Here is an 89373-nt window from a genome sequence, read left to right as displayed (position 1 = left end):
AGTTTATTCGCTTTAAGGGCACCTCCTGCTCTATTTTAAGTTTTACAAGATTTATATTTTTTAAAGAAAAGAATCTTTTTGCTTTGCTGCAAAGAGCTTTCTTGTACTGATTCTATTTTTAAGTTTCAAAAGAATAAATATCTGTAAACTTTTCAATTTTTCAATTCACAAAAGAATTTCAGCTTATCCAAATAGAGTTAGAAATTCTTAATCATTCAATATTCAATCCAAACAAATAATTATGCTTACAGCTGAGAATCTCACCAAAAAATATGGTGACTATACTGCTTTGAACGCTTTAAACTTAACCATCAAAGAAGGCGAAATATTTGCTCTTTTAGGTCAAAATGGCGCTGGAAAAACAACAACTATTAATCTATTTTTAGGTTTTATTGAACCTTCTGAAGGGACATTAACCATCAACAATATTCCTGTTACTTTAAACGCAAAAACAACTAAAGAATTTGTTGCCTACATTCCAGAAACTGTAATGTTATATCCAAATCTTACAGGTTTGGAAAATCTCAAATTTTTCTCTTCACTGGCAGGTTTTAAATATTCTAAAGGAGAACTGGTTTATTTTTTAGAAAAAGCAGGTTTGCAAACCAAAGCACATGATCAAAATCTTGGTGGTTATTCTAAAGGAATGCGTCAAAAAGTGGGAATTGCAATTGCGATTGCCAAAAGAGCAAAAGTCCTTTTGTTAGACGAACCTACAAGTGGTTTAGATCCGAAAGCTTCTAATGAATTTTCTCAAATTCTAAAAGAACTTTCTGCAGACGGAACAGCAATTTTAATGGCAACTCACGATATTTTCAGAGCTCGTGAAGTGGCTTCTCATATCGGAATTATGAAACAAGGAAACTTAGTTACGGTAATCGAAGCTTCTAAAATTTCGGCTAATGAGCTCGAAGATTTGTATTTACAAACGGTTTAATCTACAGTAAATATGAAATTATTACATACAGAACTCCTTATAGCCAGGCATTTTAAACACTCTGTTTTTAAAAATCCTGCAATTTACATTATTTCCGCTTTTATTGCTGTTTTACTTTTGTATGCCACTTTTACAGGATGGGACAATTACAAAAGTCAAAACGAAACCAGCGAAAAATACCAACACGAATCGAGAGAAGATTGGTTAAAAAATCCAGATAAGAATCCACATAGAATGGCGCATTATGGAAATTTTGCTTTTAGAAAAAGTACGCCTTTAAGCGTTTTTGAATTCGGAATGGAACCTTTCTTTGGAAACGCTATTTTCCTTGAAGCCCACAAACAAAATACAGCCAATTTCTCTGAAGCCGGATTTTCAAACAGTATGCTTCGTTTTGGCGAAATTAGTATTGCCATGGTTTTACAGGTTTTATTGCCACTTTTAATCTTTTTCATAGGATTTAATGCTGTTGCTTATGAACGTGAAAATGGTACTTTGAAAATTCTTCTTACTCAAGGAATAAATTGGAAGCAGCTTTTAATTGGAAAAACATTAGGAATTGCCAGCGTTATTATGCTACTTTTTATTCCAACAATTATCGTTTTGGTTTTGGTTTGGCTTTTTCTGCAAGATTTCAGTATTACAGCTGATGAAACAGTAAAAATGCTTTTGTTTATTCTTTTTCATTTGGCTTATCTCCTATTCTTTTGTGTTATTGCCGTTTTGGTTTCTGCGGTAAGCAAAACTTCCAAAAAAGCTTTAGTCACGCTTATTGGAATTTGGTTGCTGTTTACGATTATTTTGCCAAGAACAACTCAGGCTATTGGAGCATATATTTTTGAAGCACCTTCAAAAATTCAGTTTAACAGTGATATTGAAAAAGATATTCTAAAACAAGGTGACAGTCACAATCCGAATGATCCGCATTATAAGGCGATTAAAGACTCTTTACTACGTGTTTACAAAGTAGATTCTGTACAGAAACTACCTTTTAATTATTCGGGTTATATCATGACAGAAGGTGAAAAAATAAGTTCTAGAATTTACAACGAACATTTGGCTTCGCTTTTAAAGATTTATAAAAAACAAAATAGCTTTTCTAAAACAGTTTCTTTCCTTAATCCGTACATCGCCATCAAAAATTTGTCTATGGGATTGTCCAATACAGATTACGAATCGTATATCGATTTCCAGAAACAAGCAGAAGATTATCGCTACGCAATGGCTCAGAAAATGAATGCTTTGCAGATAAAATACATCAGCAATAAAAAACCTGGGCCAAATGATAAACCTTTAACCATTGGCAAAGAACATTGGGCCGATGTTGAAGAATTTCATTACGAGCCCAAAGAAATTGGAACGGTTCTTAAAAACGAAATCATTTCCATTATTTCAATTCTATTATGGATTGCATTGCTTTTGATTTTAATTAGAATCGCATCTCAAAAACTTAAAGCTATTTAATTATGTTAGCATTATTATTCAAAAATTTTATTCGGTCAAAAGGAACCAAAATTGGCTTGCTTTTTTTGCTTTGTATCGGATTTATAAGTCTGTTAATTGGAAAACAATTTCAGGATAAACAACAAAATAGTATTCAAGAAGCTGCTATTTATCAAAAAGAACATATTGCAAGAAATGCTGAATATCACAAAGACGAAATCGGACTTTTGTTGTATTATATCAAATTTTCTTTGGTTAATAATACATTACCAATAAATAGTTTAGCTATTGGACAGCGTGATGTTAATCCGTCTATTCAAAATGTTACGATTCGTGGTTTAGAAGGTCAGAAATACGATTCGGAACTCAATAATCCAAATAATTTATTGGCAGGAAATATTGATTTTAGTTTTGTGCTTATTTATCTTTTTCCGCTTCTTATTATTACTTTTTCATACAATATTATTTCTGAAGAAAAAGAAAGCGGTACTTGGAAAATTGTGGCAACACAAAGTCAAAACACGTTCAAATATATTCTTCAACTATTTTATGTAAGGATTTTGAGTTTAATTGCTTTGCTTACTGTTTTACTTTTTACAGCAGTTTTATTTTTAAATATTCCGTTAGATCAATCTTTTTTTATTTTCTACGGAATTGGAATTCTTTATATTTTGTTTTGGTTTGCGGTTTGTTTCTTTGTTGTTTCGCTGCAAAAGCATTCTAATTTTAATGCCGTAATATTATTAACGATTTGGTTGTTCTTAATTATTATCGTTCCTGCCGGAATCAATGCTTTTATTGTGAATAAATACAAAGTTCCTGAAGCTTTAGAACTGACTTTACAGCAACGAAATGCCTATCATGAAAAATGGGATATGGATAAAAATGAAACTTTAGAAAAGTTTTTTAAACATTATCCGCAGTTTAGAAAGTATAAAAACTCTGAAGGTAAAGAATTTAACTGGTTGTGGTATTTTGCGATGCAACAAATGGGCGACGACGAATCGGCTGTACAATCGAAAGAATTAGAAGTAAAACTGGAACAGCGAAATCGCGCCGGCGAACTTATTGCACAATTTATTCCAACGCTTCATACGCAGATTCAACTCAACGAAATTGCAAAATCTGATTTACGAAACCAACTTCTTTTCTTAAAAGAAACCACACAATTTCATGAAAAACTTCGTCTGCATTTTTATTCTAAAATATTTGAAAATGCACCAGTTGATCAACAAAAATGGGAAGATTTTAAAGTGGAAACTTTTACAGATGCAACTACAATTAGTTTTGGAAAGGCATTTTTACCTTTATTGCTTTTCATTTTGTTATTGATTGGTTTTGGATGGCGTAATTTTAATCGTAACGTTGTTTAAAGTTTAAAGTTACGCAAAGAACGCAGAGAATTTTCGCAGAGTTCGCAGAGTTTTTTAAGCTTTTTGAGAATGCTTTTTTAAAGCAAAGATCACAGAGTTGTTTTACATATTGATTTTGAAACCTTGAGGTATGTTTTTTAACGCAAAGAACGTAGAGATTTTTCGCAGAGTTCGCAGAGTTTTTTTTTGAGCTTTTGAGAATGCTTTTTTAAAGGGAAGATCGCAGAGTTGTTTTGCATATTGATTTTGAAACATAGCCCAAGGTTTCAACCTTGGGCTATGTTTTACAAAGAGTTCGCAAAGCTTACAGGTTAAGCTTTGCGGACTTTTTTATTCTCAATTCTTAAATTATTAAATTGAATCTTTGCGTTCTTTGCGTTAAAAATCTCTGCGAACTCTGCGTAAAAAAACTTTGCGAACTCTGCGAAAAATCTCTGCGCTCTTTGCGGTTAAAAAACTTTACTCCCTTTGCGGTTAAAAAAAACACCAAACCCAACCTTTTCTGAATAAAATTTCTTCAAACAATCAATAATTTTATTTTATTTAGAATTAATATAAATAAACTTTTATATTTGCCGCTTTCTTAGCAAACACGAGTATAATTTAAAATTTACTTAATATTGCTTTCCCAAGTAAATTTTGATTAATGAATAATAATGACAGTTTCGAATTAAACACTTTCCAATCCTTTAAGGAAGGAAACGAAACTGCCTATGCTTTCTTTTATGATAAATACTTTAGGAGAATCCAATCTTTCAGTGTTCAGTTTATTTATGATCAGGACGAAGCTGAAAACCTTGCTCAAGAAGCCTTACTACACTTATGGCAAAATAAAGAAAGCGTTGAATCTATTAACGGAATCCAAGCTTTCTTATTTACCTACGCCAAATCAAAATGTCTGAATTTAATTCGCCACAATAAAGTGAAAGATAAATTCAAAAACGACCTGCTTAACCACAAAGAAAGAGAATTGGATATCGAAGTTTTAAATTCGATTCAGTTCGACACATTAGAATTAACAGAATTGGAGCGTATTATTCAGGAATCGATTAACGAATTACCGCCCAAAACTCGCGAAGTTTTTATAAAAAAACGCTTTGAGAATAAAAAAAATGCAGAAATAGCCGAAGAAATGGAAGTGACTTTAAAAGCCGTAGAAGCCCATATGACAAAGGCTTTGAAGATTTTAAAGACCAAATTATCGGATTATTTGTTCTTAATCTTTATCCTTATTTATAATAATTAAGAATAAAAGGTAGGGTATTTTAATTCTGAAGTGTACTAACAATAGCGAGAAGTTTAAAAACGCATTTATGACATCGGAACTAATTTATAAATACTTATCTAATGAAGCTTCAGAACAAGAAGTACAACAACTTTTTGATTGGATTGAGGCATCAGAAGAAAATAAAAAGCAATTTATAACTTTAAAAAAGACTTGGACTTTAACCGCACTTACAGAAACAATTTCACGTGATACTCCTGTAATTGCACTTAAACCAAAAAACAATTCAAGAAAGTATTTTAGATACGCGGCCATTCTTGTGGTTTTAATTGGTTTAACAAAACTTGTTTTTTATTTTAATGAAAGAACAACAGCTTCTAAAGAAATTGTTCTGGAATTAGGCGATGGAAGTTTAGAATATTTTTCACATAAAAATGAAAATGCTTTAATCAATGACAAAGGCGAGCTTGTTGCAAGAAAATTTTCTGATCGAATTATATACTTTGGAAAAGTTCTCGACAAAGAAGTTTCTTATCACACCCTTACAGTTCCTTATGGTAAAACATTCAAACTTAAACTTTCAGATGGTACCCTTGTGAGTTTAAATTCTGGAACGACTTTACGTTATCCGGAACAGTTTGGAATTAACGGAAAAAGAAATGTTTATTTAACCGGTGAAGCATTTTTTGAAGTTGCTAAAGATAAACAGCATCCGTTTATTGTACATTCTGATCAAGTTGATATTGAAGTTCTCGGAACAAGATTTAACGTAAGCGCTTATCCTGAAGACAAAACCGTGAGCAGTGTTTTGGTTGAAGGAAGCATTCAAATGTCTGAAAAAGACAATCCTTTAAATGCTGTTCTGCTGAAGCCAACCCAAATGGCTGTTTGGCAGAGTGACTCTAAGAAAATCGTAACAAAAACAGTTGATACTGCTTTTTACGAAAGCTGGGTTCATGGCGAAATCGCATTTAATAATACTCCATTTTCTACAATTGCAAAAATTATTGAACGTACCTACGACGTTGAAATTATCAACGAAAATAATGTTTTGGCCAAACAGAATTTTACCGGTTCAATAAAAATTAGTGAGTCTAGTGTCGAAAACATTTTAGAACTTCTAAAACGTGACACGCCATTTAATTATTCTATTAAACAAAACACAATTACAATTACACCAATTTTCCATAACTAAATAAACATGACATTCACGATACCACCCGTTTTAAGAAAAATTCTGTTTTTCTTAGCCATACTTATATCTGGTTTTAAAGGATTTTCGCAGAATAAATTAATAACGATACATGCCAAAAACAAACCTATTAGCTTAATTATCAAATCTATTGAAGAGCAAAGTGATTTTAGAATCATTTATAATGCAAAAAAAATAGATGCAGATCAATTAGCCGATTTAGATGTAACGAATGCGACTTTAGAAACTGTTTTAAAGAAGCTTTTAAAGGATACTAATATTTCGTATTACATTCAGAAAAAACAAGTTTTATTAACTGATGCTACCCGTGTTGACAGATCGAGTTCTGCTCCTCAGGAAACAGAACGAATTATTAAAGGAACTGTTTATAGTGCAAAAGACAGACAACCTCTTCCGGGCGCAACTATCCGCATTAGTGGAACTGGAATGGGCGCTATAACTGATGCCAACGGAAAATTTGCTTATGAATTAAAAGGCGATAACATTAAAGATCAGATTCTTGAAGTTGGCTATTTAGGAATGGAATCACAATCGCAAACAGCTGGCTACAAAAAAGATTTTGTTTTTTACCTAAAAGAAGTTACCGACGAATTGGATCAGGTTGTGATCACTTCATCTTATGGAACTACAAAACTAAAAGAAGAAGTCGTAGGAAGTATTTCTACTTTAAGAGCAAAAGATATTCCAGTACAACAGGCTTCTGAGAGTATTGACAAAATGGTTGAAGGACAAATTGCCGGTGTTTTAGTTGAAAATACTTCTGGTGTTGGAACTCCTGTTAAAATCAATATCCGTGGTCAGGGTACTTTAAAATCATTAAATGGAAGTCTTTTAGGAACTTCAACACAGCCATTAATTATTGTTGATGGTGTGATTATGAATGAACAAAAAGGTATTGACACCGCAAACTTTGAAGCGACTGGAGGTCTGGGAGAAAGTTTATCCAATCCGTTAGCTTTTCTTTCTCCTGACAATATTGATTCTTTTACCGTTCTAAAAGATGCTGCTGCTGTTGGTATTTATGGAGCTGATGGAGCAAATGGAGTAATCTTAATTACTACTAAAAAAGGTACTCAGGGAAAAGCAAAATTTCAATTCTCAAATCAGTTAGGAGTATCTACGGCAATTAATCAAATTAAATATTTGAACGGACAACAATACACTGAATTAAACAATGCCTATAACACAAATGTAAGCTCAAGCTATAATCCAGTAACTTATAACGGAATCAATACGGATTGGTTCGATCTTTTAAATAATTCTGGAATTTACAATAAATACAATTTTGCTGTTTCTGGAGGAACTTCAAAAATTACCTATCGTACCAACATTACGTATCTAAATATTGATGAACCTCAATTAGGAAACACAACGAAACAATTAAACGGAGGAGTTAATATTGGTTATAAACAAGCGAAATGGAATGTGAATCTGTCTTTTAATCCAAGTTACATAAAAAAAGATGCTCCAAATATTTATTATGATTTTGCTTATCTGCCAACTATTTCTCCTTATAATGCAGACGGAACTTATTCTAAAATTGGTTTAATAGGTTCAACAGGAGGAAATCCATTAGCAGCTATTGAACAAAATAAAAACATAACCGAATCTAAAGCGCTCCTTACAAGTTTAAATGTTGGTTATGAATTGAATAAAAACATCAAATTTGCCACTTTATTCGGATTAGATTATTTGGATAAAGTACAGGATCGTTATTTTTCTGGTGAAAATGAAAGCGGACAAAACAATGGAAGTTTTGTTCTAAACGGAATCACTTATCCAAACTGGGGACGCCGCTTATTCAACAAAAGAAATGGAACTAAATGGAACTGGCAGGGACAAATGCTTTTTAACAAAGAAATCAATAAAAACCATACTATTGATGGTGTTTTAGGTTTTGAACTTGGAGAAGAAAAAAACAACTTTGATTTTATGTCCGGAACTGGATTTACAAATCCGAATATCGTAAATGATATTGCAAATGCGACACAGGATGATGACCTTTCAACTCCTAATGTAGACGAATCTAAAACAAAACAATCTTACAGAAGTGAAATCAATAATAATTCAAGAGTTTCATTATTTGGACAAGTAAATTACAATTATAAGAAAAAATACTTTGTCTTAGCTAACTTAAGACGTGACGAAAGTTCTGTTTTTGGAGACGATACCAATGTAGCTTTAAACAGCGGTGCTGGTTTAGCATGGATTATTTCTAATGAAGATTTCTTAAACAATTCTTCTTGGATTGACTTCTTAAAACTTAAGGTAAGTTACGGTTCTACAGGAAATTCAAGAATTGGTTCTTACCGTGCCAAAGGATTATACAATGTTTCACAAAACGGTTATAATGGAGCTCCTTATGCAACACCGAACACGTCTCCAAATGGAAACTTAAGCTGGGAAAAAAACAAAAAATTTAATGCAGGAGTAGATTTCAATATCTTCAATTCAATTGCATTAACATTAGAATATTACTATGATGATCTTAGTGATTTAATTACAAGTCGTGATATCCCAACAGAAGCTGGCTATTCAAGTATGCAATTGAACGCCGCTAGTATGTACAATAAAGGTTTTGAATTGACAACAAGAATTAAATGGTTTCAAAAAGGAAAATTCAAATGGACTTCTACAGTAAATATTTCAACCGTTGACAATAAAGTAACAGATTTAGTTGGTTTAGGAAGTGATTATTCTTTAGCAAATTTAGCTCTTGCTCAAAAAATTGGCTATAGTACAACTACAATTTGGGGAGTAAAATGGGCCGGAGTCGATCCTGCTACAGGGCGTGATTTAATTCGAAAAGATGGTCAGATTTATGATGCCCAAACCTGGAAAAGTTTATTTAATGAAACTGATTGGGAGCCAATTGGAGATACACAGCCAAAAGCATTTGGAGGTTTCAGTAATAGTTTTTCTTTCAACAACCGTTTTACTTTGTCTTTTACAGGAGCATTTCAATGGGGAGGCGATAAGTTAATTTCTGATGAGATCGTATCAAAATACAGTATATTATCAAATAGAAACATGTCTGTTAATGCTTATGATTACTGGAGGAACCAAGGAGACATTGTTTCGCAACCAGCACCAAGCAGAAATACTTTACTGCCTAACTTGAGTAAATATGTTTACGATGCAACTTATATTAAATTAAGTAACATTAATCTAAGCTATAACGTACCAATCAAAAACACTTTTCTAGATACCTTAATAATATTTGCTGATGTTTCTAATGCATTTTACTGGTATAAAGAAAAGAGTCCTTCTGGAATGAATGGCGTTAGAGAATTCAGTTTCAATTACCCGCAATCACGAACAATTTCATGCGGAATTAATACAACTTTTTAAAAAATGAAAAATTTTAAACATACTATTACCGCAAAATTCACATTCCTACTCGCCTCTGTCTTTTTAATGCAGAGCTGCAGTGATTTTTTGGAACAAGAACCAGGTACAAAGGTTTCTATCACAGAACAATTAGCAAATAAAGAAGGGGTACTTCAGGCAATGTCAGGAGTTTACATGGAACTTGAAGAACTTTCACGTTTTGCTCCCTATGCAACATATGCCGATTTACAGGGAGGAAATATCAAATTTACGCCAACAATTGGAACAAGTACTTCCAGTACAAATAGAGGTGTCATTTCTATTAGAGACAATACCATTGGAATTTATTCTTTTGATGACAAGGCCGAAGAATCAAATTTGGCTTCATTTTACGTAAATAGTTATGATATAATTAACCAAACTAATTTGTTACTAGAATTTACAGATGCATTGCCAGACGCTACAGATGAAGAGAAAAAACAAATTAAAGCAGAAGCCTTAACCATTAGAGCTTACACGCACTTTTTATTGAGTCAAGTTTATTCGCAAAACTATAGCTTTACAGCTGATGCTTCTCACCTTGGAATTGTTTACAATAAAAAATCTACAAATGATAAACTTACATATCCTTCCAGAGAAACAGTTGCTAATACCTATAATTTTATTATTGATGACATTAAAACTGCTTTAGATTTATATTCTAATACAAATTTAATAAGTGGACCAACTTATTCTTATTTTAACAAAACAAATACAAAAGCCTTATTAGCAAGAGTTTATCTTTACAAAAAAGATTGGAAAAACGCCTACGATACTGCAAATGATGTTATTACAAATTCGGGCGTAACCTTGACTGCATCAGACAATTATATTGCGCAATGGGAACAGCCTGATCTACCTATTTCAGAAATTTTATTAGAATTCTCAGTTAAAAGAAATGATGCAGGAAGCGCAAGTCTAACAATGGCATCTGCATACGGATATACTACTAATTCAAACTATGGATACTATTCTGCATCAAATGATTTGATAGATTTATACGAAAGTAATGATATTAGAAAACAGTTGTTTTTAACCAAACCAATTGAAACAGTTGTCAATCTGGGATTCGTTACGCTAAATTATAATTTTACTAAGAAATTTCAGGACAATCCAGGTTATGTAGCTTTTAGATTAAGTGAACAATATTTAATTCGTGCCGAAGCAGCTATTGGATTAAATAATGCAGATCAGGCAAGAACCGATATTAATACTATCAGAGCTCGTGCAAAAGCTACTTTATTAACAGATAACAATAATATTTTGGAAGCATTGCTTTTAGAGCGTAGAAAAGAGCTTTGTTTTGAAGGACATTTATTTTTTGATATGGCAAGAAACCAAAAAGATGTTTCTAGAAATGATGGCTGTATTTCATCTTCTTGTAGCTTAACTTACCCATCACCAAAATACATCTTGCCAATACCTCGTAGTAATACCAACTTAAATTCAAATTTAAAACAAAATGAATCTTACTAAAATTATATCCACAATAAGTCTAGTTGTAATCGTATTTTCGTCTTGTTCTAAAGATGATTACAGATTCGAATCCAAAAATATTGATCCATTTGTCCGATTTAATTTCATCACAAATAATGGTGTTCCATTAGAATATCCTGCTGTTAATACAACTGCCTTAGCGCTGGCAGAATACGAAAATAAATCTGTCAAAGTTTTAAAGGTTCCTGTTACCTTAACTTCTGCAACTTTAAAAAGTCCAGTTAAAGCAACTTTTAGTACAACTACATCTGGAAGTCTTGATACTTTTACTGTACAGCCAGAAACAGAATTACTTTTTCAAGGCAATAAACTAACAGACACTATTTTTGTTTCTTTCGATCAGAGATGGAAAGATAAACAATCTATAACATTAAAATTGGAAAACACTTCAGATCCTGACATTCATATTGGAAATCTGAATACTGCCTCACCAAACAACATTTTTACTATTAATCTGGGTGACGTTATTACGAATTACACATTTCCAGTTGCTCAATATCTTGTTAAAGGTGAAGTAGGAGAAAAAATTGATTTTAAAGTAAATTTCCCTAACGGATTTATTCCATCTGAAATAGAAAGTAATCCTATTTTTAAATTTCAAAATGGTTTTGAATACTCTTTAACACATGATGATTATGGAAATAACAGAAGTTCAATACTATATCATTTAACACTTCTAGAAGATTTACAAAATGATGATGCTCGTTACGAAAGTAAAATTACTTTAGTAAATACTCCAAATTATGTAGCTTCAGGAAATATCAGTTTAACTGTTGTAAAACCAATAAAAACGCCTAGAGATGTTCAGGCTTATCCAGCATCTAAATTTACGGATCCTACAAATGCCTTTTACTTAACTTATGGAGAACATTGGTTTAACAACAATGGTAATTGTACATGGCAGACTTTTAACGCTTTAACTTTTCCCGTTATTGTAACAAAAGATGATCCGAATGCGATACTTTACAGTGACAAAGGAACCTCAAACCCAAATGATGATGTATATCACGATGCATTTAAAATCGGATTTAATGTTGCAACTGGAACAAATACTGTCAATTCTTTTGGCCTAAAAAGATGGTTTTCTAATGAAAGTAACTCTGCTGCAATCTCTCCAGGCTTTAATATTACCTCAGCTTTAGAATTTTTCCCAGCAAATGGAAACAGTAAAACAGAAGGAACAGTACTTGTAATTCCACAAGACATTACAATTGGATCTAGTGCTACAAATACCTATCAAATTGCTATTTCTGGAGAAGGAACATACAAAGAAATCAGCAACGGTTTATTTGAAATTTCATTTGAATTAAAATTAACAAACGACAAACTGTTTGGAGGAACAGTTTCGACGCAATACAGAATGTACAACAATAGAACGTATCCAAAACCGGCCGCTTTAAGCATTGCGTGTCCAAAAGAAGTTACGCTTTAATTTAGTATTCAGTCGCAGTTGACAGTCGCAGCGATATTCTTGCGCATTAGCTTTGTCAAAGTTTAAAACTTTGACAAAGCTTTTGGCGTAAAAAAAGTTTCAGGTTTCAGGTTTCAAGTTTTAGATTACACGTTCTACAACAACTTGAAACCTGAAACTTGAAACAAATCAAAAAAACACAAAAACAAAAAAACAAAGCATTGAAAAAACTAATCTTCCCACTCTTATTCCTGCTGGGCTTAACGGCTTACAAAAGTGCAGAAGGTCCTGATTATACTGATATTCAGGAATTACGAAAATTGTATTCCAGCGGCGATTCTTCTAAATGGCCTGCTGCAGCATTACATGAAAATATTGATAAATCTAAATTTCAGGATATTGGAGTACTTCCTGCCGTTCCTTATCCAGCATACAATCCGTATTCTAAGGAAAAAGAAAGTTTGGGAAAGATTCTATTCTTTGATCCAAGATTATCGCGAAGCGGACAAATTGCCTGTGCTTCTTGTCACAATCCTGAATTAGGATGGACAGATAATTTAACTCGTTCATTTGGTCACGATCGCCAGACTGGAAAACGCAATTCGATGACCATTCTGAATTCGGCTTATGCCACTTCCCTATTTTGGGATGGACGTGCTTCTAGTTTAGAAGATCAGGCTCAGTTTCCTGTGCAGGATCCTTTAGAAATGAACGAAAAATTAACGATTGCCGTTGATAAAATTGCCAAAATTAAAGGCTATAATTCGTTGTTTACAGCTGCTTTTGGAGACAAAAAAGTAACTTTAGAACGAATTCAATATGCCATTGCTACTTTCGAAAGATCAATCAATAGTCCGAAAAGCAAATTTGACCAGTTTGTAAGTGGAAAATCAGACATTTATAATGATCAACAAGTAAAAGGAATGCATTTGTTTAGAACCAAAGCGCAATGTATTAATTGTCATAATACGCCATATTTCAGCGATAATCAGTTTCATAATGACGGACAGACTTTATTCGGTACAAAAAATGAAGATTTTGGGCGTTATAATGTGACTAAAGATGTAAAAGATATTGGCAAATTCAGAACGCCAACTCTTCGTGAAGTTGTCAACACAAAACCATGGATGCATCACGGCCACTTCCCTACTTTATTGGATGTTGTAGAATTATACAATTTAGGTAATCCTTCTCCTGTTCAGAAAAAATATCTTGGAACAGCAAGAGATTCACTAATTCCAAAAGTAGATCCTATGTTGCGAAAACTAGATTTAAGCAAAGAAGAAATTGGTGATTTATTAGCGTTTATTGAGACTTTAAGCACACCAACCAGAAGAATTATAATTCCAGAAATGCCAAAATAATAAACTCTAAAATCAATTATTATGAAGTCAGTAAGTATTCTAATTATTTCGTTTTTATTTTATAACTCAATGTTTGCTCAAAAAAATATAAATGAAACTGATCGCCAAGATATTAAAATTGATTCTCTTTTAAAGATTGATTTCTTAAGCTATAACTACAAGTATCTGGATAAAGATTTTAAAATAAAGATACCGAAAGATGTTTATGAAAAAACCTTTGTCGATTACAAATTTATTCCAGGAAGAATAAAAAATTACAAAGATTCATTAGGAGTAGTTTTAATGGCCGAATTTAAAGATTGGGATACCGTTAGAATTGCTTCAATAAAAATTGGCTATACTTGGCAAAGAATGGGCTATCATTTGTGGATGAATGAAAATGAAACTCAAGAATTGGCAAAAAAACTAGAAGTTAAAATGCCTTACAGACTAAAAGAAATGTTTGTAAATAATGACCCTAAAGTTAAATCTGAAATTCAAAACTTAAGAGATAAGCTGTTTTTAAAATTAGGGAATAAAGACATCAAAAAAATGTCTACCAATGATCTACTCAATTATGCCTTTAAAAACAATCCTGAGTTAATTGAAATACGGAAAAATAGTAGTCATCATTAATCCAACAAAATAAATGATTTGTATTAAAGTATTTGCAAATTCATCAAGCTCATTTCTTTTTTGAAATGGGCTTTTTTTATTGCTAAATACAATTTAAGATAGTAATTTACTATTCTTTCATCGAGGCATAAAATCGTACAGTATTTCTAATACAAATCAGGTTTTTTAAATTTGTGTATCACTCAAAAGAAGCTCTTTCTTTTATAAAAAATACCATCATGAGAATAGATCAGATTCAAATCAAAACAAACGATATTCAAAAAACAAAAGCATTTTACCAAAAACTTTTTGGCCTTTTTATTCTGGAAAATGATTCAAAATCTATAACCTTTCAAGCCGGAACTTCTATTTTAAAATTTGTTGAAGATGCTAACTTTAATTCAATCTATCATTTTGCTTTTAATATTCCCGAAAATCAGCTTGAAGAAGCCATTCAGTGGTGCAAAAACAAAGTTGATTTAATTGTTCTGGAAGATAAAAGCGTTGTAACAAATTTCGAAAACTGGAATGCACATTCTATTTATTTCTTTGATCACAACGGAAACTTACTCGAATTCATAGCACGACACGATCTCAATAATGAACAAGTGGGTGAATTCAACTCTGCTTCTATTTTAAACATATGCGAAATCGGAATTGTTACCGAAAATCCATTAGAATTAGGAAATCAATTAGTTGAAGAACACGGACTTCATTTCTTTTCTCAAAATGATAATACAGATAAATTCTCCGCCATTGGAGATCATGAAGGTTTGTTGATTTTGGTACAGCCTACAAGAAATTGGTATCCAACTCAAATTCCATCTGAAAGTAATCCTGTGAAAATTACTTTGGAAAATAATGAAAACATAGTTGAATTGGAGTTTTAATAATTTAAAGTTCCGTAATTTTATTTGAAATTTAAATGAATTAAAATGCCTTTCGTTAGAATCAGTCTGCCCAAAAAACTTTCGCTTGAAACCAAAAACAATATTTCAGAAGCAGTTCATCAATCTTTAATTGAAGAATTTAATATTCCTGTAGATGATTATTTTCATGTTATTGAAGAATTAGAAACCTATCAGATAAAATATCCCAAAAGCTATTTAGGAATTTCACATTCCGAAGAAATCGTTTATGTACAAATAACTGCAGGACAAGGAAGAACCTTAGAACAAAAAAGAAAATTGTATCAGCAAATAGCAAAGAAAATAAGTACCTCAACAGAAATTACAATCAATAATGTAATTATCGTTTTGCTCGAAAATAATGGTTTAGAAAATTGGTCTTTTGGTGATGGAGAAATTCAAGAACCAAAGCACTTAAAGAAATAATTTAAAATAAGAAAAGCCCAATTCAAATAAATGAATCGGGCTTTTCTGTATATTTCAAATAATCTTTTAAAACTTCATTCTCTGAATTCGAACCGCATTTAAAATCGCTAATAACGCTACACCAACATCAGCAAAAACAGCTTCCCACATAGTTGCCAATCCGCCTGCACCAAGAATTAAAACAAAAGCTTTTATAACGAAAGCTAAAATAATATTCTGCCAAACAATCTTTTTGGTTTGTTTTCCGATATTGATTGCCATTGCAATTTTACTTGGTTTATCATCCTGAATAACCACATCTGCGGTTTCGATTGCGGCGTCGCTTCCTAAACCTCCCATTGCAATTCCGACTGTGCTTAAAGCAATTACAGGTGCATCGTTTACTCCGTCTCCAACAAAAGCAATCGTTTCGTTTTTGGATTTAATTTCGTTGACTTTATTGACTTTATCTTCTGGAAGCAAATCTCCAAAAGCTTTAGTAATTCCAAGTTTATCAGCCACAAACTGCACCACATTAGATTTATCACCGCTTAACATAGTCAGTTTTACACCTAAAGATTTTAGTTTCGAAACGGTTTCTTTGGCATCTTCTTTAATTTCATCTGCAATGGTTAAATAACCTGCAAACTTTCCATCATATGCAATAGCAATTGTGGTGTAAACTATTGTTGAAGGATCAATATCATACGAAATATTGAACTTATCTAGAAGTTTAAAATTCCCAACATACAATTCTTTTCCATTGTAAGAAGCTTTTAATCCATGTCCCGAAATTTCTTCGATATCTTTTAATTCTACCGCAGGATCAATCGGACCGACATAATTATGAATCGCTGTTGCAACAGGATGTGAACTTTTATTTTCTAAAACATTAACCCATTTTAAGATTTCGTCTTTATCAAATTCAGGTTTTACAACAACTTCCTGCACTTTAAAAACACCTTCGGTCATCGTTCCCGTTTTGTCAACCACAACATTCTGAATCGTCGAAATGCTATCTAGAAAATTACTTCCTTTAAATAAGATTCCGTTTTTGCTTGCAGCCCCAATTCCTCCAAAATAACCGAGCGGAATACTGATAACCAACGCACAAGGACAAGAAATTACCAAGAAAACCAAAGCTCTGTACAACCAATCTGTAAAAACATAATTATCTACAAAAAGCATCGGAACCAAACAAATTGCAATTGCTAAATAAACCACAATTGGCGTATAAATTTTAGCAAACTTTCTGATGAACAATTCTGCTGGCGCTTTTTTGGTTGTGGCATTTTGAACCAACTCCAAAATTTTAGATAATTTGCTATCATTGTAAGCAGTGGTAACTTTTACTTCGGTAATTGTATTTCCGTTAATCATTCCAGCCAGAACGGTTTCACCTTTCTTCTTGGTATCAGGTTTACTTTCTCCTGTTAAAGCCGCGGTATTAAACGAAGCCGAATCGGATAATAATTCGCCATCCAACCCAAGTTTTTCTCCTGCTTTAAGCTGAATAATAGCTCCAATAGAAACATCTTTAGCTTTGACTTTTACAGCCACATTGTTTTCTAAAACATGTACTTCATCAGGTCGCTGATCGAGCAGACTTTTGATACTCGATTTTGCTCTACTAACTGCCATTCCTTGAAAGGTTTCTCCAATCGTATAAAACAGCATAACCGCAACACCTTCTGGATATTCGCCTATCGCAAAAGCACCAATTGTCGCAATACACATTAGGAAAAACTCAGAAAAAACGTCTCCTTTAACTATACTTTCATAAGCTTCTCGAAGAACAGGAAGCCCAACTGGAAGATACGCAATCGCATACCATACAATTCGAACATATCCCGTAAACCATTCTTGCGGAAAATAGTTATCAAAACCAATTCCGATTATCAATAAAACAAAAGATATAATCGATGGCAGAAACATTTTAAAAAGCCCCCCTTCGACATTATGTTCATGGTCATGCCCTCCGTGATCATGCCCGTCATGATCAGAATGTACAGGCTCGTCATGAGAACAACAACAGGAAGGTTTGGTTTTAGATTTTGTATTTTTTATTTCTTTATCTTGATGTATCATTTTTGAGTTTCAGGTTTCAAGTTTCAAGTTTTGGACTCTGGAAACTTTGTTGAAAATTATGTTCTAAATTTAAGCAATTTGTATCGTTTTTTTGCCACAAAGACACAAAGGCACTAAGTTTTTTTTGTTTAATTAAGGTTAACCACACTATTTGTCATTTCGACGAAGGAGAAATCTCCGTAAGCAACTCCTCACAGCGTTTCGCCAATCTTTGTCGAGCTTCTCGCGGAGATTTCTCCTTCGTCGAAATGACAAAAATGAGAGAAATATCAATTGCCTCCAGCTTTAGCTGGAGATTATTTGGAGCTAGTGTCAATGGCTTTAGCCTAAAATCGTAAGTTTGGCTAAAGCCATTTAAATTCTCTTATTGAACACCTCCAGCTAAAGCTGGAGGCAATTCAAAAACTTTGCAACTCTGCGATTTTGCGAGTATATTTTATTCCTATATAAAAAGAGACTTTGCGTCTTTGCGAGCATATTTGACTACAGCATAAAAAGCCTCAGAACCTTAGCAACTTAGAATCTTAGCACCTTCAAAAAACACTAGTGAGAATGCTCTCCTCCGCCCTTCATTGCTGAAAGCAGATAAAATGCACCTTTCGTTACAATTTTAGCATTGGAAGGAACATCATTTACAAATTTCACTTCTGTGAAACCTAAATCTGTTGTTCCTGGAATTACTTCTATCGCTTTAAAATGAATTTCTTCTTCGTGAGCTTCTTCTTTTTCACCTTCCTTGTGTTCGTGTTTTTCTTCAGCATGATTTTCTTCTTGAATAAAAACATAGAATTTATCTGCATTTTTCACCACCGCATCTTTTGGCAATGCTGGAACTGTCGCGTTTATAATATTAATATTTGCCGAAACGTACATTCCCGGAATCAAGTCTTTGGCGTCGGCTGGATCAATTTTGGCATGAACAGCAACGGTTTTACTTTCGTTAGAGAAAGATTTATTGATTCCGAAAATCTTTCCTTTAATTGATTTATTGGACTGATTCGTTAATACGAAGTCAATTACCTGCCCGATAGAAATCGAGCCCAAATCTTTCTCATAAACATTCAAATCTAAATGCATCTGACTGTTATCAACGACTTCAAAAAGCGAAACTCCTGTGTTTGCAAAAGCACCTTTCGCAATATTGATTTTCCCCACAAAACCATTTATCGGAGAAACAATTGGCACCACCGATGTTGTTCCTTTTACGTCTACATGCAAAGCATCGAGTCTATTTTTGGCTGCTTGCGCACGAGCTTTTTCAGCCGCTAATTTGGCTTTTACTTCCTGAAAAGTTTTTCTCGGATTTACATTTTCATCACTCAACGTTTTCTGGCGATTGTATTCTAATTGTAGATATTCAACATTCGCAATAGCCGATTGGTAATCTTCCTGCATTCCGATAACTTCCAGATTTTGAATAGTGGCCAAAACTTTTCCTTTGTTTACGAATGTTCCTTCCAAAACAAAAATGTCTTTTACTGTTCCGCCAATCAAAGTCGAAACCTCAGCAGAGTTCTGCGGAGGGACTGTTGTGTAACCATTTGCCTTGATGATTTTATTTAGATTTCGATCTTCTACAATTCCTGTTTCAATTCCGACGGTTTTGTATTGCGAAGTGGTTAAAGCAACTTCAGTCGTTTCTTTTTCTTCTTGCTGTGGTTCTTCTGTTTTCTTTTCATTACAGCTTTGAAAGGTAACCGCAAAGAGCGCTAAGATTACGCAAAGCACGCCAAGTTTAATTTCTTTGCGAACTTTACGCTTTGTCTTTGCGTGCTTTGCGGTTAAATCACTAGATATATTTTTCATTTTTAATTTTTAATTTTTAATTACTCTTAATGGTTGGAAATTGAAGTTCGATAGCACTTTGATTGTAGCTGTGCGTTGCCTCTGCAAATTGTTTTTTAATATCAATGGCCTGATTTAAAAAGCTGATATACGACCAATAACTCATATCACCATTGGCATAACTTTTCTGAGCCGTTTCAATAATCTGATTCGCATATTGTGATCCTTCATTTTGGAAATAAGCCAAATTCTTCTGTTGTTTTTCGAAGTTGTTTTGCAATTCTTCTCTTTGCAGATTCAAAATCATTTTGTTTTTAACTAAAGCCAATTGTGACTGCGAAATACTGATTTCTGCCGCTTTTGCTTTGGTGGTATTAACGCCTCCAAACAGCGGAATCTGTAATCCTGCCGTAAAACCTTGAAACAAAGATTCGGTATTTATGGTTTGAGCAAAATAGCCTAAACCAACTTTTGGCGTACGCAAAGCTTTAAATGTTCCCGCTTCTTTTTGATAAACCGTAATCTGCTGATTGTAAAAATCGGTCATCAAAGTCTCGGCTTTTGTGTTTTGCCCATTTTCTATAAAAGTGTATTGCAAAGAAGTATTTGAGTCTGGAACAATATTCTCATTGGTCTGAATGAAAAACTGCAATTGCTTTTGATAAATAGCCAAATCATATTCTAACTGTGCTTTCTGCGTTTCAATTTCTTTGACTTTGGCTTTGGCGCTGATGACTTCAATGTTTCCGCTTTCACCGGTTTTAAAACGTAATTCGGCATTCTTTAAAAATTTCGTATAAATCTCATTCAATTCTGAGTTTAATTTTTGAATTGAAATTCCATACAAATATTGATAATACGCCAAAGTCACCGCTTTTTCTATTTCATACGAAGACAATACTTTTCGTTTTTCGGCCAATTTTGCCAGTTGTTCTTGCAATTGTCGATTGGCTTTTGTGATGTTTCCTAACGGAAAAAACTGTTGTACCGAAACATTATGATCATAATCAACACTATTGAACTGACCGCCTTGATATTGCACTTGAAGCGGATCTGGCTGAAAAGCCGCTTTTTTAAGAACCGTTTGTTTTTCGATTTCTTTATCGGCTATTTTTAAGTCGATGTTGTTTGATTTGGCAAGTTCTATTGCTTTTTCTAGGCTGATTGATTGTTGTGCAAATGTTGCAGTGCTTGCTAATAGAAATGTGCTTAACCACGCATTTAACCGCAAAGTTCGCAAGGTTTTTTTCGCAAAGTTCGCAAAGGTTTTATACTGTATTTTATATATTGAATTCATTCTTTTCTTTTTTTTAATTTCTTAGCGTTCTTCGCGTAAATCTTTGCGCTCTTTGCGGTTAAATCTCTCCAGCAATAAATACAAAATCGGCAAAACGATTAAAGTCAATAAAGTTGCTGAGATTAAGCCGCCGATTACTACGGTTGCTAATGGTTTCTGTACTTCTGCCCCGCCACTTGTGGATAACGCCATTGGCATAAATCCTAATGAAGCTACGGCTGCGGTCATTAAAACAGGACGCAAACGGGTTTTAGTCCCAATAAGGATTCGTTGGAATGCATCTGAAATTCCTTCAGATTTTAATTGATTGAAATATGAAATAAGAACAATTCCGTTTAAAACTGCGATTCCGAATAAGGCTATAAAACCAATTCCAGCCGAAATACTAAACGGCATTCCTCTCAGCGAAAGTGCAAAAACACCTCCAATAGCAGATAACGGAATTGCTGTAAAAATCAGCAACGCTTGTTTGACACTTTTGAAAGTGAAATACAGCAAAACCAAAATCAGCCCTAAAGCAATTGGCAAGGCAACTGAAAGTCTTTTCGAGGCTTCAATTAGGTTTTCGAATTGTCCTCCATATGTTACGTAATAACCCGCAGGAAGTTTGAAACTTTTATCCAGTTTAGCCTGAATTTCTTCTACAATGCTTTTAATATCTCTTCCGCGAACGTTTAAACCAACGGTAATTCTTCGTTTTCCGTCTTCGCGTATAACTTGCACAGGACCTTGTTCATATTCCACAGAAGCAACTTGAGAAAGCGGTACTTGTTGGCCATTTGGAAGCGGAATAAACAAATTACTGACATCCGTAATATCGCCACGATTGTTCTCGTCCATTCTTACTACAACATCAAACCGTTTGCTTTCGTCGTAAATCTTTCCAGCCACTTCTCCCGCAAAAGACGAACGAATGATTTGGTTGATATCCGAAATATTCAATCCGTAAAGCGCGATTTTATCGTAATCGTATTTGATTGTAATTTGTGGCAATCCCGTTACTTTATCGGCTTTTAAATCTCCAATTCCTTCAATTCCTTTTATTTTCGAAATCAATTCGGTTGCTTTTGCATCCAAGATTTCCAAATCATCACCAAAAATTTTGATGGCAATATCTGATCGGCTTCCTGTCATTAATTCGTTAAAACGCATCTGAATGGGTTGAGAAATTTCGATATTCGCTCCTGGAATAATTTCCATTTCTTCTTTCATGGCATTTGCGAGTTCTTCCCAATTATGGTATTTGCCTTTCCATTCTTTTTTGTCTTTTAGAACAATAATCAAATCGCCACTTTCAATCGGCATTGGGTCGGTCGGAATTTCACCGCTTCCTATTTTGGTTACAATCGTTTTGATTTCAGGGAATTTCGCTTTAAGAATCTGTTCGTATTTGGTCGTCGTTTCAACCATCTGCGTAAGCGAACTTCCCGTCATAATTGTTGCATTAATTGCCAAATCACCTTCTTCAATTGTTGGAATAAATTCACCTCCCATATTTTGGAAAATGATAAACGCCAAAGTGAATAATCCAACGGCAATAGAAAGCACTATTTTTTTAAATTCTAAAGCTTTTTTCAATAATGGCGTATAACGATTTTCTAGCCAGGCAATCATGCGATCGCTAAAATTCTCTTTATGTTCTGTTTTCTTTGAAAGAAACAAAGCGCTCATCATCGGAATATAGGTCAGAGAAAGAATAAAAGCACCAATAATGGCAAAACCAACTGTCATCGCCATTGGTTTGAACATTTTTCCTTCTGTTCCAATTAAAGCTAGAATTGGCAGATAAACAATCAAAATGATAATTTCACCAAAAGCGGCACTATTCCTGATTTTGGAAGCCGAATTATAGACCTCTTCATCCATTTCTTCCTGAGTCAATTCTTTTTTGTTTTTGAATTTCTGCAGATGATGCATAGTGGCTTCGACAATAATGACAGCTCCGTCGACTATGATTCCGAAATCTATCGCGCCAAGACTCATAAGGTTTCCGCTTACGCCAAAGGCATTCATCAGAATCACAGCAAACAACATCGCTAATGGAATAACAGAAGCGACAATTAATCCCGCGCGAAGATTTCCTAAGAATAAAATCAAAACGAAAATCACGATTAAAGCGCCTTCCAATAAATTCTTAGCAACTGTTTTTATGGAATTCTCTACGAGTTTTCCTCTATCAATAAAGGCTTCGGCAACAACTCCTTCTGGAAGACTTTTGTTAATCTGAGCCATTTTTTCGTGAACCCGATTTACAACAGCGCTAGAGTTTTCTCCTTTCAGCATCAAAACCATTCCCGAAACGATTTCTCCTTTTCCGTCTTTTGTTGATGCTCCGTAACGCAACGCAACGCCTTCGCGAACCTGCGCTACATTTCGAACCAAAACTGGCGAACCGTTTCGGTTTTTTACCACTACATTTTCTAGGTCTTTTATGCCTTTTGCCATTCCGACACCACGAATGAAATAGGTATATTGGTCTTTTTCAATATAAGCGCCACCTGTATTTTGATTGTTTTTTGCTAAGGCATCAAAAATTTCGGTAATCGTAACGCCCAAACTATTGAGCATATTTGGATTTACGGCGATTTCGAATTGTTTGAGTTTTCCACCCCAAGTACTTACCTCGGCAACGCCTTTAATCCCTTGCAATTGCGGAATAATTATCCAATCTTGAATGGTTCGTAATTCTACTGCGCTGTATTTGTTTTCGTAACCTTTTTTTGCGTAAACATCATATTGATAGATTTCTCCCAATCCAGTAGAAATGGGTGCTAATTCAGGAGAATTTACATAGGCTGGAATATTCTCTTCGGCTTCTTTTAAACGCTGAAATATCTGTTCGCGCGCCCAGTAAATATCAACGTCATCTTCAAAAACGACAGTTACAACCGATAATCCGAAACGGGAAATACTGCGGAGTTCTATCACATTGGGAACTGTTTTTACAGCTCTTTCAAGTGGATATGTAATTAATTGTTCGACTTCCTGACTTGCCAATGTTGGCGCAGTCGTGATAATTTGAACCTGATTGTTGGTTACATCTGGCAATGCGTCCAACGGTAATTTTTTAAGCGAATAGCTTCCCCAAGCAATCAACACAAGGGTAAATAGTAGTATAACGAATTTGTTTCGTATACTAAACTGAATGATTTTATCTAACATTTGATTTTATAATGACGTGAGAAATTAGACAACTAAATTGCCTTTAAACGTGTGGAAAGTCCACAACTCTCTCGCCCGTTTTCGATTCCGATATTTATCGGAACTGAACAGGCTTAATCATTATACTATTTGAGGGGGTTGCCAAATACTTCCGTAGAAATTGGAAATAAAAACAGAATTATAATTGGGTAAAGGAATTGAAATTTGAGTGTAGGTTTTAGGAAACTCAAAAGTTAAAGGAGCTTGATAACTTAAAACCTGCGCTCCGCAGCAATTACAGGCACAAAATGGAGAACATAAATCATTGTCCTTATCGTGAGAATGATTGTCCTCGCTTGCAAATTGGGCTGTTTTATGCATAGCACTATTCACTTCCATATCTGCACAAGGCATATTTGAAAGTGCCATCAAATAAATTGACATTATAATTGCTATCCATTTCATGTCTGTAAAAATAATAATTTATTGTTTTCCTTTTCAAAAAAAAAGTTAATCAACTGGTAACGAAATACTTTTATTAAAATTTTATATTCAGGAAAAGATTTTTTAGTTAACTTTAACACTAATTAACTTCTTTTTTATTCTAAAACTCTACGCCTAGGAAACAAAAATTAACAGCCGAAATATAGTATAAGAATACATAAGCCCTATTTATTTTACGCAGTTTTATTAATTATAAACAATTTAATCAATGAAATGTACTAAACTAATATCAGCCTTTTTCTTATTATTTAGTGTTCAATTTTTCGGTCAGGTCTACACTGACAAAATCGTAGGAGAAAAAAACCAACAATTAAAAGACAGTCTAAAAGTCGTAGAATATCCGTATGCATTACCCATTTGGGGAGAAAAAGTGGCTCAAAAAGGCTACAAACTTCCTTATTCTGCTGGACTTTCCGTCAATTATTTTTGGCAGGATTCTCAAATCGTAATCAATGATCTTCAAGTTGGTTTCAACAATGGACCAATGTTCAGTCTAGATGAAATTGTACGATTTGATAAATCTCATGTCGAAGCTGGTGCAATCACTATTCGTCCTGATATTTGGCTACTTCCGTTCCTAAACATTTATGGCATTTTGGGAAAAGCAAATACAGCAACCAAAATAAATGCTGGAATTTGGATTCCTGATGCCGATAATAATTGGTCGCAAATAGCTAGTTTTAGTACAAAAGCTAATTTTAATGCCACTACATTTGGTTTGGGTATGACACCTACAGTTGGTATTGGTGGCGGATGGCTCGCCCTGGATATGAACATGTCTTGGACCGATATTAGTTCGCTTGATAAACCCGCTTTTTCGTATGTCTTTGGTCCACGATTAGGAAAAACTTTTAAACCTTTTAGAGATAAAAATCAAAATATTGCATTTTGGGTTGGTGGTTTCCGTGTTCATATTTCCGGAGATACCAACGGAGATTTACCTTTATCTAATTTTATTGATTTAAGTAATGCTCAAGAAAAAGTGGACAATGGTTTAACAAAAGTAGCAGAAAATCAAACTCAAGTCGATAATTGGTGGAATGGCCTTACTCCTGCTGAGCAAAAAAATCCTTCTAATGTAGTCAAACATAATACTGCCAATCGAGCCTTAGAAAGTGCCGGAAACCTTTTGGCAACTTTAGATGGCGCTCTTAGTACTGCAGGTTCGTCATCTGTGCAATATTCACTTCAAAAAAGACCAAAAGATATGTGGAACTTTATTATAGGATCACAATATCAATTAAACCCGCATCTAATGTTTAGAGTTGAAGGTGGTTTTCTAGGAAGCCGAACACAAGTTTTAGGCGGTGTTCAATATCGATTTGGACTATAAATCCGATTTTATGAAAAAAGGTTTATACATAATTCTCGCTCTCTTTTGCATCAATCAAGCGAAATCGCAAGTTTTAATATCCTTGATTTTTGGAGACAAACTGAATTCTCCTTTTTTGGAATTTGGTCTTGAAGGCGGATTGAATCTTTCTGATATTTCAAATCTAGAAAGTTCTGGTCTAAATCCTGGTTTTAATCTTGGTTTTTATTTTGATGTTCGTTCCAAAAAAAATCCTGCTTGGATGATTAATACGGGCGTAATTGTAAAATCACCAATGGGCGCGCGACATATTCCGGTTTATTCTTTAGACGATGCAAATCTGGACAACACTTTTGCTGGTGGTACTGTAAATAGAGAAATTCGTTATTTTAATGTTCCGATTTTAATCAAATACCAATTCAAAAATAGAATTTATCTAAAAACAGGGCCTCAATTAGGACTCCTTGCTTCTGCTTTTGATGAATTTTCGAATGAAATCAATAAAAATGATGTTACTTACAAGAAAAAAATCAGAGATGAAATTCGTGTAATTGACGCTGGGATTGCCTTTGGAACAGGTTATCACATGAATATTGGCAACGGATTAAATATTACCATTCAATACTACTATGGATTGGTTCCTGTTATGAAAGGAGATGGCCCAAATGTTTACAATCGATCTCTTTATCTAACCGCTGGAATTCCTATTGGAAAAGGAAAAGCGGCACAAAAAAGAGCTGAAAAAGATGCCGAAACGAATAAAGTAATTTTACCAGAAAATCAAAACTAATCCTGATTGATTTCTTTTATAAATTCAAGAATTTCTTCTGTTTTTAAAATAAAATCTGGCGCAACATGCAAAATAGCATTGTTGGGCATAAACGACATTTCTGCCGAAAGAGGATTCTGTACAACAGTTATTCCGCCTGCTTCTTTAACGGCTTTCATTCCGACTGTTCCATCAGAATTAGAGCCCGATAATAATATTCCAATTAAATGAGAACCATATATTTCGGCAGCAGATTCAAAAGCAACATCTATGCTTGGTCTGCTGTAGTTTATTTTTTCTGAAGTATCTAATGAAAGCGTTTCCTCTTTTTCAAATAACAAATGGTAATTCGAAGGCGCGATATAAATAAAGCCAGGCTTTAACGACACTTTATCTTCTACTTCCTTTACTTTGATTTTTGATTTTAAAGCAATCAAATCTTCTAAGGTTTGTTCGTCTGAATTTTTTCTGTGCACCACAATAACAATAGCAAAAGAAACAGCATTTTCTATAAACGGCAAAATTTGCAGTAATGCCTGCAAACTTCCAGCTGAACCTCCTATTATGACTACTTTACAATCTTTTATTCTTTTATTTTCCTCCATATTTTCTCTTTATCAAATTGTTTGTATTTGGTTGGAGATATAGAATATTTTATAGTTTCTTTTGTACCAAGGGCTAAAAACCCTAAAACAGCAAGGCTATCATCAAATAACTTAACGACTCTTTGCTGTAGATTATTATCAAAATAAATTAAAACATTGCGGCATAAAATCAGATCAAACTCATTAAAAGAAGTGTCTGAAACCAAATTATGTTGTGAAAAAACCATCTTTTCAGAAAGGTTATCATTGAATTTTGCAAAGCCGTAATTGGCAATGTAATAATCGGAGAAATCTTCTTGCCCTCCAGAATCCCGATAATTATCTGCATAATCTTTTATCATTCTGAGCGGGAAAATACCACTTTTTGCTGTTTCCAAAACGGATGAATTAATGTCTGTTGCGTACAATATGGATTTGTGCAATAAACCTAATTCTTTCAACATAATAGCCATAGAATATACTTCTTCGCCTGTAGAACATCCTGCATGCCATATCCTAATAAAGGGTTTGGTTCCCAATAAAGGCAAAATTTCTTTTCGAAGTGTCATATAAAAAGACGGATCGCGAAACATTTCTGTTACATTCACCGTAATTTCATCAATCATTCTTTTGCAATAATCCTCATCTGTACGGACTTTTGACAAAAACTCATGAAAATGCTTAAATCCATCCAAATAAAAAACTCGACTTACGCGTCTTTTCAGCGAGGCTCTGGAGTAACTTCCAAAATCAAAACCATAGTATTCGTAAACTTCATTTATCAGAGTTTCTAATTCAATATCTTCAATCATAATTCATTTAAATTTCCCCCAGGATTTGAAGTAATTTATCAACATCTACGGGTTTTGAGATGTATGCATCTGCCCCAGCCTCTAAACATTTTTCTCTATCTCCAGCCATTGCCTGTGCTGTTACAGCAACGACAAAGGTTTTTTCTTGTATCGGAATTGCTTTGATAAGCGGAATCGCTTCGTAACCATCCATTTCTGGCATCATCATATCCATTAAAACAGCATCAATCTCGCTGTCTTTTGCTAATATTTTTAAAGCTTCTTCGGCACTTAAACACGACAAACACTCGAAAGATCTTGCTTTTAAAGTATTTACCAAAGCAAAAATATTTCTAGAATCATCGTCTACAATCAACACTCGTTTATTTCCCATTTACAGCGCTTTAAAAATTAGATTTTATCATACAGCCAAACTCTTAGCAACGACAACAATTGATCAACATCTACAGGTTTTGTAATGTAATCTGAAGCTCCCGCTTTAATACATTTCTCACGGTCGCCTGTCATCGCTTTGGCAGTTACAGCAATTACGGCTAAGTTAAGAAATTTAGGATTACTTCTTATCTTTTCAGCTGTTTCGTAACCATCCATATTTGGCATCATCATATCTAATAATACAACGTCTGTATCTGGATTTTCATCTAAAATTTTAATCGCTTCTTTTCCATCAAATGCTGTAATAACATTCATTTTAAAAGCTTCTAAAGCTTTAGAAAGTGAATAAATATTACGAACATCATCATCTACAATCAATACTTTTTTCTCAAACAAAATATTGTTTAGTGAATTGAGCTTTTTAGGACTTTCTTTTTTATTATTTCCATCTTTCTTTTCTTCTACTAAATGAAGGAAAAGCGAAACTTCATCAAGCATTCTTTGGTAAGAATGTGCTGTTTTTACAATAATTGAATCGGCGTATTTTCTAATTTTCAATTCTTCTTTGATTGATAAACTTTTCCCTGTAAATACAATTACTGGAAGATTTTCTAATCCTGGACTTTTCTTAACGCCATCTAAGATTTCATACGCTTGTTTATCTGGAATTCCCATATCCAAAATCACACAATCTACTTCTTGTTTTCCTAAGGCAGATAAACCTGCTGAAACTTCGCTTTTTATCTCCGAATTGATATTGTAAGTTTCTAAGAAATACGCCAATGCTTTTGCGTGTTTCGGGTTATCTTCAATAATTAAAACCTTTTGAGATTCTTTATTAATGATGTGTTCGATACGCATAAAAACTTCTGGAATTTTATCAAAAGCTACTGGTTTGTCTAAGAAATCGACAGCACCTTTTAGCAAACTTTCCTGTTTCAGTTTGTGCGAAGACATAATGTGTACCGAAATATGTTTGGTCTGAGAATGATTTTTTAATTCTTCTAAAACTTCCCAACCGCTCTTAATTGGAAGTTCAATATCCAACAGAATTCCGATTGGTTTATAAATTAAAGCAAAGTTTAAAGCATAATCTCCTCTTACGGCTACAATTCCTTTGTATCCTTTTTTCTGAGTAAAAGCCAAAAGTGATTTTGCAAAATTGATATCGTCTTCAACAATTAGAATAACTTTATCACCTTCTACAATAGAATCACGATCATCTTCAATTTCTGCAGGCACCACTTCGCTGATATATCTTGGTCTTGCTTCTTCGTTTCCATATTCTTCCTCAATTACTTCTACATCTGGAATTTTAGTAACAGAAACTTTATTTACAGCAAATCCTAAAACTGGCAGACATAACGTAAACGTACTTCCTTCGTTTACTTTACTGTGAAGCACAATTTCTCCTCTTAATAATTTGGCAAGTTCACGGCTGATTGACAATCCTAAACCTGTTCCTCCGTATTTACGTTTTGTTGATCCGTCGGCTTGTTGGAAAGCTTCAAAAATTAAGGGTTGTTTTTCTAACGGAATTCCGATTCCTGTATCTTTTACGATAAAGCAAATCACTTTGTCATTGTCCGAATCTACTTTTATTTCAAGAGAAACAGTTCCTTTTTCTGTAAATTTAATCGCGTTCGAAATCAAGTTTTTCAGAATTTGCTCCAAACGCATTTTATCTGTTTTGATAACAATTGGAGCATCTTTAGAAATAATTTGAAAATTAATTCCTTTCTCTTTTGCCACTAAGAAAAACAAGTTATGAAGGTTGTCTACAATTTCCTTGGTAGAAACATCCAAGAATTCCAAATCCATTTTACCCGCTTCAATTTTAGATAAATCGAGGATTTCATCAATTAATCCAAGTAAACTGTTTCCTGAACTCTGAATTACTTTTGCAAACTCAATTTCTTCATTATTCATGTTTTTGTTGTTATTTTCAGACAACAAACGGCTTAATAATAAAATCGAATTCAGCGGAGTTCTTAATTCGTGCGACATATTGGCCAAAAACTCTGATTTGTAACGTGTAGTTAACTCCAGTGCTTCTGATTTCTTTTGGATTTCGGTATTTTTTTCTTCTAATAAAACACTTCTTTCAGAAAGTTCTTCGTTGGTTTGCTCCAGTTCTTCCTGTTGTACGCGAAGTTCTTCTTCCGATGCTTGTAATTTTTCAGTTTGTGCTTCCAATTCCGCATTGATAGCTTCCAATTCGCTGTGTTGAATTTGAAGTTCTTCCGATTGCGATTTGGTTTCTTCCAAGAGTTCCATTACTCTTTTACGGTTTTGCGTTGCTTTTAACGCAATTCCGATATTATTGGCTACTAATTGTAAAAACTCTAATTGCAATACAGAAAAACCATAAATACTAGCCAATTCTACTGCTCCTTCTACTTTGAAATCCATTAGCGGAAGCGCCACAATGTGAGTTGGTTTAATTTCTCCTAAAGCATAATTAATCTGAATATCGTCTGGAGATAAAGTTTTCAATTCTAACATTTTACCAGAAACAATTGCCTGACCAATTAAGCCTTCCCCTTTTTTAATTCTTTCGCGATTTTTACTTGGAATATAACTATAACCGCCAGAAATTGCCATTTCTTCTCCATCCAAAACATATAAAACACCGGCACTACTGTTGGTATATTGGCATAAAAACTCGATTACGTCTTTAGATAATTTCTGCATCGTTTTTTCGCCCAGCATTTTATCATTTAGCGAAGCAACGCCAGATTGCAACCATTCTTTTTGAGACAATAATTCGAACGAACTTTTCAAAGAATCTTTCATTTCATGAATAGAAGTTCCAAGCGCACCAAGAGTATCCGCTTTTCGATCATCGATCTGTACGTCGTAGTTTCCTTTTGAAATTTGTGTAGCAATACCTCCAATTACTTGAAGTCTTTCAGCTGTTTCTTTATCTTTCTTCAGTAATTCTTGTTGTAATAAAGCTCTTTCGTTAAAATCTTTCAGAATTCTAGCTAAAAAGACAATTGATATAATAAAAGCAATAAAAAAAGCAATAACGATCAAAGTCAAACTATAAGTACCATAACGTTCTGAATTCGAGTTACGTTCTTCTAAAAGTTTTTGTTCTGTATTTTCAATTTTTTTGATGATCGCTCTCATTTCGTTCATCATGTTTCGGCCTTCATTCAAGTCGAAGATCAGTGTTTGTTTGCTTAAACGCTTTTTGACGATTTGATTATTTAAGTATTTAAAGAACCCGGAACGTTTATCTCGTAAGGTTTCTAATAATTTTTTCTGAGAAGGATTATCAGCAGTAAGCTCATCTAACTTTTCAAAATAAGCATTTGATCTGTTTTCAGCATCATTGAAGCGATCTACAAATTGCTCGTCGCCCGTAAGCAAATAACCACGCATACTGGTTTGCGCTTCTGTAATAATTGATGAACCTTCATTCAAATTGTAAATTACATCTTGAGTGTGATTGACCCAAAAATTACTGCTTAATAAGCTTTTGATACTAATAAATGAAGCAACTGAACTAATTGTGAGTACAAGTAGTGAGACAAGTGAACTTATTAATAAATTTCTTTTAAAATTGCTCTGCATAAAGATTCTATACTTTTATTTATTGGTTAATGGCAGTACAATTATAAAACTTGCACCTTCTCCTTGTTTACTTTTGGCGGTAATTAATCCGTTATGTTTTTCTATGATTTTCTTGGCAATTGCTAGTCCAATTCCGGTTCCTTCGTAGGTTTGACGGTCATTTAAACTTTGAAATATAATGAAAATCCTATCGAGATAAATTTCGTCAAAACCTATTCCGTTATCTTTTACGGTGATTCTGCAAAAATGTCCTTCTGGCGATGTTGGGCTATCAAAAGATTTTTCTACAATAATTTCAGACGTAATTTCTATAACTGGTTTTTCTTCACTTCCTGAAAATTTCAATGCATTTCCAATCAAATTCTGAAAAACCTGACGCATCTGACTCGGAATACTATCAACCGTCGGAAGTTCATTAGTTTTGATTTCAGCACTTTTATTCTCAATCAGATAATCAAAATCGGATAGAACTTCTTGCAAAACTTCATTTAAATCTGTTTTTTCTGGTTTTACTTGAGCCGAAAGTCTCGAATAAGCCAAAAGATCGGTAATTAAAGTCTGCATTCTTTCTGCCGATTTTATAGTTCGATTTACGTAATCGATTGCTTTATCATCGGTTTTGAGATAAAGGTCTTTTATAATTTTAATAAAAATCTGAATTTTTCGGATTGGTTCATTCAAATCATGCGAAACTACCCATGAAAACTGCTGTAATTCATGGTTTCGAAGCTCCAGTTCTTCATTTTTCTGAACCAGTTCTTTTGTTCTTTCTGCAATTTTAATTTCCAGATTGTCCTGCGCTTCTTTTCTAATTTTAATTTCTTTAGAAAGAAGGTCTTTCATTACTTTGAGTTCATTTTGCTGTTCGTAGATTTTAATGAAAGTTTTTACTTTTAAAATCAGCAAATCAGAGTCTACGGGTTTTGTAATGTACTCTACAGCGCCTGTTTCATAACCCTTAAAAATATATTTCTTTTCGGTATTAAGAGCCGAAAGAAAAATAACCGGAATATCTTTGGTACGTTGGTTTCCAGAAAGAATCTTTACCACTTCAAAGCCATCAAGTCCTGGCATTTGAACGTCCATAATAATAAGGCAGTAATCTGTTTTTAGAATTTTCTTTAAAGCTTCTTCCCCAGATTCGGCACTATCAACATCGATATTATGCAGCTCTAATGTTTTCTTTAAGGCAATAATATTGGCCCTTATATCGTCTACAATTAATACCATGTCTGGAGTTTAAATCTGTTGTAAGTCAAAATGATTGAATTTAAATAATATAAAAATTTTCCTATTTTTTTAATAATTTGAATAAGTAAGTCTTTAAAATGGCATGTAAATTCTCAAATGTATAAAAAAATAAACGAGCGGGTTTTTTATCTAAAATAAAATATTTTACACAATTCCCACTTTTGTTTAAAAATCATAGGCTTTAGAATGATACTTAAGTTATTAGAAAATTTCCTGTTATTTTAACATTTCTTACTATTGAGTGTATTTTCATACAATTTTATATGTTTTATTTTTATTGAGGCAAACAAAACTTCTTTTAGGACAACTCAAAGTTCTTTTATGAGCTAATTTTAAGTGAGAAAAAATGTTTAAAAAGAGACAAATCATGAAAAAGATAAAAACATTCCCCGAACAAAAACAAAATCTTCCCGGCAACGAACATATGATGAATCCAGAGCCGGAAATCATTAGAGAGAATTATGTTGGAAGCGGTAAATTATTAGGAAAAACAGCTTTTATCACTGGCGGAGACAGCGGAATCGGTCGAAGCGTTGCCGTTCATTTTGCCAGAGAAGGTGCCAATATTGCTATCGTTTATTTGAAAGAAGACAAAGACGCTCTTGAAACCAAAAAAATGATTGAAAAAGAAGGACAGCAATGTCTTTTGATAAGTGGCGATTTGAAGGATGAAAAATTCTGTAAATCTGCTATAAAAAAATGCCACACCACTTTTAAACATATCGATATTATTGTGAATAATGCTGCTGTTCAATTTCCGCAAAGCGAATTGGAAAAAATAACCTCAGCACAACTTCATAAAACTTTTGAAACCAATATTTACCCTTATTTTTATATCACAAAAGCAGCTCTTCCATTTTTAAAAGAAGGCGATACGATTATCAATACAACGTCTGTAACTGCTTTTCGCGGAAGCGAACATCTCGCCGATTATGCTAGTACAAAAGGTGCAATTGTCAGTTTTACAAGATCGCTTTCGAGTATGCTGGCTAAGAAAAAAATACGTGTAAACGGTATTGCGCCAGGCCCAATCTGGACACCGCTGATTGTCGCCAGCTTTGACAAACTATCCGATTTTGGAAAAGACAATCCGATGGAAAGAGCTGGACAACCGTCTGAAGTAGCGCCTGCCTATGTATTTTTGGCCTGCGAAGACAGTAGTTACATTACTGGACAATTTATTCACATTAATGGAGGGGAATTAGTTGGTGGGTAATTTTTTAACCACAAAGGACGCAAAGTTTTAAAAAACTTAGAACCTCAGCCTCTCAGAACCTTAGAACCTTAAGAAATGAACTACATAGATATAATTGGTTTATTTGCTGGAGCTTGTATCACAATCTCAACAGTTCCGCAGATTTTGAAAGTTTGGAAAACCAAAAAAGTAAAAGAAATTTCGCTTAAAATGTTTGCCATTCTAACTTTTGGAATCGCGGTATGGATTGTGTATGGCATTTTGAAAAGCGATTGGCCTATTATTATTACAAACAGCATTTCGCTTTTTTTAAACTTGATCATGGTTTATTTTATTCTGCATTACGAAAAAGAATAATTCTCTTAAAAATAAAAAAACAGCTCGGTGAAGCTGTTTTTTTTGGTGAAGAATATGTGAGGCTTTCTAGCTAGCTAATTTTTGGTTGTATGGTTTTAATTCTAATTGCTGTTTTAAAGTTCGTGTCTGCAAACTTCTTTTAATGAATTGCAATGGCGCAATTACAGCAACTGTATGTAACTTTTTGATTTCATTGATTTGCTTAGATGCAAAATTCAAAATCGGGTTAAAAGCAGTTAAATAATTGTAACTGTGCTGTGCAATTTCCAGTTCTAAAATTTCTCGTAAAATACTTCTCATCAACAAATAACGAACTGTTCCTTGTTTCGGAATTGTATTTAATTCTTGAAACTTCTGTTCTATTTTATGATTTTCGGATCCGGTATAGATATAATTTCCAGATTCGTTTGTAAATATTCTTTTAACATCCGAAACAAACTCATTCTCTACATTTTCTACAATTGTTGGAATTCCGATTAATGAAAATTGAATGTGTTTATGACTTTCAAAATACAAAACACTGTTTATTGATGAGGAATTACTCATAATACCAGATTGATTTTTCTCTAAAGATTTTAGGTCTCCATTTGCACCAAAACTGTGCAAAAGACTCCCTTTTTCGCAATACACAAAAAATACTGGAATGAAAGGATTAGACTCAATACTCAAATTTACTTCTTCATTAAAAGTGAGATCAAAATTCAGGTAAGTCATTTCTTTTTCAAAGCGAGCTCCAGAAATACTTCCGTTTGCCCATTTTGATTTGAAAGTAAGTTTATACTCATTGGCTGTAATCGTTAAGTCACCACCAAAACTATCTTTAAAATTATTAAAGACAGCATCAAATCCTCCAGTGTTTATGTAAAGTTTCTTCATTGTATAGGTTTTGGTTTAATAGAAATGTTTGTGATTATTACATAAAAACCAACTTTGGTTTTATTTCATTTTCTATACTCCAAATTTCGTCTATGTTGTCAATCAATTCTTTATACAATTTTGGAGAGATATTTCATAATTTCTTTATTGAAGTAACAAAGGTTCAAAGTAACAAAGTGACAGAGTTTTTTAAGCATAAGTCTTTTCCTCCTTTGTCTCTTTGGACCTTTGTCACTTTGTTACTTTGAACCTCAAAAAAAAGCAGCTGCCTCAAATAAATTTGAAACAACTGCTCATCAGCAAAATAAAAATACCAATCTATTTCTATTCTTTATATCACTTCATTTATATCTGAATTTTTCGAATAATTGGCTTTTGGTATATCTTTAAAGAATTCTGCTTCTTCCAAATCTGCTGTTGGGCCATATCCTAATAAATGAGTTCCTTTTCTATTATCTTTTGTCTCGATCACATATAAAATAGACATATCATCTGGATCGCTCATACCTTCATAGCGATGGTGTGCTACAATAAAAATATCTTCAGGCTGATATACTTCTTTAGTTTCTGCATCAATCAAATGATTGTCTTCAAACAAATATGTTCCTGTATAACCTTGCTCCGTATATTTTTTTATATAGTCTATCTCGTGTTTTGAATCTTCTCGTTTCATAACTTTTATTTTAACTGTTTATCAAATTTCTGCATTGAAAACAGATAAAATTAACTCTAACGATTTTAATCTTAGCTCATTCAAAAATCGGCTTCAATTGAATATTTATTTTTTCTTAATTTTAACTGTGTTTAAAATTAGTTAGACATTTTTATACGACCTTTAATATCAGTACAAGACCATAACAATCCTTTTTTAATGAACACTAATTATGATTTTTTGGCAAACGGAGGAGAAATGGGTAAGCTTACCCGTGCCAAAGATTGGAGCAAAACATCCGTTGGACCAATAGAAAATTGGCCGCAGAGTCTTCGTACGACTCTTGGCATTTTACTAAACTCCAAATTCCCAATGTTTTTGTTTTGGGGACAAGATCATATTTGTTTTTATAATGATGCTTATCGTCCTAGTTTAGGAAACAATGGTAAACATCCGTCTATTCTTGGCGAAAAAGGTGCGGAATACTGGCCAGAAATCTGGGATTTTATTAAACCTTTAATTGATCAGGTTCTGCAAAAAGGTGAAGCTACATGGCATGAAAATCAATTGCTTCCGATTTATAGAAACGGAAAAATGGAAGATGTTTACTGGACCTTTAGCTACAGTCCTGTAAATGATGAAAACGGAAAAACAAACGGTGTCTTAGTTATTTGCAATGAAACAACCAATCAAGTACTTACTCAAAAAAAACTGGCAGAAAGCGAAAGACGTTTTAGAAATACAGTCAAACAATTACCTCTTGGAATCTGCATTTTGAAAGGAGAAGATCTAGTCGTTGAAATGGCAAATACCACTTATCTTCATATTATTGACAGAACAGAAAATGATCTTTTGAATAAACCTATTTTTGATTCTGTTCCCGAATCTAAAGAAACAGCCTACCCAATTTTGAAAAATGTTTTTGAAACTGGTGAACCTTATTTTGCAGATGAATTTACTGTAACATTAAATCGTTACAACAAAGAAGAATTAGCTTATTTTAATCTTGTTTTTTATCCTTTAAAGGAAGAAAATTCCATTACCGGAGTTATTGTTGTTGCTTATGAAATAACTGAAGAAGTAAAAGGAAGACATCTTCTAACTGAAAGTGAAAAAGCATTTCGAAATATTTTTATGGATTCTCCTATGGCAATGGCTATTTTTAGAGGGAAAGACCATACTATCGAGTTAGCCAATCATACCATGTTGTATACGATTTGGCAAAGAGAAGAAAAAGACACTATCGGAAAACCTTTATTGGAAGTTTTTCCTGAATTAGCCAATCAAAAATATCCAGAATTATTAAATGAAGTGCGTGATGAAGGCAAAACAATCCGTGAAAACGAATCAATTGCTTATGTGGATATTAAAGGAAAACTAAAAAAATTCTATCTCGATTACGAATATACGCCGCTGTACGAAAAAAACGGAAAATCGTCTGGTATAATGGTAACTGTCAATGATGTTACTTCTAAAGTTAAAGCCAGAAAAAAAGTCGAAACTGCAGAAGAAAGAGCCAGATTAGCAGCAGAAATTGGAGAAATTGCTATGTGGGATTTAAATCTTCAAAATAAAAAACTAATCTACAGCGATAATTTATTGGAAATTTTCGGTTTTGAAAAAAGTACTAAAATCGTGCATCAAGATATTAGAAACCGAATTCTTCCAGAAGATGAGCCTATTGTTCTGAAAGCCTTTGAAAAAGCTTTAAAAACGAGTATTTACAGATATGAAGCGCGCATTCAGAAATTAGACCAAACCATAAGCTGGATAAAAGTTCATGGCAAGATATTTTATGATGATAACAAAGAACCTGCAAAAATGATCGGAACGGTAATGGATATTACCGATGAAAAAGAAAATCAGGAAATATTACTCAAGAGCGAGAAAAAATTCAGACTCCTTGCCGATTCTATTCCGCAATTAATTTGGACAAGTGACTCCATTGGAAATCTCAATTATTTCAATGAAACTTTTTATAGCTATTGCGGATTTTCGAAAAAAGAAATTGAGAAAAACGGCTGGCTGCAAGTCGTGCACCCAGATGATCGGGAAGAAAATGTAAAACTCTGGATGGAGTCTGTAAAAACAGGACATGATTTTCTATTTGTACATCGTTTTAAACGTTATGATGGCGAATACAGATGGCAACTCAGTCGTGCGATTGCACAAATAGATGAATTCGGCAAAATACAAATGTGGGTTGGTACCAGCACTGATATCGAAGAACAAAAAAACTTTACCAATCAACTAGAAGAACAAATTATTGAACGTACCACACAACTGGAACTTAAAAATCGAGATTTAGTCAATATGAATATCGAACTACAGTCGTTTGCTTATATCTCAAGTCATGATTTGCAGGAACCTTTGCGTAAAATACAAACTTTTGCCAGCCGACTTTCAGATTTGGATGATCAGAATATTTCGGCAACCGCCAAAACCTATTTGGGAAGAATTGAAGTTTCGGCAAAAAAAATGCAAACTTTAATACAAGATTTACTTACATATTCCCGCGCCAATTCAGCCGATCGCGTTTTTACAACTGTGAAAATAAACGAAATTGCCGAAGAAGTAATAAGCGATTTCTCAGATCGAATTGAAGAAAAAAATGCTATTGTAGAATATGGCGATTTAGGCGAAGCCTCACTCATTCAGTTTCAATTTAGACAATTGCTACACAATTTGGTCGAAAATGCCTTGAAATTTACTCGCAAAGATGTTATCCCAAAAGTAAAAATTTCAGTCACAGAAGTGAATGGGAGTTCGTTACCAGAAGCTGAATTCAAAGACAAATTATATCATCATCTTAAAGTTTCTGATAACGGAATAGGTTTTGAACTTGCCTATAAAGACAAGATTTTTGAAGTTTTTCAGCGTTTGAACACTGAAAGCGAATTTAAAGGAACAGGAATCGGTCTAGCGATTGTGAAAAAAATCGTTGAAAACCATAAAGGTTTCATTACAGTTTCTAGCGAAAAAGGCAAAGGATCTGTATTTAATGTCTACATTCCCGATTTATCGTAAATCAATATTTGAGCACAAAATTGGATTTGGTAGGAATGAATTTACTCCAATCAATCTGCAAAGCATGTTCTATAGATTTGATGATGTCACTCATTAAAACTGGTTTTGTAATAAAACCGTTTGCACCAAGAATACGACATTTTTCAATAATACCCGGTTCACTCGAAGTCGAATAAATAAGTACAGGTATATCTTTTTGGGAATCAGATTTTCGAAGTTCCTCTAATACATCAAAGCCGTTTTTTCCTGGCATATTTAAATCTAAAAAAACAACATAAGGTGCAGGAGATGAATTATTAGAAATGGCATGCAACAATTTATCTCCTCCTGTATAAGTTTGAAGTGTGATTTTCTGTGGCATAGATTCTACTGCATCGGTAAAAATGCTTAAATCATCGTCATCATCATCCGTATAAAATATAGTATAATCAGCCATCGTACTTTTGGGAGTAAATTTTAATTTATCCAAATATACTGCTTTTTATCCGATAATGAGTGATAAATCATATTCTTACAAAATATCAAATTGAAATCTCATAATTTATCAGGTTAATTATATAATAAGAAAAGGGATAAAAATGGCAACTTTACTTTATCATTATTCAGACAAATATCTATTTGTTTTTCAAACATATACAAACTTAAAACACAATATCATGGGAGATCATAAAGACCTTAAAGATGAATTTGCTGTAGATAAAATAAAAGATCTGGCAGAAAATATAAAAACATGCATGTTTTGTACTTATAACGAATACAGATTACAGTCAAGACCAATGTCTGTTCAAAAAATCGATGATAAGGGACAACTTTGGTTCTTATCGGACAGAAACAGTAGTCAAAATGCTGAAATTACTTTAAATCCAATGGTCGAAATCTTTTTTTCGGAGCCTCACGATAAGTTTCTTACTTTGCACGGAACAGCAAGTATTGAGCATGATAAAGAAACGATCAAAGAACTGTGGAGTCCAGAAGTTAAAATATGGATGCCTGGAGGCGAAGACGATCCGAATTTGAGTGTCATTAAAGTTGTTCCTGAAGATGGTTACTACTGGAATAATAAAAACGGGAAAATGGTTGCCATCGCCAAAATGACTGCCGCTTTTGTAACAGGAAAAACAATGGATGACGGAATTGAAGGAAGTTTGAAATTGTAGTTTTTTATTTAACCGCAATGAATGCAAAGTTTTCGCAAAGAAACGCAAGGAATTTATATAAAAAGTTTAGCCACAGATTAAAATGATTATTTAGATTTTTAAAAATCCTTTTAATCCTTTTAATCTGTGGCTATTAAATTTTAAGTTTTTATTTAACCGCAACAAACTCAACTATTATTCATTCGTTTTAATTCTAAAGCATTCAAAATTCCAGCTTCACTTGCCGTATTGTTAAAATAAACATATCCTGTTTTTTTTAAATCAATTTTAGCCACTAAATCTGTCAATTCTGTTGTAGAATAACTCGAATGAAACATTCGTGGAACTCCATGAAATCGGATATATAGCAAAGGAAAATCTGTAAATATAGTTTGCGGTAAATCTGGATGACTTACACTACAAAAAGTGATATTGTTTTCTTTAAAAGAATTCCATACCTCAACATTCCACCAGCTTTCGTGACGAAATTCGATTACATTTTGAAAATCATAATTTAAAATCCCAATTATAGCATCGAGTTTTTCTTTGCTAAAAGCATAACTAGGCGGAAATTGGAATAAAATAGCACCCAATTTATCTCTCATTCCGTTTATACAGACTTCATAAAAGTCATGCAAAAGTCCTTCACAATCATAAAGCTTTTTAATATGTGTGATTTCTTTTGGTACTTTTATTGAAAATATAAAGGCTTCTGGCGATTTGTTGTACCAATTCTGAAAAATTTTAAGCGTTGGAAATTTATAAAAACTACCATTAAATTCGTAAGTATTAAAATGTTGGCAATAAAATTCAAACCATTTTTTTGAAGGCAGATTATTGGGGTAAAATATGCTTTTCCAGAAACTGTTGTAAAAGCTTGAACATCCTATTAATACTTTATTTTTCATATATATAATTCTTGACAGTTGGTGCAGAAAAAACTTCTGCGCTTTCGTTCTCCTGTTTTCTTTTTATGAAATGGAAGATTACATCTCAGACAAACATTTTTTGTATAGGCTTCCCAATGCTGTTTGAGTTCAAATTTCTTTTTCCAGTATAAAAATTCGAAACTGTACGTCGAGCATTCGGCAATAATCTGACTGATATCATTTGATGACATTTTTCCAACAATAGATTCTGGATGAATATAACAGCGGTACAAAACCTCATTTTTAATGATATTCCCCACTCCAGCAAAAATATCCTGATCGAGAATGGCATCACAGATCATTTTATCCGACCATTTTTCTAAACTTATCTGAGCTTTTTTTGGATTCCAGTCTTCATTCATTACATCAACACTCCAGTCATAATAAGTATTGATATCTCCTTCTAATAATTTAACCGAACAAGTATAAAAATTAAGTTCTCCATCTTCAAAAACCAAACTTAATCGCGGTTTAGATTCTTTACGTTCGTTGATTCTGTATGTTCCAAACATTAACATGTGAATTTTTACGGTGAAAGAATCAAAACAAATTAAAAAATGTTTTCCCCAGGTTTTAAAAGCGTTTATCGTTTTATTCTTTAATCGGGAAATATCAATAGCAGCATTTCCAGAAACAGAAATGATTTTCTTTCCAGTAAATTGCTGTACTTCTTCTTTTAAAATTACTATGGAAGGACCTTCGGGCATAAATTCTTTTATTTATGAAAAAAGTGCAGTCTTAAAAACTGCACTTTTAAATACATTTTTATTCTTTATTCAATTTCAGCAGCTTCAAGATTAACTGCATTTACGGCAACTTCAGTCAATATTTTATCGGCTCCTTTTTCCTCATCGAGTGTTTGTTCCAATAAAGTTGCTGCTTCTGGCAATCCTAGTGTTTCTGCAAATTGTCTCAATGTTCCGTAAGTGGCAATTTCATAATGTTCAATTTTTTGACTTGCCGCAATAATTGCTGCATCACGTACAACGCCAATTTCAGTTTCTTCCAACATTCCTTTTGCTTCTTCAATCAAACCCTCCATAGCATCGCATTTTTTTGCTGTGGCTTTTTGACCAATAATTTTAAATACTTGTTCTAAACGCGCAATTTGCTCTTCTGTTTCAGTTAAATGATTGTCGATTGCATCTTTCAATTCTACTGAAGAAGCATTCTTTACCATCGTTGGCAATGCTTTGGTCAGCGCTTTTTCTGCCCAGTAAATATCTTTTAATGCTTCTTCAAATAATTCTGTTAAACCAGAAGCTGCATTTGATTTTGGCTTCGTAACTCCTCTTGGGGTTGTTTCTTTTTTAGCGGTTGTTTTTGCAGATGTTGCTTTACTATCTGTAGTTTTCATGGTAATAATTTTTACGATTAATAAGATTATAAAATTAGGACCTCTAAAATCGGACTGGTTATATGATTTACAATATAAATTGCATTCTAAACATCTGTTAATTATACAATTAGACTATACAATTCTATAAAAATACGTGCAATTTCATCGGTAGCTTTGTAATATAGAAATCATAAAAACAAAACGTCATGAACACTACAGATAAAAAAAACAGTTTAAATAGAGATATTCAGAATCATTTCTCTAATGACAGAAATTTAGGAGAAGACTTAAAAGATGATATTCGTCAACCCGACAATGATAATGCTGAAATAGCAGAACGTGGTTACACTGTTAGAAACGGATATAATCCGAACAGACCAAACCCTGATCAGGAAGATTATATGTCTGATGACGATTTGGATGATTTAAACGACGATTTTCATACGGACAGAGATTTGGAAGACAATAATGATGATGTTTACGAAGTAGAACTTGAAGGCGACGATTACGAAGATGAAGTGGACGAATTAGACAATCCTTCAGATGCTGGAGAAGACGATTACGACTTTAACGAAACAGAAGATGTTTTGGAAGATTTGGACGAAGACGAGGATGATGAGGAAGACGAGGAAGATGAAGATGATTATGTTGAAGAAGACATCGATGAACATGAAAACGATTATATAGAAGATGATGTCCAGGAAGATAATGATGACGAAGAATATCCTGAAAATGATCCTCGTCGTTTTTAAATCGATTTTAATATTATAAAAAGAAAAAACCGTCCGTTAAAAAACGAGACGGTTTTTTTGAGTTTAAAAAATTCAACTACTTAATCTCCAATAATTTTCAATACTGGGATATCGTCCATTCGCGCTAGACGTTCTGCTAATCCCGCCCGCGCTTCGTTCAGTTCTTGTTCAGCTTTGCCCAATTCTATATACCATTGTTCTTTTCCTTTTGGAGAAGTTTCCAGTTTTCTAACAATTTCATAGATTTCTCCTTCCGCTTCCATTACTTTCAATCTCTTGTAGTAAGTCAAACTTTCGGTCATATGGGCAAGTGCAATCATAGCGGTTAAAAACGGATGATTATTGGTCACATTTACGTCTTTTACTCTTCCGTGCTCCAATTCTACTTTTAAGGCAAAAGCGAATTCTTCCATATTAAAAGCTTCATGTTTACTATTCGGATCTAAATAGGCTTTTATCGCATGCACATTATTCATAGTCGAAAGATCAACATCTGTTTGTTTGCTGCATAAATCCCTAAAAACCACGTTTGCTATAGCTCTTGCTTCTGCAATTGTCGGATCGTTCTCAGGATTTTCAAAATCACGAACCGACCAATCCCAATTTTTGGGATGAACAGGCTTTATGTATTTTTCGCAAAAATCTGTGACATCATTTTTCAAACTTACCATTTCGTCTTCTCTTTTGATGTAAACATCCTGATAAGCACCGCTTTTTGTTCCCATGATTTCTATTTTTTAATTTTAACCACAAAACGACACATTATCGAAATAAATGTGTCGTTTTATGAATTCTTTATTTTACTGCTATTTTTATTATACTCTCGTTCTTCCACTGATTAGTGAAATAATGAATAAGACTAAAAATATGAAGAATAAAATTTTTGCTATACTAGCGGCTCCAGCGGCAATTCCACCAAAACCAAATATTCCCGCCACTATGGCTAGAATAATAAATGTGACTGTCCAACGTAACATAATAATAGTTTTTTAGTTAATACTGATTTTTGATTCTGTTTGTATGTAAATTTTAAGCTTTTCGAGAGATGCCCTAACTCTTTTATTTTTATGAACATTCCGATTCAAAATTGACTTCGTAATGCCGAATCAATTCAGAAAATGCGATTTCTGATTTTGTAAAATACTTTTTCGTGCTTCGGCTTTTCTTTGCTCTATCAAAATATTTCTGAATAGAACCATCTTCATAAGTCGAAATCAAAAGTGGATGAACGTAATAATCTTTGCATACTTTTCTAGTATTTCCGAGCGCTTCTGCCGTTAAATCAAAAGCCGTTATGACATTCTGTTTGATTTCCTTTTCATCAGAAGTAACTCCCATTTCCATTAAACTTTCAAAGAAAATAATCGACGCAGCCCATGTTCTAAAATCTTTGGCACTAAAATCTTCTCCAGAAATATTGTGCAGATATTCATTCACGGCGTGACTGTCTAAAATCTTCTTTTCACCGTTTTTATCATAGTATTTAAACACTTCATATCCTGGAATTTCTTCACAACGGCTGACCAATTTTATCAACTTTTTATTTCGAGTTGTAATGGTGTGCTGTTTTCCTTTTTTACCAATAAATTCAAATCGAAGTGAATTTTTGTTGATATTGATATGACGTTTTCGCAAAGTCGAAAGTCCGTAAGACTTATTGTCTTTTGCGTATTTTTCGTTTCCAATCCTGATGTGCGTTTCCTCCATCAATCGAATGACTAAAGCCGTTACTTTTTCTTTCGACCATTCTTTCTTTTCCAAATCAAGATCAACTTGTTTTCTAATTGATGGAAGTTTCGCACCAAATGCCGCTATTTTGTAAAACTTAGTCTGATTACGAATCAGATTCCATTTCGGATGATAACGGTATTGTTTTCTGTTTTTTACATCTGTTCCAACTGCTTGTAAATGACCGTTTGTAACATCTGTTATACGAACATTTTCCCAAGCCGGAGGCAATACCAAACTATTAATGCGTTTAATTTCATTTTTGCTTTTTACATCTCTTCCGTTTTTTTTATAAACGAAATTCTCTCCTTCGCGACATCTTACAATCGTCAATTGATTATCATTTATATACTCCAAGTCTAGTTTTTCGATAACTAAATGTGGTGCTTTTATCAATTGATCCATTAAAACTTCTTTTCTCGCAGCATTCATGATATTTAAATTTTTATCACACTAATAATTCATTTTAAATTTTAATTATTTCTTAAAGAATCAATTAAGTCTTTTTTATTCATATAAGATCTTCCTTTTATCCCCACTTTACTGGCTTGTTTTTGAAGTTCTTCTTTGGTCCATTCTTCATAAGGTTTTGCTTTTCCACCTTTCTTTCCTGCATCTGGCGTATTGGCAATACGAGCCGATTTTTCTTTGCTGTATCCTTTTTTCACCAACGCTTCATACTGCTCTTCATTCTTAATTCTTGGATCTGGCATGATTTCTATTTTTTATAGGATTAAATTCTAAAAATCTGATAAGTCAAAGTTCCTCAAAAGTAAGACGATTCCGTTATAGAATTTTGTCCAGAATTTTCAAATTTGTGGGATGGGAATTGTGAAAGAGGAAATGTAAAATCTTAATTGTTAATTGTCAATTGTTGATGGTTGATGGTTGGTCAAAAAAAATCCCAACTCTTCGGAGTTGGGATTTCTTATACTTAATACATTATAAAACTAATCACATTTAATCGTCTTGTAATCCTGCGTTTTTTCATCATATTCCATACAAGTCTTTTTTATTAAAACCATTTTGTTATTAACAACTTTATATTCGGCATTTTCATGACTTCTTCCTGCACAACATTGATTATGTTCATAAATTCTTTTCTTTTTGCTGTCAAATTCTAAAGAAGTGCCGCTAAAACTGCTTTCAAAATATTTGCCTGTTTTCGGATTAAAAAGAAAATAGATTCTGGAAGTATTGGGTCCTGCATAACTAGATTCGAAAACAGAAAATTCTTCAAATCCATCAAAATTATAATCTCCGACAGCAACATTATACAATCCCCAAAGCTGGCATTGTACATTGATTTTCTGAATTAATTTATCAGTCTTTTTTTCGATGATTTTTATAGCCGAAACTCTTGAGTAAAAACTACCTTTTTCTTTAGTAATAACTAATTTAAAATATTTGTCTTTAAATGAAACAGGTTGTAAAATTTCTCTTTCTGTCCATTCTACATCATTTCCGTAATTGATATCAAACTCTTTTGTTAAAGAAATTTTGAGTTCTTTTCCTGAATTTAAATCTTTCCACGTTCCGCTTAATTGATTGCTTTTCTCGTCGTAATTTTCGAAAGTCAGTTTTGCTGTTTCCTTGTCATTTTTATCTTTTTCAATTAAAACCAGCGATTTTCCTGTAAGTTTTGCATTTAAAACAATTGGAGTATCATAATTAGAATAAGCATAAATTGCTGATCCAACTCCATCAGAATATACATCAGAGACAAATTCGATCGGATATTTATCTATGAAACCTTTATAACTTATTTGGGCTGATAGGAAAGCTGTCGCTAAAAGAAATAGGATTGTAATTTTTTGTTTCATGAAGCTTTTTATTTTCAATAGTATTACAAACATACATTTTCTAAATTTTATACAGCATCCAAATCCTATAACAATCCATAAAAATCCTGTAAAATTTTCTTACATGTTCTCAATAATTTTACATTATAACATTAAACTATTAAAATCATGAAAAAGTTATTATTAGCCGGAAAAACTATTTTAGGAGCAGGACTTCTTGTATTATGTCTTCAATCTTGTAAAAACGAAACCAAACAAGAAGATCCAAAAGAAGTAGCAGAAGATGCAAACGAGGCTAAATTTGACTCTATCGATAGTAAAGAAGATGATTCTGAATTCTTGGTAGATCAAGCGGAAATTAATTTAGCTGAAATCGAAATAGGTAAATTAGCACAAACTAAAAGTACTAATGCTGAAGTGAAAAAATTTGGTAAAATGCTTGTTGATGAGCACACTAAATCGGCATCTGAAGTAAGTACTTTAGCGAAAGCGAAAAACTTTACGCTTCCAACTTCTTTAACTGAAGAAGGACAAGAGGAATACAATAAACTGAATGAAAAAACAGGTGTTGATTTCGATAAAAAATTCGCTGACATGATGATTGATGGTCACGAAAAAGCAATTAAAAAATTAGAGAAAGCCGCGAAAGATGCTAACGATCAAGAAGTAAGAACTTGGGCTTCTAACAATATTGCAGGTTTGACAGCACATTTAGAACATGCTAAAATGTTGAAACAAAACCTAGACAAAAAGTAAAATAAATTTAATTGGTTATTATTTATTTTTTTTTTTAAATGCTAAGATTCTGAGATTCTAAGATTCTAAGCTATTGAGAATCTAAGAACCTCAAATCTTTGCTAAAAAACCCCTCAAGAGTTGAATTGCTTGAGGGGTTTCCTTTTTAAGGTGCAGAGGTTCAAAGTTGCAAAGGCTCAAAGGTTTTGCCTTTGCAACTTTGAACCTTTGAGCCTTTGTAACTTTGAAAATTACTTTCCAGCTTGCTTTTGCAAATGTTCTGGATATCTTGAACCTTCAATTTTAATTTTTGAAGCAGCATTTTCAATTTCTGCCAAATCTTGTTCTGTAAGTTTTAAATCTAATGCACCCAAATTTTCTTCTAAACGATGTAATTTTGTTGTTCCTGGAATTGGTGCAATCCATGGTTTTTGAGCCAAAATCCAAGCGAGCGCTACTTGTGCATTTGTTGCTCCTTTTTCTGCTGCAATTTTCGATAACAAATCGACTAAAGCCTGATTTACTTTTCTAGCTTCTGGTGTGAAACGTGGTAAAGTATTTCTAAAATCTGTACTGTCAAATTGTGTGTTTTCGTCAATTTTAGCGGTTAAAAATCCTCTTCCCAACGGACTGAAAGGCACAAATCCAATTCCTAATTCTTCTAAAACTGGAAAAATTTCTTCCTCAGGAGTTCTCCACCAAAGTGAATATTCGCTTTGCAATGCTGTCACAGGCTGAACTGCATGCGCACGACGAATACTTTCGACACCCGCTTCTGAAAGTCCAAAATGTTTTACTTTTCCTTCCTGAATCAAGTCTTTTATAGTTCCTGCAACGTCTTCCATTGGCACATTTGGATCTACACGATGCTGATAATACAAATCGATCACGTCTGTGTTCAATCTCTTTAACGAACCTTCAACGCTTTTTCTAATCCATTCGGGACGGCTGTCTAATCCTTTTTTAGAATCGCCTTCCAGAAAACCGAATTTCGTGGCAATAACAACTTTATCGCGAAAAGGCGATAATGCTTCTCCCAATAATTCTTCATTCAAAAACGGTCCGTAACATTCTGCTGTATCAAAAAACGTAATTCCTTTTTCATAAGCCGAACGAAGCAGACTAATCATTTCATTTTTATCATGAGCAGGTCCGTAACCAAAACTCATTCCCATACAGCCAAGCCCCAAAGTAGAGACTTCTAAGCTGCTATTTCCTAGTTTACGTGTTTGCATTTTTTTCTTTTTTTTAGGCACAAAGGCTCAAAGGAACAGAGGCTCAAAGCTTTAATTCCCCGTATCTTAGAGCCTTTATTATTTTTTGTTCGCTGATATAGCTTTCCATTTTCAACTCAAAGATTGGAAAACTTTGTCCCTTTGAGCCTTTGCTGCTTTGAACCTTATTTTAAAGACGCCATATCAATTACAAAACGATATTTAATATCTCCTTTTAATAATCTTTCGTAAGCGTCATTTACGTCGTTAACACCAATTAATTCAATGTCTGCCGTGATGTTGTGTTCTGCACAGAAATCAAGCATTTCTTGAGTTTCGGCAATTCCTCCAATAGCAGAACCTGCGAAACTTCTTCTTCCTAACAAAAGACTGAATGAAGTTACAGGAAGTGGTTCCATTGGCGCGCCTACAAGCGTTAAAGTTCCGTCAACTTTTAGCAAGTTTAAGTAAGCATCGATGCTGTGTTCAGCCGAAACGCAATCTAAAATAAAATTTAAGCTTTTTGCATGTTTCGCCATTTGTTCTGGATCTGTAGATAAAACTACTTCATCAGCACCAAGATCTTTTGCTGCGTCAAACTTTGACAAAGATGTTGTAAAGACAACTACATGAGCTCCCATAGCTTTAGCCAATTTGATTCCCATATGTCCTAAACCACCAATTCCAACGATTCCAACTTTTTGACCAGGACCAACTTTCCAATGTCTTAATGGAGAATAAGTTGTGATTCCTGCGCAAAGCAATGGAGCAACTCCAGCTAAATCTAACTTATCTGAAATATGCAGTACATAATTTTCATCAACTACAATACTTTGTGAATAGCCCCCAAATGTATGTCCACCTAAATGTTTGTCTGGAGAATTGAATGTCAATATATTTCCTTCATCACAATATTGTTCCAAATCGTTTTTGCAATGATCGCATTCTCTGCAAGAATCAACCATACAACCAACGCCCGCTAATTGTCCTACTTTGAAGTTTTTAACGTGATCTCCCACTTTTGTCACACGCCCAACGATTTCGTGTCCAGGAACAATTGGATACATTGTACCATGCCATTCGTTTCTAGCCGAATGCAAATCGGAATGACAAATTCCACAATACAAAATCTCGATTTCTACGTCGTGTGCTTGTACTTCTCTTCTTTTAATATCTAATGTTTGTAAAGGGGCTTCGGCTGCTTCTGTTCCAAAGGCTTTAATACTTTTTGTTTCCATAATTTATAGTTTGTTTGTTTTTTGTTTTTGTTTCAAGTTTGAAGTTAAAACCGTTAAGAAATTGGCATAGGAATTCTGCTGATTCATATTGATATACAAATACTTATATAAATTTCGATTATTTTCTTCTAATCAAAAAATAAAATCTGTTACGAATCAGTAAAATCTACGAGAAAAATCTTAGAATCTCAGCAACTTAGAATCTTAGCATCTTTCGAAAGAATAATACTCTTCATCGGTTACGCTTTCGAGCCAAACTCCAAAACCTTTATCTACTTCTGTACTAATAGAAATATGAGAATATTTTGATGTTGGTGTTGCGCCGTACCAATGTTCTACACCTGGTAAAACGGTAATTACTTTTCCTTTTTCGATAAGATTGATTTGCCCGCCTCTTTCTTGGTAATACCCAATTCCGTTTGTTACAATGATTAATTGCAGACTAGTGTTACTGTGCCAATTGCTTCTTGCCCCTGGTTCAAAAGAAACATCTTTGATCACAGTATTTTCAGGATGAATTTCGCTCGTCTGCTTCTTATATGACACTTCACCTGTCATATAAGTATTTGGAATTTTACCTTCTTCGGTTACGGCAGTGAAAAGTGTCGACATAATTTCGTTGTTTTTAGGTTAATAATTTATTTTAAAAGTTGTTTAAACAATCAGAACATCGAATCTCTTTTTAAAAGGAGATTACATTTTTAATTAATACTTTAAAATTTAATATTTTTTTGATCAAAATTTAAAACCAAACAGGAAAGCAAGAAATCGCTTTTGTGAAGTATTATTTAGTCTTTTAAAAACTGATACAATGATTCGTTGTTTATTTCGGGACAAATGTAGTGCAATACTAATGTCGGGAAATAACAATATTCAAACAAAAAATTAAGAAATTGAAACAATTTACATTCGAAGCGATTTCGGAACCGTTCCTGTAAGTCTTTTAAAATAATTATTGAAGTAACTCGGATATTCAAATCCAAGCGAATAACCAATATCAGAAATACTCCAATCGGTGTGCTGCAATAAAGCTTTTGCTTCGTTAATCACTCTGTCGGTAATATGTGCTGTAGTTGGTCTACCTGTAATTTCTTTTACCGAACGATTTAAGTGATTTACGTGCACAGAAAGACTTTGCGCGTAATCTTGTGGTGTTTTTAAAGCTAAAGGCTGATTTTTGGTTTCAATAGGAAATTGTCTTTCCAACAATTCTAAAAACAAAGAAGTAATTCTCGAAGATGCATTTTTATGTTTAAAGAAATTCTCCGAAGGCTGCATTTTCATTGATTCATGAATAATCAAATTGACGTAACTGCGCATTAAATCGTCTTTGAATGCATAATCGGTTTCATATTCTTCGATCATTTTCTGGAATAATGAATCGATAAAAACCTTTTGCTCAGCGTTTAAAGTAAAGATTGGTGTTCCTCCAATTTTAAACAAAGGCGATTCATGAAGTGTTTCTGATCGATCCTTGGTTTTAAAAAACTCTTCTGTAAAAACACAAGCATAACCTTCATATTTCTCTGAAACTGTTTCCCAAGAATAAGGAATAATCGGATTACCGAAAAACAGAATTGTCCCGTCGGTTTCTATGCCGCGGTCCGCGTATTGTATGATGCTCTTGCTGGTATTGATGCAGATTTTATAAAAGTCTCTTCGGCTGTAAACGGGAACTTTACTAAAATCTCCATTTATAGGATATACTTTAAAACCTTTCATCTTCAAATCTGAAGTGAAATCACAATTCTGAGTTTCTGTTTGATTATTCATTTTGCAAAGTTATGAAAATCAAACATTATTCTTTTGTTAATTTTTTGTTTTGATTTTTACCGCAAAGAGCGCTAAGATTTTTCGCAATCCCGATAGACATCGGGAGCAAAGTTTTTATTTTGAAAGAAAAAATGCTCGCAAAGTCGCTAAGACGCAAAGTTTATTTGAATCGCCTCCAGTTTTAACTGGAGGTTTACTATTTATGTACAAAAAAGGCTTTAGCCAAACTAAGAACTGTTTGGCTAAAGCCTTTTTTGTACATCCAGCTAAAGCTGGACGCAATTCATTTCAATTTAAAAAAAAACTTGCGAACCTTGCGTAATTCTTAGCGCTCTTTGCGGTTAAACTACTTCAAGCTTGAAACTATTTTACAACTAAAGTTCCTGCTCGTAATCTCTTTGCAGAAGCAGACAAAACCACTTCTTTAGCATTTTCATCTTTCCGGATGATTATTTGCGCATAGCCATTAAACAGTTTCCTTTTCCAAGGTTCTGCTGGTGTTATAACTTGAATAATTCCTGGGTCTGTGTTCATTACATCCCAGTCTTTTACTTTTTGTAATGGAGTGGCTGCAATATGGATTGTATTTTTTCCTTGCTTTAAAATGGATGCATTCAAAACATACTTTTGAGGATCTTCTGCACTTGGATTTACTTTATTTCCATTAATAAAAACAACAGTTTCTACTCCTATTTTTTTATAAAAAAAACTCACCACATTGGAAACCGAATTATTTTTCAATTCAAATTCTCCTTTATAAATATACGATGGTGCTTGTTTTTTATAATCTCGATTTTTAAAAGCTTCTGTCCATTCATTTTCGTTATAATTTGGCAAATTCTGAGGAAGAATAGTACTTGAACCTTTTTGTTCCTTAAAATTACTTATAGCAACCAAAACAATGTCATCAATAAACTGATCGCTTTCTAACGAAGTTGGATCTCCATTTCCTACTCCTAAAATTTTTCCGCCTTTAATAGAGAACGTAATTTCGTCGTTTGCCGTTGGAACATGCAAACTATTTTTATCTGTAGTTTCAACTGTTACAACAGAAACGTTTCCTTTCAAAACATTTTCTTTATCTAATGACAATTTGATATTTTCTACTTTTCCCGTTGTTTTTTGAATATCAGAAAGTACTTTTTTTCCGTTTTTATAACCAACGGCTTCCAAAGTTCCTGGAGCATAATTTACTTTCCATTCTAAATGTCCGTTTTGTTCCATTTTCTTTTTTCCTAAACTTTTTTTGTTGAGAAAAAGCTCTACTTCATCACAATTAGAATACGCCCAAACATCGATTTCTTTGCCTTCCATTCCGCTCCAATTCCAATGTGGCAGTAAATGTAAAACTGGCTCTTTTCCCCACCACGATTTAAGGTAGAAAACATTATCTTTTGGGAAACCGCAAACATCCATCATTCCGAAATAAGAAGTTACAGATAGCCAGCCGTAAGGAGTTGGTTCACCACGATAATCAAAACCTGTCCAAATGAACATTCCTGCCAAATAAGGTCTTTCAGCATAAAATTTCCAGCCTTCTTCTATACTGTAAAAAGTAGGTCTTGGCTTTTTGTCATAAGCGCTTTGGTAATGTTTGGTATCATCTGTAAAATAAATTCCTCGCGTTGCAAATGTAGAACCTTCTTCGGTTCCCATTCCGGGTTGTTGTTTAAATTGATTTCTATGCGCATCAATATCTCCGTTTCCAAGATAATTGTATCCCATAATTTCAACTACATTAGAAATTCCGCTTTTAAATCCGCTGCTGATTCCTACTGTTACAGGTCTTGTCGGATCGATACTTTTGCTGAAATCCTGCATGATATTGGTAATTCTTTCGCCAGTAATTCCGCCTTCAATCTGCCATTCTTCATTTCCAACCGACCAGCAGAAAATACTTGGATGATTGCGGTCGCGCTCTATCATTCGTTGTAAATCATTTAAATGATAATCGTTGATTCCCATCAAACGGGTTTCATCAATAACCAGCATTCCTAATTTATCACAAGCGTCTAATAATTCAGGCGTTGGCGGATGATGAGAACAGCGATAGGCATTTGAGCCCATTTCTTTCAGTTTCTGAATTCTGTAATACTGAATTTCATCTGGAAGCGCCGTTCCAATTCCGGCATGATCTTGATGATTATTAGTTCCTTTCAATTTTACATGTTTTCCGTTAAGGAAAAAACCATTTTCTGGATTAAATTCAATAGTTCTAATTCCGAAAGAAGTTTTATAACTGTCAATTTCTTTTCCGTCTTTCTTTATCTTGGTAATTAATTGATATAAATTTGGCGAATCAATATCCCATAAAAATGGTTTTTCAACACGTAACTTTGAACTATAATCAATAGTTTGATAAAATTCTGGAGCCAATATATTTTCAGAAGAAACCGCAACCTGCTTATTTTTCGCATCAAAAATGGTTTGAATTATTTCAATCGAGCCTTTAAATTTTCCTTGATTTTTAATCTTTATATCTACTGTAACCACTGCATCATTATCTACCAATTCAGAAGTCACATAAGTTCCATTTTGAACTACATGAATCGGATTTGTCTTCTGCAAATACACATGTCTGTAAATTCCTGCTCCTTCATAAAACCAACCTTCTTCCATCGAAGCATCAACTCGAACAACGATGGTATTTTCTCCTCCATAATTGACATAAGCCGATACATCGTATTCAAAACCATTGTAACCACTTTCTTCTGTTCCTAAGTAAAAACCGTTAAAAAAGACTTTTGAATTTCTAAAAACACCATCGAATTTCAAAGAAATAATCTTTCCTAAATCCTCATTCGGAATGGTGATTTTTTTTCTGTACCAGCCAATGCTTTTTTCTGGATAATTTTTTCCAGCTGCTTTAAATCCGTGGCTGAAACTTGCGCTTTCGCTAAAGGGTTGTTCGACTGCCCAATCGTGCGGTAAATCTAATTTTCTCCAAGCTCGATCGTCAAAATCTTTTGCAGCAGGTCCGTCACCAAAACCTGTTTTGGTTAAATACGAAAAGTAGCCTTCTGCATGACCGAAATCTTTTTTGGTATCGTATAAATGTCCGAATGAAAACCGCCAATCTTTATCAATTAAAGTTAATTCTCTAACCGATTTATTTTGTGCAAAAGCTTGAAATAAAAACAGGAGAAAAAAAGACATAATTATTCTTTGAGGAAAAGTGGTTTTCATAGGTTGGTTTGTTAGTAAATTCAAATAGTGATAAAAATAAGGCTTTTACAGAAGAAACATTAATAGTATTTTATCAAAATATGATAACTCATTCATATATAAAGTTCTAAAATGGGTTTCAAAATTTAGAATGAATCTAATAGCCTCAAATTCAAAAATGATTTTCTTTTGATGTAACTTTATTTTAAAATCATAAAAAAGCAAGAAAATTATGAGTGCTATTATAAACGAAAATAGACTCCAAAGTAAATTCAAAACCTTAGATCATAAGATTAATGAACTTAATGATCAAAAGATTGTTGCTTTTTTTGAATCTTTAGGATTGACAGAAAGAAATGATGTTCCGAAGGACTTTCTGAAATGGGAAAACATACTAATTGTGGTTCCAAATCGACATGTTTCTCACGAACTGAAATACTATAAATATGCCATTTCACGAATTTCATTTTTAACGAATCCTTATGCAGATCAAATTCATATTTTTGATTTGAAAGATTGGAAAAGCGCATCGGGAAACAAAACACAGTTTCAGATTAGAGAAATGCTGAAAACTAATTTTGGAGGTGTAAAGAAAATTATTAAAGAGTCTTAAGAAAATTTAGAATTAAAAATTAAAAGTCTGATCTTAGTTGATCGGACTTTTTGTTTTTAACCACAAAGGCGCTAAAGGTTTACGCAAGGTTCGCAAAGTTTTTTTTCTTAGCGTGCTTAGCGTAAACCTTAGCGCCTTTGCGGTTAAGAAAAAACTATTGTACCTCTAAAAGCTCCTTAATTTTAGCTTCTAAAGCCTGTCCGTGAATATTTTTTGCTAAAATAATTCCGTTTTTATCGATTAAAAAGTTCAACGGAACAGATTGCAATTTATAATCACCAACAACTGGAGATTGCCAGTATTTTAAATCACTAACATTTGTCCAAGGTAATTTCCCTTTTGTGATTGCTGCGGTCCATAATGGCTTTTTAGTATCCATAGAAACGCCATAAATTGATAATTTATCTGGATAAGCATTGTGTAATTTTATTAAAACAGGCTGTTCTTTGATGCAAGGGCCGCACCAAGAAGCCCAAAAGTCAACTAAAACCAAAGAACCTCTTAAAGAAGAAAGCGATATGTTTTCTCCTTTTGTATCTGGAAGCTCAATTTCTGGAGCAATATCTCCAATATTTACACCTACTACTTGTGCTTTTGTACTCGTTACGATACAACATAAAAATGCTGCAATAAGTAAAGTTTTTTTCATGATTAAGTTTAATTATTTGGGGGTTTTCTTTTTCAATCTTATAATCAGCGCACTATTATTTCGACGAAGGAGAAATCTCCACGAGAAACTCGACAAAGATTGGCGACATCCTATGCGGAGCTACTAGCGGAGATTTCTCCTTCGTCGAAATGACAAAAATGAGAATCACTCACACAGTTTTGCGAGATTATCCTAAAAGCAAATATAAATTTTCTTTCATAAAATTTCTTGAACTTAAAAAACTTTATTCTGTATTATTCATTCTCTCCCAATCATAAAATTATCCTAAATATTTTTCTCTTAATTGGTATATCGAGAAAAGTCGATATATTTGTTTCATGGAAACGATCGAAATTTTTAAAGCATTATCCAACAAATCCAGATTACAAATGCTGGAATGGTTAAAAGAACCCGAAATTAACTTTCCGGGACAGCTTGAACATGCTGGTTTTGAGCATGGTGTCTGCGTTGGGCAGATTCAAGCCAAAGCTGGTTTAACACAATCCACAGTATCCGAATACCTGTCTATTTTGCAGCGCGCTGGTTTTATCGAAGCCAAACGTGTTGGACAATGGACTTATTATAAACGTAACGAAGGTGCCTTTGAAGCACTCAGTAAATTAATTCAATCTAATTTGTAAAATTACTATGAGTACAAACAACCTGTTTTCTCCATTTAACTTAAAAACGTTAAATCTGAAAAACCGAATCGTAATGGCGCCAATGACGCGCTCTTTTTCTCCTAATGGAGTTCCAACTGATGAAGTCGCTGCTTACTACCAAAAAAGAGCTGAAGGCGAAGTTGGTTTAATTTTATCTGAAGGAACTGTTATTGACAGAAAATCTTCTTCTAATGATGCTAATGTTCCTCATTTTCATGGCGATCTAGCTTTAAATGGATGGAAAAAAGTAATTGACGAAGTTCACGCTGCGGGCGGAAAAATGGGACCGCAAATCTGGCATATGGGAATTATGGACAACCACCATTCTGGATGGGTTCCTCCTGTTCCTTTTGAAGGTCCGTCTGGATTAAATCGTCCTGATTTTAGAAATGGTGTTGCCATGACTGAAAAAGATATTGAAGATACCATTCTAGCTTTTGGAAAAGCTGCCGCTGACGCTAAAAGATTAGGTTTTGATACTATCGAACTTCATGGAGCACATGGCTATTTAATCGACCAATTCTTTAATGCTGAAACGAATTTACGTGAAGATATTTACGGTGGAAAAACACTTCCTGAACGTAATCGTTTTGCTATCGAGGTAATTAAAGAAGTAAGAAAACAAGTTGGAAATGACTTCGCAGTTATCATGCGTTTTTCTCAATTTAAACCTTCTGACTACAATTATAAATTAGCTAAAAATCCGCAAGAATTAGAAGCTTGGCTTACTCCTCTTGTTGATGCTGGTGTTGATATTATTCACGCTTCACAACGTCGTTTCTGGGAGCCAGAATTCGAGGGTTCTGATTTGAATTTTGCTGGATGGGCTAAAAAAGTAACTGGCGCGCCAACTATCACAGTAGGTTCTGTTGGTCTTTCTGGTGATTTCTTTGGCGCATTTGCAGGAGAAAGTTCTGAACCAACTTCTTTAGAAGAGTTAAACAGACGTTTCGACAGAGGCGATTTTGATTTGGTTGCCGTTGGAAGACCTCTTTTATCTGATCCAAATTGGGTTGCTAAAATCAAAGCTGGAAAAACGGATGAATTAAAAGGTTTTACTAAAGAAGCTTTAGGACAGTTAGTTCTAGAATAACTTTTTTTAAGATACAAAGTTGCAAAGGTTCAAAGGGACAAAGTTTTTCCTTTGAACCTTTGTTATTTTCTACAATACTCAAATCTGTGTAAATCTACTTTAATCTGTATATATCTGCATAAAAAAATCGATGCGCAAAAGTATTTCACGCAGATTTTAAAAGGATTTCAGCAGATTAAATTAGATTTTATTATTTACATTTGCAGTCGATATGAAATTCTTGAACAGCATATTACGTCTTCCATTTTTCAGCACTTATTATTATGCAATAATACTTGCTCGGAAAGGCTATGCATATAATTCAACGAATTCAAAACTGTAATTTAAACAGATAAAAATTATATAAACCTTAAAGCCCGGGCATTTTGTCCGGGCTTTTTTATTTTCAAAAAAATGGAAACAATTCAAAAATTAAAAGAAAATGCCGCCATCTTTCTTCCCGAAAATGGCTTAGAAGAAAAATTAAACCAAGCTGAAAAAGAAAACAGAAAATTGATTATCAAACTGGGCTTTGATCCAACAGCTCCCGATTTGCATTTGGGACATGCGGTTGTTTTAAAAAAGCTAAAGCAATTTCAGGATTTAGGTCATAAAATCGTAATCGTTGTTGGAAGTTTTACAGCCAGAATTGGCGATCCGACAGGAAAAAACAAAAGCCGAAAACCGCTGAGCATTGAAGAAGTTCAGCACAATGCCGAAACATACATTTCGCAATTGTCTAAAATTATTGATGTTGAAAAAGCTAAAATTGTTTTCAATTCGGAATGGCTGGATGAACTTCCTTTTTCTGAAGTAATTCAGATTATGTCGAATGTCACAGTTGCGCAATTAATGCATCGAAATGATTTCAACAAACGATTTACAGAGAATACACCAATTGCCATGCACGAACTGGTTTACCCCATTTTACAAGGTTTTGATTCGGTTAAAATCAATGCTGATATCGAAATGGGTGGAACAGATCAATTGTTTAATTGCACCATGGGAAGACAATTACAAGAAAGTTTTAAACTTTCAGGACAAATTGTAATGTGTATGCCTTTGTTGAAAGGATTAGACGGAAAAGAAAAAATGAGCAAATCACTTCACAACACCATTGGATTGATTGATGAACCCAATGAAATGTTTGGCAAAACCATGTCAATTCCTGATGATCTTATTCTAGAGTTTTTAGAATTGACAACTGATTTTTCATTCGAAGAAAAACAAGAAATCAAGAAAAGATTGGAGAATGAAAATCCGATGAATATCAAAAAAATGATTGCAAAAAATATTATCAGTCAGTACCACAATCAAAATGATGCGGAACAAGCAGAGCAATTTTTCATCAATCAATTTCAAAGCAAAAATGCAGCAACAAAATCTTTTCTTCCTGTTTCGATTTCTTCTTTAGAAAATAAATCAGAAGAAATTTCATTAATTGATCTTTGTGCTTTTATAAAAAATGACATTACAAAATCGGCTAACCGAAGATTGATTGAAAGTGGTGCCGTTCAGATTAATAATGAAAAAATTATTGATCCGTACGAAATGATTTCATTAAAAAAAGAAACTAAGATTAAAATTGGGAAGCGAAATTTTTATGAACTGCAATAAATTTGATCTCATTAAAAAAGGGATAAAACAAAACGTTTTATCCCTTTTCGTATTTGTAACTAACAAAAATTACAAACTCTAAAAAACTCTTTATGCTGTTACTTGCTTTTTATTTTGAAACTTCTTTACCAGCCAATTTCTAACTGGTTCATCGTATAATTTTAAACATACAAATGCCATAATTATACTCGCGATTAAAACTCCAATTCCTTCCATGTATCCGTCTTTCATCGAAACTTTATTATCTACAACCCAAGCGGTAAACCAATAAATTAATGGATAATGTGTAATATAAATTGGATATGAAATATCACCTAAAGCTTTACAGATTTTTAAAGAAGTTTCATTCTTGATTTCTCCTCCTGCTCCAATGGCAACAATTAATGGAAAAATGAAAATAATACAGATTGATTCGTAAATTCCATTCATCCAAAGGCTATTTTCATCTCCAAATCTTGGCAATGCCAAAACAATCGTGATTAAAATACTGCAAATCCAAAACGCATTTTTTACGTGAATTAATTTCCCTAAACGACATAATAAAACTCCAGCAAAAAATGGAAATAATAGTCGTGTAAAACCAACATTCAATTGCTCTAAATTCAATGACCATCCTCCAATTACATCTCCTTTTGGGCCAAAAACAGTATAATTAATCAACAATCCGGCAAATATCAATACAAAAACCGATAGTACTTTATTCGAAAATTTACGAAAGATTAAGGCGTACAAGATATTTGCAATATATTCGAAGAAAAGCGACCATGCCGGACCATTTAAAGGATGCATTTCGCCCCAACCTCTAATTTCTAATGACGGCGGAATTGGTAGCAAAGTAAATCCAATTACCATGGTTAAAATGACTTTCCAGGCTTCCATTCCTCCAATCATTGGAAACAATATATCCGAAGCTTGAAAATAATAAAATATGGCTCCAATGATCATTCCCATGATTACCATTGGCTGTAAACGAATCAAACGGCGTTTGTAAAACTCCCATTGTGTCATTTTTTCCCAACGATCGTCATACGCATAAGCGACAACAAATCCCGATAAAAGGAAAAAGAAATCTACTGCCAGATATCCGTGATTGATAATTTGTTTAAAACGGTTTCCGCCTGCAAAAGCTTCAAAAATGTGAAAAGCAACAACCAGAATAGCTGCTACTCCACGTAATCCATCTAAAATTTCGTAATGTTTTTTTGGTTTAATATTCATTTGGGTTGATAGTTTATAGTTTGGAATTTTAAAATTGTAATTTAAATTTATTGGTGATTTTTAAGCCATTCTGCTCTTCTTTGATCTGGCAAATGCTTTACAGAGAAGTTTTCAAATTTCGCTTCAAAACCTTTTCCGTCTGGCGAAGCGGCCATTAAACCTACCATAACTGGCGTATTGTCTTGTAATGGTGCATTTCTGGTCATGATGTAGTTTTTATCGTCAAAAGAATAAAATACCTCAATAGCATCTAATCGTCGCACGGCTTTAATCCAAATAAAAGGTGGTGCTTTATCCAGAGTTGTTACACTCCAATCGCTTTTTTCGTGTGTTACAACTGTGCTGACATTGAATTTCCCGTCAACAAACTCTACTCCTGTTTTGATGTAATTCTTTTCGTCAATTCGAATCATTAAACCCATTTGATCAAAACGCGCAATGTAGTTTCCGGTCAGTTTTACTTTTGCTTCAAATTCACCTCCGTAATTGGCGTAATAAAAAGGAGCATCATCAACCGTAAATCCGTAGTGCGAAATTCTCCAGTAATCACTGTTTGCAGTGACATTCATAATTAATGCATTGTTTTTAATTTCCCATTTTTCAGGTTCATTAAACCATTGCATTTTATTGAGAGTCTGCGCTGAACTATTGTGCGCAAAAAATAAAGTCAATAGTGCAATTGTAATTTTTTTCATGATATTTATTTTTTCACCATTAAGATATTCAGAAAATTAAGTTTAAACCTAGTAATCAATCTTATGTCAAAACATTAAAGAAAATAAAGCTTCTCTTTATGATTTTTTAGTTTGACGTAATGAATCGTATGCTTCAAATGTTTAAAAATAAAGCATTCTTAATGAATCTTAATGTCTTAATGGTAAAATTAATATTATTGTTTAATGTTAAAGGTAATTCTCTAACCAAAAGCAAAGCTGCAAATTTTTACACTTGCAGCTTAACAAACCAACCAATTTTTAGAAATAAAAACTTATTTAAGTGAGAAATTCACTTTAGATTTTATATCTGTTGATGAAGCACCAATAATTGCTTCGAAATCACCAGGTTCTGCAACCCAGTCATGTTTTTTATCATCGAAGAAACTTAAAGCCGTTTTATCGATTGTAAACGTTACTGTTTTTTCTTCTCCAGCTTTAAGCGCTACTTTTTCAAAACCTTTTAATTCTTTTATCGGACGAGGCAATGAAGATTTTACGTCTGTAATGTATAACTGTACTACTTCAGAACCTTCTCTGCTTCCTGTATTTTTTACATTAACAGAAAAAGTAATTTTATCTCCTTCGTTCATTTGTTTTTTATCAGCTGTTACTTTTCCGTAAGCAAAAGTCGTGTAGCTTAAACCGTGTCCAAAAGAGAACAATGGTTTAATTTTATTTTTGTCTACCCAACGGTATCCAACAAAAATCCCTTCGTTGTATTTTACATCGTCTCCACCTGGGAATTCTCCTAAAGCATGAGCTCCGTTATCAGCTAATTTTACTGGGAAAGTGAAAGATAATTTTCCTGAAGGATTCACATCTCCAACCAAAACATTTGCTAAAGCACTTCCAGCTTCTGTCCCTAAAAACCATCCTTGAACAACTCCTGGAACTTGTTTAATCCAAGGCATTGCAACAGCATTTCCTGAAATATTTACGAAAACAATGTTTTTGTTTACTTTCGCTAATTCGCTGATTAATTTATCTTGACCGTAAGGCAATTCTAAATGTTTACGATCGTGACCTTCGTCATCCTGATTTTCACTTTTGTTCAAACCTCCAATGAAAAGAACGATATCTGCATCTTTAGCTACTTTTAAAGCTTCTGCAGTTAATTCTGCTTGAGGGCGTTTTTCTTCTAAACTTACTTTAGCAATAACACCATTATAGTTACTTGTTGGATCTCCTACATAACCTCTTGCGTACACAATTTCAGCTTGATTTCCGATTCTTTTCTTTAAACCTTCAAGTGGTGTGATTTCGTATCTTGCTTTAAGCGACGAACTTCCTCCTCCTACTGTCATCATTTTGATCGCATTTTCTCCAATAACCGCGATCTTTTTAGTTTTAGAAAGGTTGATTGGCAGAATGTTATTGTTGTTTTGTAATAAAACAATTCCTTCTTCAGCAATTTTACGGCCAGCAATAGCATGTTCTTCAGTTCCAAAAGATCCAAAAGGACGATTTCTGTCCATTGTAGTCAAGAAAGACAAACGTAGAATACGACGTACTTTTTCGTCTAATTCTTTAGTTCCAATTTCTCCTTTTCTAATCATTTCAGAATATGGTTTTGCTAAGTAATAATTATCATAAGCATTACTTGTTCCCCAAGAAAGACCGTTTGTCCAAGAACCAAATTCCATATCCAAACCATTGTGAATAGCTTGTTTCGTATCGCTAACTCCACCCCAATCTGAAACTACAACTCCTTTGAAGCCCCATTCTCCACGAAGAATATCGTTTAACAAATATTCGTTGTGGCAACATTGCTGTCCTTTATATTTGTTGTAAGATCCCATAATCGACCAAACATCACCTTCTTGAACGGCTGCTTTAAAAGCTGGAAGATAAATTTCGTATAAAGCACGATCGTCAACGATTACGTTCACTGAATTACGGTTTGTTTCTTGATTGTTTAATGCGAAGTGTTTTACGCAAGCAGCAACTCCATTTGCCTGAACTCCTTTAATATAAGGAACCACCATTTTTGCAGCCAAAAACGGATCTTCTCCCATATATTCGAAATTACGACCGTTTAATGGACTTCTATAAATGTTTACCCCTGGCCCTAATAATACATTTTTGTTACGAAAACGCGCTTCTTCTCCGATAGATTTACCATATAAAGAAGATAATTCTTTGTTCCATGTAGATGAAAGTGCTGTAAGTGCTGGGAAAGCAATACAAGAATCGTTTGTCCATCCTGCCTGATCCCATTCGTCCCATTTTACCTCTGTACGAATTCCGTGTGGTCCGTCAGTCATCCAGTTTTCTGGAATTCCAAGACGTTTTACACCTGGAGAACTAAATTTAGATTGCGCATGAATCATGGCAATTTTCTCATCAGTAGTCATTCGTTTCAGCGCATCTTCTACACGCTCTTCAATCGGTTTTTTATCGTCCAAATAAACTGGAACTTTGTTTTGGGCATTCACTCCCAAAGAACTTAGTAAAAGTAAAACAACAATTGTTTTAACGTTTTTTAACATAACAGTAATTATTAAAGCATTAGTTTATAATAGGGAAAAGTCTTTTTGGAAAACTTTTTTTATCATATTGTAAAACTAAAACGTTATCGTTCACGTTACATTTTTAGATAGAAAAAAGTAGTGGATTAAAAAATTAAAAAACTGATTTACAATTGTTTAATAATTTTTAAGTCGTAAAAAAAGTAGTAGATTTAAAATAAATATTTACGCTTTCAAAGCCATTGAACCGATTTTCATGACCATTTCTTCGAAATCATTTCGTGAAACTGCCGCCTTATTTCTAGCTCTCGTACGATAGTTGTAAATTGTACTTAAAGAATAACGTAAAAATGCCGCTATTTTAACACTGTCTGTAATTCCAAGTCTGATTAAAGCAAAAATTCGAAGTTCTGTATTCAATAATTCATTTTGCTTTAAGACGATCTGTTCTTCGGGAATTAACAACGCATTAAAATCTTTTACAAATGTTGGATACAAGTTTAAAAAAATAATATCGAAGTTTTTGTATAATTCTTCTAACTCATTATCAACCAAAGTTGTTGATTTTAAGATTTTATAAATTTCATCAAACTGTTTTGCAGTAGCTTTTTTGTTTAGAATAATTCGATAATTCTCCAGTTTATTGATGTAAGTCGAGCAAAGGCTGAAGAAATGCGCAATATATTCTTCTTTAACCAAATTAGATTCAGACAATTGCAAATTACTTTGCTGTAATTGGTTGTTGGTTTCTGTAATATCTTTGTTTAATTCTGCCAATTTCTGACTGGTTTCATAAAGTTCTGATCGAATTCGCGAAACCTTCTTCATTTGCATATATACGTAAATAATAGCCACCAATAAGAATAACGATAACAAACTGATACAAAGAAGATAAATTTGTAGTTCGCTTTTTCGTTGTGCTTCACGTTCCTGATAAACGGTATTGATTATAGAATATACTTCTGACATCAGTAAAGTTCGAAACTGAACATTGCAGTATAATGCATCTTCAATTGCCGATTGTGTCAACTTGTATGCCATATCTACATCACCAATTTCATAAAAAACCAATGCTAATTCTTGTAACGAAGCGTTATCTTTATTGGCATTTTTAATATCCGAAGTGGCAGAAAGCGCATAATATTTCTTTCTTGCTTCTAAGTCATGTGTAGCTTCTGCAATCTTCCCCAATAAATAGGTTATCATGGCATATTGAGGACTTTCTTCTTTTGTTTTATTTAATAAAACCAATAATTCTTTCTCTGGATTCTTGTATTTTTTATCAATAAAAATATCCTGCTGAATTCTATTAATCCGATATTCAAGTGTATTTTTATCTAAAATATTTAATAACGAATCTCTGTATTTACCAATCTGTTTTCGATATTCGGGACTGTAACTATTCGCCGCATAATGCTCAAAAAACTCTCGATAAGAAATATAATAATTGGGAAGTAAAGAAGTTGTGAGATTGTTTTTATTAATGCTTTTTAAAAGCGCTTCAGATTCGCGATATTTTCCAGACGAAGAATATAAGGTAACTAATTGTAATTGAGCTAAATTAAAAAGCTCTTTATCTTGTAATTCTTCTGCAATTTTAAGATTCTTTTTTACATACTGAATTGACGAATCTGGGTTTAATTTCTGATACTCAAAATAAAGTGTTTTATTGTAATTGTATTCCTGTTCTTTGGTAAGATTGTCTGATTTTAATTTCTTAAAATTAAGAATTCGTTCTTCTTTAATCTTGACATATTGCTGCTTATTTTTTATTGCCTCATTTAATTGTTTTAAAATATCATCTGTACTTCCCAATGCAAAAACCGGAAAGTTTATAATAAAAAGGAACAGAAATAAGTAATAATTTTTCAAGTTGATTTAGTTAATGGATTTACAAATATAACAAAGCGAAAGTATAAAAAGGGAATTATTTCACTGTGGTTAAAATGTACTAAAAACGGGTGCGATTTAGACGGTTGATATAAATAAAACAATCACAAGTGTCGTTTTTCATAAATAAAATGATTTCGATTTGATTGCATTCAAACCGAAATCATTTATAAGAAATGTATTTTTTGAAATTAGATATGTGCTGCAATCGGTGCCGACAGGCAACTTTCAGGAATATCAAAAGCATTTACCAAAGCCACAGCATCTGGACGAATGTCCCAACAAAGCTGATTTACCATTTTACGAACTGCTTTGGTTTTTACTGCTTCCATATAACCATCTTCAAGATACCATGCTTTATTTTTTTCGATTTGCGAAAGCGCATACAATTGGCTTAGTTTCGTTAAAATCGCTTTTGATTGTTCATCTTCTACTTCTTTAATTGCGATTTGAAATTGTTCTAAAACTACTCTTTCCAAATAAGCCTGTGCCACGTCAATCATTTGATGCTGAACCACATTAAAAGCATCATACGCTTCTAAACCACCGTCAACTAATTTTTTAATACGTCTTGCAGCAGAAGCCAAAATTGTTTTTTCTCTATGAATAAAAGCTTGAAGATGAAATTCTCCGTCTAACAAATGCTCGTCTTCTGTTCTGCGAGTTGCAATCGGATTTTTCTCTGTAATGGCAGTTTTAGCATTTTCATAAACATAATTAATGATTCCAAGTGAACCCATTTCTCCAAATGCTTTTCTAAACTCAGACAAACGGTTTTTGGCCACTAATTGCATCAAAACGGTATTATCACCTTCAAAAGTAGTGTAGATTTCTGTATCGTTTTTCAACGCATCAATTCTATTTTCAGACAAATAGCCTTTTCCACCGCATGCTTCACGACATTCTTGTAGAATATCTCTAGTGCTCCAAGTCGAATATGATTTCATTCCAGCCGCAAGAGCTTCGATTTCCTGCATTTCGGCTTCAGTTTTATGTAAAAATCTGTTCGTTAAATATTGAAGCGCAAAGTGAACTGCATAAGTTTTAGCCAAATGAGGCAACAATCTACGTTGATGCATTCTGTAATTTAAAATCGGAACTTCAGAACCTCCTTCTGGTCCAAATTGTCTTCTTTGATCGCTGTAGCGAATGGCAATTGTTAATCCAGATTTAGCTGCAGCTAAAGCCGAACGAGGAATTCCGATTCTTCCTCCTACCAAAGTTCCTAACATGGTAAAAAATCGTCTGTTATCACTCGGAATCGGACTTTCGAATTCGCCTTTATCATTTACAGAAGCAAAGCGATCCAGCATATTTTCTTTCGGAATCACCACATTATCAAAACTAATCGTTCCGTTGTCCACGCCATTTAATCCCATTTTATGACCACAATCGCCAATTGTTACTCCGTTTATCACATTTCCATTCGGATCTCGTAACGGAACCACGAAAGCATTTACGCCATAATCATGATTATCAATAATCAATTTTGCAAAAACAGTTGCCATTTGTCCGTGAACAGCGGCATTTCCGATATATTCTTTTTGAGCATTTTTATTTGGCGTATGAATGGTAAAAGTCTGATCGTTATGATTGTAAGTTGCCGTTGTTTCTAAACCTTTTACGTTTGATCCGTGATGCGTTTCTGTCATAGCAAAACATCCTGGAAGTTTCAGCGAACCAATATCTTTTAAGTATTTAGCATAATGTTTTTCTGTTCCTAAAGATTGAACACTCATTCCCCAAAGTCCGAACTGAACACCAAATTTAATTACCAAACTTAAATCGTGATAACTCAGCGTTTCCATAATGGCAAAATAATCGGCTATGTTTTCTCCGCCACCATATTGCTTTGGATAGGCCATATTTCCGAGATTTTCATCTGCCAGAATTTTACACCATTTGTAAACAGTTTGCCTAAAAACATTAATATCGGTAGAAGTTTCGTAAGCAAATTCAGGTCTTGAAATCACCGATTTTACTTTTCCGATAATGGCAGCTTCTTTTCCATCTAAAATTTGAGTAATTTTCTGAATGTCAAAGCTCGCATCAGTATGAGAATCTGCTGTAAAAGATCCAGCTTTGGTTTTAAAGTTTTGAAGTGCTTCTTCGCCTAAAATTCCTAAATCATTTTCTAATTTTTTAAAATCTGATTCAATTGGCGTTAAGTCCAAATCGTTTCCTGAAAGCGCTTTTGCAATATCAAAAATCGACTTGATAGAAGATTTATCCTGAATACTTTTTTCAATATCCGATTTCCATTGTGTGAGTTCATTTCGCGAAGGCGGATTAGAAATATCTACTTTCGAAAGTAAATATTGCTTTTCTTCTTCAGATAAAACATTTAAGGAATTGATAAACTCTTTTAAAGTAGCAAATTCTTTCTGCGTCAATAAATCATCTGACCACACTAAATAAAATAACGGAGTAAAGGCTTGAAGTTTGGTATTTTTCATATCAATAGATTCAGTTTTTAATAGTTTTTTTTAGCCACGAATTCACGAATTATTATAAAATAAATATTAAAAATTCGTGAATTCGTGGCTATCACTTTTTTCGCTTTATCGCATAAAAAAACAGGAATGAAAAATAATCATTCCTGTTTAAACATCCTGTTAAGATTCTGGTAATTTTCGATTTTAAACCAATAAAAAATATGAAAACTAAGGATTATGAACCTTTGGATATTGTGTTTAATTTCTGCTTTATGGCAAAAATATGATGTGAATTAAAAACTAACACTGCAGCAAAAATAATTCCGTATGCTGTAATTTGTAAAGGCGTAATATTTTCTTTGAAAACAAAGGCTGCCAACCCAAATGCAATCATCGGATTGATGTTTAATAACATTCCAACTGTCGAAGAATTGATTCCGGAAAGCGCGTACAAATTCAGGAAAAGCGGTACAATTGTAAATAAGATTGCGATTGTTTCGATACAGAAATAGAATTTAAATTCCATTGGAACTGGTCCTCCATAAGTTGGGTAAAATGGTACTAAAAACAATGCAGCCAATGTTATATGAAAAGTCAAAACTATAAATTTGTCAAAACCTTTATTGGCACGCTGACTTACTAAATAAGCAGCATAAGTTAATCCAATAATGATACTGAAAAACATGTCCATTATATCGCTGTATGAAAGCAATATACATCCTGAAATACTTAATCCAACTGAAAGCCATTGTGTTTTTAGCAGTTTTTCTTTCAATATGAAATAAGCCAATAAAGTTGTTAGAATTGGGCAAACCAAATAAGCCAAAGACGCTGCTTTAACGCTAACATGATTTACTACATAAATAAAAGTAAACCAATTTCCCATCAAAAAAGCACTTCCGCCGATATTCAATAAAATTGATTTTCTTTTTTCTGATTTTGATAAAGCACTGAAAATAGCAATTGTTTCTTTTATTTGTTTTCTTTTGAAGAGAAAAGCAATTAAAAGCATCAAAATAGCACAGCTAAAAACACGGAAAAATAAAATATCCAATGAAGGATAATCATGAATTGGCTTTAAAACCAAACTGAAAAGTCCCCATGTAATAAAGGCTGAAATCGCCGCAATATAATACTTTGTTGTTTTCACAAAATGTGTTTTGAATTTGTTTTCTTTTGATGAAGCAAATTTCCAAAAAATAAAATAGCAATACAGATACAGTTTTTGTAAATTGCAGCATAACAGTTTTTATTTTTTTATGAAAAATTCTAATTACTTATATCTTCAATTTGCTGACCGTATCGAGAAACAGATCAAATCTGGACTTTTAAATGTGGGTGATAAACTGCCTTCTATTCGTGAAGTCTGTGCCGAAACGGGTTACAGCATGAGTACAGTAAGCAAGGCATATTACGAAGTTGAAAGTCGTTCTTTGATCGAATCAAGACCACAATCTGGCTATTATGTAAGTAACATTTCGGCTCGAATAATTCCTGAACCATCGGCAAGTAATCCAATTTTAACGGTTGAAAATATCGAACGTGAGGATCTGATTGATTTGGTTTATGGCGATATGCGCAAAAAAGACCTTACTATGCTTTCGCTTGGTTTTCCTTCTAATGAATTGCTTCCAATTGCAAAATTGAATAAAGGAATGGTGCAGGCCATGCGGCAATTACCGAACAGCGGAACAAGTTACGAGGAAATTCAAGGAAACAGTAATTTACGTAAAGAAATTGCACGTTGGTCATTTACTTGGGGTGGCTCTTTTACTGAAGAAGACATTATTACAACCCCAGGCTGTATCTCTGCCATTTCGGATTGTTTACTGACTTTGACAAAACCAGGAGATACTATTGTTACCGAAAGCCCTGTTTATTTTGGTATTCTGCAATTGGCCAGATCTTTGGGCTTGTATGTAATGGAACTTCCAACAAACATGACTACCGGAATAGAACTGGAAGCTTTAAAGAAAACACTTTCTTCTAATAAAATAAAAGCTTGTGTTTTGATGAGTAATTTCAGTAATCCGTCAGGAAGTATGATGCCAAATGAACATAAAAAAGAAATTGTCCGATTGATGGATTTTTATAATGTTCCTTTGATTGAAGATGATATTCACGGCGATTTGTACTTTGGTGCAAGTCGTCCAACAACCTGTAAGACTTACGACGAAAGCGGGATTGTTCTTTTCTGCAGTTCGGTTTCTAAAACTTTGGCGCCAGGTTATCGTGTTGGCTGGGTTATTCCAGGAAAATTTAAAAAAGAAGTTTTAAGGACGAAATTATATCACACTATTTCAAATACGACAATTACTCATGAAGTTGTGGGAGATTTTTTGAAAAATGGCCGTTATGAAAATCATCTTCGAAAAATTCGCCAGATCTTAAATCGAAATTGCACCAATTATATCAATACAGTTTTAGAATCTTTTCCCGCTGGTACCAAAGTGAGTCAGCCGCAAGGTGGCTTTTTTCTTTGGGTTGAAATGGACAAAAAAATTGATACGGTAGCTTTTTATCATTTGGCTTTAAAACACAATATTAGTATTGCTCCAGGAAGGATTTTTTCGTTTCAGGATCAATTTTCTAATTGTATGCGATTGAGTTTTGGTCTGCCTTGGACAAATGAATTGAGAACTGCTATTCAAACATTAGGGAGATTGGCCCATCAACTGTAAAACGCTTATTTTTGTCATTTCGAGGAACGAGAAATCACACTAGTAGCTCAGTAAAGATTGAACACAAACATTGTGGATTTTCGTGTGTGATTTCTCGTTCCTCGAAATGACAAACTCTTAAGTTTATTTTAATAAAAAAACTGGACAGCGCAACTACACACTGTCCAGCCAACTAATTAAAAGAAGACCAAAATTAAATTCTTATAAGACAAAGTAAGCGTCTTTCTCGACTTTCTTAGGTTCGTCGTTTAATTCAAATTCATTCAGAATATCAAATTCGCTTTGATATTCATTCAGCATTTGTTTGATATTTTTTTCAATTGTACCCGCAATAGTGGTAACTGGAGTATCTGTTGGCCTATTTTCGAATGGATCTTGCAAATGAATTGCCATTCTTTCGATCAAAAAGAAAGCTGCTCCAATAGCGGTAATCAACGGAATTGCAAACCAACTCAACACACTTGTTAATCCAAATGGTAATAACAGAATAAACAAACACAGTGTCAATCGAATATACATACTGTAAGTTGTTGGGAAAATCGTGTTTTTAATTCGTTCACATTTCCCCATTTCATCACAAAGCCTTGATAACGTATTATCAATTTCAACTTGTTGATACATGTTGATTTTCTTCTCGTTTTTTGCATTTCTCAAATCTCTTGCATGCAACATTAAAATGGCGTTAGGAACGTTTTGATGGTTTTTGATGTATTTAATTTCTTCATCACTCATCAAACCTTCAAGTGGTTTTATGGCATCTCTTTTTCTTAGAGATTCTCCTAAACTGTAACACCACGCAATTTGTCTTTTGGCAAAATTCTCTTTAAATTCACTGGCTTCAACAGAAAAATCTGGATCTTTATAAAAGGTCAAAACTTGACGAATTAATGTTCTGGAATCGTTTACAACTGCTCCCCAAACAATACGTGCCTCCCACCATCTGTCATAAGCCTGATTCGACTTAAAGGCTAATAATAAGGAAATAATGGTTCCGATCATGGTTGGAATTGCAATCGGAATATCTACGGGAAGATTGATAAAATAATGATGAAAAATTTCAAAAAGTACGGTATAAGCTAATACCAGAACAATTTCTACTTTAATTTTCCCGAGAACGTACTTCATTGGTATTCTTTTCTTTAACAACATATTTTCGGATTTAAATTAAATTTTCTTTTAAGAGACTAAGGGGCTAAGGTTCTAAGGTTCTAAGGCTCTAAGTTTTAAAGAGCTAAAAATTAAAAAACTTAGTACCTCAGATCTCAAACAATCTCTTCATACAATGAAAGAACTGGAAGTCCTAGTTTTTCATTGACATTTTCTTTTTTTACTTTTTTAAATTTGATTTTTTCGCCTTTTCTGGTTTCTACTAGCATATCTATATTATGCTTTGAAATGGCTTCTGATAAAAACGGCGCAACATTTTCGTAATTATCTTCAAAACTTGCAGTCTGACTTACAATTTCAAATGAGAAATTTTCACTTAAATACTGCTGTACATCTTTTACATGAATACTTTTAGTAGAATTTTCAATGTAAAGTGCTTTGCTGAAAACTTCCTTATTAATTTCTGTACTCAAATGCAGAATTGGACATTTTTGATTTCCTGCCAATTGAACCAAATATTGATGGATTTTTTTGGTTTCTTGTTTATAAGAATGTGTCAAAATGACCAATTTTACAGAAAAAGCTTCAATAAGACGTTTAAAAATTGGTGCTGAAAGTCCGTATTGGTTATGGACTTTTAGTTTTGTATTGGGAGTGTGTTCAATAATATATCTGCAAGTTTCCAGAACTTCTTCCTGACTTTTGGTAAGTCCGGATCTCATTTCTCTTAAAAAACTAGAAGTAGAAAAAGTATCCGGTGCTTCTGAAACTAATACTAAAATAATTTCTGATTCAGTATCTTTTGACTGATTCACCGCAGATTTAACAGCTAAGATTGTATCGTCTTTTAAAGTCGTAGGTATAAGAAAATTTTTCATAAGTATACTCTTTTAGTTTATACTTACAAAGTAACTATCAACGAATTAGACCGTTCTTAATCTAAAATTAGAATTTTCTAAGATTAAACATTAGATTTTTTAATGTTTCTTTTCTTAAAGATTATTGTTACGATTGTACCTTTATTTTGTTCCGATTGTACTTGTAGTTCACCTTCATGCATTCTGATAATTTTAGAAGCCAAAGGAAGCCCTAAACCATAACCAATATATTTTGCGGCAATTTTTCCTCTAAAGAAAGGCTCATACAAATGTGGAATATCTTCTGGCGGAATTCCGATACCGATATCATTGATTGTAATCTTAATCGTCTCTGCATTTGCGGAAAGATTTACGAATACTTCATTATTATCAGAATATTTTACACCATTTGTGATAATATTATTGATTGCCAATTCTAACAAAGGTTTGTTGCATGGAAGCAAAAGCAAATTAGAATCTTTTGGTGCAATATCAATTTTGATGCTTACTCGGTTGTCTGGAAAAATTTTGTCCAAATCAGATTTTACATCCAATAATAATTCATCTATTCTGGCTACATCCGATACTTGTTTTTGCCCATCGTAACCCGTTTGAGTTAGTTTTAAAAGACTTTCAGTTAAATTTCCTAATCTCGAAGCCTGGCTGTAAATATTCTGCAAAGACTCTACATATTCTTCTTTTTCTCTTTCTTTAAGAAGCATAATCTCAGCTTCGGCAATAATAGTTGTAATTGGCGTTTTTAATTCGTGAGAAGCATTATTAATAAAATTGGCCTGAATTTCGAAAGAAGTCTCCAATCGATCCAACATATTATTAAAGGTATTCGTTAAATCTGAAATTTCATCCGAATTTTTAACTTCCGGAAGACGATTATGCAAATTAGAAGCACTAATTCTTTTTACTTCTTTCGTAATTCTCGCAACTGGATTGATCACTCGTTTTGCCAAAAAGCGACCTAATAAGAAGGCCAGAATCACAAAACCGATTCCGCCAAAAAGCATAATTTTGACAATATAAACGGTAGTATCTTTTCCTTTTCGGTCTCTTGCGCCCACAATTACCATGTAGCGCTGGCCATTTTCTTCAAAAATTTGTCCTAAATAGTATTTATTATCAATTTCGTAAGAATCTTTTCCCGTACTTAAAATATTGGTGTAAAAAGTATTAGGAAGATTCAGATTGGTATTGTAATCAAAACTGTTATGACTGTTGATTTTTAATACATATTCCTCCTCTTCAATTAGCTCTTCCAAGCCGTTTTTTTGAAGATTTTTATAATATCTGATTTTCTCTGGATCTTTTTGAAAATGAATAGAAGCCACAATTTTTGCCCTATCATCTAAACGTTTTAAAAAGTGGTATCTATTGTTTTCTCTAAATAAAAAAAACACGATGATACACAATAGTGATGTACTAAAGGTAGAAAGAGCAACGTAGTTGAAGGTAATTTTTTTTCTAATATCCATTTTATGGCTTTATAACATAACCTAAACCTTTCATGGTATGAATAAGTTTGGTCTCAAAAGGCTTATCAATCTTTCTTCTTAAATAGGTTATATATACATCTACAACATTGGTATTCATATCAAAATTGATGTCCCAAACATTATCCAGAATCTGATCTCGAGATACAATTCTGCCTGTATTTTTTGCGAGATAGTACAAAAGCTTAAATTCTTTGGCTGTTAAAACAATGTTTTCTCCACTTCTTTTAACTGATTTTGCACGTCCGTTTATTTCTAGATCGCCAATTGTTATGGTATCAATTTTTTCTGTTTCCTGATGTGATCTTCTGTAAAGAGCGTTTACTCTTGCGTCTAGTTCTCCAAATTTAAAAGGTTTTACCAAATAATCATCGGCACCGGCGTTAAGACCCGTAACGATATTTTCTGAAGTTCCTAAAGCTGTCAAAAGTAAAATGGGCACAAAATTTTTAGCTGCGCGAAGTCTTCTGCAAATTTCTATTCCGTTAATGTCCGGAAGCATGACATCTAAAACGACAACATCGAAAGTATAATTATGAATCATCTCAAGAGCGGTTTTACCGTCAAGAGCTACGCTTACTTCATTATTATTTTCGGCAAATCCTTTTCGTAGTATCGATAATAGATTTGGTTCGTCTTCGACTATCAGTAATTTCATCTTGAGAAGTTTGTATATACAACAAAAATAAGAATTGAGTTTCAAAAATAGTACTTATTACGGATAGAAATTTTGATTTAATTATAAACAATTTAATCAATACATAAAAAAGCAGACCTAATAAGTCTGCTTTTTCTTATTTATTTAGGTTTAAAGCCTTTAATTCTTAATTTTTAAAGTTAAAACTCAAAGTTGCACCAAGTCCAAATTGAAAAGTTGAGATATAATCTTCTATTGCAACAGGTCCAACCCAATAACTCCAATAATAACTCTCTCCAACTGCCGCAGACATTGATTGCAAATAAGCGTTAATATTTACAGATACAGCTGAATCTGTTTTGATTTTTACACCACCCTTTATATCCCAAGCAAAATAAGTACCGCTTCCACCCTGAGGTGATTCTACAATACCAACTCCAGCACCTGCTCCCAAAAACGGAAGTAAATTTGATCCTGTATCAAAGTAATGAGTGAAATCTGCTAAAATGAAATTGAAGGCACCTTTATCGTTTGTATTAATCTGGTTTCCTGCCGGACCGTATAAAGGTATTTTTACATCTGCTCTTTGATATTTTAACTCAACTGAGTTATTCGTTGAAAAAAAATACTCAAATCCAGCTCCATATTGAAAACCATCCTCAATTGTTGCAGAATAATTGTTATAATCTAGCTTATCTGAAAAATTATAACCTCCATACAAATTAAGAGAAAATGACCTTGCATCCTGAGCTTGTATCCCTATCGCCGACAGCAATACAACTAATAATAAACTGTACTTTTTCATAAATTTTGGATTTTGTTTGTTAAATGGATTATCAAATTTAATCTTTTTCTTTCAAAAATTGATTTATTTTAGAAAGAAAAAACTTAAAAACAAAAACACAAACATTTGAAAAACAAAACATTAACTAAAAAGTCTCGCCAGCATTCAAATAAAAAGCCTTTGAGTTATTTCCCCAAGCATAATCTAAAACCAAGTTTGTTTTAGTTGCTTTATCAATTAAAATTCGAAGACCAATTCCAGCAGCAGGTTGAATCGATTTAAAAAGTGAAAGATTGGTATCTGAATTACTTGCAGTTACAAAATTGGTAAAAACCGTACCACTCAACAATTGATTACAAGTAATTGGAAATCTAAATTCGGTAGATAAATAAACCAACCCATTCCCTCTAAAAAGACCTTGTGTATAACCTTCCCCACTCCTGCTTCGCTGATCCCAGCCAATTGCAGGCAGATTTAAATACGGAACTTTACCACGAGTCACAAATTGTCCGTATGTCCAAACAGCTAAAATATAATGCGGATTTTTATGCGAAACAGGTATAAAATGCCTGTATTCGGCAAATAAAATGTTACTATAATCCTGATTGTTAAACAAAACAGGATTAAAACGATAGTTGATATTGGCAAACCAACCTCTCGAAGCATTAACCTGATTGTCTCTGGAATCGTAAACCAAATTCAGACTTAGTCCGTTTAGAAAATATTCTGAATTGTCGAATCCATATTTTTGACTGTAATTGTAATGATACGTTAGATTTCCGTTTTCTATATCCAATTCTTTATCCTTAATACTGGAATACCAATCAATGTTGATACCTCCGCCGACATAAAAATTCTTTCGCACTTCAAAAGAAACAGTCTGATGAAACTTGAAATAGTTGTAATCCATATCCTGAGCGATAGAATCGATACTGAAATTTTCTCTTTTACTGTGACGGGGAATAATATCAGTTCCTAAACCATAATTAGGCTGCGAAAAAAGATAAATTCGATAATCACCGCTCAAAAAGATTTTATTATTCTTAAGCAGAATATTGTTTTTAATGTTCACAAGCCATTGATCTTTGAGCGTATAGGTAATTCCAACGTTTGCAATGGAGTATTTATCTTTTTCTTCCTTTCCTTTAAAAGTGTATTGTGCCACTGCTCCAAAAAAAAATCCAGTTGCCGGTTGAGAGCCGATTGCTGGGATTAAAAGGAAGAAATTGTTTTTTGTGGGTTTAACAACTAATGAATTATCCTCTTTTTTAAAGATATCAAAAATGGTTTTTGGTGGACAAATTTCTGAAGTTTTTATTTCCTCTTGCGGAAACATTTTGAATGAAATAAAAAACAATAACCCTAAGATTTTATATGGATAAAAAAAGACATTATTTTTTAAAAAATTCACCATTTAAAAAAGTTTATTTTATTAAAAACCAGCAACACAACGTAAATATAATTCTAATTTACAACATGTTACGAATTAAAATCAGATTTATTACTCCAAAACAAAAAGCCGTTAAATAATTAACGGCTTTTTGCTTTGAATCTATAAAAAACTATTTTGTGATAAACTTTGGATGAATTAAGTTCTCTAAAGAATAAATTTCATCCCATTTTTCCTGTGTGATTAATTTTCTTTCTAAAACAGCAATTTGATGTACACTTTTGTTTGTTTTTAAAGCTTCGCCCGCAATACTGGCACTTTCTTCATAACCAATAATCGGATTTAATTGCGTCACAATTCCGATACTGTTCATCACCATATTATAACAATGATCAACGTTTGCTGTGATTCCGTTAATACATTTATCAATTAAAGTCTGAATTGCATTCGAAAGATAATCTAACGAAGTAAACATCGCAAAAGCAATCACTGGTTCCATTACATTCAATTGCAATTGTCCTGCTTCTGCTGCCATTGTTACGGTTAAATCTTGACCAATTACATAAAAACAAGTCTGATTTACCACTTCTGGAATTACTGGATTCACTTTTCCTGGCATAATAGACGAACCAGGCTGACGCGCTGGCAAATTAATTTCGTTTAAACCTGTTCTTGGTCCAGAACTCAATAAACGTAAATCGTTACAGATTTTAGAGATTTTAACCGCAGAACGTTTTAAAGTTCCCATAATCTGAACATAAGCCCCCGTATCTACCGTTGCTTCAATTAAATCTGGCGAAAGCGTCAATGGAATTCCAACCTCATCAGCTAAATATTTTACGCAGATTTCTGGATAACCTTCTGGAGCATTTACTTTTGTTCCAATTGCCGTTGCGCCCATATTGATTTCCAACAATAACTCCTGAGCATTTTTTAAACGTTGAATATCTTCTCCAATTGTCGTTGCATACGCTTTAAATTCTTGTCCTAAAGTCATGGGAACAGCGTCTTGCAATTGCGTTCTTCCCATTTTTAGAACTTCTTTAAATTCTTCTCCTTTTTTAGCGAAAGCGACTTCCAAACCTGCAAAAGTTTTAATAAAGCTTTCCATTTTCAAATACAAAGCAATTCTAAATGCCGATGGATAAGCGTCATTTGTAGACTGCGAACAGTTTACATGATTATTGGGATGAAGAAACTGGTATTCTCCTTTTTTATGACCTAAATATTCTAATCCGATATTCGCAATTACTTCGTTGGCATTCATGTTTACAGAAGTTCCTGCTCCACCCTGAATTAAATCGCTCACAAATTCTTGATCAAATTTACCAGCAATTACCTGATCGCTTCCATAACAAATGGCTTCTGCCAGTTTCGAATCGATGGCATTACAATCTTTATTTGCCAAAGCGGCTGCTTTTTTCACATAACCTAACGCCTTGATAAACAAAGGTTCTTTTGAAATTGGTATTCCAGTAATATTGAAGTTTTCTACCGCTCTAAAAGTCTGGATTCCGTAATATAAATGATTTGGAATTTCTAATTCTCCCAGAAAATCATGCTCTTTTCTTGTTGGTTCCATATCGTATAATGATGTATTTTAAACTTGAAAATAAGTGTAAAGCTACAGCATTTTAATGAATAAAAAATGACAATGAAATCAAAATCATTTATAATTTATTCAAATTATTTTATAGTAAATTAGTACCTTTTCAACCAAAAAAATTACTGCGAAGAGTTGAAAAAAGAAAGCGAATATTTTCTTGATAAAGAATACAATACGATTATTTACGCCAAAGACGATCTGAATTTTAAGGATTTCGAATGCTGCGTTTTTAATAATTGTAATTTTTCGGCATGTACTTTCTTGGCTGTTACTTTTATTGATTGTGTTTTTAATGATTGTATTTTCAATGAGGCCAAAATTAATTATGTTGCTTTTAGAACTGCAAAATTTAACCGCTGCGAAATTAAAGACGTCAATTTTGCAATGTGCGATAAATTAATATTTGACATCGAATTTAATGACTGTATCTTGGACTTTTCTAAGTTTTACACTCTAAAATTAAAAGGAACATTTTTTACCAACTGTAGTTTAATTTCTGTCGATTTTATGGCAGCAGATTTGACGAATGTAGTATTTTATAATTGTGACTTATATCGTTCTGAATTTTCCAAAGCTATCGCCAACAAAGCCGATTTTAAAACCAGTTTTAATTATACTATCGACCCATCAAAAACTAAATTGAAGAAAGCTGTTTTTTCTTTGAGTGAAGTGAAAGGGTTGTTGTTTAAGCATGATATTATTGTAACGTAGCTTCTTCTAATGATTGGAACGCAGATGAAACGGATTTGCGTTGCAAAACGCTGATAAAAACGGATTTTTTCTCATAACAAAGCATAATTTTTAAAAGGTAAAATAAATGAAAAAACTATCAGTTCTACTTTTTTTAATCTTTCACATAATAACATATTCGCAAAAAGTAACCTCATTTAAAAATATAGGAGTAATTTTTCCAAAAGATTATGATTGTTATCTTTTCGATAATCGTTTTACTCCAACCTCTACTGAAATCAATGAATTAGAAATTTTATTAAATAAAAACATAGAAGCTATCAACACTAGCAAATTCAAACCATTAATTCATAAAAACTTAAAAAAATATAAAAGACAATATATTGGCTTTTACAATGAAAAAGGTGAGAAAATTATTTATGTAAATTTTCTTTGGAATAAAGATTTAAACTCTTCAGAAGAAAAATGGAAAACAGAATGGTACGATGTTGCGGATGGAGGTAGTTATTATTGGAATATAAAATATAATTTAGATAATAAAACTTTCTTTGATTTTCGAGTAAATGGTCTTGGTTAAAGCTTTTTCCCCATCACATAATCCTCCATTAAATAACCGTTTCCAATTTCTATATCAACAGTTTCTTTAATTTCAAAACCTAGTTTTTTATAGAAATTAAAAGCCGTATTAAAGCGATTTACATTTAATAAAAGGTCTTTTGAATTATTTTCCAAAGCCATTTTCCCGATTTCTTCAAAAACTATTTTACCGAAACCTTTTCCTTGTGTTTCTGGTAAAAGATAAATTTTATGAATTTTGGTTACCGCTTCATTTTTGTAATTGTGCTCAATTCCGATAAAACCAATTACAGAATTAGAATCCGAAATTAAATAGAACAATTGTTCTTTATTCTGAATTTGCTTTGATAAAGCTTCATCAGAATAAATTAAATCTAACATATATTCTAATTGCTCTGTCGTTAAAATTTCGCCATACGTAATTGGCCAAGTTATGTGTGCAATCTCTTGAATTTTAGCAATATCTTCAATCGATGCTTCTGTAATTTGAATCATATTATTTTGTAAAAACTTGATTTTCCTGTTCGCTTACGCGGATGAAAGTGGTTCGTTTTGTGAGTTCTTTTAATCTGGAAGCTCCAACATAAGTACAAGTGCTTCTTATTCCGCCTAAAATATCTAAAACAGTGTGAATCACATCGCCTTTAAACGGAACTTGAACTGTTTTTCCTTCGCTTGCTCTATATTCTGCAACGCCTCCTGAATGTTTATCCATTGCTGTTTTGGAACTCATTCCGTAAAATTGTTTGAATTTCTCTCCTTTTATTTCGATTAGTTCACCGCCGCTTTCGGTATGTCCAGCAAGCATTCCGCCTAACATTACAAAATCGGCTCCTGCGCCAAAAGCTTTGGCAACGTCCCCAGGAGTTGTACAGCCACCGTCGCTTATAATGTGTCCGCCTAATCCGTGCGCGGCATCCGCACATTCGATAATAGCAGAAAGTTGCGGATAACCTACTCCCGTTTTTACGCGAGTTGTACAGACAGAACCTGGGCCAATTCCGACTTTAACGATATCAGCGCCAGCTAAAAGTAGTTCTTCGGTCATTTCGCCTGTAACGACGTTTCCTGCGATAATTATTTTATCTGGATATTGTTGACGAGTCTGTTTTAAAAACTGAACAAAATGCTCTGAATAGCCATTTGCCACATCAATGCAAATAAATTTTAACTGAGAATTTGATGCGATAATCTGTTTTACTTTTTCAAAATCTTCTTTTCCTGTTCCTGTGCTAACTGCAATATAATCGTAGAAATCTGGACTGACGTTTTTCAAGAAATTATTCCATTCTTCTAAAGTATAATGTTTATGAATCGCCGTAAAGAGCTTTTCTCCTGCCAAAACCTTTGCAATTTCAAAAGTTCCAACAGTATCCATATTAGCTGCCATAATCGGAATTCCTGTCCAGCTTGAAGTACTGTGCAAAAACTTGAAATTTTGTTCTAAACTAACTTCAGATCTACTTCTTAACGTTGATCTTTTAGGTCTAAACATTACATCTTTAAATCCTAATTTCAGGTCCATTTCTATTCTCATAGTTCGAGATTTTGGTTACTCTCAAATGTACGGAATTTTAGATTTTAGATTGCTGATTTTAGATTAACAAAAGGCTGAACTTGTGAACAATTTAAGCTTTTGATTTGCTTTAAAATTTCACAGAGATTCACAAAAGATAACGCAAAGATTCACAAAGCAAACTGAAAACTGTGACTTCGACTGAACACTAAAAACTACCCGTGAATCGTCTCGCCTTTTCCGTAATTGGTAATGATAGATTCTTCAAATGCCAACCATTCTCTCCAACGTTTCTCAACATCGATTCCTGTTCCGTATTTACGAGCGTAAGTTATGAATGTGGTGTAATGTCCTGCTTCGCTTTCCATTAATTCTCTATAAAAAAGAGCTAATTCTTCGTCTTTAATATTTTCAGAAAGCACTTTAAAACGTTCGCAACTTCTAGCTTCGATCATTGCTGAAAATAATAATCTTTCCACAAGACCAGAAACACGGCTTCCGTCTCCGCTTTTTTTCATGTATTGGTATAGTTCGTTTACGTAATCGTCTTTACGCTCGCGTCCTAGTTTTAATCCTCTTTTGATGATGATATTATGAACTTGCTCAAAATGATCGATTTCTTCTTTGGCTAAAGCCAATAAATCTTTCACCAAATCTTGGTGTTCAGAGTTATTCGTAATAATCGTAATCGCATTTGTTGCTGCTTTCTGCTCACACCAAGCGTGATCTGTTAAGATTTCTTCAATGTTTTTCTCAACAATATTTACCCATCTTGGGTCGGTTGGCAATTGTAATCTTAATACGCCCATAGTCTTTTTTGTTTGTTTTGTTGTATTTGTTTCAGGTTTCAGGTTCTATTAGGAACGAAAAAAGTTTAAAGTTTTGTTCTGCGTATTTTTTACGCGTCGCAAAACTTTAAACTTGAAACCTTAAACTTTAAACTAATTTAGTACGCGAAGATTGGTCTTTCGCTCATTAATTCGTTTACTTCTTCAGCAACTTGTTCGATAAGATCTTCGTTTGTATGATCTGTAAGAACTTTATCGATTAAAGCTACGATAGTTTCCATATCTTTTTCAACTAAACCACGAGTTGTGATTGCAGCTGTTCCAACACGAATTCCAGACGTGATAAATGGAGATTTATCGTCAAAAGGAACCATGTTTTTGTTTACTGTAATTTCAGCTTTTACTAATGCATTTTCAGCTTCTTTACCAGAAATATTTTTATTTCTTAAGTCAATAAGCATCATGTGGTTATCAGTTCCGCCAGAGATGATGTTGTAACCTCTTTTTACGAAAGCATCAGCCATTGCATTTGCATTTTTTTGTAATTGCATTGCATAAGTAAAGAACTCATCTTTAAGTGCTTCACCAAAAGCAACCGCTTTAGCAGCAATAATGTGCATTAAAGGTCCACCTTGATTTCCTGGAAAAACAGCTAAATCCAATAAAGAAGACATCATTCTGATTTCTCCTTTTGGAGTTGTTAATCCTTGTGGATTTGGGAAATCTTTCCCCATTAAAATAAGACCTCCACGCGGTCCTCTTAATGTTTTGTGTGTTGTTGTAGAAACAATATGACAATGCGGAATTGGATCGCTTAATAATCCTTTTGCAATTAAACCTGCAGGGTGAGAAATATCTGCAAATAAGATTGCTCCTACGCTGTCAGCAATTTGTCTGAAACGAGCAAAATCCATATCACGAGAATAAGCAGAAGCACCAGCGATGATTAATTTTGGCTGTTCTTTAGTTGCAATTTCTTGAATTTTATCATAATCTAAACGACCAGTTTCAGCATCTACACCGTAAAAAACTGGACGGTATAAACGACCTGAAAAGTTTACAGGAGAACCGTGAGTTAAGTGACCTCCGTGAGATAAATCGAAACCTAAAATAGTATCACCAGGATTTAAACATGCGTGGTAAACTGCAGTGTTTGCCTGAGAACCTGAGTGAGGCTGTACGTTTGCATATTCAGCTCCAAATAATTCTTTAGCTCTGTCAATTGCAATCTGCTCAATAACGTCAACTACTTCGCAACCGCCGTAGTATCTTTTGCCAGGATATCCCTCAGCATATTTGTTAGTTAAAACAGACCCAGCTGCCTGCATTACTTCATCACTTACAAAATTTTCTGAAGCGATAAGCTCTAGTCCGTGAATTTGTCTTTCTTTTTCCTCCTGGATAAGATCAAAAATTTGTTCGTCGCGTTGCATTTTTATGTTTTTCGTTAATTTCACGCAAAAATACAAAAAAACGTTTGTCAAACTGCTAGATTATGATATATTTGACATGTAATTTTTCAACAAATAATTAACATTAAACATGCCTATAACCGCCAACGATACCAGTAGAAAATCATGGTTAGAAGTGCCAGAAAATAGCGACTTCCCTATTCAGAATATTCCTTTTGGCGTGTTTCTTACCAAAGAAAATGTCGTTACCGTAGGAACACGAATCGGTGATTACGCCATAGATTTAGGGGCTTTACAACAATTAAACTATTTTGAAGGAATAGAATTAACCGATGATATGTTTATGCAGGATACGCTAAATGATTTTATTTCTGACGGAAAAAAAACATGGCGTCTGGTTCGAAATCGTATCGCTGAGATCTTTGACGAAACCAATCCGCAATTAAGAGATTCAACAAAACACCGAGATATTGTTATATTTAAGATAGAAGATGTAGAAATGCAATTACCAGTTTTAATTGGTGATTATACAGACTTTTATTCTAGTAAAGAACACGCTACAAACGTAGGTAAAATGTTCCGTGATCCTGAGAATGCTTTACTACCAAACTGGCTTCACATTCCAGTTGGATACCACGGAAGAAGTTCTACAATTGTACCATCAGGAATTCCAGTTCACAGACCAATGGGACAAACGTTACCAAATGGTCACGACACACCTGTTTTTGGTGCTTCACGTTTAGTAGATTTTGAATTGGAAACGGCTTTTATTACTACAGATGTAAATGTAATGGGCGAAAACATTCCAACTTATGAAGCTGAAGATTATATTTTCGGAATGGTTTTATTGAACGACTGGAGCGCTCGTGATATTCAGAAATGGGAATATGTACCTCTTGGACCATTCTTGGCTAAAAACTTTGCAACTTCAATTTCACCTTGGATTGTGACTATGGATGCTTTGGAGCCTTTTAGAACAAAAGGACCAAAACAAGATCCTGCACCGCTTCCTTATTTACAAACAAAAGGGAAAAAAGCTTTTGATATTCATTTGGAAGTATCTTTAAAACCTGAAGATCAAGAAGAAACTGTTATTTCAAAATCAAACTTCAAATATTTATATTGGTCAATGAGCCAGCAATTAGCACATCATACTTCAAACGGATGTCGTGTAAACTCTGGTGACATGATGGGTTCTGGAACTATTTCTGGTCCAACTCCTGATAGTTTTGGTTCTATGTTGGAACTAACTTGGGGCGGTAAAAATCCTTTGAAGTTAAATGACGGAAGCGAACGTAAATTTATTGAAGATAACGATACTGTAATCATTCGTGGTTTCTGTGAAAATGCCGAAGTACGAATTGGATTTGGAGAAGTTTCAAGTCAACTTTTACCTCCTTTTATTAGACAATGAAGAGAAGATAGTATACATTAATAAAAAAGCTTGTTAGAATGAACTAACAAGCTTTTTTATTTAAGAAATTATCTAAAGTTTTATTTCTCGCAGATTTAAAAATTTAAGCAGATTCCGCGGATTATTCTAACATACTATTCAAAAAAAATCTGCGTGAAACAAAAAATAAAGAAATAGCTATTCCAAAACTACCTTCACCCAAACCAAACGATGATCTGAGCTTGATTCGCGTTTTTCTACTAATGTCTCCATTGGTTCGCCTTTTGCAGGCCAGAACACACCACTGTTAACAACCTTAAATCCAAGTTTGGATGGTAATACATAGTCAGCACGCATTCTCCAAAAAGCAGTATGATTAATTCCAAAAGGGTTTTCAGGACTATATTCTGCACCTCCTTTGCTCGCAGGCGTAAAATCACTATTAATTTTCGGACTCTCTATTAAAGACTTTATACCTTCTCTAATAGCATCTCCTTCAACTGGCGAAGCGTTTTGATCTCCCAATATAACAAATCGAGAATTTGACGGCAAACCACCTTTTATCCCTTTATCATCATAAATATATGAAGCTGAATTATCTGAGATATAATCTTTCCAGAATCGAATTTCATCATGATTTCTTTTCCCATTACGATCTTCAGCACCATCAAAAGTAGGAGGAGTTGGATGACTAACTAAAACATGAATTGTTTGATTGTTAATCTGAACTGGAACATCCCAGTGAGATTTTGAAGATAATGGAAATTCATTCCATGCTTTCTTGCTGTACCAATCTGATCCATCTGCTTTTTTGGTAAGTAAAGCTCCTGGCATATCTTTCCATTTAAAATGTTGAAAAGTACGAATCGCATTAACATCAATAGGATATTTCGATAAAAGCATCATCCCGTATTGTCCAGGATAATTACCAAATCCCCAAGCATCATTTGCAAAACTACTCAACTTCCCATCATTGTTCAAATCGTAAGGACTTGGCTGCCCCGTATTCACTGTTGAATAATAGTAATAAGGATAATCAATTGCTGATGCTCCACCTTGACCTACATTCAAATAATTTTTAATAAATGCCTTTACACCAAGTTCAGGATCTTTAATGTAATCAAATTCGTTTAGCAGAATAACGTCTGGTCTAACGGTTTGAATAATCTGTGCAATATTTTTGATTTGAGCATTATGCCCCGAACTAAGCTGTTGAATCAATAGCTGCTCTGATTTTCCCATTGCTCCTTTGGGAGAATAATTATCCGATTCCATACTTACATTGTAGGTAGCAAATGTAAGTTCATTTTTTTCTTGTGAATCAGACTGTGAAAAAAGGACTCCGGAAGAAAGCACGGAAAGGATAAAAAGTATCTTCTTCATATAAAATTAAATCTGCATTTCTGCATTGTTGACTATACGAATATAAGAAGGTTGTCGCGACACGTAGCAAATCTCTTTGTTAAATATGCGTCAAAAAAAAGCTGTCACTAAAAGTGACAGCTTTAATAACATAAGAAAATCTCTGTATATCAGACATTTTTATCACAGATTAAGATGGTCAAAATAATTTCCCTCTAACTTGTGACTACTATTTTTATGCAGGAATCTGCTGACTTAAACAATGCAAGGTTCCGAATCCCCAGATGAAATCAATACAGCTAATACCTATTACTTCACGATCTGGGAAACATTCTACTAAAATATTCAAAGCAACACGATCATTGCTGTCATTGAATGTTGGCACTAAAACACAATTATTCAAAATCAAGAAATTAGCGTAACTTGCTGGTAAACGTAAATCTTCAAAATCAACACGTTTTGGCATTGGCAATGCTACAATTACAGGCGATTTTCCGTTTTCTAATTTTGCATTCTGAAGACGTTTCAAATTATCCTGTAATGGCTTGTAATTTGAATCGTTTTTATCGGTTTCAACAATCGTTACAATCGTATCTTCATTTACAAATCGGCATAAATCGTCGATGTGTCCATGTGTGTCATCACCTTCGATTCCGTCACCTAACCAAATTACATTGGTAACGCCAAGATATTCTTTAAAAACAGCTTCGTAATCTTCTTTCGTAAAACCAGCATTTCTTACTTGAATTGTTGGATGCATCAAGCACTCCTCAGAAGTTAATAAAGTTCCTTTTCCGTTTACATCAATTGCACCACCTTCCACAATTACAGGTTTTCCCTTATACATTACTTGCGTTAAAGGAACATCAATAAAATCAGCAATTTTACCTGGAACAAATTTATCTAATTGATAGTTTTTATATTTTGCCCAACCATTAAAATTAAAGTTTAAAGCTTCTCTTTTAGAGCCGTTTTTTACAATAATCGGTCCTGAGTCACGCATCCAGCTTCTGTTGGTTTTATGAATAATAAAAGAAATATTTTCAAGCTTTACGCGAGCTCTTTCAAGCATATCTGCAACTTTTTCTTTTAGTTTTTCATCGGCTACCACTAAAAAAACGGTTTCAAAAGTGGCTACTTTTTTAATAAACTCTACAAAAGCCCATTGAACTGCTTCATATTTTCCTGGCCAATCGTTACCATTATGCGGAAAACACAATACAATTCCTTGTTGCTTTTCCCACTCTGCCGGAAATCTTCTATTATTTGTTGACATAAATTCGTTCTAATTTAGAAAGTGCAAAGATAAGCATTCGTTAGGATTATAAAACATTTGAGTGAAATTCGTACATAATTTCACAAATAATATCCTGCAAAATTTAAGTTAAAGATTTCATAATGCATCCTTAATATTTAACAGAAAGCTCAGAATTACTTTTGCCGAAACTAAAAACTAACACATGAAAAAATTATCAATCTCATTAATGGCTGCCCTTTTGATCTTGGCAAGCTGTAATAATGATGAAAAAAACAACGAACCAGAATTTTCTGTTAACGAGAATCCAGGAACTTTTAAAGAAATTGGTTCTATCACTATTGGTGGAGAAGCTGCTGCTGAAATTTCTGCTTACTGCGAAAAAACAAAAAGATTATTTACAGTAAACAATAGCGGTGTAAACCAAATTGATGTTATTGATATTGCTGACCCTACTAAACCAATGAAAATTGGAAAAATTGATTTAGCATCTTATGAAGGTGCTGCAAACAGTGTTTCTGTTTTTGACGGAAAATTAGCTGTTGCTTTAGAATCTACTGCAAATAAACAAGCAAACGGAAAAGTAGTTGTTTTTAATACTTCTGATTACAGTTTAATCAAACAAGTTACTGTTGGAGCTTTGCCAGATATGGTAACTTTTTCTCCTGATGGAAAATATATTATGACTGCTAACGAAGGAGAACCAAATACAGATTATACACAAGATCCAAACGGAACTATTTCTATTATCGAAACTAGCACTTATACTGTTACAACTTTAGATTTCGCTTCGTTTGCAAGTCAGGCAGCTGCTTTAGCAAAAGATGGATTTAGAATTTCTAAATTTGCTAAAACTAGTTTTGCTCAAGATATCGAGCCAGAATACATCACTATTTCTGACGATTCTAAAACGGCTTGGGTAACTTTACAAGAAAACAACGGTGTTGCAAAAGTTGATTTGACTTCTAAAACTATTACTGCTATTTATCCTTTAGGTTTAAAAGATTACAATACTGCTGAAAACGCAATTGATGTAAGTGACAGTGATGATAAAATTGCTTTCAATCCTTGGAAAGTAAAAGGACTTTATATGCCGGATGCTATTACTCATTATACAGTAAATAATGTTCCATATTTTGTAACTGCTAACGAAGGTGATGCAAGAGAATACAACGCTTATTCTGATGTTAAGCGTATGAAAAGCTTGAAATTGGATGCAACAGTTTTTCCAGATGCAGCTGCTTTAAAATTAGATCCTAGCATGGGAAGATTAAATCTAGTTGCTGATATGGGAGATACAGACGGTGATGGAGATTT

The 89373-nt window shown here is 33.4% G+C and carries 76 protein-coding genes; 30 read left to right on the top strand and 46 right to left on the bottom strand.

The features are described 5' to 3' along the window. Window positions 1–241 precede the first annotated feature (241 nt). From VGE71_RS05530 to VGE71_RS05475, 12 genes are all read left to right on the top strand, one after another. A complete protein-coding gene (locus VGE71_RS05530; RefSeq protein WP_331137413.1) occupies window positions 242–937 on the top strand; it encodes an ATP-binding cassette domain-containing protein in 696 nt (231 codons plus the stop codon). A 12-nt stretch (window positions 938–949) separates the two neighbouring features. Further along, the gene (locus tag VGE71_RS05525; protein WP_331137412.1) at window positions 950–2401 is read left to right on the top strand and encodes a DUF3526 domain-containing protein; all 1452 of its coding nucleotides are present in this window, start codon (window positions 950–952) and stop codon (window positions 2399–2401) included. 2 nt (window positions 2402–2403) lie between these two features. Beyond that, window positions 2404–3753 carry a DUF3526 domain-containing protein gene (locus VGE71_RS05520; protein ID WP_331137411.1) on the top strand — a complete coding sequence of 450 codons (1350 nt, stop codon included), beginning with the start codon at window positions 2404–2406 and terminating at the stop codon, window positions 3751–3753. A 646-nt stretch (window positions 3754–4399) separates the two neighbouring features. After that, window positions 4400–4999, top strand: coding sequence for an RNA polymerase sigma-70 factor (locus tag VGE71_RS05515; protein WP_331137410.1), 600 nt, complete (start codon window positions 4400–4402; stop codon window positions 4997–4999). Between the two features lie 67 nt (window positions 5000–5066). After that, complete coding sequence (locus tag VGE71_RS05510) at window positions 5067–6173, top strand: FecR family protein (RefSeq protein WP_331137409.1); 1107 nt, start codon at window positions 5067–5069, stop codon at window positions 6171–6173. A gap of 6 nt (window positions 6174–6179) precedes the next feature. Beyond that, window positions 6180–9542 carry a SusC/RagA family TonB-linked outer membrane protein gene (locus VGE71_RS05505; RefSeq protein ID WP_331137408.1) on the top strand — a complete coding sequence of 1121 codons (3363 nt, stop codon included), beginning with the start codon at window positions 6180–6182 and terminating at the stop codon, window positions 9540–9542. Window positions 9543–9545: 3 nt separating this feature from the next. Further along, complete coding sequence (locus tag VGE71_RS05500) at window positions 9546–11036, top strand: RagB/SusD family nutrient uptake outer membrane protein (protein WP_331137407.1); 1491 nt, start codon at window positions 9546–9548, stop codon at window positions 11034–11036. Further along, window positions 11023–12489, top strand: coding sequence for a hypothetical protein (locus tag VGE71_RS05495; protein ID WP_331137406.1), 1467 nt, complete (start codon window positions 11023–11025; stop codon window positions 12487–12489). The genes VGE71_RS05500 and VGE71_RS05495 overlap by 14 nt, the downstream gene beginning before the upstream one ends. A 200-nt stretch (window positions 12490–12689) precedes the next feature. Then, window positions 12690–13832 (top strand): cytochrome-c peroxidase, encoded by a 1143-nt coding sequence (locus VGE71_RS05490; protein ID WP_331137405.1) that lies wholly within the window; start codon window positions 12690–12692, stop codon window positions 13830–13832. A 21-nt stretch (window positions 13833–13853) separates the two neighbouring features. After that, complete coding sequence (locus VGE71_RS05485; RefSeq protein WP_331137404.1) at window positions 13854–14447, top strand: hypothetical protein; 594 nt, start codon at window positions 13854–13856, stop codon at window positions 14445–14447. Between the two features lie 218 nt (window positions 14448–14665). Then, window positions 14666–15316 carry a VOC family protein gene (locus tag VGE71_RS05480; protein WP_331137403.1) on the top strand — a complete coding sequence of 217 codons (651 nt, stop codon included), beginning with the start codon at window positions 14666–14668 and terminating at the stop codon, window positions 15314–15316. Window positions 15317–15361: 45 nt separating this feature from the next. Beyond that, window positions 15362–15760 carry a tautomerase family protein gene (locus VGE71_RS05475; RefSeq protein WP_331137402.1) on the top strand — a complete coding sequence of 133 codons (399 nt, stop codon included), beginning with the start codon at window positions 15362–15364 and terminating at the stop codon, window positions 15758–15760. Window positions 15761–15826: 66 nt separating this feature from the next. Here VGE71_RS05475 and VGE71_RS05470 read toward each other — a convergent pair whose 3' ends face one another. The 5 genes from VGE71_RS05470 to VGE71_RS05450 all read right to left on the bottom strand — a co-directional run bounded on the left by VGE71_RS05470 (window position 15827) and on the right by VGE71_RS05450 (window position 24515). Further along, the gene (locus VGE71_RS05470) at window positions 15827–17827 is read right to left on the bottom strand and encodes a heavy metal translocating P-type ATPase (RefSeq protein WP_331137401.1); all 2001 of its coding nucleotides are present in this window, start codon (window positions 17825–17827) and stop codon (window positions 15827–15829) included. A 543-nt stretch (window positions 17828–18370) separates the two neighbouring features. Further along, window positions 18371–19633, bottom strand: coding sequence for an efflux RND transporter periplasmic adaptor subunit (locus tag VGE71_RS05465; protein ID WP_331137400.1), 1263 nt, complete (start codon window positions 19631–19633; stop codon window positions 18371–18373). A gap of 16 nt (window positions 19634–19649) precedes the next feature. Then, the gene (locus tag VGE71_RS05460; RefSeq protein ID WP_331137399.1) at window positions 19650–20909 is read right to left on the bottom strand and encodes a TolC family protein; all 1260 of its coding nucleotides are present in this window, start codon (window positions 20907–20909) and stop codon (window positions 19650–19652) included. Between the two features lie 21 nt (window positions 20910–20930). Beyond that, the gene (locus VGE71_RS05455) at window positions 20931–24071 is read right to left on the bottom strand and encodes a CusA/CzcA family heavy metal efflux RND transporter (protein ID WP_331137398.1); all 3141 of its coding nucleotides are present in this window, start codon (window positions 24069–24071) and stop codon (window positions 20931–20933) included. 120 nt (window positions 24072–24191) lie between these two features. Continuing rightward, window positions 24192–24515: a DUF6660 family protein gene (locus tag VGE71_RS05450; RefSeq protein WP_331137397.1), complete on the bottom strand. Its 324-nt coding sequence runs from the start codon at window positions 24513–24515 to the stop codon at window positions 24192–24194. A 247-nt stretch (window positions 24516–24762) separates the two neighbouring features. On the opposite strand from VGE71_RS05450, the gene VGE71_RS05445 reads away from it, so the two are divergent. Continuing rightward, on the top strand, window positions 24763–25887 hold the full coding sequence (locus tag VGE71_RS05445; RefSeq protein ID WP_331137396.1) for a hypothetical protein: 1125 nt from the start codon (window positions 24763–24765) through the stop codon (window positions 25885–25887). 10 nt (window positions 25888–25897) lie between these two features. Then, window positions 25898–26656, top strand: a complete 759-nt coding sequence (locus tag VGE71_RS05440; protein ID WP_331137395.1) for a porin family protein — start codon at window positions 25898–25900, stop codon at window positions 26654–26656. Here the strand turns inward: VGE71_RS05440 and VGE71_RS05435 are convergent. Genes VGE71_RS05435 through VGE71_RS05415 form a run of 5 tightly spaced genes read right to left on the bottom strand, consistent with a single transcriptional unit; the run spans window position 26653 to window position 33218 of the window. Beyond that, the gene (locus VGE71_RS05435; RefSeq protein WP_331137394.1) at window positions 26653–27240 is read right to left on the bottom strand and encodes a chemotaxis protein CheB; all 588 of its coding nucleotides are present in this window, start codon (window positions 27238–27240) and stop codon (window positions 26653–26655) included. The two genes, VGE71_RS05440 and VGE71_RS05435, sit on opposite strands and share 4 nt — an antisense overlap. Continuing rightward, on the bottom strand, window positions 27219–28031 hold the full coding sequence (locus VGE71_RS05430; RefSeq protein ID WP_331137393.1) for a protein-glutamate O-methyltransferase CheR: 813 nt from the start codon (window positions 28029–28031) through the stop codon (window positions 27219–27221). The genes VGE71_RS05435 and VGE71_RS05430 overlap by 22 nt, the downstream gene beginning before the upstream one ends. Before the next feature lie 7 nt (window positions 28032–28038). Continuing rightward, the gene (locus VGE71_RS05425; RefSeq protein ID WP_331137392.1) at window positions 28039–28404 is read right to left on the bottom strand and encodes a response regulator; all 366 of its coding nucleotides are present in this window, start codon (window positions 28402–28404) and stop codon (window positions 28039–28041) included. Between the two features lie 17 nt (window positions 28405–28421). Then, complete coding sequence (locus VGE71_RS05420) at window positions 28422–31988, bottom strand: response regulator (protein ID WP_331137391.1); 3567 nt, start codon at window positions 31986–31988, stop codon at window positions 28422–28424. Window positions 31989–32003: 15 nt separating this feature from the next. Next, on the bottom strand, window positions 32004–33218 hold the full coding sequence (locus VGE71_RS05415) for a hybrid sensor histidine kinase/response regulator (RefSeq protein ID WP_331137390.1): 1215 nt from the start codon (window positions 33216–33218) through the stop codon (window positions 32004–32006). 388 nt (window positions 33219–33606) lie between these two features. Here VGE71_RS05415 and VGE71_RS05410 point away from each other — a divergent pair, with 388 nt between their 5' ends. Together VGE71_RS05410 and VGE71_RS05405 are read left to right on the top strand one after the other, a co-directional pair. Further along, window positions 33607–34455, top strand: a complete 849-nt coding sequence (locus tag VGE71_RS05410) for an SDR family oxidoreductase (protein ID WP_331137389.1) — start codon at window positions 33607–33609, stop codon at window positions 34453–34455. A 75-nt stretch (window positions 34456–34530) separates the two neighbouring features. Further along, window positions 34531–34791 carry a SemiSWEET transporter gene (locus tag VGE71_RS05405; protein ID WP_331137388.1) on the top strand — a complete coding sequence of 87 codons (261 nt, stop codon included), beginning with the start codon at window positions 34531–34533 and terminating at the stop codon, window positions 34789–34791. Window positions 34792–34857: 66 nt separating this feature from the next. Here the strand turns inward: VGE71_RS05405 and VGE71_RS05400 are convergent, their stop codons facing one another. After that, window positions 34858–35667, bottom strand: coding sequence for a hypothetical protein (locus VGE71_RS05400; RefSeq protein WP_331137387.1), 810 nt, complete (start codon window positions 35665–35667; stop codon window positions 34858–34860). A 331-nt stretch (window positions 35668–35998) separates the two neighbouring features. Then, window positions 35999–36340 (bottom strand): hypothetical protein, encoded by a 342-nt coding sequence (locus tag VGE71_RS05395; protein ID WP_331137386.1) that lies wholly within the window; start codon window positions 36338–36340, stop codon window positions 35999–36001. A 198-nt stretch (window positions 36341–36538) separates the two neighbouring features. On the opposite strand from VGE71_RS05395, the gene VGE71_RS05390 reads away from it, so the two are divergent. Next, window positions 36539–39346: a PAS domain S-box protein gene (locus VGE71_RS05390; protein ID WP_331137385.1), complete on the top strand. Its 2808-nt coding sequence runs from the start codon at window positions 36539–36541 to the stop codon at window positions 39344–39346. Between the two features lies 1 nt (window position 39347). Here VGE71_RS05390 and VGE71_RS05385 read toward each other — a convergent pair whose 3' ends face one another. After that, entirely contained in the window at window positions 39348–39815 is a 468-nt protein-coding gene (locus VGE71_RS05385) for a response regulator (RefSeq protein ID WP_331137384.1), read from the bottom strand. A gap of 109 nt (window positions 39816–39924) precedes the next feature. On the opposite strand from VGE71_RS05385, the gene VGE71_RS05380 reads away from it, so the two are divergent. Then, window positions 39925–40503, top strand: coding sequence for a pyridoxamine 5'-phosphate oxidase family protein (locus VGE71_RS05380; protein WP_331137383.1), 579 nt, complete (start codon window positions 39925–39927; stop codon window positions 40501–40503). A 167-nt stretch (window positions 40504–40670) separates the two neighbouring features. Here VGE71_RS05380 and VGE71_RS05375 read toward each other — a convergent pair whose 3' ends face one another. From VGE71_RS05375 to VGE71_RS05365, 3 genes are all read right to left on the bottom strand, one after another. Continuing rightward, window positions 40671–41390: a DUF72 domain-containing protein gene (locus tag VGE71_RS05375; protein ID WP_331137382.1), complete on the bottom strand. Its 720-nt coding sequence runs from the start codon at window positions 41388–41390 to the stop codon at window positions 40671–40673. Continuing rightward, complete coding sequence (locus VGE71_RS05370) at window positions 41387–42118, bottom strand: DNA-formamidopyrimidine glycosylase family protein (protein WP_331137381.1); 732 nt, start codon at window positions 42116–42118, stop codon at window positions 41387–41389. The genes VGE71_RS05375 and VGE71_RS05370 overlap by 4 nt, the downstream gene beginning before the upstream one ends. A gap of 65 nt (window positions 42119–42183) precedes the next feature. Continuing rightward, on the bottom strand, window positions 42184–42768 hold the full coding sequence (locus tag VGE71_RS05365; protein ID WP_331137380.1) for a ferritin-like domain-containing protein: 585 nt from the start codon (window positions 42766–42768) through the stop codon (window positions 42184–42186). A gap of 188 nt (window positions 42769–42956) precedes the next feature. Between VGE71_RS05365 and VGE71_RS05360 the strand changes: the two genes are divergently transcribed. Continuing rightward, window positions 42957–43502, top strand: a complete 546-nt coding sequence (locus VGE71_RS05360) for a hypothetical protein (RefSeq protein ID WP_331137379.1) — start codon at window positions 42957–42959, stop codon at window positions 43500–43502. An 80-nt stretch (window positions 43503–43582) separates the two neighbouring features. Here VGE71_RS05360 and VGE71_RS05355 read toward each other — a convergent pair whose 3' ends face one another. The 5 genes from VGE71_RS05355 to VGE71_RS05335 form a co-directional block, all read right to left on the bottom strand. Next, on the bottom strand, window positions 43583–44227 hold the full coding sequence (locus VGE71_RS05355; protein ID WP_331137378.1) for a DUF5661 family protein: 645 nt from the start codon (window positions 44225–44227) through the stop codon (window positions 43583–43585). Between the two features lie 90 nt (window positions 44228–44317). Beyond that, complete coding sequence (locus VGE71_RS05350; protein ID WP_073417710.1) at window positions 44318–44479, bottom strand: DUF1328 domain-containing protein; 162 nt, start codon at window positions 44477–44479, stop codon at window positions 44318–44320. Window positions 44480–44567: 88 nt separating this feature from the next. After that, window positions 44568–45662, bottom strand: a complete 1095-nt coding sequence (locus VGE71_RS05345; protein WP_331137377.1) for a DNA topoisomerase IB — start codon at window positions 45660–45662, stop codon at window positions 44568–44570. Window positions 45663–45703: 41 nt separating this feature from the next. Further along, window positions 45704–45943: a DUF7218 family protein gene (locus VGE71_RS05340; protein ID WP_331137376.1), complete on the bottom strand. Its 240-nt coding sequence runs from the start codon at window positions 45941–45943 to the stop codon at window positions 45704–45706. 237 nt (window positions 45944–46180) lie between these two features. Beyond that, window positions 46181–47053, bottom strand: a complete 873-nt coding sequence (locus VGE71_RS05335) for an XAC2610-related protein (RefSeq protein WP_331137375.1) — start codon at window positions 47051–47053, stop codon at window positions 46181–46183. 147 nt (window positions 47054–47200) lie between these two features. Here VGE71_RS05335 and VGE71_RS05330 point away from each other — a divergent pair, with 147 nt between their 5' ends. Beyond that, the gene (locus VGE71_RS05330) at window positions 47201–47788 is read left to right on the top strand and encodes a DUF4142 domain-containing protein (protein WP_331137374.1); all 588 of its coding nucleotides are present in this window, start codon (window positions 47201–47203) and stop codon (window positions 47786–47788) included. Window positions 47789–48018: 230 nt separating this feature from the next. Here the strand turns inward: VGE71_RS05330 and VGE71_RS05325 are convergent, their stop codons facing one another. The 4 genes from VGE71_RS05325 to VGE71_RS05310 all read right to left on the bottom strand — a co-directional run bounded on the left by VGE71_RS05325 (window position 48019) and on the right by VGE71_RS05310 (window position 51992). Continuing rightward, on the bottom strand, window positions 48019–49002 hold the full coding sequence (locus tag VGE71_RS05325) for an aldo/keto reductase (RefSeq protein WP_331137373.1): 984 nt from the start codon (window positions 49000–49002) through the stop codon (window positions 48019–48021). Window positions 49003–49166: 164 nt separating this feature from the next. After that, window positions 49167–50219: an NAD(P)-dependent alcohol dehydrogenase gene (locus VGE71_RS05320; protein ID WP_331137372.1), complete on the bottom strand. Its 1053-nt coding sequence runs from the start codon at window positions 50217–50219 to the stop codon at window positions 49167–49169. 204 nt (window positions 50220–50423) lie between these two features. After that, a complete protein-coding gene (locus VGE71_RS05315; RefSeq protein ID WP_331137371.1) occupies window positions 50424–50831 on the bottom strand; it encodes a cupin domain-containing protein in 408 nt (135 codons plus the stop codon). 291 nt (window positions 50832–51122) lie between these two features. Beyond that, on the bottom strand, window positions 51123–51992 hold the full coding sequence (locus VGE71_RS05310) for a helix-turn-helix transcriptional regulator (protein WP_331137370.1): 870 nt from the start codon (window positions 51990–51992) through the stop codon (window positions 51123–51125). A 49-nt stretch (window positions 51993–52041) separates the two neighbouring features. Here VGE71_RS05310 and VGE71_RS05305 point away from each other — a divergent pair, with 49 nt between their 5' ends. Further along, on the top strand, window positions 52042–52314 hold the full coding sequence (locus VGE71_RS05305; RefSeq protein ID WP_331137369.1) for a hypothetical protein: 273 nt from the start codon (window positions 52042–52044) through the stop codon (window positions 52312–52314). Between the two features lie 41 nt (window positions 52315–52355). Here the strand turns inward: VGE71_RS05305 and galA are convergent, their stop codons facing one another. Beyond that, entirely contained in the window at window positions 52356–55148 is a 2793-nt protein-coding gene (gene galA, locus VGE71_RS05300; protein WP_331137368.1) for a beta-galactosidase GalA, read from the bottom strand. A 241-nt stretch (window positions 55149–55389) separates the two neighbouring features. Between galA and VGE71_RS05295 the strand changes: the two genes are divergently transcribed. Next, a complete protein-coding gene (locus VGE71_RS05295; RefSeq protein ID WP_331137367.1) occupies window positions 55390–55770 on the top strand; it encodes a hypothetical protein in 381 nt (126 codons plus the stop codon). Window positions 55771–55924: 154 nt separating this feature from the next. On the opposite strand, the gene VGE71_RS05290 is transcribed toward VGE71_RS05295, so the two are convergent. Then, window positions 55925–56419 (bottom strand): TlpA disulfide reductase family protein, encoded by a 495-nt coding sequence (locus tag VGE71_RS05290; RefSeq protein WP_331137366.1) that lies wholly within the window; start codon window positions 56417–56419, stop codon window positions 55925–55927. 338 nt (window positions 56420–56757) lie between these two features. Here VGE71_RS05290 and VGE71_RS05285 point away from each other — a divergent pair, with 338 nt between their 5' ends. The 3 genes from VGE71_RS05285 (at window position 56758) to tyrS (ending at window position 59770) form a co-directional block, all read left to right on the top strand. Then, window positions 56758–57060 carry an ArsR/SmtB family transcription factor gene (locus VGE71_RS05285; RefSeq protein WP_091496855.1) on the top strand — a complete coding sequence of 101 codons (303 nt, stop codon included), beginning with the start codon at window positions 56758–56760 and terminating at the stop codon, window positions 57058–57060. Between the two features lie 7 nt (window positions 57061–57067). Beyond that, window positions 57068–58174: an NADH:flavin oxidoreductase gene (locus VGE71_RS05280; protein WP_331137365.1), complete on the top strand. Its 1107-nt coding sequence runs from the start codon at window positions 57068–57070 to the stop codon at window positions 58172–58174. Between the two features lie 393 nt (window positions 58175–58567). After that, a complete protein-coding gene (tyrS, locus tag VGE71_RS05275) occupies window positions 58568–59770 on the top strand; it encodes a tyrosine--tRNA ligase (protein ID WP_331137364.1) in 1203 nt (400 codons plus the stop codon). A gap of 90 nt (window positions 59771–59860) precedes the next feature. Here tyrS and VGE71_RS05270 read toward each other — a convergent pair whose 3' ends face one another. From VGE71_RS05270 to VGE71_RS05245, 6 genes are all read right to left on the bottom strand, one after another. Further along, window positions 59861–60988 (bottom strand): acyltransferase, encoded by a 1128-nt coding sequence (locus VGE71_RS05270; RefSeq protein WP_331137363.1) that lies wholly within the window; start codon window positions 60986–60988, stop codon window positions 59861–59863. A gap of 47 nt (window positions 60989–61035) precedes the next feature. After that, window positions 61036–61683 carry a DUF1349 domain-containing protein gene (locus VGE71_RS05265; RefSeq protein ID WP_331137362.1) on the bottom strand — a complete coding sequence of 216 codons (648 nt, stop codon included), beginning with the start codon at window positions 61681–61683 and terminating at the stop codon, window positions 61036–61038. A gap of 293 nt (window positions 61684–61976) precedes the next feature. Then, entirely contained in the window at window positions 61977–64193 is a 2217-nt protein-coding gene (locus tag VGE71_RS05260) for a glycoside hydrolase family 3 C-terminal domain-containing protein (RefSeq protein WP_331137361.1), read from the bottom strand. 204 nt (window positions 64194–64397) lie between these two features. Then, entirely contained in the window at window positions 64398–66044 is a 1647-nt protein-coding gene (locus tag VGE71_RS05255; RefSeq protein WP_331137360.1) for a DUF6377 domain-containing protein, read from the bottom strand. Window positions 66045–66253: 209 nt separating this feature from the next. Continuing rightward, the gene (locus tag VGE71_RS05250) at window positions 66254–68518 is read right to left on the bottom strand and encodes an acyl-CoA dehydrogenase (RefSeq protein WP_331137359.1); all 2265 of its coding nucleotides are present in this window, start codon (window positions 68516–68518) and stop codon (window positions 66254–66256) included. A gap of 214 nt (window positions 68519–68732) precedes the next feature. Then, window positions 68733–69647, bottom strand: coding sequence for an EamA family transporter (locus VGE71_RS05245; RefSeq protein ID WP_331137358.1), 915 nt, complete (start codon window positions 69645–69647; stop codon window positions 68733–68735). A gap of 109 nt (window positions 69648–69756) precedes the next feature. Between VGE71_RS05245 and VGE71_RS05240 the strand changes: the two genes are divergently transcribed. Beyond that, the gene (locus tag VGE71_RS05240) at window positions 69757–71178 is read left to right on the top strand and encodes a PLP-dependent aminotransferase family protein (protein ID WP_331137357.1); all 1422 of its coding nucleotides are present in this window, start codon (window positions 69757–69759) and stop codon (window positions 71176–71178) included. Window positions 71179–71379: 201 nt separating this feature from the next. On the opposite strand, the gene VGE71_RS05235 is transcribed toward VGE71_RS05240, so the two are convergent. The 7 genes from VGE71_RS05235 to aspA all read right to left on the bottom strand — a co-directional run bounded on the left by VGE71_RS05235 (window position 71380) and on the right by aspA (window position 79040). Next, entirely contained in the window at window positions 71380–72327 is a 948-nt protein-coding gene (locus VGE71_RS05235; protein ID WP_331137356.1) for a bestrophin family protein, read from the bottom strand. Window positions 72328–72440: 113 nt separating this feature from the next. Beyond that, window positions 72441–73163, bottom strand: a complete 723-nt coding sequence (locus VGE71_RS05230; protein WP_331137355.1) for a hypothetical protein — start codon at window positions 73161–73163, stop codon at window positions 72441–72443. Window positions 73164–73246: 83 nt separating this feature from the next. After that, on the bottom strand, window positions 73247–74629 hold the full coding sequence (locus VGE71_RS05225; RefSeq protein ID WP_331137354.1) for a HAMP domain-containing sensor histidine kinase: 1383 nt from the start codon (window positions 74627–74629) through the stop codon (window positions 73247–73249). A 1-nt stretch (window position 74630) separates the two neighbouring features. After that, window positions 74631–75305: a response regulator transcription factor gene (locus VGE71_RS05220; RefSeq protein ID WP_331137353.1), complete on the bottom strand. Its 675-nt coding sequence runs from the start codon at window positions 75303–75305 to the stop codon at window positions 74631–74633. A gap of 166 nt (window positions 75306–75471) precedes the next feature. Then, window positions 75472–76089 carry an outer membrane beta-barrel protein gene (locus VGE71_RS05215; RefSeq protein WP_331137352.1) on the bottom strand — a complete coding sequence of 206 codons (618 nt, stop codon included), beginning with the start codon at window positions 76087–76089 and terminating at the stop codon, window positions 75472–75474. A 124-nt stretch (window positions 76090–76213) separates the two neighbouring features. Further along, window positions 76214–77404, bottom strand: a complete 1191-nt coding sequence (locus tag VGE71_RS05210; protein WP_331137351.1) for a BamA/TamA family outer membrane protein — start codon at window positions 77402–77404, stop codon at window positions 76214–76216. A gap of 226 nt (window positions 77405–77630) precedes the next feature. Continuing rightward, the gene (aspA, locus tag VGE71_RS05205) at window positions 77631–79040 is read right to left on the bottom strand and encodes an aspartate ammonia-lyase (RefSeq protein WP_331137350.1); all 1410 of its coding nucleotides are present in this window, start codon (window positions 79038–79040) and stop codon (window positions 77631–77633) included. 156 nt (window positions 79041–79196) lie between these two features. Between aspA and VGE71_RS05200 the strand changes: the two genes are divergently transcribed. Continuing rightward, window positions 79197–79775 (top strand): pentapeptide repeat-containing protein, encoded by a 579-nt coding sequence (locus VGE71_RS05200; protein ID WP_331137349.1) that lies wholly within the window; start codon window positions 79197–79199, stop codon window positions 79773–79775. A 106-nt stretch (window positions 79776–79881) separates the two neighbouring features. Further along, window positions 79882–80331 carry a hypothetical protein gene (locus tag VGE71_RS05195; RefSeq protein WP_331137348.1) on the top strand — a complete coding sequence of 150 codons (450 nt, stop codon included), beginning with the start codon at window positions 79882–79884 and terminating at the stop codon, window positions 80329–80331. Here the strand turns inward: VGE71_RS05195 and VGE71_RS05190 are convergent. The 4 genes from VGE71_RS05190 to glyA form a co-directional block, all read right to left on the bottom strand. Beyond that, the gene (locus VGE71_RS05190; RefSeq protein ID WP_331137347.1) at window positions 80328–80825 is read right to left on the bottom strand and encodes a GNAT family N-acetyltransferase; all 498 of its coding nucleotides are present in this window, start codon (window positions 80823–80825) and stop codon (window positions 80328–80330) included. The two genes, VGE71_RS05195 and VGE71_RS05190, sit on opposite strands and share 4 nt — an antisense overlap. A 1-nt stretch (window position 80826) precedes the next feature. After that, window positions 80827–81867 carry a GMP reductase gene (locus VGE71_RS05185; RefSeq protein WP_331137346.1) on the bottom strand — a complete coding sequence of 347 codons (1041 nt, stop codon included), beginning with the start codon at window positions 81865–81867 and terminating at the stop codon, window positions 80827–80829. Window positions 81868–82061: 194 nt separating this feature from the next. Next, window positions 82062–82655 carry a tRNA-(ms[2]io[6]A)-hydroxylase gene (locus VGE71_RS05180; protein ID WP_132079980.1) on the bottom strand — a complete coding sequence of 198 codons (594 nt, stop codon included), beginning with the start codon at window positions 82653–82655 and terminating at the stop codon, window positions 82062–82064. 137 nt (window positions 82656–82792) lie between these two features. Next, entirely contained in the window at window positions 82793–84067 is a 1275-nt protein-coding gene (glyA, locus tag VGE71_RS05175; RefSeq protein WP_331137345.1) for a serine hydroxymethyltransferase, read from the bottom strand. Window positions 84068–84176: 109 nt separating this feature from the next. Here glyA and fahA point away from each other — a divergent pair, with 109 nt between their 5' ends. After that, entirely contained in the window at window positions 84177–85460 is a 1284-nt protein-coding gene (fahA, locus tag VGE71_RS05170) for a fumarylacetoacetase (protein WP_331137344.1), read from the top strand. Between the two features lie 177 nt (window positions 85461–85637). On the opposite strand, the gene VGE71_RS05165 is transcribed toward fahA, so the two are convergent. Both VGE71_RS05165 and VGE71_RS05160 read right to left on the bottom strand, forming a co-directional pair. Then, window positions 85638–86822: an endonuclease/exonuclease/phosphatase family protein gene (locus VGE71_RS05165; protein WP_331137343.1), complete on the bottom strand. Its 1185-nt coding sequence runs from the start codon at window positions 86820–86822 to the stop codon at window positions 85638–85640. Between the two features lie 214 nt (window positions 86823–87036). Further along, entirely contained in the window at window positions 87037–88077 is a 1041-nt protein-coding gene (locus VGE71_RS05160) for an agmatine deiminase family protein (RefSeq protein ID WP_331137342.1), read from the bottom strand. 184 nt (window positions 88078–88261) lie between these two features. Between VGE71_RS05160 and VGE71_RS05155 the strand changes: the two genes are divergently transcribed. After that, on the top strand, window positions 88262–89373 hold a 1112-nt coding region (locus tag VGE71_RS05155; RefSeq protein WP_331137341.1), incomplete at its 3' end, for a choice-of-anchor I family protein.

The organism is Flavobacterium sp. (assembly GCF_036405015.1).
In the GTDB taxonomy this organism is placed as follows: domain Bacteria; phylum Bacteroidota; class Bacteroidia; order Flavobacteriales; family Flavobacteriaceae; genus Flavobacterium.
Note: the sequence above shows the minus strand (reverse complement) of the source record. Positions and strands in the feature narration are given on the sequence as shown.

Excerpts from the sequence above, each read along its gene's own strand:
- VGE71_RS05330 (WP_331137374.1), top strand. The coding sequence starts at position 47,201 with ATGAAAAAGTTATTATTAGCCGGAAAAACTATTTTAGGAGCAGGACTT.
- glyA (WP_331137345.1), bottom strand. The coding sequence starts at position 84,067 with ATGCAACGCGACGAACAAATTTTTGATCTTATCCAGGAGGAAAAAGAA.
- VGE71_RS05395 (WP_331137386.1), bottom strand. The coding sequence starts at position 36,340 with ATGAAACGAGAAGATTCAAAACACGAGATAGACTATATAAAAAAATAT.
- VGE71_RS05460 (WP_331137399.1), bottom strand. The coding sequence starts at position 20,909 with ATGAATTCAATATATAAAATACAGTATAAAACCTTTGCGAACTTTGCG.
- fahA (WP_331137344.1), top strand. The coding sequence starts at position 84,177 with ATGCCTATAACCGCCAACGATACCAGTAGAAAATCATGGTTAGAAGTG.
- VGE71_RS05210 (WP_331137351.1), bottom strand. The coding sequence starts at position 77,404 with ATGTTTCCGCAAGAGGAAATAAAAACTTCAGAAATTTGTCCACCAAAA.
- VGE71_RS05480 (WP_331137403.1), top strand. The coding sequence starts at position 14,666 with ATGAGAATAGATCAGATTCAAATCAAAACAAACGATATTCAAAAAACA.
- VGE71_RS05455 (WP_331137398.1), bottom strand. The coding sequence starts at position 24,071 with ATGTTAGATAAAATCATTCAGTTTAGTATACGAAACAAATTCGTTATA.
- VGE71_RS05415 (WP_331137390.1), bottom strand. The coding sequence starts at position 33,218 with ATGGTATTAATTGTAGACGATATAAGGGCCAATATTATTGCCTTAAAG.
- tyrS (WP_331137364.1), top strand. The coding sequence starts at position 58,568 with ATGGAAACAATTCAAAAATTAAAAGAAAATGCCGCCATCTTTCTTCCC.
- VGE71_RS05360 (WP_331137379.1), top strand. The coding sequence starts at position 42,957 with ATGAACACTACAGATAAAAAAAACAGTTTAAATAGAGATATTCAGAAT.
- VGE71_RS05265 (WP_331137362.1), bottom strand. The coding sequence starts at position 61,683 with ATGAAAAAAATTACAATTGCACTATTGACTTTATTTTTTGCGCACAAT.
- VGE71_RS05295 (WP_331137367.1), top strand. The coding sequence starts at position 55,390 with ATGAGTGCTATTATAAACGAAAATAGACTCCAAAGTAAATTCAAAACC.
- VGE71_RS05450 (WP_331137397.1), bottom strand. The coding sequence starts at position 24,515 with ATGAAATGGATAGCAATTATAATGTCAATTTATTTGATGGCACTTTCA.
- VGE71_RS05180 (WP_132079980.1), bottom strand. The coding sequence starts at position 82,655 with ATGGGCGTATTAAGATTACAATTGCCAACCGACCCAAGATGGGTAAAT.
- VGE71_RS05440 (WP_331137395.1), top strand. The coding sequence starts at position 25,898 with ATGAAAAAAGGTTTATACATAATTCTCGCTCTCTTTTGCATCAATCAA.
- VGE71_RS05435 (WP_331137394.1), bottom strand. The coding sequence starts at position 27,240 with ATGGAGGAAAATAAAAGAATAAAAGATTGTAAAGTAGTCATAATAGGA.
- VGE71_RS05365 (WP_331137380.1), bottom strand. The coding sequence starts at position 42,768 with ATGAAAACTACAGATAGTAAAGCAACATCTGCAAAAACAACCGCTAAA.
- VGE71_RS05485 (WP_331137404.1), top strand. The coding sequence starts at position 13,854 with ATGAAGTCAGTAAGTATTCTAATTATTTCGTTTTTATTTTATAACTCA.
- VGE71_RS05190 (WP_331137347.1), bottom strand. The coding sequence starts at position 80,825 with ATGATTCAAATTACAGAAGCATCGATTGAAGATATTGCTAAAATTCAA.
- VGE71_RS05195 (WP_331137348.1), top strand. The coding sequence starts at position 79,882 with ATGAAAAAACTATCAGTTCTACTTTTTTTAATCTTTCACATAATAACA.
- VGE71_RS05260 (WP_331137361.1), bottom strand. The coding sequence starts at position 64,193 with ATGTTAAAAAACGTTAAAACAATTGTTGTTTTACTTTTACTAAGTTCT.
- VGE71_RS05495 (WP_331137406.1), top strand. The coding sequence starts at position 11,023 with ATGAATCTTACTAAAATTATATCCACAATAAGTCTAGTTGTAATCGTA.
- aspA (WP_331137350.1), bottom strand. The coding sequence starts at position 79,040 with ATGGAACCAACAAGAAAAGAGCATGATTTTCTGGGAGAATTAGAAATT.
- VGE71_RS05220 (WP_331137353.1), bottom strand. The coding sequence starts at position 75,305 with ATGAAATTACTGATAGTCGAAGACGAACCAAATCTATTATCGATACTA.
- galA (WP_331137368.1), bottom strand. The coding sequence starts at position 55,148 with ATGTCTTTTTTTCTCCTGTTTTTATTTCAAGCTTTTGCACAAAATAAA.
- VGE71_RS05250 (WP_331137359.1), bottom strand. The coding sequence starts at position 68,518 with ATGAAAAATACCAAACTTCAAGCCTTTACTCCGTTATTTTATTTAGTG.
- VGE71_RS05280 (WP_331137365.1), top strand. The coding sequence starts at position 57,068 with ATGAGTACAAACAACCTGTTTTCTCCATTTAACTTAAAAACGTTAAAT.
- VGE71_RS05165 (WP_331137343.1), bottom strand. The coding sequence starts at position 86,822 with ATGAAGAAGATACTTTTTATCCTTTCCGTGCTTTCTTCCGGAGTCCTT.
- VGE71_RS05370 (WP_331137381.1), bottom strand. The coding sequence starts at position 42,118 with ATGCCCGAAGGTCCTTCCATAGTAATTTTAAAAGAAGAAGTACAGCAA.
- VGE71_RS05505 (WP_331137408.1), top strand. The coding sequence starts at position 6,180 with ATGACATTCACGATACCACCCGTTTTAAGAAAAATTCTGTTTTTCTTA.
- VGE71_RS05355 (WP_331137378.1), bottom strand. The coding sequence starts at position 44,227 with ATGGGAACAAAAAGCGGTGCTTATCAGGATGTTTACATCAAAAGAGAA.
- VGE71_RS05430 (WP_331137393.1), bottom strand. The coding sequence starts at position 28,031 with ATGATTGAAGATATTGAATTAGAAACTCTGATAAATGAAGTTTACGAA.
- VGE71_RS05310 (WP_331137370.1), bottom strand. The coding sequence starts at position 51,992 with ATGAATAATCAAACAGAAACTCAGAATTGTGATTTCACTTCAGATTTG.
- VGE71_RS05225 (WP_331137354.1), bottom strand. The coding sequence starts at position 74,629 with ATGGATATTAGAAAAAAAATTACCTTCAACTACGTTGCTCTTTCTACC.
- VGE71_RS05515 (WP_331137410.1), top strand. The coding sequence starts at position 4,400 with ATGAATAATAATGACAGTTTCGAATTAAACACTTTCCAATCCTTTAAG.
- VGE71_RS05420 (WP_331137391.1), bottom strand. The coding sequence starts at position 31,988 with ATGCAGAGCAATTTTAAAAGAAATTTATTAATAAGTTCACTTGTCTCA.
- VGE71_RS05215 (WP_331137352.1), bottom strand. The coding sequence starts at position 76,089 with ATGAAAAAGTACAGTTTATTATTAGTTGTATTGCTGTCGGCGATAGGG.
- VGE71_RS05500 (WP_331137407.1), top strand. The coding sequence starts at position 9,546 with ATGAAAAATTTTAAACATACTATTACCGCAAAATTCACATTCCTACTC.
- VGE71_RS05160 (WP_331137342.1), bottom strand. The coding sequence starts at position 88,077 with ATGTCAACAAATAATAGAAGATTTCCGGCAGAGTGGGAAAAGCAACAA.
- VGE71_RS05525 (WP_331137412.1), top strand. The coding sequence starts at position 950 with ATGAAATTATTACATACAGAACTCCTTATAGCCAGGCATTTTAAACAC.
- VGE71_RS05185 (WP_331137346.1), bottom strand. The coding sequence starts at position 81,867 with ATGAGAATAGAAATGGACCTGAAATTAGGATTTAAAGATGTAATGTTT.
- VGE71_RS05285 (WP_091496855.1), top strand. The coding sequence starts at position 56,758 with ATGGAAACGATCGAAATTTTTAAAGCATTATCCAACAAATCCAGATTA.
- VGE71_RS05230 (WP_331137355.1), bottom strand. The coding sequence starts at position 73,163 with ATGAAAAATTTTCTTATACCTACGACTTTAAAAGACGATACAATCTTA.
- VGE71_RS05400 (WP_331137387.1), bottom strand. The coding sequence starts at position 35,667 with ATGAAGAAACTTTACATAAACACTGGAGGATTTGATGCTGTCTTTAAT.
- VGE71_RS05270 (WP_331137363.1), bottom strand. The coding sequence starts at position 60,988 with ATGAATATTAAACCAAAAAAACATTACGAAATTTTAGATGGATTACGT.
- VGE71_RS05465 (WP_331137400.1), bottom strand. The coding sequence starts at position 19,633 with ATGAAAAATATATCTAGTGATTTAACCGCAAAGCACGCAAAGACAAAG.
- VGE71_RS05240 (WP_331137357.1), top strand. The coding sequence starts at position 69,757 with ATGAAAAATTCTAATTACTTATATCTTCAATTTGCTGACCGTATCGAG.
- VGE71_RS05235 (WP_331137356.1), bottom strand. The coding sequence starts at position 72,327 with ATGTTGTTAAAGAAAAGAATACCAATGAAGTACGTTCTCGGGAAAATT.
- VGE71_RS05340 (WP_331137376.1), bottom strand. The coding sequence starts at position 45,943 with ATGCCAGATCCAAGAATTAAGAATGAAGAGCAGTATGAAGCGTTGGTG.
- VGE71_RS05510 (WP_331137409.1), top strand. The coding sequence starts at position 5,067 with ATGACATCGGAACTAATTTATAAATACTTATCTAATGAAGCTTCAGAA.
- VGE71_RS05375 (WP_331137382.1), bottom strand. The coding sequence starts at position 41,390 with ATGAAAAATAAAGTATTAATAGGATGTTCAAGCTTTTACAACAGTTTC.
- VGE71_RS05520 (WP_331137411.1), top strand. The coding sequence starts at position 2,404 with ATGTTAGCATTATTATTCAAAAATTTTATTCGGTCAAAAGGAACCAAA.
- VGE71_RS05335 (WP_331137375.1), bottom strand. The coding sequence starts at position 47,053 with ATGAAACAAAAAATTACAATCCTATTTCTTTTAGCGACAGCTTTCCTA.
- VGE71_RS05410 (WP_331137389.1), top strand. The coding sequence starts at position 33,607 with ATGAAAAAGATAAAAACATTCCCCGAACAAAAACAAAATCTTCCCGGC.
- VGE71_RS05345 (WP_331137377.1), bottom strand. The coding sequence starts at position 45,662 with ATGAATGCTGCGAGAAAAGAAGTTTTAATGGATCAATTGATAAAAGCA.
- VGE71_RS05320 (WP_331137372.1), bottom strand. The coding sequence starts at position 50,219 with ATGGAAACAAAAAGTATTAAAGCCTTTGGAACAGAAGCAGCCGAAGCC.
- VGE71_RS05405 (WP_331137388.1), top strand. The coding sequence starts at position 34,531 with ATGAACTACATAGATATAATTGGTTTATTTGCTGGAGCTTGTATCACA.
- VGE71_RS05470 (WP_331137401.1), bottom strand. The coding sequence starts at position 17,827 with ATGATACATCAAGATAAAGAAATAAAAAATACAAAATCTAAAACCAAA.
- VGE71_RS05325 (WP_331137373.1), bottom strand. The coding sequence starts at position 49,002 with ATGCAAACACGTAAACTAGGAAATAGCAGCTTAGAAGTCTCTACTTTG.
- VGE71_RS05380 (WP_331137383.1), top strand. The coding sequence starts at position 39,925 with ATGGCAACTTTACTTTATCATTATTCAGACAAATATCTATTTGTTTTT.
- VGE71_RS05290 (WP_331137366.1), bottom strand. The coding sequence starts at position 56,419 with ATGAAAAAAACTTTACTTATTGCAGCATTTTTATGTTGTATCGTAACG.
- VGE71_RS05445 (WP_331137396.1), top strand. The coding sequence starts at position 24,763 with ATGAAATGTACTAAACTAATATCAGCCTTTTTCTTATTATTTAGTGTT.
- VGE71_RS05530 (WP_331137413.1), top strand. The coding sequence starts at position 242 with ATGCTTACAGCTGAGAATCTCACCAAAAAATATGGTGACTATACTGCT.
- VGE71_RS05315 (WP_331137371.1), bottom strand. The coding sequence starts at position 50,831 with ATGTCGACACTTTTCACTGCCGTAACCGAAGAAGGTAAAATTCCAAAT.
- VGE71_RS05425 (WP_331137392.1), bottom strand. The coding sequence starts at position 28,404 with ATGGGAAATAAACGAGTGTTGATTGTAGACGATGATTCTAGAAATATT.
- VGE71_RS05350 (WP_073417710.1), bottom strand. The coding sequence starts at position 44,479 with ATGTTACGTTGGACAGTCACATTTATTATTCTAGCCATAGTGGCGGGA.
- VGE71_RS05475 (WP_331137402.1), top strand. The coding sequence starts at position 15,362 with ATGCCTTTCGTTAGAATCAGTCTGCCCAAAAAACTTTCGCTTGAAACC.
- VGE71_RS05390 (WP_331137385.1), top strand. The coding sequence starts at position 36,539 with ATGAACACTAATTATGATTTTTTGGCAAACGGAGGAGAAATGGGTAAG.